Source organism: Micromonospora sp. WMMD964, assembly GCF_029581455.1.
In the GTDB taxonomy this organism is placed as follows: domain Bacteria; phylum Actinomycetota; class Actinomycetes; order Mycobacteriales; family Micromonosporaceae; genus Micromonospora.
The window spans coordinates 457,858-570,706 of the sequence record NZ_CP120860.1 but is presented as its reverse complement, the minus strand read 5'-3'; the positions used below and the strand labels follow the sequence as shown (position 1 = coordinate 570,706).

Annotated in this window: 111 protein-coding genes and 1 pseudogene (2 of these 112 running past the window's edge); 66 read left to right on the top strand and 46 right to left on the bottom strand. The window is 71.7% G+C overall.

What is annotated here, in order from left to right:
* Window positions 1-396, top strand: the end of a protein-coding gene (locus O7616_RS02690) for a hypothetical protein (RefSeq protein WP_282305459.1). Its footprint begins 468 nt before the window's first position; 396 of the gene's 864 nt are visible here — the last part of the coding sequence; the start codon falls outside the window, past its left edge; it ends in the stop codon at window positions 394-396.
* 6 nt (window positions 397-402) lie between these two features.
* Here the strand turns inward: O7616_RS02690 and O7616_RS02685 are convergent, their stop codons facing one another.
* Genes O7616_RS02685 through O7616_RS02675 form a run of 3 tightly spaced genes read right to left on the bottom strand, consistent with a single transcriptional unit; the run spans window position 403 to window position 3,267 of the window.
* On the bottom strand, window positions 403-2,457 hold the full coding sequence (locus tag O7616_RS02685) for a glycogen debranching N-terminal domain-containing protein (RefSeq protein ID WP_282305458.1): 2,055 nt from the start codon (window positions 2,455-2,457) through the stop codon (window positions 403-405).
* The gene (locus tag O7616_RS02680; RefSeq protein ID WP_282305457.1) at window positions 2,454-2,834 is read right to left on the bottom strand and encodes an SCP2 sterol-binding domain-containing protein; all 381 of its coding nucleotides are present in this window, start codon (window positions 2,832-2,834) and stop codon (window positions 2,454-2,456) included. Before O7616_RS02680 ends, O7616_RS02685 begins: the two co-directional genes overlap by 4 nt.
* A gap of 58 nt (window positions 2,835-2,892) precedes the next feature.
* Complete coding sequence (locus O7616_RS02675; RefSeq protein ID WP_088987418.1) at window positions 2,893-3,267, bottom strand: DsrE family protein; 375 nt, start codon at window positions 3,265-3,267, stop codon at window positions 2,893-2,895.
* Between the two features lie 12 nt (window positions 3,268-3,279).
* Between O7616_RS02675 and mtfM the strand changes: the two genes are divergently transcribed.
* Both mtfM and O7616_RS02665 read left to right on the top strand, forming a co-directional pair.
* Entirely contained in the window at window positions 3,280-3,384 is a 105-nt protein-coding gene (gene mtfM, locus O7616_RS02670) for a small membrane protein MtfM (RefSeq protein WP_030327764.1), read from the top strand.
* Between the two features lie 55 nt (window positions 3,385-3,439).
* Window positions 3,440-4,027 (top strand): FABP family protein, encoded by a 588-nt coding sequence (locus O7616_RS02665; RefSeq protein ID WP_282264271.1) that lies wholly within the window; start codon window positions 3,440-3,442, stop codon window positions 4,025-4,027.
* Window positions 4,028-4,049: 22 nt separating this feature from the next.
* Here O7616_RS02665 and O7616_RS02660 read toward each other — a convergent pair whose 3' ends face one another.
* Complete coding sequence (locus O7616_RS02660; RefSeq protein WP_282305456.1) at window positions 4,050-4,928, bottom strand: aminotransferase class IV; 879 nt, start codon at window positions 4,926-4,928, stop codon at window positions 4,050-4,052.
* Between the two features lie 69 nt (window positions 4,929-4,997).
* On the opposite strand from O7616_RS02660, the gene O7616_RS02655 reads away from it, so the two are divergent.
* The 4 genes from O7616_RS02655 to O7616_RS02640 all read left to right on the top strand — a co-directional run bounded on the left by O7616_RS02655 (window position 4,998) and on the right by O7616_RS02640 (window position 8,440).
* Window positions 4,998-5,426 carry a Fur family transcriptional regulator gene (locus O7616_RS02655; protein WP_088987421.1) on the top strand — a complete coding sequence of 143 codons (429 nt, stop codon included), beginning with the start codon at window positions 4,998-5,000 and terminating at the stop codon, window positions 5,424-5,426.
* On the top strand, window positions 5,423-6,535 hold the full coding sequence (locus tag O7616_RS02650) for a folate-binding protein (protein WP_282264274.1): 1,113 nt from the start codon (window positions 5,423-5,425) through the stop codon (window positions 6,533-6,535). Before O7616_RS02655 ends, O7616_RS02650 begins: the two co-directional genes overlap by 4 nt.
* Window positions 6,536-6,558: 23 nt before the next feature.
* Complete coding sequence (locus O7616_RS02645; RefSeq protein ID WP_282264275.1) at window positions 6,559-7,386, top strand: 3-keto-5-aminohexanoate cleavage protein; 828 nt, start codon at window positions 6,559-6,561, stop codon at window positions 7,384-7,386.
* Window positions 7,387-7,480: 94 nt separating this feature from the next.
* Entirely contained in the window at window positions 7,481-8,440 is a 960-nt protein-coding gene (locus O7616_RS02640) for an asparaginase (protein WP_282305455.1), read from the top strand.
* Window positions 8,441-8,449: 9 nt separating this feature from the next.
* Here the strand turns inward: O7616_RS02640 and O7616_RS02635 are convergent, their stop codons facing one another.
* Window positions 8,450-9,247, bottom strand: a complete 798-nt coding sequence (locus tag O7616_RS02635) for an alpha/beta hydrolase (protein ID WP_282305454.1) — start codon at window positions 9,245-9,247, stop codon at window positions 8,450-8,452.
* A 112-nt stretch (window positions 9,248-9,359) separates the two neighbouring features.
* Here O7616_RS02635 and O7616_RS02630 point away from each other — a divergent pair, with 112 nt between their 5' ends.
* The 6 genes from O7616_RS02630 to O7616_RS02605 all read left to right on the top strand — a co-directional run bounded on the left by O7616_RS02630 (window position 9,360) and on the right by O7616_RS02605 (window position 13,634).
* Entirely contained in the window at window positions 9,360-9,992 is a 633-nt protein-coding gene (locus tag O7616_RS02630) for a helix-turn-helix transcriptional regulator (protein ID WP_282305453.1), read from the top strand.
* Window positions 9,989-10,648 (top strand): hypothetical protein, encoded by a 660-nt coding sequence (locus O7616_RS02625; protein WP_282305452.1) that lies wholly within the window; start codon window positions 9,989-9,991, stop codon window positions 10,646-10,648. The genes O7616_RS02630 and O7616_RS02625 overlap by 4 nt, the downstream gene beginning before the upstream one ends.
* A 70-nt stretch (window positions 10,649-10,718) precedes the next feature.
* On the top strand, window positions 10,719-11,033 hold the full coding sequence (locus O7616_RS02620) for a DUF2516 family protein (protein WP_088950380.1): 315 nt from the start codon (window positions 10,719-10,721) through the stop codon (window positions 11,031-11,033).
* Window positions 11,030-11,917: an alpha/beta hydrolase gene (locus tag O7616_RS02615; RefSeq protein ID WP_282305451.1), complete on the top strand. Its 888-nt coding sequence runs from the start codon at window positions 11,030-11,032 to the stop codon at window positions 11,915-11,917. The genes O7616_RS02620 and O7616_RS02615 overlap by 4 nt, the downstream gene beginning before the upstream one ends.
* Before the next feature lie 11 nt (window positions 11,918-11,928).
* Window positions 11,929-12,666, top strand: coding sequence for an alanyl-tRNA editing protein (locus O7616_RS02610; protein ID WP_282305450.1), 738 nt, complete (start codon window positions 11,929-11,931; stop codon window positions 12,664-12,666).
* Window positions 12,667-12,719: 53 nt separating this feature from the next.
* Window positions 12,720-13,634, top strand: coding sequence for an SDR family oxidoreductase (locus tag O7616_RS02605; RefSeq protein ID WP_282305449.1), 915 nt, complete (start codon window positions 12,720-12,722; stop codon window positions 13,632-13,634).
* Here O7616_RS02605 and O7616_RS02600 read toward each other — a convergent pair.
* Entirely contained in the window at window positions 13,625-14,593 is a 969-nt protein-coding gene (locus tag O7616_RS02600) for a YafY family protein (protein WP_282305448.1), read from the bottom strand. The genes O7616_RS02605 and O7616_RS02600 overlap by 10 nt on opposite strands.
* A 68-nt stretch (window positions 14,594-14,661) precedes the next feature.
* Here O7616_RS02600 and O7616_RS02595 point away from each other — a divergent pair, with 68 nt between their 5' ends.
* On the top strand, window positions 14,662-15,453 hold the full coding sequence (locus tag O7616_RS02595; RefSeq protein WP_282305447.1) for an EI24 domain-containing protein: 792 nt from the start codon (window positions 14,662-14,664) through the stop codon (window positions 15,451-15,453).
* 1 nt (window position 15,454) lies between these two features.
* Entirely contained in the window at window positions 15,455-15,970 is a 516-nt protein-coding gene (locus O7616_RS02590) for an O-acetyl-ADP-ribose deacetylase (protein ID WP_282305446.1), read from the top strand.
* Window positions 15,971-16,065: 95 nt separating this feature from the next.
* Here O7616_RS02590 and O7616_RS02585 read toward each other — a convergent pair whose 3' ends face one another.
* The 8 genes from O7616_RS02585 to O7616_RS02550 form a co-directional block, all read right to left on the bottom strand.
* Window positions 16,066-16,962 carry a GNAT family N-acetyltransferase gene (locus O7616_RS02585; protein WP_282305445.1) on the bottom strand — a complete coding sequence of 299 codons (897 nt, stop codon included), beginning with the start codon at window positions 16,960-16,962 and terminating at the stop codon, window positions 16,066-16,068.
* Between the two features lie 31 nt (window positions 16,963-16,993).
* Window positions 16,994-17,407: a RidA family protein gene (locus tag O7616_RS02580; RefSeq protein ID WP_282264288.1), complete on the bottom strand. Its 414-nt coding sequence runs from the start codon at window positions 17,405-17,407 to the stop codon at window positions 16,994-16,996.
* A gap of 261 nt (window positions 17,408-17,668) precedes the next feature.
* On the bottom strand, window positions 17,669-18,676 hold the full coding sequence (locus O7616_RS02575; protein ID WP_282305444.1) for a LacI family DNA-binding transcriptional regulator: 1,008 nt from the start codon (window positions 18,674-18,676) through the stop codon (window positions 17,669-17,671).
* Window positions 18,677-18,695: 19 nt separating this feature from the next.
* Window positions 18,696-20,075 (bottom strand): GH1 family beta-glucosidase, encoded by a 1,380-nt coding sequence (locus O7616_RS02570; protein WP_282305443.1) that lies wholly within the window; start codon window positions 20,073-20,075, stop codon window positions 18,696-18,698.
* Window positions 20,072-20,905 (bottom strand): carbohydrate ABC transporter permease, encoded by an 834-nt coding sequence (locus O7616_RS02565; protein WP_282264291.1) that lies wholly within the window; start codon window positions 20,903-20,905, stop codon window positions 20,072-20,074. Before O7616_RS02565 ends, O7616_RS02570 begins: the two co-directional genes overlap by 4 nt.
* On the bottom strand, window positions 20,902-21,891 hold the full coding sequence (locus O7616_RS02560; RefSeq protein ID WP_282305442.1) for a sugar ABC transporter permease: 990 nt from the start codon (window positions 21,889-21,891) through the stop codon (window positions 20,902-20,904). The genes O7616_RS02565 and O7616_RS02560 overlap by 4 nt, the downstream gene beginning before the upstream one ends.
* Before the next feature lie 70 nt (window positions 21,892-21,961).
* The gene (locus O7616_RS02555) at window positions 21,962-23,269 is read right to left on the bottom strand and encodes an extracellular solute-binding protein (RefSeq protein WP_282305441.1); all 1,308 of its coding nucleotides are present in this window, start codon (window positions 23,267-23,269) and stop codon (window positions 21,962-21,964) included.
* Between the two features lie 183 nt (window positions 23,270-23,452).
* The gene (locus tag O7616_RS02550; RefSeq protein ID WP_282305440.1) at window positions 23,453-24,211 is read right to left on the bottom strand and encodes a maleylpyruvate isomerase family mycothiol-dependent enzyme; all 759 of its coding nucleotides are present in this window, start codon (window positions 24,209-24,211) and stop codon (window positions 23,453-23,455) included.
* Window positions 24,212-24,280: 69 nt separating this feature from the next.
* Here O7616_RS02550 and O7616_RS02545 point away from each other — a divergent pair, with 69 nt between their 5' ends.
* Window positions 24,281-25,363: a UDP-N-acetylmuramate dehydrogenase gene (locus O7616_RS02545; RefSeq protein WP_282305439.1), complete on the top strand. Its 1,083-nt coding sequence runs from the start codon at window positions 24,281-24,283 to the stop codon at window positions 25,361-25,363.
* Between the two features lie 186 nt (window positions 25,364-25,549).
* On the opposite strand, the gene O7616_RS02540 is transcribed toward O7616_RS02545, so the two are convergent.
* Complete coding sequence (locus tag O7616_RS02540; protein WP_282305438.1) at window positions 25,550-26,353, bottom strand: class I SAM-dependent methyltransferase; 804 nt, start codon at window positions 26,351-26,353, stop codon at window positions 25,550-25,552.
* 16 nt (window positions 26,354-26,369) lie between these two features.
* Window positions 26,370-27,134, bottom strand: a complete 765-nt coding sequence (locus O7616_RS02535; protein ID WP_282305437.1) for an SDR family oxidoreductase — start codon at window positions 27,132-27,134, stop codon at window positions 26,370-26,372.
* A gap of 98 nt (window positions 27,135-27,232) precedes the next feature.
* Between O7616_RS02535 and mshA the strand changes: the two genes are divergently transcribed.
* Together mshA and O7616_RS02525 are read left to right on the top strand one after the other, a co-directional pair.
* Window positions 27,233-28,702, top strand: a complete 1,470-nt coding sequence (gene mshA / locus O7616_RS02530; protein ID WP_282307508.1) for a D-inositol-3-phosphate glycosyltransferase — start codon at window positions 27,233-27,235, stop codon at window positions 28,700-28,702.
* Window positions 28,703-28,793: 91 nt separating this feature from the next.
* The gene (locus O7616_RS02525) at window positions 28,794-29,309 is read left to right on the top strand and encodes a YbjN domain-containing protein (protein WP_282305436.1); all 516 of its coding nucleotides are present in this window, start codon (window positions 28,794-28,796) and stop codon (window positions 29,307-29,309) included.
* A gap of 253 nt (window positions 29,310-29,562) precedes the next feature.
* Here O7616_RS02525 and O7616_RS02520 read toward each other — a convergent pair whose 3' ends face one another.
* On the bottom strand, window positions 29,563-30,177 hold the full coding sequence (locus tag O7616_RS02520; protein ID WP_282305435.1) for a hypothetical protein: 615 nt from the start codon (window positions 30,175-30,177) through the stop codon (window positions 29,563-29,565).
* Window positions 30,178-30,394: 217 nt separating this feature from the next.
* Between O7616_RS02520 and O7616_RS02515 the strand changes: the two genes are divergently transcribed.
* Entirely contained in the window at window positions 30,395-30,652 is a 258-nt protein-coding gene (locus tag O7616_RS02515; RefSeq protein WP_282305434.1) for a hypothetical protein, read from the top strand.
* A gap of 373 nt (window positions 30,653-31,025) precedes the next feature.
* On the opposite strand, the gene O7616_RS02510 is transcribed toward O7616_RS02515, so the two are convergent.
* Together O7616_RS02510 and O7616_RS02505 are read right to left on the bottom strand one after the other, a co-directional pair.
* On the bottom strand, window positions 31,026-32,315 hold the full coding sequence (locus tag O7616_RS02510) for an MFS transporter (protein WP_282305433.1): 1,290 nt from the start codon (window positions 32,313-32,315) through the stop codon (window positions 31,026-31,028).
* Between the two features lie 98 nt (window positions 32,316-32,413).
* Window positions 32,414-33,697: an MFS transporter gene (locus tag O7616_RS02505; RefSeq protein WP_282305432.1), complete on the bottom strand. Its 1,284-nt coding sequence runs from the start codon at window positions 33,695-33,697 to the stop codon at window positions 32,414-32,416.
* A 152-nt stretch (window positions 33,698-33,849) separates the two neighbouring features.
* Here O7616_RS02505 and O7616_RS02500 point away from each other — a divergent pair, with 152 nt between their 5' ends.
* Window positions 33,850-34,617 (top strand): phosphoglyceromutase, encoded by a 768-nt coding sequence (locus O7616_RS02500; RefSeq protein ID WP_088987447.1) that lies wholly within the window; start codon window positions 33,850-33,852, stop codon window positions 34,615-34,617.
* Window positions 34,618-34,663: 46 nt separating this feature from the next.
* On the opposite strand, the gene phoU is transcribed toward O7616_RS02500, so the two are convergent.
* Entirely contained in the window at window positions 34,664-35,317 is a 654-nt protein-coding gene (phoU, locus tag O7616_RS02495) for a phosphate signaling complex protein PhoU (RefSeq protein WP_282264305.1), read from the bottom strand.
* Between the two features lie 204 nt (window positions 35,318-35,521).
* On the opposite strand from phoU, the gene O7616_RS02490 reads away from it, so the two are divergent.
* Together O7616_RS02490 and O7616_RS02485 are read left to right on the top strand one after the other, a co-directional pair.
* Window positions 35,522-36,805, top strand: a complete 1,284-nt coding sequence (locus O7616_RS02490; protein WP_282305431.1) for an ATP-binding protein — start codon at window positions 35,522-35,524, stop codon at window positions 36,803-36,805.
* A 23-nt stretch (window positions 36,806-36,828) separates the two neighbouring features.
* Window positions 36,829-37,512, top strand: coding sequence for a response regulator transcription factor (locus O7616_RS02485; protein ID WP_110563227.1), 684 nt, complete (start codon window positions 36,829-36,831; stop codon window positions 37,510-37,512).
* A 61-nt stretch (window positions 37,513-37,573) separates the two neighbouring features.
* On the opposite strand, the gene O7616_RS02480 is transcribed toward O7616_RS02485, so the two are convergent.
* A complete protein-coding gene (locus tag O7616_RS02480) occupies window positions 37,574-38,227 on the bottom strand; it encodes an NAD(P)-binding domain-containing protein (RefSeq protein WP_282305430.1) in 654 nt (217 codons plus the stop codon).
* Between the two features lie 405 nt (window positions 38,228-38,632).
* On the opposite strand from O7616_RS02480, the gene O7616_RS02475 reads away from it, so the two are divergent.
* Complete coding sequence (locus tag O7616_RS02475; RefSeq protein ID WP_282305429.1) at window positions 38,633-39,211, top strand: TetR/AcrR family transcriptional regulator; 579 nt, start codon at window positions 38,633-38,635, stop codon at window positions 39,209-39,211.
* Window positions 39,212-39,215: 4 nt separating this feature from the next.
* Here the strand turns inward: O7616_RS02475 and O7616_RS02470 are convergent, their stop codons facing one another.
* Entirely contained in the window at window positions 39,216-40,013 is a 798-nt protein-coding gene (locus O7616_RS02470) for a hypothetical protein (RefSeq protein WP_282264746.1), read from the bottom strand.
* 80 nt (window positions 40,014-40,093) lie between these two features.
* Here O7616_RS02470 and O7616_RS02465 point away from each other — a divergent pair, with 80 nt between their 5' ends.
* Window positions 40,094-41,038 carry a Ppx/GppA phosphatase family protein gene (locus O7616_RS02465; RefSeq protein WP_282305428.1) on the top strand — a complete coding sequence of 315 codons (945 nt, stop codon included), beginning with the start codon at window positions 40,094-40,096 and terminating at the stop codon, window positions 41,036-41,038.
* 74 nt (window positions 41,039-41,112) lie between these two features.
* Window positions 41,113-41,919 (top strand): sugar phosphate isomerase/epimerase, encoded by an 807-nt coding sequence (locus O7616_RS02460; protein WP_088987451.1) that lies wholly within the window; start codon window positions 41,113-41,115, stop codon window positions 41,917-41,919.
* Between the two features lie 28 nt (window positions 41,920-41,947).
* Here O7616_RS02460 and O7616_RS02455 read toward each other — a convergent pair whose 3' ends face one another.
* The 3 genes from O7616_RS02455 to O7616_RS02445 are packed head-to-tail and all read right to left on the bottom strand — an operon-like array spanning window position 41,948 to window position 43,995.
* On the bottom strand, window positions 41,948-42,535 hold the full coding sequence (locus O7616_RS02455; protein ID WP_282264315.1) for a CGNR zinc finger domain-containing protein: 588 nt from the start codon (window positions 42,533-42,535) through the stop codon (window positions 41,948-41,950).
* 19 nt (window positions 42,536-42,554) lie between these two features.
* Window positions 42,555-43,721 (bottom strand): glutathionylspermidine synthase family protein, encoded by a 1,167-nt coding sequence (locus O7616_RS02450; RefSeq protein ID WP_282305426.1) that lies wholly within the window; start codon window positions 43,719-43,721, stop codon window positions 42,555-42,557.
* A gap of 1 nt (window position 43,722) precedes the next feature.
* Window positions 43,723-43,995, bottom strand: coding sequence for a hypothetical protein (locus O7616_RS02445; protein WP_282264319.1), 273 nt, complete (start codon window positions 43,993-43,995; stop codon window positions 43,723-43,725).
* Window positions 43,996-44,080: 85 nt separating this feature from the next.
* On the opposite strand from O7616_RS02445, the gene O7616_RS02440 reads away from it, so the two are divergent.
* The 11 genes from O7616_RS02440 (at window position 44,081) to O7616_RS02390 (ending at window position 54,474) form a co-directional block, all read left to right on the top strand.
* Window positions 44,081-45,001 (top strand): proline dehydrogenase family protein, encoded by a 921-nt coding sequence (locus O7616_RS02440; RefSeq protein ID WP_282264320.1) that lies wholly within the window; start codon window positions 44,081-44,083, stop codon window positions 44,999-45,001.
* 104 nt (window positions 45,002-45,105) lie between these two features.
* On the top strand, window positions 45,106-45,906 hold the full coding sequence (locus O7616_RS02435) for an alpha/beta hydrolase (RefSeq protein ID WP_282305425.1): 801 nt from the start codon (window positions 45,106-45,108) through the stop codon (window positions 45,904-45,906).
* Window positions 45,899-46,474 (top strand): TetR/AcrR family transcriptional regulator, encoded by a 576-nt coding sequence (locus O7616_RS02430; protein WP_282305424.1) that lies wholly within the window; start codon window positions 45,899-45,901, stop codon window positions 46,472-46,474. The genes O7616_RS02435 and O7616_RS02430 overlap by 8 nt, the downstream gene beginning before the upstream one ends.
* 78 nt (window positions 46,475-46,552) lie before the next feature.
* Window positions 46,553-47,854 carry a hypothetical protein gene (locus tag O7616_RS02425; RefSeq protein WP_282264326.1) on the top strand — a complete coding sequence of 434 codons (1,302 nt, stop codon included), beginning with the start codon at window positions 46,553-46,555 and terminating at the stop codon, window positions 47,852-47,854.
* Window positions 47,855-47,896: 42 nt separating this feature from the next.
* On the top strand, window positions 47,897-49,288 hold the full coding sequence (locus O7616_RS02420) for an efflux RND transporter periplasmic adaptor subunit (protein WP_282305423.1): 1,392 nt from the start codon (window positions 47,897-47,899) through the stop codon (window positions 49,286-49,288).
* The gene (locus O7616_RS02415) at window positions 49,285-50,205 is read left to right on the top strand and encodes an ABC transporter ATP-binding protein (RefSeq protein ID WP_282305422.1); all 921 of its coding nucleotides are present in this window, start codon (window positions 49,285-49,287) and stop codon (window positions 50,203-50,205) included. Before O7616_RS02420 ends, O7616_RS02415 begins: the two co-directional genes overlap by 4 nt.
* Complete coding sequence (locus O7616_RS02410; RefSeq protein WP_282305421.1) at window positions 50,202-51,386, top strand: ABC transporter permease; 1,185 nt, start codon at window positions 50,202-50,204, stop codon at window positions 51,384-51,386. Before O7616_RS02415 ends, O7616_RS02410 begins: the two co-directional genes overlap by 4 nt.
* A 213-nt stretch (window positions 51,387-51,599) precedes the next feature.
* Window positions 51,600-51,809, top strand: coding sequence for a helix-turn-helix domain-containing protein (locus tag O7616_RS02405; RefSeq protein WP_007465625.1), 210 nt, complete (start codon window positions 51,600-51,602; stop codon window positions 51,807-51,809).
* 214 nt (window positions 51,810-52,023) lie between these two features.
* Window positions 52,024-52,125 carry an AURKAIP1/COX24 domain-containing protein gene (locus O7616_RS02400; RefSeq protein WP_007465623.1) on the top strand — a complete coding sequence of 34 codons (102 nt, stop codon included), beginning with the start codon at window positions 52,024-52,026 and terminating at the stop codon, window positions 52,123-52,125.
* Window positions 52,126-52,247: 122 nt separating this feature from the next.
* Window positions 52,248-53,324 (top strand): NAD-dependent epimerase/dehydratase family protein, encoded by a 1,077-nt coding sequence (locus O7616_RS02395; RefSeq protein ID WP_282305420.1) that lies wholly within the window; start codon window positions 52,248-52,250, stop codon window positions 53,322-53,324.
* Between the two features lie 292 nt (window positions 53,325-53,616).
* A complete protein-coding gene (locus tag O7616_RS02390) occupies window positions 53,617-54,474 on the top strand; it encodes a lysophospholipid acyltransferase family protein (protein ID WP_282307507.1) in 858 nt (285 codons plus the stop codon).
* Window positions 54,475-54,498: 24 nt separating this feature from the next.
* On the opposite strand, the gene O7616_RS02385 is transcribed toward O7616_RS02390, so the two are convergent.
* The 3 genes from O7616_RS02385 to O7616_RS02375 form a co-directional block, all read right to left on the bottom strand.
* The gene (locus O7616_RS02385; RefSeq protein WP_282305419.1) at window positions 54,499-55,368 is read right to left on the bottom strand and encodes an HAD-IB family hydrolase; all 870 of its coding nucleotides are present in this window, start codon (window positions 55,366-55,368) and stop codon (window positions 54,499-54,501) included.
* Window positions 55,369-55,484: 116 nt separating this feature from the next.
* Window positions 55,485-56,360, bottom strand: a complete 876-nt coding sequence (locus tag O7616_RS02380) for a DUF5667 domain-containing protein (RefSeq protein ID WP_282305418.1) — start codon at window positions 56,358-56,360, stop codon at window positions 55,485-55,487.
* Between the two features lie 278 nt (window positions 56,361-56,638).
* Complete coding sequence (locus O7616_RS02375; protein ID WP_282305417.1) at window positions 56,639-57,592, bottom strand: ECF subfamily RNA polymerase sigma factor, BldN family; 954 nt, start codon at window positions 57,590-57,592, stop codon at window positions 56,639-56,641.
* Between the two features lie 586 nt (window positions 57,593-58,178).
* Here O7616_RS02375 and O7616_RS02370 point away from each other — a divergent pair.
* From O7616_RS02370 to O7616_RS02360, 3 genes are read left to right on the top strand one after another with little or no spacing between them, the layout of a single operon-like run.
* A complete protein-coding gene (locus O7616_RS02370) occupies window positions 58,179-59,804 on the top strand; it encodes an AMP-binding protein (protein ID WP_282305416.1) in 1,626 nt (541 codons plus the stop codon).
* Complete coding sequence (locus tag O7616_RS02365) at window positions 59,794-60,048, top strand: glutaredoxin family protein (protein ID WP_030329740.1); 255 nt, start codon at window positions 59,794-59,796, stop codon at window positions 60,046-60,048. Before O7616_RS02370 ends, O7616_RS02365 begins: the two co-directional genes overlap by 11 nt.
* Window positions 60,049-60,068: 20 nt before the next feature.
* Window positions 60,069-60,731, top strand: a complete 663-nt coding sequence (locus tag O7616_RS02360; protein ID WP_282264343.1) for an HAD hydrolase-like protein — start codon at window positions 60,069-60,071, stop codon at window positions 60,729-60,731.
* Here the strand turns inward: O7616_RS02360 and O7616_RS02355 are convergent.
* Both O7616_RS02355 and O7616_RS02350 read right to left on the bottom strand, forming a co-directional pair.
* On the bottom strand, window positions 60,712-61,365 hold the full coding sequence (locus tag O7616_RS02355) for a response regulator transcription factor (protein ID WP_282264345.1): 654 nt from the start codon (window positions 61,363-61,365) through the stop codon (window positions 60,712-60,714). The two genes, O7616_RS02360 and O7616_RS02355, sit on opposite strands and share 20 nt — an antisense overlap.
* A 40-nt stretch (window positions 61,366-61,405) precedes the next feature.
* Complete coding sequence (locus tag O7616_RS02350) at window positions 61,406-62,710, bottom strand: sensor histidine kinase (RefSeq protein ID WP_282305415.1); 1,305 nt, start codon at window positions 62,708-62,710, stop codon at window positions 61,406-61,408.
* A gap of 372 nt (window positions 62,711-63,082) precedes the next feature.
* On the opposite strand from O7616_RS02350, the gene O7616_RS02345 reads away from it, so the two are divergent.
* The 6 genes from O7616_RS02345 (at window position 63,083) to O7616_RS02320 (ending at window position 69,924) form a co-directional block, all read left to right on the top strand.
* Entirely contained in the window at window positions 63,083-63,853 is a 771-nt protein-coding gene (locus tag O7616_RS02345; protein ID WP_282264347.1) for a redox-sensing transcriptional repressor Rex, read from the top strand.
* On the top strand, window positions 63,850-65,247 hold the full coding sequence (locus O7616_RS02340; protein WP_282305414.1) for a glutamyl-tRNA reductase: 1,398 nt from the start codon (window positions 63,850-63,852) through the stop codon (window positions 65,245-65,247). Before O7616_RS02345 ends, O7616_RS02340 begins: the two co-directional genes overlap by 4 nt.
* The gene (gene hemC, locus O7616_RS02335) at window positions 65,244-66,239 is read left to right on the top strand and encodes a hydroxymethylbilane synthase (RefSeq protein ID WP_282305413.1); all 996 of its coding nucleotides are present in this window, start codon (window positions 65,244-65,246) and stop codon (window positions 66,237-66,239) included. Before O7616_RS02340 ends, hemC begins: the two co-directional genes overlap by 4 nt.
* Window positions 66,236-67,816, top strand: a complete 1,581-nt coding sequence (locus tag O7616_RS02330) for a uroporphyrinogen-III synthase (protein WP_282264353.1) — start codon at window positions 66,236-66,238, stop codon at window positions 67,814-67,816. The genes hemC and O7616_RS02330 overlap by 4 nt, the downstream gene beginning before the upstream one ends.
* Window positions 67,817-67,836: 20 nt before the next feature.
* Window positions 67,837-68,820 carry a porphobilinogen synthase gene (gene hemB, locus O7616_RS02325; RefSeq protein ID WP_282305412.1) on the top strand — a complete coding sequence of 328 codons (984 nt, stop codon included), beginning with the start codon at window positions 67,837-67,839 and terminating at the stop codon, window positions 68,818-68,820.
* A gap of 594 nt (window positions 68,821-69,414) precedes the next feature.
* Window positions 69,415-69,924 (top strand): helix-turn-helix transcriptional regulator, encoded by a 510-nt coding sequence (locus O7616_RS02320; protein ID WP_282264357.1) that lies wholly within the window; start codon window positions 69,415-69,417, stop codon window positions 69,922-69,924.
* A 64-nt stretch (window positions 69,925-69,988) separates the two neighbouring features.
* Here the strand turns inward: O7616_RS02320 and O7616_RS02315 are convergent, their stop codons facing one another.
* From O7616_RS02315 to O7616_RS02305, 3 genes are all read right to left on the bottom strand, one after another.
* Window positions 69,989-73,267, bottom strand: a complete 3,279-nt coding sequence (locus tag O7616_RS02315) for a lamin tail domain-containing protein (RefSeq protein ID WP_282305411.1) — start codon at window positions 73,265-73,267, stop codon at window positions 69,989-69,991.
* Window positions 73,268-73,360: 93 nt separating this feature from the next.
* The gene (locus O7616_RS02310) at window positions 73,361-74,377 is read right to left on the bottom strand and encodes a GNAT family N-acetyltransferase (RefSeq protein WP_282307506.1); all 1,017 of its coding nucleotides are present in this window, start codon (window positions 74,375-74,377) and stop codon (window positions 73,361-73,363) included.
* Window positions 74,378-74,449: 72 nt separating this feature from the next.
* The gene (locus O7616_RS02305) at window positions 74,450-75,919 is read right to left on the bottom strand and encodes a lytic murein transglycosylase (RefSeq protein ID WP_282305410.1); all 1,470 of its coding nucleotides are present in this window, start codon (window positions 75,917-75,919) and stop codon (window positions 74,450-74,452) included.
* A 36-nt stretch (window positions 75,920-75,955) separates the two neighbouring features.
* Between O7616_RS02305 and O7616_RS02300 the strand changes: the two genes are divergently transcribed.
* Together O7616_RS02300 and O7616_RS02295 are read left to right on the top strand one after the other, a co-directional pair.
* On the top strand, window positions 75,956-76,171 hold the full coding sequence (locus O7616_RS02300; protein ID WP_282305409.1) for a zinc ribbon domain-containing protein: 216 nt from the start codon (window positions 75,956-75,958) through the stop codon (window positions 76,169-76,171).
* A gap of 152 nt (window positions 76,172-76,323) precedes the next feature.
* The gene (locus O7616_RS02295; protein ID WP_282305408.1) at window positions 76,324-79,164 is read left to right on the top strand and encodes an adenylate/guanylate cyclase domain-containing protein; all 2,841 of its coding nucleotides are present in this window, start codon (window positions 76,324-76,326) and stop codon (window positions 79,162-79,164) included.
* A 149-nt stretch (window positions 79,165-79,313) separates the two neighbouring features.
* Here the strand turns inward: O7616_RS02295 and O7616_RS02290 are convergent, their stop codons facing one another.
* Both O7616_RS02290 and O7616_RS02285 read right to left on the bottom strand, forming a co-directional pair.
* Window positions 79,314-79,853, bottom strand: coding sequence for a phospholipase (locus O7616_RS02290; RefSeq protein WP_282305407.1), 540 nt, complete (start codon window positions 79,851-79,853; stop codon window positions 79,314-79,316).
* 179 nt (window positions 79,854-80,032) lie between these two features.
* Window positions 80,033-81,691, bottom strand: coding sequence for a family 10 glycosylhydrolase (locus tag O7616_RS02285; protein ID WP_282305406.1), 1,659 nt, complete (start codon window positions 81,689-81,691; stop codon window positions 80,033-80,035).
* A gap of 202 nt (window positions 81,692-81,893) precedes the next feature.
* On the opposite strand from O7616_RS02285, the gene O7616_RS02280 reads away from it, so the two are divergent.
* Both O7616_RS02280 and O7616_RS02275 read left to right on the top strand, forming a co-directional pair.
* Window positions 81,894-83,390, top strand: a complete 1,497-nt coding sequence (locus O7616_RS02280; RefSeq protein ID WP_282264365.1) for an amino acid permease — start codon at window positions 81,894-81,896, stop codon at window positions 83,388-83,390.
* A gap of 122 nt (window positions 83,391-83,512) precedes the next feature.
* Window positions 83,513-84,520: a LacI family DNA-binding transcriptional regulator gene (locus O7616_RS02275; RefSeq protein ID WP_282305405.1), complete on the top strand. Its 1,008-nt coding sequence runs from the start codon at window positions 83,513-83,515 to the stop codon at window positions 84,518-84,520.
* On the opposite strand, the gene O7616_RS02270 is transcribed toward O7616_RS02275, so the two are convergent.
* From O7616_RS02270 to O7616_RS02260, 3 genes are all read right to left on the bottom strand, one after another.
* The gene (locus O7616_RS02270; protein ID WP_282305404.1) at window positions 84,517-85,242 is read right to left on the bottom strand and encodes a methyltransferase domain-containing protein; all 726 of its coding nucleotides are present in this window, start codon (window positions 85,240-85,242) and stop codon (window positions 84,517-84,519) included. The genes O7616_RS02275 and O7616_RS02270 overlap by 4 nt on opposite strands.
* 307 nt (window positions 85,243-85,549) lie before the next feature.
* The gene (locus O7616_RS02265; protein ID WP_348773849.1) at window positions 85,550-85,897 is read right to left on the bottom strand and encodes a hypothetical protein; all 348 of its coding nucleotides are present in this window, start codon (window positions 85,895-85,897) and stop codon (window positions 85,550-85,552) included.
* On the bottom strand, window positions 85,897-87,534 hold the full coding sequence (locus O7616_RS02260) for an ABC-F family ATP-binding cassette domain-containing protein (RefSeq protein ID WP_282305403.1): 1,638 nt from the start codon (window positions 87,532-87,534) through the stop codon (window positions 85,897-85,899). Before O7616_RS02260 ends, O7616_RS02265 begins: the two co-directional genes overlap by 1 nt.
* Before the next feature lie 62 nt (window positions 87,535-87,596).
* Between O7616_RS02260 and O7616_RS02255 the strand changes: the two genes are divergently transcribed.
* From O7616_RS02255 to O7616_RS02240, 4 genes are all read left to right on the top strand, one after another.
* A complete protein-coding gene (locus O7616_RS02255) occupies window positions 87,597-88,367 on the top strand; it encodes an ROK family protein (protein WP_282305402.1) in 771 nt (256 codons plus the stop codon).
* Window positions 88,368-88,458: 91 nt separating this feature from the next.
* A complete protein-coding gene (locus tag O7616_RS02250; RefSeq protein ID WP_088987487.1) occupies window positions 88,459-88,827 on the top strand; it encodes a tetratricopeptide repeat protein in 369 nt (122 codons plus the stop codon).
* Window positions 88,828-88,967: 140 nt separating this feature from the next.
* A complete protein-coding gene (locus tag O7616_RS02245) occupies window positions 88,968-89,222 on the top strand; it encodes a Smr/MutS family protein (RefSeq protein WP_088987488.1) in 255 nt (84 codons plus the stop codon).
* Window positions 89,223-89,657: 435 nt separating this feature from the next.
* On the top strand, window positions 89,658-90,701 hold the full coding sequence (locus tag O7616_RS02240; RefSeq protein WP_282305401.1) for a hypothetical protein: 1,044 nt from the start codon (window positions 89,658-89,660) through the stop codon (window positions 90,699-90,701).
* Between the two features lie 93 nt (window positions 90,702-90,794).
* Here the strand turns inward: O7616_RS02240 and O7616_RS02235 are convergent.
* A pseudogene (locus O7616_RS02235) lies at window positions 90,795-91,355 on the bottom strand (DinB family protein).
* A gap of 183 nt (window positions 91,356-91,538) precedes the next feature.
* Between O7616_RS02235 and O7616_RS02230 the strand changes: the two are divergent.
* A complete protein-coding gene (locus O7616_RS02230) occupies window positions 91,539-92,987 on the top strand; it encodes an ATP-binding protein (protein WP_282305400.1) in 1,449 nt (482 codons plus the stop codon).
* A gap of 12 nt (window positions 92,988-92,999) precedes the next feature.
* On the opposite strand, the gene O7616_RS02225 is transcribed toward O7616_RS02230, so the two are convergent.
* On the bottom strand, window positions 93,000-93,224 hold the full coding sequence (locus O7616_RS02225; RefSeq protein ID WP_145778810.1) for a winged helix-turn-helix domain-containing protein: 225 nt from the start codon (window positions 93,222-93,224) through the stop codon (window positions 93,000-93,002).
* Between the two features lie 496 nt (window positions 93,225-93,720).
* Here O7616_RS02225 and O7616_RS31110 point away from each other — a divergent pair, with 496 nt between their 5' ends.
* A complete protein-coding gene (locus tag O7616_RS31110; protein WP_348773848.1) occupies window positions 93,721-93,939 on the top strand; it encodes a flavin reductase in 219 nt (72 codons plus the stop codon).
* The gene (locus tag O7616_RS02220) at window positions 93,936-94,109 is read left to right on the top strand and encodes a hypothetical protein (RefSeq protein WP_282305399.1); all 174 of its coding nucleotides are present in this window, start codon (window positions 93,936-93,938) and stop codon (window positions 94,107-94,109) included. Before O7616_RS31110 ends, O7616_RS02220 begins: the two co-directional genes overlap by 4 nt.
* A 15-nt stretch (window positions 94,110-94,124) precedes the next feature.
* Here the strand turns inward: O7616_RS02220 and O7616_RS02215 are convergent, their stop codons facing one another.
* Both O7616_RS02215 and O7616_RS02210 read right to left on the bottom strand, forming a co-directional pair.
* Entirely contained in the window at window positions 94,125-94,469 is a 345-nt protein-coding gene (locus O7616_RS02215) for a hypothetical protein (protein ID WP_282305398.1), read from the bottom strand.
* Window positions 94,470-94,500: 31 nt separating this feature from the next.
* Window positions 94,501-94,995, bottom strand: coding sequence for a GNAT family N-acetyltransferase (locus tag O7616_RS02210; protein WP_282305397.1), 495 nt, complete (start codon window positions 94,993-94,995; stop codon window positions 94,501-94,503).
* 523 nt (window positions 94,996-95,518) lie between these two features.
* Here O7616_RS02210 and O7616_RS02205 point away from each other — a divergent pair.
* A complete protein-coding gene (locus O7616_RS02205) occupies window positions 95,519-96,319 on the top strand; it encodes a hypothetical protein (protein WP_282305396.1) in 801 nt (266 codons plus the stop codon).
* A gap of 16 nt (window positions 96,320-96,335) precedes the next feature.
* Window positions 96,336-97,277: a threonine/serine dehydratase gene (locus O7616_RS02200; RefSeq protein WP_282305395.1), complete on the top strand. Its 942-nt coding sequence runs from the start codon at window positions 96,336-96,338 to the stop codon at window positions 97,275-97,277.
* Between the two features lie 39 nt (window positions 97,278-97,316).
* Here the strand turns inward: O7616_RS02200 and O7616_RS02195 are convergent, their stop codons facing one another.
* A complete protein-coding gene (locus O7616_RS02195) occupies window positions 97,317-99,464 on the bottom strand; it encodes a tetratricopeptide repeat protein (RefSeq protein WP_282264385.1) in 2,148 nt (715 codons plus the stop codon).
* Between the two features lie 278 nt (window positions 99,465-99,742).
* Between O7616_RS02195 and O7616_RS02190 the strand changes: the two genes are divergently transcribed.
* Entirely contained in the window at window positions 99,743-100,222 is a 480-nt protein-coding gene (locus O7616_RS02190; RefSeq protein WP_282305394.1) for a hypothetical protein, read from the top strand.
* A 104-nt stretch (window positions 100,223-100,326) separates the two neighbouring features.
* On the opposite strand, the gene O7616_RS02185 is transcribed toward O7616_RS02190, so the two are convergent.
* Entirely contained in the window at window positions 100,327-102,699 is a 2,373-nt protein-coding gene (locus tag O7616_RS02185; RefSeq protein ID WP_282307505.1) for a M28 family peptidase, read from the bottom strand.
* 343 nt (window positions 102,700-103,042) lie between these two features.
* Between O7616_RS02185 and O7616_RS02180 the strand changes: the two genes are divergently transcribed.
* From O7616_RS02180 to O7616_RS02150, 7 genes are all read left to right on the top strand, one after another.
* On the top strand, window positions 103,043-104,242 hold the full coding sequence (locus O7616_RS02180; protein WP_282305393.1) for a fused response regulator/phosphatase: 1,200 nt from the start codon (window positions 103,043-103,045) through the stop codon (window positions 104,240-104,242).
* Entirely contained in the window at window positions 104,239-105,972 is a 1,734-nt protein-coding gene (locus O7616_RS02175; protein WP_282305392.1) for a sensor histidine kinase, read from the top strand. The genes O7616_RS02180 and O7616_RS02175 overlap by 4 nt, the downstream gene beginning before the upstream one ends.
* Window positions 105,969-106,421 carry a response regulator gene (locus tag O7616_RS02170; protein WP_282264390.1) on the top strand — a complete coding sequence of 151 codons (453 nt, stop codon included), beginning with the start codon at window positions 105,969-105,971 and terminating at the stop codon, window positions 106,419-106,421. Before O7616_RS02175 ends, O7616_RS02170 begins: the two co-directional genes overlap by 4 nt.
* On the top strand, window positions 106,414-107,223 hold the full coding sequence (locus tag O7616_RS02165) for an inositol monophosphatase (protein WP_282305391.1): 810 nt from the start codon (window positions 106,414-106,416) through the stop codon (window positions 107,221-107,223). The genes O7616_RS02170 and O7616_RS02165 overlap by 8 nt, the downstream gene beginning before the upstream one ends.
* A 227-nt stretch (window positions 107,224-107,450) precedes the next feature.
* On the top strand, window positions 107,451-108,425 hold the full coding sequence (locus O7616_RS02160) for a hypothetical protein (RefSeq protein ID WP_282307504.1): 975 nt from the start codon (window positions 107,451-107,453) through the stop codon (window positions 108,423-108,425).
* Window positions 108,426-108,461: 36 nt separating this feature from the next.
* Complete coding sequence (locus tag O7616_RS02155; protein WP_282305390.1) at window positions 108,462-110,024, top strand: fused MFS/spermidine synthase; 1,563 nt, start codon at window positions 108,462-108,464, stop codon at window positions 110,022-110,024.
* 71 nt (window positions 110,025-110,095) lie between these two features.
* A complete protein-coding gene (locus O7616_RS02150) occupies window positions 110,096-111,742 on the top strand; it encodes a serine/threonine-protein kinase (RefSeq protein WP_282305389.1) in 1,647 nt (548 codons plus the stop codon).
* A 38-nt stretch (window positions 111,743-111,780) separates the two neighbouring features.
* Here the strand turns inward: O7616_RS02150 and O7616_RS02145 are convergent, their stop codons facing one another.
* A complete protein-coding gene (locus O7616_RS02145) occupies window positions 111,781-112,449 on the bottom strand; it encodes a TrkA family potassium uptake protein (RefSeq protein ID WP_282305387.1) in 669 nt (222 codons plus the stop codon).
* 17 nt (window positions 112,450-112,466) lie between these two features.
* A protein-coding gene (locus O7616_RS02140) for a potassium transporter TrkG (RefSeq protein ID WP_282305386.1) crosses the window boundary here: on the bottom strand, window positions 112,467-112,849 show its 3' end. It continues 952 nt past the right edge of the window; the window shows 383 of its 1,335 coding nt (coding positions 953-1,335); the start codon falls outside the window, past its right edge; the stop codon is at window positions 112,467-112,469.

Genomic DNA, 112,849 nt, shown 5'->3' with positions numbered 1-112,849 from the left:
GTCGAGGGGCGACCGACCGCGGACGGTCAGGTCCGACTGGTCGTCGACACCGGTTGCCGGCCGGTCGGCTCGGGCTACGCGCCGTCCCCGGCCGCCGCTACCGGCCCGGAGGCCGCCGCGTTGACTGCGGCGCTGGGGGTGCTCGGCGGGCCGGGCGACGCGACGCCCGAGCTGGTCAGCGCGCCCTGCCCGGGCGGCGGTTCGGCCCACACCGTGCGCTCGGCGGGTGGTCCCGGCTCGACCGCCTCGCCGGCCGCGCTCGCCCCGCTGGCCGGGGGCGCCCCCCTGCTGGACGAACCACCGGTGTACGCGTACCGCACCGGCCAGGTCACGGTGCTGGCCGAGGTCGGCCCGGACGCCACCCGGGTGGCCGCCACCGTCGGCTGCCCGGACTGAGTCGAGTCAGTCGCCCTGCGGCTGATCCGCCGGTTCGTGGCTGCGGCCCAACGCGTCCACCATGCCCCACCGGCCGGGGATGTTCAGCAGCTCGACGCGGCCCATCCCCGGCGGCACGGCCGGGTCGATGATCAGGTGCTCGCCCTGCGGGTCCAACCCGAGCATCACCCGCAGCAGCAGTAGTGGGGTGCCGGTCGACCAGGCCTGCGGGCTGCACGCGGTCGGGTACTCCACCGGGTAGTCGGTGAGGTCACGGGCGTAGCCGGCGAACGCCTCCGGCAGCCGTCCATCGAAGTACCGGGACGCCGCCAGCATCGTGTCGCAGATCAGCCCGGCCTCCTTCCGGTAGCCGTACCGCCACAGACCCCACGCGATGATCGAGTTGTCGAACGGCCACACGGTGCCCACGTGGTAGCCGATCGGGTTGTACCGCCCCTCGTCCTCGGCGAGCGTCCGCACGCCCCACCCGGAGAACAGACGCGGCCCGAGCAGCTGTTCGACCACCTTGCCGGCGCGGGACTCGTCCACGATGCCGCTCCACAACAGGTGCCCGATGTTCGAGGTCAGCGCGTCCACCTGCCGCCCGTCGGCGTCCAGCGCGAGCGCGTAGTAGCCGCGGTCGGCGATCCAGAAGTCGCGGTCGAACCGCCGCTTGAGATCGGCGGCCTCCCGCTCCAACCGGTCGGCGTACGCCGGGTCGTTCCAGAAGGTCCGGGCCAGCCGGGCGGCCCGGATCTTCGCGTCGTACGCGTACCCCTGCAACTCGCAGGTCGCCCGGGGGAAGCCGGGCAGCCGACCGTCGGCGTAGGAGATGGCGTCCCAGGAGTCCTTCCAGCACTGGTTCTGCAGACCGGTCTCCGGGTTGCGGGTCTGATACCAGAGGTAACCGGTGCCGAGCAGGTCGCCGTACGTGTCGATCCACCTCAACGCCGCGCGGACCTGCGGCTCCAGTCGGCGGACCAGCGCGTCGTCACCCGTCCAACGCTCGTACTCGTCGACCAGGATGACGAACAGCGGTGTCGAGTCGGCCGACCCGTAGTACGGCGAGTGCGGCTGCTCCTCGAAGCCGGCGGTCTCCCCGTACCGCAGCTCGTGCAGGATCTTGCCGGGCTCCTCGTCCCGGAAGTCGTCCACCCGCTGCCCCTGCAGGCCGGCCAGCATCAGGATGGTCGGCGGGACCAGCTCCGGCAGGAACGGCAGCACCTGCAACGACGTGATGATGCTGTCCCGCCCGAACAACGTCATGAACCAGGGCAGCCCGGCGGCGATCAGCCGCACGCCCAGGGCGATCGACTCGTAGCGCAGTGCGGCCAGGTCGTTGAGGCTGCGCCGGTACGCACCGGCGAGTGGCTCACAGTCGCAGCCGAGCTTCGGTGCCCGGTCGATCAGCTCCTGCTGCTCGGCCCGGATCGCGTCCGCGCTGCGGCTGCCCCCGTACGGGAGGGTCGCCCGGATGTCCTCACCGCGCGCCCCGTAGACCACGCTGGACACGTGCAGCCGGGTGGTCCACCTGCTGTTGCTGGCGATCCGGATGCGGAAGGTCAACCCGTCGGCGTCGACCTGCGCCGGCGCGGTGGTCGTGACGGTCGTCTCCCGGTGGAACGCCTCTCGCCGGTAGCTGAGTCGAAGTTCGTCGTCGGAGACCGTGATCGTGGTCGCACCGCGCTTCCGGCGGGAGTCCTTGATCTCGAACAGGTCGGCGAAGTCGGCCTCGACGTCGATCCGGACGGTGAACTCGACCTCCGTGCCGGTGTGGTTCAGCACGGTCAGCTCCTCCTCGAAGCTGCCCACGATGGCCCGGCTGCGGATCACCGACGCCTTCGCGTCGAGGTAGTGCGTGGGCTCGCCGGGGGCGAGGAAGAACTTGGTGCGGTACGACTCGCCGTCGTCCGTGGAGAGGGCGTGCAGCCGCTGGCCGTCGAGGGTGAGGATCCACTTGGACAGGAAGCGGGTGTCGAAGGAGAACAACCCGGTGGGGAAGTCGTGGGACGGTTCGATGTCCCCCCGGTGATCGCTGACCAGGAAGGTGTTGCCGTCCAGGATGCTGACGAGGTTCCTCACGCCGGTCGTCCGGCTGCTCTGCGCGCCGTCTCGCGGGGGTCGCGGGTGCCGGGCGGGCTCGGGAAGAACCGGCGGAAGGCGAGGAAGAGCACCACGTTCCCGCTGAACGTGCTCTCGTTGCGCAGCACGGCCGCGACACCCTGGGCCGCACCGCTGATCAGCCGGTCGAAGAGAGCCTCGCTGCTGTACCAGATGGCGTCGGCCGGGCCGCGCTCGCGCGTGACCTGCACCGAACCCGGTCCCATCCGGACCAGCCAGTGCTCGGTCCGGTGGTCGCTGCCGAGGTCGATCTGGAGGGTCCCCTCGGGCAGGCCGACCAGGACGTCGGGGGCGCGCGCCGGCAGTGATTCGAAGAACCTCTCCGCCGCCTCGGTCACATCCGAATCGTAGGCAGTCGCCCGAGATGTCGGGTCGGTATCGGCACTCCGAGGATGCTCAGTAGACCAACGCCTGAGCGCCTTCGGTCATCGCCTCCTCGACGAAGACAGCGGCACCCGCGATCCGGACCCCGGGCAGCACGTCGTCCGGGCCGATCTCCCGTCGGGCCGCGCACTGGGTGCAGGCGGTCACCCGGCCACTGGTCAGGATGACGTGCAACAGCTCGGCCAGAGGCGCGGAGTGCGGCAGCTCGAACTGTTGGGCGCGACCGGGCACCGCGAACCAGGTCGATTCACCGGTCAGCCAGAGCGACACGTCCACCCCGGCCGCGACAGCCGTCGCGGCGACAGTGAACGCCTGCGCGCACCGCTCCGGGGCGTCCGCCCCCGCGGTGGCCTTGACGACGAGAGTGCGGGCCATGTGGCCCAGCATAGGATGGTCGGGATGGTTACCGAGATCGGGTTTGTCAGCCTGTTGGTCGCGGGCCTGGGCGGGCTCGCCGGTGGCCTGGTCTACCTTGCCGTACGCATTTCGAGAGGACGCTGGTGAGCGCGAGGAGTGAGCCGGGGTTGCGAGCCCCGCAGTCGCGAACGGAGACGGCTCGGTGAGCGAGAATCCGCTGCAGCCGCCGTGGCTGAACGCGCCGCCGGTCGAGGAGTACCCGTTCGAGGAGAGTTTCGACCTGCGGGTCGGGCCGAAGCTGCACCCCGCCCTGGACGGCCTGCTGCCCTACATCGGGCTGTGGCGTGGCCGGGGCAAGGGCGGTTTCCCCACCATCGAGGACTTCGACTACGCCCAGGAGATCCGGATCAGCCACGACGGGCGGCCGTTCCTGCACTACGAGTCCCGTGCCTGGATCCTGGACGAGCAGAGCAAGCCGGTCCGCCCGGCCGGTCGGGAGGTCGGCTGGTGGCGGCCGGTGCTGGTGGACGGGCGAGCGACCGATGAGCTGGAGGCGGTGCTCACCACGCCGACCGGGGTGATGGAGTTGCACCTGGGCAAGCGCACCGGCACGCAGGTCGAGTTCGCCACCGACGCGGTGGTCCGGACCCCGACCGCCAAGGAGGTCACCGGCGGTCACCGGCTCTTCGGCATCGTCGAGGGCGCGCTGCTCTACGCCCAGGAGATGGCCGCCATGGGGCACGGGCTCAGCCCGCACCTCTCCGCCCGGCTCGTCCGGGTCGGCGGCTGACCAGCCGGGGAAACCCGGCAGGCTAGACGGGGAAACCCAGCAGGGCTTGCAGGGCGGGGGTGCGCGGGCAGTGGTCCCGGCGCACCCCGTCCAGCGTCCGGACCTCGACGAGCCCGCGTACCGAGGAGCTGAACCACACCCCGTCGGCGTCGTGCAGCTCGGTCGGCGTGACCATCCGTTCGGCGGCGCCCAGGCCCAACTCGTGGGCGTGGGCGAGCAGCCACGCCACGGTCGTGCCGGGCAGGATGCCGGTGGTGGCGGCCGGCACCGTGCAGAGCGTGTCTCCGGTGAGCCACACCACGTTCGCGATCGGCCCTTCCAGGGCGTACCCGTCCGAGGAGACCCAGAGCACGTCGTCCACCCCGGCCCGGTGCGCCCAGCGGCGGGCGGCGCTGTTGACCGCGTACGAGGTGGACTTGATGCCGGCCGGCAACCAGTCGAGGCCGGTACGCGAGTCGGCGGGCACGCCCAGCGGCAGGATCGCCACGGTGATCCCGGTGCGGCGCGCCGCCCGAGACGACGCCGGCACCTCGCTCAACGTGGCGTAGACGGTCGGTGGGCCGCCGGCCTCGGAGCCTCGGGTGCAGACCAGCCGCAGCGCGCCCTCCACCTGGACGGGCCAGCCCGTGCGTACCGTGTCGAGCAGGTCGACGAGGGCGTCGGTGGGGGGCAGGTCCAGCTCGACGGCCGCCGCGGCGGTGGTCATCCGGGCCAGGTGCTCGTCGCGCAGCCATGGCCGGCCCTCGCGCAGATGCATTGACTCGAAGAGCCCGTCGCCGCGCAGGACCCCCAGGTCGTCGCCGCGGAGCACGGGCTCGTCGGCAGCGATCAGGCCCCGACCGAGCACGGCGATCCGGGTGCTCGGAGAGGCCGGGGCGTTTCCGGCGGACGACGTCACCATGACCGCCGAGCGTAGCGGCGACGGGCCGCTCGCAGGGGGTCGCAGCGATTGCCGAACTATGATCGGACCGTGTCCGAATCCTCCCTCGCGGAAATGCTGCGGGCCCGTGGGCTGCGGCTGACGCCCCAACGGCAGCTCGTCCTCCAGGCGGTGCTCGATCTGGGGCACGCCAGCCCGGAGCAGGTGCACACCGCCGTGCGGGAGGTCGCCGCCGGCGTCAACATCACCACCATCTACCGCACACTCGAACTGCTGGAACGGCTCGGCCTGGTCACCCACACCCACCTGTCGCACGGCTCGCCGACCTATCACGCGGCGGGTGAGCACCAACACGTCCACCTGGTCTGTCGGGAGTGTGGCGCGATCGACGAGATCGATCCGGAGATGCTGCGCCCGCTCGCCGACCAGTTGGCCACGCAGCGGGGGTTCCGGGTGGACATCGGGCACGTGTCACTCTTCGGCGTCTGCGTACGCTGCGAGAACGGGGACGACAAATGATCGACATCGCGGGTGCGGTGGCCGTCGAGAGCATCGACGAGGCCAGCCGTGATCAGCCGGACGCGGCGCACGTCGCTGCCGGGGTGCGGGGGGTGGCCGCCCACTACGGCGACCCGTTGCGTGAGCAGCGCACCCTCGACACCGCCGTCGGCCTGGTCGACAGGTCGCACCGGGGGGTCGTCGCGGTGCCCGGGGAGGAGCGGGCGAGCTGGCTGCACACCGTCACCTCGCAGCACCTGACCGCGCTGGCCGCCGGTGAGGGCACCGAGTTGCTGGTGCTGTCCCCGCACGGCCACATCGAGCAGCACGCAGTGGTCGCCGAGGACGGCGAGACCGCCTGGCTGGACACCGAGCCGGGGGCGACCGAGGGCCTGCTGGCCTACCTGCAGAAGATGCGGTTCTTCAGCAAGGTCGAGCCGCGCGACGCGACCGCGGAGCGGGCGTTGCTGTCGCTGGTCGGGCCGGCGGCGACGGAGGCTCTGGGCACGCTCGGCGTGACCGGGCTGGCCGAGCCGGACCTGGTCGCGGTGCCGGGTCCGAAGTTCGCCCACGGTGCCGTGCCGCAGCGGGCGAGCGTCCGGTACGACGTGAAGCCGCTGCCCACCGGTGGCTGGGCCCGACGGGTTCCGCTCGGGGTGGACCTGCTGGTGCCCCGCTCGGCGATGGACCAGGTGGTGGCGGAGTTGCGGGGTGCCGGGGTGCCGGTCGCGGGGCTCTGGGCGTACGAGGCGATCCGGGTGGCCGCCCGCCGACCTCGGGTCGGGGTGGACACCGACCACCGGACGATCCCGGCCGAGGTCGACCTGATCGGTCCCGCCGTGCACTTGGACAAGGGTTGCTACCGGGGGCAGGAGACGGTGGCGCGGGTGCACAACATGGGCCGACCGCCGCGTCGCCTCGTACTGCTGCATCTGGACGGGGTGACCACCGACCAACCGCCCGCGGCCGGTACGCCGGTGATGCTCGACGGCCGGGCGGTCGGCTTCGTCGGCACCGCCGTGCTGCACCACGAGCTGGGTCAGGTGGCGCTCGCTGTGGTCAAGCGGAACGTGCCGGACGACGCGGCGCTGCTGGTCGGCGAGACGGCGGCGGCGATCGACCCGTCCTGACCCGGGCGTCTAGGATCGCCGGCATGACGACAGGGACGTTGATCACGGTGGCCCCGACCGGCGCTGAGTCGGCCAAGGCGGAGGTGCCGGCGCTGCCGGTGACCCTCGACGAGCTGCTGCTCACCGCCAAGGAGTGCGAGGCGCTCGGCGCTTCCGTGATCCACGTCCACATCCGTGACGACGAGGCGCGGCCGACCCTCGACCCGGTGCGCCTGGCCGACACGGTGGCGGCGTTGCGGGACGGCACCGACCTGATCGTGCAGCTCTCCTCCGGTGGTGCGGTGACCGACCCGGAGGCCGCCCGGCTGGCCGTCCTCGACGCCCGACCGGACATGGCCTCCTGCACGATGGGCACTGTCAACTTCGGCGACGACGTCTTCCTCAACCGGTGGGAGTTCATCGTCGACCTGCACACCCGGATGCAGGAGCGCGGGATCGTGCCGGAGTACGAGATCTTCGACCTCGGTCACCTGTCCGCGTTGCAGCGTCTCCTCGGCAAGTACGGGCTGCCGGCCGGCGGGCACGTGCACGTCGACTTCGTGATGGGTGTGCCGGGAGGCATGCCGGGCACCACCGAGACACTGGTGGCGGCCCACCGGATGCTGCGGGACCTGCCCGAGGGCACCACCTTCTCGGCCACCGGCATCGGCCGCAGCACGATTCCGGTCATGCTGGCCTCGCTGTCGACGGGCGGGCACCTGCGGGTCGGCATGGAGGACACCGTGACGTACGCCAAGGGCCGCCCGGTGGAGTCGAACATGCAACTGGTCGCCCGCGCGGTGGGTTTCGCCCAGCTCGCCCAGCGTCCGCCGTTGACCACCGCCGAGGCTCGCGAGCTGCTCGGGTTGTAAGGCCGGACCCGCCCCGCGCTCCTGTCACCCGGGCGGTGGACCACCAGGTCACCCTGCCGACGGGCACCCCGGGACCGTCGGTACCGTCCAGCCCGTGACGAAGACGTACGAGGGTGGCGACCCGCTCGCCGAGGTGGTCCGTTCCGGGTTCGTGGAGGGTGCGCACCGCGGCTCGGTGGTGGTGCTCGACGCCGACGGCGCCGTGGTGGCGTCCGCCGGGGACGTGACCTCGCCGATCTTCCCCCGCTCGGCGAGCAAGCCGATGCAGGCGATCGGGATGCTCCGCGCCGGCCTGCCGTTGACCGACCCGGCCGACGTGGCGCTGGTCGCGGCGAGTCACGCCGGTGAGGACTTCCACCTGGCCCGGGTCGGCGCACTGCTGGAGCGGGCCGGGTTGGACGCCGCGGCCCTGCACTGTCCGCCCGACCTGCCGGTGGGCGCGGCGGCCCGGGAGGCGGTGCTGCGCGCCGGGGGCGGCCCCACCCGGGTGCAGATGAACTGCTCCGGCAAGCACAGCGGGATGCTGCTGACCTGCGAGGCCGCGGGTTGGCCGCTGGAGGGGTACTGGCGGCCGGAGCACCCGCTCCAACAACGGTTGCGGGCGGCCATCGAGGAGTTCACCGGTGAGCAGGCCGCGGCGGTGGGGGTCGACGGCTGCGGCGCGCCGGTGCTCGCCGTGTCGCTGACCGGGTTGGCCGGGGCGTTCCTCCGGTTGGTCGACGCCGAGCCCGGCTCGGTGCCGCGGACCGTGGCCGACGCCATGCGCGCGTACCCGGAGATCGTCGGTGGCACCCAGGCCGATGACACCCGGCTGATGCGCGGCGTTCCGGGCCTGCTGGCAAAGGTCGGTGCCGAGGGGGTGATCGCGGTGGCCGTGCCGGGTGTCGGCGCCGTCGCACTGAAGATCGACGACGGCGCCGACCGGGCGCGGATGCCGGTGCTGGTCTCCGCGCTGCGCCGGCTCGGCGTGGACGCACCGGTGCTGACCGAGTACGCCGAGGTGCCGCTCTTCGGCGGCGGAGTTCCGGTGGGGGCGGTCCGCCCGCTCTGGTGAGCCGGCGGGTCAGCTCAGGAAGTCGAGTAGGGCGGCGTTGACGGGCTCCGGGCGCTCCAGCGGCAACAGGTGCCCGGCGTCCGGAATGTCCGGCAGTCGTACCGCGCCGGGGACCTCGGCGGCGATCCGGTCGGCGAGCCGGCGGATGTCCGGCACGTCCGCCGCGCCTGCGCTGACCAGGACCGGCACCTTCAGCTCGCCGAGGCGACCGATGGCCGGCGGTGTCAGTTCGCCGACCTCGACCGCGCCGAGCGCCGACTCGGCGGCGAGCGCGCGCTGGTCCATCTCCTGCGCGAACGCGATGAGCGCGGGGTCGACGTCGGCCGGCTGACGACCCGGGCCGACCACCCAGAACCGCACCTCGCCGGCCGCGCCCGCGACGAAGTCGTCGGGGTCGACCTCGCCGACCAGGTCGTCCCAGAGGTCGTTCGCCTCGTCGGACCACTCGTTTCCGGAGACAGCGGTGTCGAACAGCGCGAGCGCACTCACCCGGTCGGGGTGGGCGAGCGCGGTGTCGATGGCGACCGCCCCGCCGAAGGAGCAGCCGACCAGGGCGGCCCGGGGCAGGTCGAGTGCGTCCAGCAGCCCCGCCACGTCGTCGTGGTGCGCGAACGGCGTCGGCGGTAGCTCGGAGTCTCCGTAGCCGCGCAGGTCCGGGACGATGACCCGGTGGCGGGCGGCGAGCGCGGAGATCTGCCCCCGCCACATCCGCCGGTCGGTGATGCCGGCGTGCAGCAGTACGACTGGCGAGCCGGTGCCCGCCTCGTCGTACGCGATGCTTGCTCCATTGACTGTGATCTTGTGCACGGACGGACCGTACGGAGCCGCGAGCCGGGGCGCAACCGTGATGCTGAGACGTTGCTAACTCTGGCTAGCGTTTTGCTTGCAACAGCTAGCGCGGCCGGTTAGCGTCGCAGTCATGGCCACATCGAAGGACCTTCCCGACGTCGGCGGGTTCATCCGCGATCTGCGGCGCAACGCCAAGATCTCGCTCCGGCAGCTCGCCGAGCAGGCCGGGGTCAGCAACCCGTACCTCAGTCAGATCGAGCGCGGCCTGCGCAAGCCCAGCGCCGAGGTGCTCCAGCAACTGGCGAGCGCGCTGCGGGTCTCCACCCCGGCCATGTACCTGCGCGCCGGGCTGCTCGACGACAGGGAAGGTCACGGCGTGCTCGCCGCCATCGCCGTGGACACCGACCTGACGATGGCCCAGAAGCAGTCCCTCAGCCAGATCTACGAGACGTTCCGCCGGGAGAACACCCGGCTGGCCGAGGCCCAGGCCGCCGCCGAGGGCGGTGGCACCGGGCCCACCGGCGCCACGGCCGGGGCGACCACCCCGACCGACGTCGGCGACGAGCCGGCCGACCTGGCGAACCTGGCCGCCACCGGTCCCACCACCGCGGGCGGCACCCCGACCGAGGCCGTGATCGAGTCGGTCGCCGTCACCGAGGCGGGCACCGCACCCGCCCCGACCAGCACCAACACCCCCGAGAAGAAGGCCGCCGGTCCGGCGGCACGCAAGGCCGCCGAGGCGGCCGAAGAGGAGACGTCATGAGCGAGCCGAAGACCAACCGCATCCCCGCCCCGATCTACGCCGCCGCGGGCGCCGGTGAGCTGGCCATCGAGCAGTTGCGCAAGCTGCCGGCAGTGGTCGGTGTCCTCAGCACCCGCGTCGTCGCCGACCTGGGTGGCCGGGCCGTGCTGACCGGCTACGAGCTGCGCCAGAAGGCCAACGAGCTGGACCTGGCCAAGCTCCGAGAGTCGGCCGACCTGGCCAAGCTGCGCGACGCCGCCGACCTGGCGAAGCTGCGCGAGGTCGCCGACCTGGACAAGCTGCGGGCCGCCGCGACCCGCAACGCCGCCATGGTGGTCGCCGGGGCCCAGGCCGCCCAGGAGCGGGCCTTCGCCGCGTACGGCGCGCTGGTCGCCCGGGGTGAGCGGGTCGTCGGCGCCGGTGTGCTCGAGGCCGCCGACACGGTCAACGCCGACATCGAGGCCACCCAGGCCGTGACCCCGGCGGAGACCGCACCGACAACCGCCGCTGCCGCCCCGGCCGAGGTGCCGACCCCGGCCGACGTGGCCGAGATCGCCGAGGCCAAGCCGGCCGCCGCCAAGAAGGCCACCCGCGCTCCGAAGGCCGCCAAGCCGGCCGCCACCCCGTCGGCGAAGCTGCCCCGGGCCACCAAGCGGACCCGTCCGGCCGCCGAGTAGTAGCAGTGTCGACGACCCCGGCGGCGTCCTTGTCGGACGAAGCCGGGGTCCTCGACATAAGCTTGCCGGCATGGCCAACGCCGCGCCGATCTTCGCGTTCGAAGTCCGCTACGTGATCGAGCTGATCCTGCTCGTCTTCGCGCTGATCGTTCAGGGCGTCGCCCTGGTGCACGCGATCACCCAGCGCTCCGACGCCTTCCCCGCCATCGGGACACTTCCCAAGGGTGGCTGGATCGCCATCCTGGCGGTCTGCCTCGTGCTGACCCTGCTCGGCTTCGGTCCGATCAGCCTCTTCGGACTGATCGGCATCGCCGCCGGCCTCATCTACCTGCTCGACGTTCGGGTCGGCCTGCGCGACCTCAGCGACGGCAAAGGGTTCTGGTGAGAGGTTTCCGCTGGCCGCCCCCACCGGACAGCGGGCCCCGCACCTGGGGGCCCGGCCCGGGTGGGCCGCGTACCGGCCGTCCGGCTCTGCCCGAGCCGGACACCGACCTGGTCGCCACCCCGCACGGCGTACAGCTCGAACGACTGGTCACCGGCACCGGTGACCCGGTGACCGTGTTCGCGCACGGGCTGGGCAACGGCATCGCCACCACCCGTCCGTTCGGCAGTGGGGTGACCGGCCGCAAGGTGTTCTTCCAGTTCCGCGGGCACGGCCGTTCCGAGGCGCCGGACGGGCCGTGGACGTACACCGACCTGGCCCGCGACCTTCGGGCGATAGCCGATCTGGGCGGCGCCAGCCGGGCGTTCGGGGCGAGCCTCGGCGCCGGTGCCCTCTGCCGCCTGCTCGGGGAGAGCCCGGACCGTTTCGAGAAGCTGGTCTTCTTCCTACCCGCGGTGCTCGACCAGCCGCGTGGCCCGGTGGCGGCGGACCGGATCACGGACCTGCTGGAGGCGGTGGAGAGCGGGGACGCCTCGGCGGTCGCCGACGTCGTCACCCTGGAGCTGCCCGCCGGGGTGCGCAACACCCCCGCCGGCTGGGCGTACCTGCGGCAGCGACTCGACCAGCTGCTCCGCGACGGGCTCGCCGGCAGCCTGGCCGACCTCGCGGCACAGACGCCGCTGCGGGACGTCACCGACCTCGCGGCGGTCACCGCGCCGGCGCTGGTGATCGCCAACGCGGGCGACGACCTGCACCCGGTCGAGGTCGCCGAGCGGCTCGCCGCCGCGCTACCCCAGGCCACCCTGCACGTGTACGACCGGCCCGGCGTCCTCTGGTCGGAACGCGCCGACCTGCGGGACCGCGTCGCCGGCTTCCTCAACGAGTAACCTGCCCTGTCATGGGCGTCACACAGCATGGCCGGACACACCGGCTCGACCTCGCCGACCCGACTCTGCACGAATGGACGTGCACGGTCCTGCACGCCGACGCCGAGCAGGGCATCGTCCTGGACCGCTCCGCCTTCTACCCGGGCGGCGGTGGTCAGCCGCCGGACCACGGCGTGCTGCTGTGGCAGGGTGTGCAGACCCGGATCGTCGGCACCCGCAAGGGCGACGACCTCTACCTGATCCCCGCCGAGGGTGATCCGCTCCCGCCGGTCGGCACCGAGGTCGTCGGCGCGCTGGAGGACGAGCGTCGCACCCGGCTGATGCGTACCCACTCCGGGCTGCACGTGCTCTGCGGTGTGGTGTTCCGCGACTTCGGCGCGCTCGTGACGGGCAACTCGATGGAACCTGGCGAGGCCCGGATGGATTTCAACCTCCCCGAGGTGCCGCCGGATTTCAAGAGCCGCATCGAAGAACTCGTCAACGCCGAGGTGGCCGCCGACCGTTCGGTCGCCGTGCGGGTGTTGCCACGCACCGAGGCGCTCGCGCTGCCGGACATCATCCGCACCCAGTCCAACCTGATCCCGCCGGACGAGCAGGAGGTCCGGATCGTCGACATCGTCGGGCTGGACGTGCAGGCCGACGGTGGCACCCACGTCGCGTCCACCGCCCAGATCGGCAAGGTGCAGGTGGTCAAGGTGGAGAGCAAGGGCCGGGCCAACCGCCGGGTCCGCGTCCGCCTGGTCGACTGACAGTTCGGTAATTCGGACGGCGGTTGTCAGGTATCGCTGACAACCTCGCCGGTATGACACAACCGCTCGCAGGAAAGATCGCGCTCGTCGCCGGTGCCACGCGAGGCGCCGGACGGCAGATCGCCGTGCAACTCGGGGCTGCCGGAGCCACCGTGTACGCCACCGGCCGCACCACCCGGGCCAAGCGCTCGGAGATGGACCGGCCGGAGACCATCGAGGAGACCGCCGAGCTGGTCACCGAGGCCGGAGGCACGGGCATCGCCGTCCAGGTCGACCACCTGGTGCCCGAACAGGTTCGCGACCTCGTCGCCCGGATCGACGCCGAGCAGGGCCGACTCGACGTGCTGGTCAACGACATCTGGGGTGGTGACCCGCTGGTCACCTGGGAGAAACCGGTGTGGGAGCAGCCGTTGGACGCGGGTTTCCGGACCCTTCGACTGGCCATCGACACCCACATCATCACCAGCCATTTCGCCCTGCCGCTGCTGATCCGCAAGCCCGGCGGCCTGGTGGTGGAGATGGGCGACGGCACCAAGGCGTACAACGACGACAACTACCGGCTGTCGATCTTCTACGACCTGGCCAAGGTGTCGGTCAACCGGCTCGCCTTCAGCCAGGCGCACGAGCTGAAGCCGCACGGCTGCACGGCCGTCGCGCTCACCCCGGGCTGGATCCGTTCCGAGGCGATGCTCGAGCACTTCGGCGTGACCGAGGACAACTGGCGCGACGGCGCAGCCACCGACCCGAACTTCCTCATCTCGGAGACCCCGGCGTTCGTCGGCCGGGCCGTGGCCGCGCTCGCCGCCGACGAGGAGAAGGCCCGCTGGAACGGCCGGTCCGTCGACGCCGGCACGCTGTCCAAGGTGTACGGGTTCACCGACCTCGACGGCAGCCAACCCGAGGGCTTCCGCTACATCACCGAGGTGGTCGACGCGGGCAAACCGTCGGACGTGACCGGCTACCGGTAGAGGGCCTGGAACCGGTCGGCCGCGTCGACGAACAGCCGTCGGAGTGCGGGCGGGTCGAGGACCTCCACCTCGGGGCCGAGCCCCAGCAGTTGGTGGTACGCCACCTCGACGGACTCGACGGGCAGCCGGGCCACCACCCAGCCCTGCCCGTCGGGTTCTCCGGCGGCGGCCACGACCTCGTCGTACACGAAGGGGGCATCGACCAGGTGCCGGAGCCGGCGCAGACCCGCCGGGCTGAGCCGGACGCCGACCTCGGTCCGCAGCATGGTCCGCAGGAACGACCCGGCCTGCTCACGCCAGTGCCCGGCCAGGTCGAAGCCCTCGTCCCGGTCGAAGCTCTCCTCGCCCACCTCGACACCGGTGACCCGGTCCACCCGGTAGGTGCGGGTGTCGTCGCCGACCCGGCCGACCAGATACCAGGCCCCACTCTTGAGCACCAGCCCGTACGGCTGGACCCGGCGGGTCACCTCCCGGTCGCCGCGCCGGTAGCGTAAATCCACCACCCGGTCCCGCCAGACCGCGCGGGCCAGCTCGCTCAGGCACGGCGGTGGGGCCGTCTCCCGGAACCAACCCGGCACGTCCAGGTGGAACCGCTGCCCGGTCCGGGCCGGGGCGTCCCGGAGGGCCGGTGGCAGGGCGGCGAGCACCTTCAACTCGGCGGCGGCGACCTCGTCGGCGAGCCCCATGTCGCCCGCCGGTCCGGGCAGCCCGGCGAGGAAGAGCGCCTCCGCCTCGTCCCGGGTGAGCCCGGTGAGTCGGGTGCGGTAGCCGCCGAGCAACCGGTAACCGCCGGCCCGGCCCCGGTCGGCGTAGACCGGCACACCGGCGGCGGAGAGCGCCAACACGTCCCGGTAGACGGTCCGCTCGGAGACCTCCAGCTCCCGTGCCAGCTCGCCGGCCGTCATCGCGCCGCGAGCCTGCAACAGCAGCAGCAGTGAGATCAGTCGGGAGGCACGCACCCGCCCATCCTGCCTGGTAACGCTCGCCACCCGGCGGCGGACCGGATCGGTCGCTACGCTGCTCGATCGTGGACGCCAGCAGAATCGCCAGCCCGGTCACCGGGGCCGCCGGCCGTTTTCTCGCCGGGGCGGGACTGCTCCTGCGGGGGCTCGGTCTCTATGTGCGCAGCCCGGGGTTGATGCTGCTCGGCATCGTGCCGGCGTTGATCTCCGGTGCGCTCTTCGTGGGTGCGTTCGCCACCCTGGTGTACTTCGTGGACGACCTCGCCGCGCTGGTCACCCCGTTCGCCGACGACTGGTCGAAGACCGGCCGCAGCCTGGTCCGGGTGGTCGCCGGGCTGGCCTTCCTGGGGCTCGGCGGCCTGCTCGCGGTGGTCAGCTTCACCGCCGTCACCCTGGTCATCGGCGACCCGTTCTACGAGAAGATCTCCGAGCAGGTCGAGCAGCGGTACGGCGGTACGCCGGGCGCGGTGGACGTGCCCTTCTGGTCGTCGTTGCGCCGCAGCTCCGCCGACTCGGTACGCCTGGTGGCGCTCACGGCACTGGTCGGGATTCCGCTCTTCCTCGCCGGTTTCATCCCGGTGGTCGGTCAGACGGTCGTCCCGGTCATCGGGGCGGCCGTCGGCGGCTGGTTCCTCGCCGTGGAGTTGGTCGGGGCGCCGTTCTACCGGCGCGGGATGAGGCTGCCGCAGCGCCGGACGATCCTGAAGGCCGACCGCCCCACGTCGCTCGGTTTCGGGGTGGCCGTCTTTCTCTGCTTCCTCATTCCGCTCGGCGCGGTACTGATCATGCCGGCGGCGGTCGCCGGTGCCACCCTGCTGGCCCGCCGGTCACTCGGCCAGCCGATCCAGGAGAGCTGACGTGGACATCACCCTGGTCGAGGGGGACATCACCACCCAGCGGGTGGACGCCGTCGTCAATGCCGCCAACTCGTCCCTGCTCGGTGGCGGCGGGGTCGACGGGGCCATCCACCGGCGCGGCGGGCCGGCCATCCTGGCCGAGTGCCGGGCGCTGCGGGCGTCCCGCTACGGCAGAGGGCTGCCGATCGGGCAGGCGGTGGCGACCACTGCCGGTGAGCTGCCGGCCCGCTGGGTGATCCACACCGTCGGACCGGTGTGGTCCGGCACCGAGGACCGCTCGGCGCTGCTGCGCGACTGCTACGCCAACAGCCTGCGGGTGGCCGACGAACTGGGGGCCGCCACCGTGGCGTTTCCGCTGATCTCCGCGGGTATCTACGGCTGGCCGATCGACGACGCGGTCCGCCAGGCCCTCACCGTGCTGCGCGCGGCCACCCCGACCGCCGTCACCGAGGCGCGCTTGGTGCTGTTCGGGGCGGATACCCACGCGACGGCACGACAGGTCTTCGAGGCCGCCTGACCGGCCCCACTCTCCGCTTCTGCCTCGATCAAGTGATGAAAAGTAGCTTCCAGGGGCCACCCAGACCTACTTTTCATCACTTGATCACCGCAAGATCAGGTCAGGTCGGTCAGGCAGGTCCACTGGGAGGCCACCGGTCGATAGCCAAGCCGGGTGTTGATCGCGAGCATCGGCCCGTTCGCCTCGTCGTTCGAGGTGTACGCGGTCCGAACCCCGTCGGCGGCGGCCCGGTGCAGCGCCGCCGTCTTGGCCAGTCGGGCCAGCCCTCGCCCCCGGTACGCCGGGACGGTGCCGGTGAAGTCCGACCACATCCGGTCGCCGTCCCGCTTGACCAGACTGAACGCGGCGATCTCGCCGTCCACCTCGACCACCGTGCTGGACGCCTTGTCCAGACCGAGGCTGTTCCAGACGTCGTACTGCCAACTCTCGTAGCTGATCGCGTCGACCGGCACGTCACCCGGCTCGTCGGCCGCCGCGGCCACGTCCGCCTCGTACAGCAGGCGCGGGTCCAGGTCGGCGATCGGAAGCAGCCGTACACCCGGAGGCGGCTCGGGTAGTGCCGGTGTCGTGTTCAGGTCGAGCGCCGAGTAGCGCACCTCGCGGCTCGGCTCGTAGCCGTGGCGACGCGCGAACGGAAGCCCGTCGGGCAGGACCATGGCGCGAACCCGGCGGATTCCCAGCGGGCGGAGGTGATCGGTGGCGGCGGTCAGCAGGGCCGTGCCGACGCCTCGTCGCCGGTGCTCCGGGTGCACGTGCAGCAGGTTCAGCTCACCGAAGTCCGGCGTGGACGTCCAGCCGGCGCGCTGCGCCGACACCCAGCCGACCACCTGGGCGTCGACCTCGGCCACGAAGGCCGTCCAGCCCTCCTCGGGTGGTGGCTCGGCGAGCATCTTCCGGGTCGACTCGACCCCGCGAACCAGGTACGGGTAGACCAGCGTCCGCAGCGCCACCACGCCCGGCGCGTCGTCCGGCTGTGCCACACGGATGCGCACCTCAGGCCCTCGTCCGGACGGCGTCTGCACCTCAGGCCCCCGTCCGGACGGCGGCGACGGCCTCGACCTCGACGAGCTGGTCGGTGTAGCCGAGTACGGCCACCCCGAGCAGGGTGCTGGGCGGATCGTGGTCGCCGAAGAAGTCCCGCACCACCTCCCAGACGGTGACCAGGTCCTTCTGCCGCGACGACGCCACGTAGACGGTTGTCTTCACGACGTCGGTCAGCCGGGCGCCGGCTGCGTCGAGGGCGGTGGACAGGTTGGTCATCACCTGCCGGGCCTGCGCGGCGTGGTCGCCCGGCGCGACGGTGCGCCCCTCGGCGTCCAGCGGGCACGCGCCCGCGGTGAAGACCAGCCGCGCGGGTGACTCCACGGTGGCGGCGTACGCGTACTCGGCGGCGTCGGAGAGGGCGGGGACGTGCAGCAGCGCGACAGGATCCGGCATGCCGGCGAGGCTAGCGACGATCGGCCGCCGCTGCGACGCAATAACCCGCCGCGCCACACGAGGGCTGGCAGCAACTTCGGGGAAAGTGCTGCCTCGCGGCGCCGGGAGGCAGCAACATCCCGGATGCTGCGCGGATCTTGGCGTGGGCGCGCGGGCGCGTGGGGCGGTGGGGCGCGCGGGCGCGTGGGGCGCGTGGGGCGCTTTGGGACGCGTGGGCGCGTGGGCGCGAGGTGGGGGTGGGTGCGGGGTGCGGGGCGGCGGTCAGGCGGAGGCTCGGCGGATCAACTCGGTGGGGAGCATGACCGCCTGTTCGATGGTCTCGCCGGCGGCCAGCCGGAGCAGTTGGCGGGTCATCGCGCGGCCGAGTTCCACGATGGGCTGCCGGACGGTGGTCAGCGGCGGCTCGGTGTAGGCGGCGGTCTCGATGTCGTCGAAGCCGATCACCGCCACGTCCTCCGGCACCCGCCGGCCGGCCTCGCGCAGCGTACGCAGGGCGGCGTGCGCCATCAGGTCGGAGGCGGCGAAGACGCCGTCCAGGTCGGGGTGTTCGGTGAGCAGGCGGCGCATCGCCGCGGAGCCGGACTCCCGGGTGAAGTCGCCGACGGCGACCAACTCGGGCAGCCCCGCGTCGGCGACCGCGCTGCGGTAGCCGCTGAGCCGTTCGATGCCGGCGACCATGTCCTGCGGCCCGGCGATGGTGGCGATCCGCCGACGACCGCTGTCGATCATGTATCGGACGGCTGCGGTCACCCCGGCCACGTGGTCGACGTCGACGTACGGCACCGGCGCGTCGCCGAGCGGCCGACCGCTGACCACCACCGGGATGCCGAGTCGGGCCAGCGTGCCGGGGAGCGGGTCGGCGCCGTGCAGCGAGGCGAACAGCACCCCGTCGACGTGCCGGCCGGTGGTGTAGCGCTCCACCCGTTGATGCCCGGCCGGTGAACCGGCGAGCATCAGCACCAGTTGCTTGTCGGCGGCTTCCAACTCCTGGCTGACGCCACGGATGATGCCGGGGAAGACCTGGTCGTCGGAGAAGACCCGGGTGGCGGCCTCCGGCATGACCAGGGCGATCGAGTCGGTGCGTTGGGTGACCAGGCTGCGGGCGGCGAGGTTGGGCACGTACCCCAACTCGGCGACGGCCCGGGTGACCGCCTCCCGGATCGGTTCGGCGACGGTGGTGGAGCCGTTGACCACCCGGGACACGGTGGCGCGGGACACCCCGGCCCGCGCCGCCACCGCTTCGAGCGTCGGCCGCTGCGCCGTCGTCATCGCGCCTTCCCCCCGCTCGTCACAGCCCGTTCCGGGAGATCACCTCCTGGTACCACCGGGCACTGGCCTTCGGTGTGCGCCGCTGGGTCAGGTAGTCGACGTGCACGATCCCGAACCGCTTGCGGTAACCCTCCGCCCACTCGAAGTTGTCCAGTAATGACCATACGAGATAACCGCGCAGGTCCACGCCCCGGGAGATCGCCTCGTGCGCCGCGCGCAGGTGCCCGTCGAGGTAGGCGATGCGATCGGTGTCGATCACCTGGGTCGGCCCGTCGGGCGAGTCGGCGCCGGGTTTGTCGGGGAACGCGCCACCGTTCTCGGTGATGAGCAGCGGTACGCCGGGGTAGTCGGTGGCGATCCGTTCCAGCAGCCGGGTCAGCCCAGCCGGCTCGATCATCCAGCCCATGTCGGTCAACGGCCCGGTCGGCGGCACGAAGTGCACCACGCCCTCGGTGCCCGGGTACGCGCTGTTGCCGGCACCATCGGGTCGACCCGCCACGTAACCGGGCGCGTAGTAGTTGATTCCGAGCAGGTCGATCGGGGAGGCGATCAGCTTCTCGTCACCGTCGCGGATGAACGTCGGTTCGACGATCCGCGCCACGTGCTCACGAACGTCGTCCGGGTAGCCGCCGGCCAGCAGCGGGTCGAGGAAGATCCGGTTGTGCAGGCCGTCGACCAGGCGGACCGCCGCGGCGTCCACCGCGCTCTCCGGGTCGGCCGGGCGTACGTCGGCGGGGTTGAGGGTGATGCCGACGCTGCGCGCCCCGGCCGCCCGCAGCGCCCGCGCGGCCAGGCCGTGGCCGAGCAGCAGATGGTGTACGGCGCTGAAGGCCGCACCCGGGTCCTGCTCGCCGGGGGCGTGCAGCCCGTTGGCGTAACCGAGGTAGGCCGAGCACCACGGCTCGTTGAGGGTGGTCCACACGTCGATCCGGTCGCCGAGGCGGGCGTACACGGCCGTGGCGTAGGTGGCGAAGTGCTCGGCGGTGTCCCGGTTGGTCCAGCCGCCCCGGTCGCCCAGAGCCTGGGGTAGGTCCCAGTGGTAGAGGGTGACGATCGGGTCGATTCCCCGATCGAGCAGCGCGTCGGTGAGCCGGTCGTAGAAGTCCAGCCCGCGAGGGTTGGCCGGACCGGTGCCGTCCGGCTGGATGCGGGGCCAGGCGACCGAGAAGCGGTACGCCCGCAGCCCCAGCTCGGCCATCAGCGCCACGTCGTCGGCGTAGCGGTGGTAGTGGTCGCAGGCGACGTCGCCGGTGTGGCCCTGGTAGACCCGGCCCGGCGTACGGCTGAAGGTGTCCCAGATGGACGGACCGCGGCCGTCGTCGCGGGCCGCACCCTCGATCTGGTACGCGGCGGTGGCCGCACCCCAGAGGAAATGTTCGGGAAATCGGATCTCGCTCACGCCTTGACCGCACCTTCCATGATCCCGCCGATGATCTGCCGGCCGAACAACACGAACACCAACAGCAGGGGCAGCGTCGCGATGGCTGTCCCGGTGAACACCTGCGACATGTCCTGGTAGTACCCGTCCGACAGCGCCCGCAGGGAGAGTTGCACAGTCGGATTGGACGGATCGTTCAGCACAGCGTACGGCCACAGGAAGTCGTTCCAGGTGGTCATGAACGTGAGCAGGCCGAGGACGGCGGCGGCGGGACGCAGCGCGGGCAGGACGACGTGCCACCAGATCCGGGCGGTGCCGCAGCCGTCCATCCGGGCGGCCTCGATCAGCTCGTCGCTGACCGCCTGGCCGGCGTACTGCCGCATCATGAACACCCCGAAGCCGGTGACCAGCGCGGGCACGATGACCGCGGGGAGTCGGTCGTTCCACTCCAGCTTGGTCATCAGCAGGTACAGCGGGATCACGCCGAGCTGGGTCGGCACCATCATGGTCGCGATGATGACCAGCAGCAGCGCGTTGCGCCCCCGGAACCGCAGTTTGGCGAAGGCGAACCCGGCCAAGCTGGAGAAGAGGACCACGGAGACGGTGACCGTGGTGGCCACGATCGTCGAGTTGATCAGCCCGGTCAGGAAGTACGCGTCGGCGTTGTCGAACAGCCGGGCGATGTTGGCCCCGAGGTTGCCGCCGGGCGTCATCGGCGGCGGCAGTTGCCCCATCGCGTCGCTGGACCGGCTGGCCACCACGAACATCCACCAGATCGGGAAGACCGACAGGCCGCCGGCGACGCACAGGGCCAGGTAGGTGAGCGGGCTGGCCCGCCAGAGTCGGCTCATCGTGCCGCTCCCTTCCGGGTGTCGGGGCCCGATGACCCGCCGAGGCGGCGGAGGACCAGGACGTTCACCGCCGCGACGATCGCGATGAGCGCGAAGAGCAGCCAGGCCACGGCCGAGCCGTATCCGAAGTTGTAGTGCGGCGCGAAGGCGTTCTCGAACATGTACATGGTCAATGTCTGCGACTCGCGCATGGTGCCGCCGCGGATCGGGTTGGTGCCGGAGTGGAACAGCCGCGGCTCGGTGAAGAGCTGCAACCCGCCGATGGTGGCGATGATGGCGCAGAAGATGATCGTCGGCTTGAGCAGTGGCACGGTGATGGACCAGAACTGCCGGGCCCGGTTCGCGCCGTCGATGGACGCCGACTCGTACAGGTCGCGGGGGATGGCCTGCATGGCGGCCAGCAGGATCAGCGCGTTGTAGCCGGTCCACCGCCAGTCGACCATCGCCGAGATGGCCACCCAGGACGCGAACCGGTTGGACTTCCAGCCGATCGCGTCCACCCCGACCATGTCGAGCAGCCAGTTGACCATGCCGAACTCGCGACCGAAGATCACCCCGAACACGATCGCCACCGCGGCGGTGGACGTGACGTTGGGCACGAGCACTGCCATCCGCCAGCCGGTACGCGCCCGCAGGCCCCGGTTGAGCAGGTTGGCCAGCCAGAGCGCGGCGAGCAACTGCGGCACTGTCGAGATGACGAAGATGCCGAGCGTGTTGACCAGCGCGTGCCAGAAGTCGACGTCGGCCAGGAGCCGGGTGTAGTTCTCCGCTCCGACGAACGGGTGGTCGCTGCCGAGCAGGTCCCAGTCGTGCAGCGAGACCCAGAAGGTGTACGCCAGCGGGTAGACCCCGAAGACCGCGAAGAGCAGGAAGAACGGGGCGATGTAGAGGTACGGCGAGAGTCGGGTGTCGAGCCGGCTGAGGCGACCCGTCGAACGTTTGGGTGCCGGTACGACCGGCGGGCGGGCGTCGAGCTGGACGGTCATGCCCGGGGACTCCTTTCCGTCGTGCGGGCGGGACTCCGGTCGCCGGAGCCCCGCCCGCACGCTGGTTGGGCTACTTGGCGGCGGCCTTCTTCGCGTTGGTCACCGCGTCGGTCCAGCCCTGCCCGGGGTTGCGCTGCCCCAGCTCCACGGTCCGTACGGCGTTCTCCACCTCGGTGCGGACGGCCTGGTTCTTCGGGCCCATGTAGACCGGCTTGAGGCTCTTCGCGCCGGCGCCGAAGATGGTGCCGACCGGCGCCCCGGAGAAGTACGCGTTCGTCGCGCCGGCGATCGCCGGGTCGTCGAGCGCCTGCGGCGAGGAGGGCAGCGGGCCCTTGGCCTTGAACGCCCCGATCTGACCCTTGGCGCTGGTCAGGAACTTGGCCAGCTCGATCGCCTCGGCCTGGTGCTTGCTCTGCTTGGGCACGGCGAGGTGTGACCCACCCCAGTTGCCGCCGTTGCCGGGCACCCGGGCGATGTCCCACTTGCCCTGGGCGGCCGGGCCGGCGTTGCCCTCGATCACCCCGGTCATCCAGGCGGGGCAGGCGATGGTGGCGAACTTCGACTGCTTGAACGCGGACACCCACTCCTCGGACCACGAGCCGTACTTGCCGGAGAGGCCGGAGTCGATGATGTCCATCGTGGTGTCCCACGCCTGCCGTACCGCCGGGTTGCTGTCCACGACCAGGTTGCCGCTGGTGTCGTAGTAGCTGTAGCCGGAGGTGTTGCCGGCGGTCTGGAGCAGGATGGTGTTGAAGGTGTTGGTGGCCCCGTCGAGGAAGGACGCGCCGGTCTTGGCCGCGACGAACTTCTCGCCGGTGGCGATGTAGTCCTGCCAGGTCGGCCAGAGTTGGGAGACCGCGTCCCGCTCGGTGGGCAGGCCGGCCTTCTCGAAGAGGTCCTTGCGGTAGCAGATGGCGATGCCACCGACGTCGGTGCCGAGGCCGATCAGCTGCTTGCCGTCGGCGGTCAGCCCGGCGTTCCACTTCCATTCGAGGAAGTTGCCCTTGAGGTCGGCGGCGCCGTGGTCCAGCAGGTTGACGAAGTTGCCGGGGTTCGCCTTGTACTCGACCATCAGCCCTTCCTCGATGGCCACGATGTCACCGGCGCCACGACCGGCGGCGAGCCACTGGGTCAGCTTCGGTGAGTACTCGTCGAGGTTGGTGCCGGCGCCGCGCTCGACGATCTTCACGTCGGGGTTCGCGGCCATGTACTCCTGGTAGAGCTGCTCGTAACCGAACTGGCCGAACACGTCGACGGTGAGGGTGACCGGTCCGTCCCCACCCTGCTCGTCGCCGCCACCGCAGCCGGCGGTGACGAGCAGGGCGGTGGTCGCGGCGAGGGCCACCGCGGCGAGGCGGCGGCGCGGGAAGACAGCCATGGGTTTCGACCTCTCTCAAGGTGGTCGGTGGTGATCGATAGGCAAGAGAGCGCTCTCACGACAGGGTGGTGGGCGGTCCTTCCGGTGTCAAGAGAGCGCTCTCTTTGATATGCCGACGTGACCCACGACGTAGCCGAGGGCGTCACCCGTCAATGGGTGACGCCCTCGGCGGGGCGGGCCCGGTCAGCCGGTACGCAGACCGTTCAGCAGGTTGGGGTCGCCGGCCACGTCCAGCGTCTCGAAACTCACCCGCCCCCACAGAGCCAGCAGCAGGTCGCTGGCGGTGCCGCTGACCTGCGCCCGGGCATGGTGGTCGTCGTGGTCGAAGATGGTCGCCGTGTCGAGCAGCGCCACCCCCTCGCCCCGGAGCCGCAGATACCACTCCTGGGCCGCGTCGGTGGCGGAAAGCTGCACCACACCGTGCCAGTCACCCGGCACCTGCCGCCGACCGGCGGGCAGCCAGGTGTCCAGAACCTCACTCACCCCGTCGGCCGCCAGCTTCGCCTCGACCGGGTCGCCCGCCCCGATCGCGAGCTGGGCGTCCCACCGGTGCACCGCCGTCTCGTGCGCCATCCGACGCGGCCAGAAACCGGCCTTCTTCGGCTGCGGGGCCCAGTTCCAGGCCGGCGCCTCCGGGTCGAGCCCGTCGAACACGGTCAGCAGCCGGTCGTACCCCTGCTCCCAGAGCTGGAGCGGGCTCACGCCCGGGGTCGCCTCAAGCGGCTCCCGGCGGGCCGGCTGGGTGGTCGAGCCGGAGCCGACGAACGACGACACCCAGTGGTAGATGCCCGCGAGGTGCAGTGTGAGGTCGTTGACCGTCCAGCCCGGACAGGACAGCACCGGTGTCTCCGGCGGCGCCTCGGCGACCGCCGCCGCGAAAGCCGGACCCTCCGCCCGGAGCGCCCCGATCCAAAAATCCTTGCTGCCCTGCAGTCTGCTCATCGCCATCCTCCCGGGGGTGCCGGGCGACCAGTGGGTGCCACGGCTATCAGTCAGCCTAAGGTGAAGGGCGTGCCAGACGCCTCCGCCCAGCCGACAACCGCAGCCGATCGTGCCATCCCCGGTCCACTGGCCGGCTACACGACTCTAGGGACGGGTGGGACGGCCGCGCGGATCGTGGCCGCCGGTAGCGCCGACGAGATCATCCAGGCGGTCCGAGCCGCGGACGAGCCCGTGCTGATCCTGGCCGGCGGCAGCAACGTGGTGATCGGCGACGCCGGCTTCCCCGGCACCGTCGTCCTGGTGCGCTCCCGTGGCTTTCGCGTCGTCGCGGAGGACGCCGAATCGGTGACCGTACGGGTCGACGCCGGCGAGCCGTGGGACGACCTGGTCGCCGCCACCGTCGCCAACGGCTGGGCCGGTCTGGAATGCCTCTCCGGCATCCCCGGCTCGACCGGTGCCACCCCGATCCAGAACGTCGGCGCGTACGGCCAGGAGGTCGCCGAGACGATCACCGGGGTCGAGGTGTACGACCGGGTGGACGGCAGCCGCCGGATCATCCCCGCCGCCGACTGCGGGTTCGCCTACCGGGGGAGCATCTTCAAGTACGGGGACCGCTGGGTGGTGCTCGCCGTCGACTTCCGGCTCACCCGGTCCCCGCTCTCCGGGCCGGTGCGCTACGCCGAACTGGCTCGGGCCCTCGGTGTCCAGGTCGGCGACCAGGTGCCGCTGGCGGACGCCCGAGCGGCGGTGCTGCGGCTGCGGGCCGGCAAGGGCATGGTGCTCGACGCCACCGACCCGGACACCCGATCGGTCGGCTCCTTCTTCACCAACCCGGTGCTCGACGGGGCGACGTACGAGCTGCTCCTGGAGCGCGCCGCCGACCTGGGCGACCCGCCCGCCTGGCCCGGGGCGGACGGCATGGTCAAAGTCAGCGCCGCCTGGCTGATCGACAAGGCCGGCTTCACCAAGGGCCACCCCGGGCCGGGCGGCACCGCCATCTCCAGCAAGCACACCCTCGCCCTCACCAACCGCAGCGGCACCGCCCGAACCGCCGACCTGCTGGCCCTGGCCCGCGACATCCGCGACGAGGTCCACAACCGCTTCGGCGTGACCCTCCACCCCGAACCGGTCCTGATCAACTGCGCCCTCTAAGCCCCGCACCCCCCACCCCACCCCCCCGCCCACGCCCGACCACGCCCCACCCCCGCTCGGTCGATCATGGAGTTGTGGTGGGGACAAACAGTATTGCTGGGGTGAAAACGGCCACCACTACTCCATGATCGACGGGAGAGGCTCGGGAGAGGGGTCGGGGTGGGGTCGGGGTGGGGTGGGGTGGGGTTAGGTGTTTTGGGGGGTTACGGCGGGCCAGGGGAGGGTGACCTCGCCCTGACGCCAGCGGGTGGGGCCGTCCAGGACCGGCCAGCCGGTCTCCCGGAGGCTGCCCACCGCTCTCAGCCAGCGCTGGCGGGGGCCGAAGGTGGCGTAGGGGGCGGCGGCCTGCCAGGCGTCGTCCAGGGCGCGGATCAGGGCGTGCACCGGTTCACCGGGGACGTTGCGGTGGATCAGCGCCTTCGGTAGCCGCTCGGCCAACTCCGCCGGGCTGCCCAGCGTGGTGAGCTTCGCGGCGAGGGTCAGCGTCCGAGGACCGTCGGCGTCGATCAGCAGCCAACCGGCGAGGCGGCCCAACTCGTCGCACGTGCCCTCCACCAGCGCGCCGCCCGGGGCGAGCGCCCCGGTCATCGTCCGCCAGGCGTGCGGCACCTCGCTCTCGTCGTACTGTCGCAGCACGTTGAACGCGCGGACCAGCACCGGCCGGAGCCCGGCCAGCTCGAACCCACCCCGGGCGAACGTCAGGCCGGGTGGGTCGGCGGCCGGCGTCGCGGCGGCCACCCGCGCCGGGTCGATCTCCAGCCCGACCAGGCGTACGTCCCGACGGACCCCGGCCGCCAGTCGGGCCCGCAACTCCACGGCGGTGACCGGCGTGGCGCCGTAGCCGAGATCCACCACCAGCGGATCGTCCGCCGCCCGCAGTCGCTCGGCGCAGGTCGCCACGATCCAGTTGTCCACCCGGCGGAGCCGGTTCGGGTTGGTGGTGCCCCGGGTGACCACGCCCAGTGGTCGGCGTCGGGGAGCCCCGCTCATTCGCCCGGTCCCCGAGTCAGGAGACCCGGTGCACCTTGTGCTGGGCGGCCTGCGCCCGTGGCCGGACCACCAACCGGTCGACGTTGACGTGCTCCGGGCGGGTGGCGCACCAGGCGATGCAGTCGGCGACGTCCTCGGCGACCAGCGGCCCCGGCACCCCGGCGTAGACGGCCGCCGCCCGCTCCGCGTCGCCCTCGAAGCGGACCAACCCGAACTCGTCGGTCTTCACCATCCCCGGGTCGATCTCGATCACCCGCAGCGGCCGGCCGCACAGCTCCAGACGGAGGGTGCCGGCGATGGCGGTCTGCGCGTGCTTCGCCGCCGTGTAGCCGCCCCCGCCCTCGTAGACGGTCAGGCCGGCGGTGGAGGAGACCACCACGATGGTGCCGGACCTGGACGCCTCCAGCGCCGGCAGCAGCGCCTGGGTGACCCGCAGCGTGCCGAGGACGTTCACGTCGTACATCCACTGCCAGTCGGCGACCGAGCCGGACTCCACCGGGTCCAGCCCGCGCGCTCCGCCCGCGTTGTTGACCAGCAGGGTGACCGGCCCGGGTGCCTGGGCGGCGGCCTCGGCCAACGCGGCCACCGACTCGTCCGAGGTGATGTCGCAGGTCACGGCGGTGGCCTGCCCACCGGCGGCGGTGATCTCGGCGACCAGGTCGGTGAGCCGGTCGGTGCGGCGGGCGGCGGCGAGCACGTGGAAGCCGTCGGCGGCGAGCCGGCGGGCGGTGGCCGCGCCGATTCCGCTGGACGCTCCGGTGACGATGGCGACAGAGGTCATCCCGGCATTCTCCCCCCGGCCGTACGACCCGTCCCGACCGGGCGTGGGCCGGCCATCGACGGCTCCGGTGATGAGGTCCGTCACGCGCGGGGGCCGCGCTGGGGAATTTCCGATGCCCGATGGGGAAGATGACATCCGGCGTACAGGTTGACCGAGAAGCGCCGGTCGTGCGAGACGGCATCAACCGTGAAGAAGGAGCGGATGTGGCGGAAATGCACACCGGTGTCGGACGTCAGCGAGGTGCCCGACCGTGGCCCCGCCCCCGCCGCATCGCCACCCTGTCCGTGCACACCTCCCCCCTGCACCAGCCCGGAACGGGCGACGCCGGTGGAATGAACGTCTACATCCTGGAAGTCGCCCGGCGGCTCGCCGAGGCCGACGTCGAGGTGGAGATCTTCACCCGGGCCACCTCCGGCGACCTTCCCCCGGTGGTCGAGATGGCACCCGGCGTGCAGGTCCGGCACATCACCTCCGGCCCTCTGGAGGGCCTCACCAAGGAGGAGTTGCCCGGCCAGCTCTGCGCTTTCACCGCCGGGGTGCTGCGGGCCGAGGCATCGCGCCCGCCCGGGCACTACGACCTGATCCACTCCCACTACTGGCTGTCCGGCCAGGTCGGCTGGCTGGCCAAGGAGCGGTGGGGCGTGCCGCTGGTGCACACCTCGCACACCCTCGCGAAGGTCAAGAACGCTCAGCTCGCGGCGGGTGACCGGCCGGAGCCGAAGGCCCGGGTGATCGGCGAGGAGCAGGTCGTCGCCGAGGCGGACCGGCTGGTCGCCAACACCCGGGTCGAGGCCACCGACCTCCTCGCCCGGTACGACGCCGACCCGACCCGGGTGTCCGTCGTACAGCCGGGAGTCGATTTGGACCGGTTCCGGCCCGCGCCGGGCGACCGGTCCGCGGCTGCCCGCGAGGCTCGCCGCCGGCTGGGACTACCGACCGATGGGTACGTGGTCGCCTTCGTCGGTCGGATCCAGCCGCTCAAAGCCCCCGACGTGTTGATCCGCGCGGTCGCCGCCCTGCGCGAGCGCGATCCGGCACTCGCCGACCGGGTGACCGTGGTGATCTGCGGCGGGCCCAGCGGAAGTGGGCTGGATCGACCGACGGCGCTGATCGAGCTGACCGCCACGCTCGGGGTCGCCGACGGCGTCCGGTTCCTTCCACCGCTCACCGGAGACGACCTGCCGGCGCTGTACCGGGCGGCCGACCTGGTCGCGGTGCCGTCGCACAACGAATCGTTCGGGCTGGTCGCCCTGGAGGCGCAGGCCTGCGGCACGCCGGTGCTGGCCGCCGCGGTCGGAGGACTGGTCACCGCCGTGCGGGATCAGGCCAGCGGAGTGCTGATCGACGGGCACGACCCGGTCGACTGGGCCCGTGCGCTGGGGCACCTGCTGCCGGACCGGGCACGCCGGGCGATGCTGGCCCGCGGTGCCGAGCAGCACGCTCGGCGCTTCTCCTGGGACCGCACGGTCACCGGCCTCCTCGGCGTGTACGGCGAGGCCATCGCCGCGCACCGCGCTCGGCGCGCGGCTGACCTGGCGTGCGACCCCGCGCTCTCCTGCTCCTGGTGACCCGGAGGGCGCTGCTCTCCTGCTCCTGGTGACCCCGGGGGCGCTGGTCGCCGACGGGTGAGCCGGCCGGGTCGGTCGTAGAGTGGGTCCGGTGAGCCCGAAGAGCGATCTTGCGACCCTGATCGAGTCGGTCTGCGCCGAGCGGGACCTGGCCTGGGAGTCGACCGGCCCCGACTCGTACGCGGTGACCCTGCCGGGCACCCACAAGCTCAAGACGATCTGCAACCTGATCGTCGGCGAGCACGCCCTGCGGATCGAGGCGTTCGTGATGCGCCAGCCCGACGAGCGGCGCGAGGAGTTGTGGGCCTGGCTGTTGCAGCGCAACGCACGGATGTACGGCGTCTCGTTCTCCACCGACGCCGTCGGCGACGTCTACCTGACCGGGCGGGTCAACCCGGCCGGGGTGGACGCCGACGAGTTGGACCGGCTGCTCGGATCGGTGCTCACGTACGCCGACGAGTCGTTCGACACGATGCTGGAGATCGGCTTCGGCAGCTCGATCCGGCGCGAGTACGAGTGGCGGGCCAAGCGCGGCGAGTCGACGGCCAACCTGGCCGCGTTCGCCCACCTCTTCGAGCCCTCCGGCGCCGGCCCCGACCCGGTCTGACCACCCGCCCACCGGCGCCCGGCACCCCGCCCGCCCGGGGGCCCTGCGCCTCGCGCCGCTCGCCATGATCGTGCTCGATCCAGGAAGTAGTGGTCTGGTCCCCGCGCCGAGGCCACTACTTCCTGGAACCAGCACGATCATGGGGAACGGACGGAGGTTCGGACTGCTCCTGACGGGTATGCCGCACCGCGCGGTGCGGCAAGGGACCCCCGCGCGCCGAGGACGGAGTTCAAGGAGCGGAGCGTCCCATGGCTCAGCGGAACAGCTCAGGTCGCGGCGCGACTGCGACCAGGACGAAGCGACAGGCCGGCAACCAGACGCCGGGTACCCCAGGGGTCTCCGAGTCGGAGATCTCCCGGATGCGGGTGGACGACATCCGCGGGCAGCTACGCAAACGCGGGGTCTCCGGGATCTCGGCGCTGCGCAAGCCCGAGTTGGTGAAGCAGTTGGTCCGCTCGCTGCGTTCCGGTGCCTCTGGTGCGGCCCGGCGCAGCACCGGACCGGCTGGTCGGGCCACCGGCACCAGGGCGTCGGCCGGTCGGGCCGCCGCGACGAAGAAGTCGGCGTCGAGGGCGGCACCGAGTCGCGCGAAGGCCGTACCGGCGAACAAGAGTGCTCCCGCCAAGCGGGCCGCCGCGAAGAAGACGACGGCCGCGAAGAAGACGACGGCCGCCAAGAGGACGACGGCCGCCAAGAGGACGACGGCCGCCAAGAGGACGACGGCCGCCAAGAAGACGACCGCAGCCAGGAAGACGACCGCCGCGAAGAGGACGACAGCGGCGAGCACGTCGACGGCCGCGCGCAAGACAGCGACGGCCCGTACGACGTCCGCCCGGAAGGCGGCGTCCGCGCGGAAGGTGGCTGCCAAGAAGGCTCCGGCCAAGAAGGCTCCGGCCAAGAAGGCGTCGGCGCGGCCGGCGGCGAAGCGTGCGGCACCCGCCAAGCGCACCGCGCCTCCGTCGGCGGCCGGGGGGATCCGGACCGGACGGGGGACCGGGCGATCGGTCCGTAGTTCGCAGGTGATCTCGTCGACGATGGATCGGCCGGAGCGGCCGGGGCGAAGCCTGATCACCGCGAACCACGAGGTGATCCAGCGGTGGGCTCGCGATCGTGGTGCGAAGCCGGCGACCATCGCGGGTACCGAGCGGGATGGTCGGGTGGGTGTGTTGACCTTCAACATCCCCGGATATCGGGAAAGCAGCCGAATCCGTGAGATCACCTGGGATGACTGGTTCTACACCTTCGACCTGCGCCGACTGAACCTGATTTATCAGGAACAGTTGCGCGACGGCCGGCCGAGCAACTTCTTCCGGACCGAGTCACCCGATCGGGAAGACGGTTGAGGTGTTTGCGGGAATGGCTGACGGGTACGCGGCTGTTGCCAATGACCGAGGCCGGAGCAGCGGATACTCGTCAGTTGTGACGGGCGAGACAGCCGTTCTGGGTTGAATCCAGAATCCGGGCGAACTAGCTTTATTGCGCCGCGTCACGCTTGGAAACGTTCGGGGGAGCGGCGGATCGATCAGATCCGTGCACCAGGCGAGACGCGAGGGGACGGGTGGATTAGCCGTTGGGGGACGGTGACCACCTGTTTGGACCGGCGGCGTGAGCGGGCGATGCTTACGGGGGTGAGTGTTGCCCGCCGCCGCCGGCCCCACCGGCGGGTGCCCACCACCACCTTCGGGTAGTGGTGGGCGCTTTGCGTTGTAACGGCGATTACGACGCCGATACCCGTTCGGCGGGTGTCGGCGGTTCCCCCGCTTTCTGTAGTGCGGCGACGTGCCGTTCCCGGGGCGGCCCGGCCAACAGGTGGCCGAGCGCGGCCAGCAGGCCCAACCCGCCCACGATCAGCCAGTGCCGGTCGCCGAGGTGTTGGAGGCTCACCCCGCCGAGGGTGGGGGCGACGAATGCGGCCGCCGGGAACGTCAGGTAGAAGACCGACTGGTACCGCGCCCGTAGTTGGGGTGGTGCCAGGTCGGCGTTGATCTGCGCGTTGGGCGGAGCGGCGATCATCGAGCCGACCGTCCAGACCACCGCGGCGGCGAGGTAGACGGCCAGTTCGTCGGCGACGGCGAGCACCCCGAAGCCGAGAGCGAGCAGCGTGGTGGAGGCGGCCAGTACGACGTCTTTGCGGTGCCTGTCGATCAGCCGGGGCACGAACAGTTGCCCGATCACGATCAGCGCTCCGCCGAGCGCCACCACCAGCCCGTACGCCGACGGGCCCAGACCGTCGTCGCGCATGGCCAGCGGCATGATCGTCGAGGTCTGCATGGTGAGCACGGCCAGGACGAAGGTGAGCCCGACGAAGACCAGGAAGGTGCGGTCGGTGAGGGCGGTGTGCAGTCCGGGCCGCCGGGGCCGGAGAGTCCTCGGTGCCGGACTGGTGGCTCGCGGCTGGTCGGCTGTCGACGTGGCCAGGCGCAGGGTCTCCGGTACCTTCCAGCCGATCACGACGGCGGCGGTGAGCGTGGCGGCGGCGTCGACCAGGAACAGCGCGGTGAAGCTCGCCTCGGCCAGCACCCCGGCGAGCAACGAGGCGACCGCCATCCCCAGGTTGAACGCCCAGAACTGGAGGTTGAACGCCCGCGAGCGGCGTTCGGCAGGTACCACGTCGACGATCGCCGCGACGAACGCCGGACTGGGCATCGAGTGGACCACGCCGACCAGCGCGGCGAGCACCGCGATGAGGAGAAGGGCCTGACTGAAGGCGAGCGCCACCATCAGCGCGGCGGTCGTCAGGTGCGCGGCGAGCAGGGTCGCCCGTCGGCCCCACCGGTCGGCCAGCACTCCGCCGAGCAGCACACCGGCAGCGCCACCGGCCCCGTACAGGCCGACGACGGTGCCGGCGAGCCCGACGCTCGCATCGCGCACGTCGGTGAGGTAGAGCGAGAGGAACAGCATGGCGAAGGCGCCCGCCCGGTTGATCAGGAGGCCGACCCAGAGGTACCAGAAGGTGGCGGGAAGCCCGCCCGCGGTGTCGTGCCACCAGCGCCGCACGGCGTGCAACCGACCTCCCGACAGTTCAGTTTCTTAACCGTTTCCTCTGCACGGTAGAAAACCCGGGCCGCGTCGCGCCAGTCGACCGCTGATCTTCGGGCGTGTCGTCAGGCGACGGCCTCGGCGGGCTGCGGCCTCCGGTCGGCGGTGACCGGCGTCAGAGCTTCGCCGGAGCGGCGCAGGTCGGCGGCCCGCCGCTCCCGGGCGGGCCCGGACACCAGGTGGGCCACCGCGGTGAGGACACCCAGCGCGGCGCAGCCGTACCAGAGCGCGTCGTTGCCGGCGTGCTCGCGCACCAGACCACCGAGGATCGGCGCGCTCGCCCCGGCGATCTGCCAGGAGAGGGAGAAGACGCCCTGGTAGCGACCGCGTAGATCGGCCGGCGACAGCTCGGCGATCAGCGTGGAGTTGGACGGCGAGTTCAGCATCTCGCCGACCGTCCAGATCAGCACCGTCAGCCCGTAGAACCAGGCGGTGCCGGCGAACGCGGTCAGACCGAACCCCAGGCCCATCACCACTGACGCCAGTGCCAGCACGTGTGAGCGGCTGCGCCCCCGGATCAGCCGGGGCACGAAGAGCTGACCGACCACGATGAGGATGCCGTTGAGCGCGATGACCGAGCCGTAGGTGGCCGGGCTCAGGCCGCTGTCGCCCATCGCGATCGGCAGCATCGAGATGTGCTGGAGGAACACCAGCGCGGCGAACAGGTTGAGCGCCACGAAGCCGAGGTAGACCCGGTCGGTGAGGATCGTGCGCAGGGCTCCGCGTGACACCTTCGCCGCGCTGGCGGTGGGAGTGCCGGCCTGCCGGGTCTCCGGCACCCTGACGAAGATGATCAGCGCGGTGATCAGCATGGTGCCGGCGTCGACGACGAACAGCAGCAGGTAGTCCGCCTGCGCGGCGAGGCCGGCGAGGACGGCGGCGCAGGCGAAGCCCAGGTTGATGGCCCAGTAGTTGAGCGAGAACGCGCGCAGCCGGTCCTTCGCCGGCACCACGTCGATCATCATCGCGCCGAACGCGGGTCGGGCCGCCTCGGCGAACATGCCGAGCAGCAGGGCGCCCAGCGCCACCGCCCAGAGGTCCCGGGCCAGCCCGAGCGCGAGCATCATGGCGGCGGCGCCGACGTGGGCCGTGAGGAGGGTCGGCCGCCGCCCCCACCGGTCGGCGAGGGTGCCGCCCGCTGTGGTGCCGAACGCGCCGCCGACGCCCCAGAGGCCGATCACGAGCCCGGCCTGGGAGGCGGAGAAGCCGCGTTCCTGAGTCAGGTAGATGGCGAGGAAGACGAGGACGAACGAGCCGAGTCGGTTGATCAGAGTCCCTGACCACAGGTACCAGAAGGTGGTCGGTAGGCCGCCGGTGGTGTCCCGGAACCAACTCCGCATCGTCCGCATAAGGCGCCCCGTATACAAGTAATGACCGATCTGACTACCGTGCCTTACAACCCTAGTGGCCGGCGGAGTCGCTGGTCATCCGCATTTTCACGTGGTGGTCGTCACGACGGGTGCCCGCGTGTCCACTCGGCGGTTGAGGCAGGATGATCCGCATGACTGCGAGCGAAGGGCCCACCGTCGGGACGCTGGTCCTGCTGCGACACGGTGAGAGCGACTGGAATGCCAAGAACCTCTTCACCGGCTGGGTCGACGTCGACCTGACCGAGAAGGGCGAGGGTGAGGCACGGCGCGGCGGCGAGCTGCTGCGCGAGCACAGCCTGCTGCCGGACGTCGTGCACACCAGCGTGATGCGTCGCGCGATCCGCACCGCCGAGCTGGCACTCAACGCCGCCGACCGGCACTGGATCGCGGTGCGTCGGTCGTGGCGACTCAACGAGCGGCACTACGGCGCCCTGCAGGGCAAGAACAAGAAGCAGACCCTCGACGAGTACGGCGAGGAGCAGTTCATGCTCTGGCGCCGGTCGTACGACACGCCACCGCCGCCGATCGACGACAACGACGAGTGGTCGCAGGTGGGTGACCCTCGTTACGCGCTGTTGCCGACCGAGCTGATGCCACGGACCGAGTGCCTCAAGGACGTCGTCGACCGGATGCTGCCCTACTGGTACGACTCGATCGTGCCGGACATCCTGGCCGGCCGGACGGTGCTGGTGGCCGCGCACGGCAACTCGCTGCGCGCCCTGGTCAAGCACCTCGACCAGATCTCCGACGAGGCGATCGCCAAGCTCAACATCCCGACGGGCATCCCGCTGCGCTACGACCTCGACCCGCAGCTGCGTCCGCTCAGCCTGGGTGGCACGTACCTCGACCCGACGGCAGCGAAGGAAGCCGCTGCCGCGGTCGCCAACCAGGGCCGCTGAACCCGGACGGAGGGCCCCCGCGACGCGGGGGCCCTCCGTTTCGGCGTCAGTTGGTGGTGGGGCTGTTCTCCCCGGTGATCAGGTAGATCACGTGCTCACCGGCGTTGACCGCGTGGTCGGCGAAGCGCTCGTAGAAGCGGCCCAGCAGGGTGGCGTCGATGGCGGTCTCCACCCCGTACGGCCAGTCGTCGCCGAGCAGCACCGCGAACAGGTTCTTGTGCAGCTCGTCCATGGCGTCGTCGTCGCCGTCCAACTCGCCGGCGAGGTCGACGTCGGGCTTCGCCAGCACCGAACCGATCTTCACGGCCATCCGGTCGGCGATCTCGGACATCTCGGTGAAGACCGCCCGCAGCTCGGCCGGGACGGCGGGCGAGGGGTGTCGACGCAGCGCGGTCTTCGCCACGTGCTCGGCCAGGTCGCCCATCCGCTCCAGATCAGCGGCCACGTGCAGCGCGGTGATCATCGCGCGGAGGTCGGAGGCGACCGGCGCCTGTCGGGCGAGCAGGTCACAGACCCGCTCCTCGACGTGCCGGTAGAGGTCGTCGATCTCGGCGTCCCGCTCGATGACCGTCTCGGCGGACTGCCGGTCGGCGGTGAGCAGGGCCCGGGTGGCCTGGCGCATGGCGGCGCGGACGCCCTCCGCCATGTCCACCAGCAGTTGGCTGACGATCTGGAGGTCGGCCCGGAACTCGTCGCGCATCATCACGTCCTGTGGTCGGTCGCCGCCGACGGGTGCCGGCGCAGGGGGTTGAGCAGGTGCGACGCCAACGGTAGGGCGCGCGGACGGACCCCTGATGAACCACGGTGAACGACGCCAGACGTGGGGGTGAACACTTCTCTAAGTGCGGGTGTTTCGTCCCGTTCTGTGTGGTAGCCAGGTTAACAATGACCCTACGATCGCCGGGTGGAGTGGGCGGTGGCGGTCGTGGTGGCCGTGGCGTTGGTGGCCGGGATGGCCGCCGGTTTCCTGCTGCCCCGGTTCCTGCCCGCGCGGGACGGTCGCTCCACGTCGACGGGCAGCGCGAGCTCCCGCTGGAGCAGGGGGAGGCCCGCGATAGCCGACGAGCAGCAGACCGGGCTCGGCCGCCGGACGATCGACTCGCTCCGCGCCGGTGTCGTGGTACTCGACAACGACGACGTCCCCGTGCTGATCAATCCGGCTGCCCGCGCGATGGGGCTCCTCCGTACCGGCAGCACTCCCGGCTCGATCGCCGCGCACCCACTGATCCGTACCCTCGCCGGCCAGGTGCGCCGCACCGGCGTGCGGCGCGAGATCGAGCTGGACCTGCCCCGAGGTCGCGACGGCGCGGGGGAGAACCCGCTCGGCGTGCACCTGCGGGCCATGGGCATCGGCAACGGCTTCATCGCGGTCGAGGCGGTCGACGTGACCGAGGCGCACCGGTTGACCCGCGTACGCCGCGACTTCGTTGCCAACGTCAGCCACGAACTCAAGACCCCGATCGGGGCGCTGCAACTACTCGCCGAGGCGTTGCTGGACGCGACCGAACCGGCCGACGCCGCGGCGCCCGACCTCTCCGAGGACCTGGTCGCCGCCCGCCGGTTCGCCGAACGTATCCAGCACGAGTCGACCCGGTTGGGTCGGCTGGTGCAGGAGTTGCTGGAGCTGACCCGGTTGCAGGGGGCCGAACCGCAGCCGCCACCGGAGCCGGTCGCCCTGGACTGGGTGATCGCCGAGGTGGTCGACCGGACCCGCACCACGGCCTCCGCCCGGGGGATCGAGGTGACCGTCGACGGTGAGCGTGGCCTCACCGCGTACGGCAGCGACTCCCAACTCGCCACCGCGGTGGCGAACCTGGTGGAGAACGCCATCAACTACTCGGGCGAGGACACCACGGTCCGGGTCACCCTCCGCGGCGACGACGAGCACGTCGAGGTCGCCGTCGCTGACCAGGGCATCGGCATCGCCCCCACCGACGTGGACCGGATCTTCGAGCGGTTCTACCGGGCCGACCAGGCCCGCTCCCGGGCCACCGGCGGCACCGGGCTCGGGCTGGCGATCGTGAAACACATCGCGAGCAACCATGGCGGACGGGTCGAGGTGTCGAGCACTCTTGGTGGTGGGTCGACGTTCACCCTCCGGCTGCCTGCCAGTCCACCGGACGACCTTCTGGCGACACTGCCGCCGGTTGGGATCGACTCCGGTCCGGCCGGGCTACGGCAGGTCTGACAGCAATGGAAAGGAAATCCCCGTTGAGCCGCGTTCTGGTGGTCGAGGACGAGGAGTCGTTCTCCGACGCCTTGTCGTACATGCTCCGTAAGGAGGGTTTCGAGGTTTCGGTCGCCGCGACCGGGACCGACGCCCTCACCGAGTTCGACCGGACCGGCGCCGACATCGTGCTGCTCGACCTGATGTTGCCCGAGATGTCGGGCACCGAGGTCTGTCGGCAACTGCGGCAGCGGTCGGCCGTGCCGATCATCATGGTCACCGCCCGGGACAGCGAGATCGACAAGGTGGTCGGGCTGGAGATCGGCGCCGACGACTACGTCACCAAGCCGTACTCTCCGCGTGAGCTGGTCGCCCGGATCCGGGCGGTGCTGCGCCGGCAGAGCCCGGAGGTGGCCGAGACGGGTGCTCCCACCCTGGCCGCCGGGCCGGTGCGGATGGACATCGAGCGGCACGTGGTGACCGTCGACGGTGGGGCCGTGCAGCTGCCGTTGAAGGAGTTCGAGCTGCTGGAGCTGCTGCTGCGCAACGCGGGCCGGGTGCTCACCCGCGGCCAGCTCATCGACCGGGTCTGGGGCGCCGACTACGTCGGTGACACCAAGACACTGGACGTGCACGTCAAGCGCCTGCGCTCCAAGATCGAGCCGGAGCCGTCCGCGCCCCGCTTCATCGTCACCGTCCGGGGTCTGGGCTACAAGTTCGAGCCGTGATCGGCGTACGCGAAGGGGGCCCGCGCTCGGCGCAGGCCCCCTTCGGCCTGTTCCCGCTCGGTCAGCGGACGACCTTGATGTTGAAGTCTGCGGTGTCGAGTCGACCGTAGAGTCGCAACCAGAGCGGCAGCAGCATCTCGGTGCCCCGCGCGGTGGAGAGGTCACCGAGGTCGATCACGTCGGTGTGCCCGAAGCTGATGAGCAGCCCCGTGACGATCCGCTTGGCCTCCGCGTCATCGCCGGAGACGAAGACGCTGTGCGCGCCGTCGGCGAGCCGGCGCGGGTGCACCATCAGCTCGGCGGTCATCGTGTTGAGCGACTTGACCACCTTGGCTTGCGGAAACTCCCGTTGGATCCGCTCGGCGAGGGAGTCGGTGTTGTGCACCGTCAGGGTGGGCGGGAAGCCCGCACCGAAGTCGAGCGGGTTGGCGATGTCGAGCAGGACCTTGCCGGCCAGGTTCGGTGCGCCGGCTGTGGTCAGTGCGGGGAGCGAGCCGTTGCCGTTGGTGGCGTTCACCACCAGCTCGGCGCCGCTTGCGGCATCGGCGAGGGTCGCCAGGCCGACCTCGGGGTGCTGCGCCGCCCAGTGGGCGTGTTCGCCGGCCCGGACGGCCGTGACATCGCGGGTGCCGATGGTCACCTGGTGACCCAACTCCGCCGTGCGGGCGGCGACAGCTCGACCGACCGAGCCGGTGCCGAGAACTGCGATACGCATGTCGATCGATCCTCCGTCGGGACATCCAATCGGCTCGTGCCGATTGCGAGCAGGCTAACAGACAGGTCTGTCTACCGCTGCCCCCTGTCGAGTCACAGAGGTGTCGGCGTGCAGGGCCCTCTCTGGACGCCCGGAGGGCGGCAGTGCGGTCGGCAGTCCTTTGGAGCTGATGTCACAAACGAGTCACCCGCCGTCGCCGGCCGTTCTCCTCCGCTGATGCCATAAGCGATTCAGCTCCAAAGCGCCCTCGACCCATGTCCCGCCCTCTCGTCCACGGGGACCGTCGCGAGGTCGTCGTGCCATGGCCGCGTGGTCCCGGCTGGATCACCGAAGCCGAGGGCACTGCCTCCGCAGACGAAGCTGTCTATAGGATCAGGGCTGTCATCAGCAGAACGAGGGAGCACCATGCCCGCGCCCCGCACTCCGGCCGGCTCGGCCAGGGACCGGATCCTGGACACCGCGTTCCGGCTCTTCTACGCGCACGGGCCGCGCGGCGTGGGGGTGGACACGGTGATCGCCGAGTCGGGCGTGGCCAAGGCGACGCTCTACAAGCACTTCCCGCGCAAGGACGACCTCGTGCTGGCGTACCTCGACCGGGTCGACCAGGCGTGGTTCGGCGCGCTGCGGTCCGCAGCCCGCGATGCCGGCGACGAGCCACGCGACCAACTGGTCGGGATGTTCGACGCGCTGACCGGCGCCTGTCGCCGGGAGGGCTACCACGGCTGCGCGTTCATCAACACCGCTGCCGAGTCGTCCGCCGCCGGGCCGGTGCACGCCCGGACGGTCGAGCACAAGGCCGTGGTCCGCGCCTGGGTGACCGAGCTGGCCCGCCAGGCCGGCGCGGCCGACCCGGAACTGCTCGCCCGGCAGCTCACCCTGCTGCTCGACGGCGGGCTGGCCGCCGGTGTGCTGGACGGGGACCCGCTGATCGCCGACGCGGCCCAGCGCAGCGCCCGCACGCTTGTCGACGACGCCCTGCGCTGATCAGCTACAACTCGTCCGCGGGGTGCGGGGCGACCATGCCCTGCCGGGTCCGGGCCGCGCACAGCTCGGCGAGCCGCTCGTACGCGGCGGCGCCGATCAGGGCGGTCAGCTCCGGCCCGTACGACAGGTACATCGGCTCGGCGCCGACGTGCGCGTCCGTCGAGGAGGTGCACCACCAGTCCAGGTCGTGCCCACCGGCTCCCCAGCCCCGCCGGTCGAACTCGGACAGGGTGGAGACCAGGACCTTGGAGTTGTCCGGTCGCTTGACCCAGTCCTGATCGCGGCGGATGGGCAGTTGCCAGCAGACGTCCGGCTTGTATTCCAACGGGTGCACCCCGTCGCGCAACGCCTGGGCGTGCAGGGCGCAGCCGCCGCCACCGGCGAAGTCGGCGTCGTTGAGGAACACGCACGGGCCGTCGCTGCCCTGGGTCGCGGTGCGGCGGGCCGGGTTCTTGCCGTCGATCGTGTCCTGGTCGGTCCAGTTCTTGAACCCGCGCCGGAAGTGCTGCCAGGTCTCCGGGGTGAGCCGCTTCACGGCGGTGCGAACGCGCTTCTCGTCGTCCGAGTCGGTGAAGAACGCCCCGTGCGAGCAGCAGCCGTCGGCGGACCGACCGGCGATGATGCCGTGGCAGCCCTTGCCGAAGATGCAGGTCCAGCGGGAGAGCAGCCAGGTCAGGTCGGCCCGGATCAGGTGCGTCTCGTCAGCCGGGTCGGCGAACTCGATCCACTCCCGGGGGAAGTCCAGCGGCACCTCGCGGCTACGCGGATCACCAGGGTCGTCCACCAGCACACGGAGCTCCATCGTCACCCGGCCCAGCGTACGCGCGGTGCGGTCGGCAGGCCGGCGAGCCGCGCAAACGTGTTGCGCCTAGGGTCTTCATCATGCGACTGGGTGTCCTCGACGTCGGATCCAACACGGTGCACCTCCTCGTGGTGGACGCGCACCACGGCGCGCACCCGTGGCCGGCGCACTCGGAGAAGGTGGTGCTCCGGCTGGCCGAGCAGATCGGCCCCGACGGCGCGCTCACCGAGGCGGGCGCGGACGGCCTGGTCAAGGCCGTCGGGATGGCCAAGGCGGCGTCCGCCGGGTTGGAGGCCGACGACCTGATCGCGTTCGCCACGTCCGCGGTGCGGGACGCCACCAACGCGGCCGACGTGCTGGCTCGGGTCCGCGACGAGACGGGCGTACGCCTGGCGGTGCTCTCCGGGGCGGACGAGGCGCGGATGACGTTCCTGGCCGTCCGGCGGTGGTTCGGCTGGTCGGCCGGGCGGCTGCTGGTGTTGGACATCGGCGGCGGCTCCCTGGAGATCGCAGCCGGGATCGACGAGGACCCGGACGTCGCGATCTCGCTGCCGCTCGGCGCGGGCCGGCTGACCCGGGAGCGGCTGCGGGTCGACCCGGCCAGTGCGTCGCCGCCGTCGGCGGAGGCCGTCGAGAAGCTCCGGGAGTACGTCGAGGGGCGGCTGGACAAGGTGGCCGACCAGATCTCCCAGGTCGGCTGGGACCGGACGGTCGCCACCTCGAAGACGTTCCGCACCCTGGCCCGGCTGGCCGGGGCGGCGCCTTCCGGTGCCGGGCTGTGGGTGCGGCGCAGCCTGACCCGCGCCGGGTTGCGGCAGGTCATCGGGTTCATCCGACACATCCCACCGGCTCAGCTCATGGAGCTGGAAGGGGTCAGTTCGGGTCGGGCCCACCAGTTGCTGGCCGGTGCGGTGGTCGCCGAGGCGGTGATGCGCCGGCTGGACATGGACTCGCTGGACATCTGCCCGTGGGCCCTGCGCGAGGGGGTCATCCTCCGTCGGCTCGATCAACTCGAACCGATCTGATCGGCGTTCCGGTTTCGGGTGGTTTGCCGGCGCTCGTCACGATGTCCCGGCGTCGCCGGGCTACGCTGGCTGATGTGACTTCCCGCGTTCCCGTGCTCCTGTCCAGCTCGTCGGTCTTTCCCGAGCCGACCGCGGCGGCGTTCCAACTGGCTGCGGCACTCGGGTACGACGGCGTCGAGGTGATGGTCTGGACCGACGTGGTCAGCCAGGACGCGGGCGCGCTGCGCGGCCTGTCGGAGCACTACGGTGTGCCGGTGCTCTCGGTGCACGCGCCCTGCCTGCTGGTCACCCAGCGGGTGTGGAGCCCGGACCCGTGGGAGCGGCTGCGCAAGGCCGCCGAGCTGGCCGAGACACTGGAGGCGCCGACCGTCGTGGTGCACCCGCCGTTCACCTGGCAGCGGGACTACGCCCGTAACTTCGCCGAGGGGTTGGCAGGCGTCGGGGACCGGTTCCCCGGGCTGCGGTTCGCCGTGGAGAACATGTACCCGGTGCGGATGGCGGGGCGGCAGTTCGTCCCGTACGTCCCCGGCTGGGATCCCACCGACACCGGCTACCCGGCGTACACCCTGGATCTTTCGCACTGCGCGGCCTCGCACAGCGACCCGCTGGAGATGGCCGACCGGATGGGCGCCGGGCTGGCGCACGTGCATCTCGGTGACGGCACCGGCGAGGGGCGCGACGAGCACCTGGTGCCCGGTCGCGGCACCCAACCCTGCGGTGAGCTGCTCTCCTCGCTGGCCGGGCGTGGCTTCACCGGGGCGGTGGCAGTCGAGGTCGCGACCCGGGGCGCGAAGAGCCGCGCGGTGCGCGAGGCGGACCTGCGCGCCGCGCTGGAGTTCGCCCGCCAGCACCTGACCGCGTCCTCCCCGGTCGACGCCTGACCGTCCGCCCGACCGGGCGACGGCGGCGTCAGCTGACCGGCGAGAGGGAGTCGACGCCGGTCGTCGGCTGCGCCGCGACGGTCACCTGCTCGCCGACGGCCGCCCGCTTGCGGGCCCGGTGCGCGGCCACGTGCGAGCGGGTGGCGCAGCGCTCGGAGCAGAACCGCCGGCAGCAGTTGGACGACGTGTCCAGGTAGACGTTGCCGCAGCGCTCGTCGGCGCAGACCCCGAAGCGGGCGCTGCCGTACTCGCACAGCCAGACGGACAACCCCCAGGCCGCGCCGGCCAGGTATTCCGCGCTGACCGACGCGCCCCGGCTGGTCACGTGCATGTGCCAGTCGCTGGAGTCGTGCCCGGAGATGCGCGGCTGGACCGGGAACGCCTCCAACAGCGCGTTCAGCTCGGTCACCGCCTGGGCGTCGCGCCCCGAGGTGCCGTACTCGAAGACGTCCCGCAGTCGCTTCTGCGCCCGCCGGAAAATCGCCACATCCCGTTCCACGACCTCGTCGCTCATCCAGGAGTGGTCCTCGGCGAAGAGGGCGCGCAGGTCGTCGAGGTCGTCCAGACGGGCGTTGACCAGGTCAACAGCGGTCCGGGCGTACGCGTCGAAGTTCACGCCCCCAACGGTAGACGACTCACGGGGTGCGTGGCGCGTCGATGTAGTGCGGCAGGAACCGCGCGTAGCCGTCGGTGATCAGGCTGGCGCTCTCCCGCACCCCGACCCCGGCCGACTCGCCGTCGACGATCCAGCTGCCCAGCACCACCCGGTTGCCGGCGAACTGCGGCAACGCCCGGAACTCCTGGTAGCACCAGCCCTCGTCACCGTAGATCCCCGGATTGTGGATCTCCTCGTCGGCGGTGACGATGCGTACCGAACCGCCCTCCCTGCCGAGCAGCGGCTTGGCCACGTACTCCGGCATGCCGCGCGGCGAGTCGAGGTAGGCCGGGAGCAGGTACTCGTGGTCGGGGTACAGCTCCCACAGGACGGCGAGCAACGCCTTGTTGGACAGCAGCAGCTTCCAGGCCGGTTCGATCCAGGTGGTCGGGGTGCCCGGAGCCAGCGCCGCCGACCCGTACGGCTCGGCCAGCATCCACTCCCACGGGTAGAGCTTGAAGCACGTCGTCACCGGTTGGTCGTCGGCGTCGACGAAGCGCCGACCGTCCCAGCCGATCTCCTGGATGGGCTGCAACGTCACGGTCAGACCGGCCTGTCGGGCGGTCTCGGCGAGGTAACCGGCGGTCATGTGGTCCTCGCCGGACTCCTCCTCGTTCGACCAGAGCACGTGCACCCGGGGCTCGTGCAGCCCGGCACCGATCTTCGCCCAGGTGCCGACCAGCCGCTCGTGCAGGCTGTTCCACTGGTCCAGCTCCGGCCGGATCTGCTCCAACCAGTACCACTGGATGATGCTCGCCTCGACCAGCGCGGTCGGGGTGTCCGCGTTGTACTCCAGCATCTTCGGTGGCCAGGTGCCGTCGTACGCCAGGTCGAAGCGCCCGTAGAGGGTGGGGGGCGTCTCGCGCAGCGACCGGGCCACCGCGTCGGCCGCCCAGGCCGGGATGCCGAACTCGGCGTACCGGCGGTGGGTGACCACGTGTTCGGCGGCGGCCACCGACATCCGGTGCAGCTCCTCGGTGGCCTCCTCCAGCCGCAGCACCTCGTCCAGGTCGAACGCGTACGCGGCGGTCTCGTCCCAGTACGACATGATCCCGCCGTCGGGCAGCTCGGTGTCGACGTAGATCAGCCCCTGCTCCCGGATGGTGGTGTTCCAGTCGGGTCGTGGGGTGACCGTCTCGCGGCGCACCTCAGCCGCCGCAGGCGGCGAGGTGGGTGCCGAACCCGCCGCGATCGGGCAGGGCGGCGGTGGTCGGCTCCGGGGCGGTGCGACCGGCGGCCGGGTCGGGGACCCGCATCGCCAGCGCGACCGTGTCGCCGCCGCCGACCGGCCCGAGGGCGCAGTCGTCGTCATCGTCGTCGTCCGAGGTCATGTTGCAGCCGGAGAGGGCGAGCGCGAGAGCGGTGAGCGCGCCGAGCTGCACGGAGGCCGACCGGAGCCGGCGGCGGGGGCGTTGGTCCACGGCATCGTTGTAGCCGATGCGCGCCAGCGCCGCAGCCCCGGCCGCCCCTCGGCGGGGGCCCTGGCAGGGGCGTTACGCTCGGCTCATGCTCCGTTCCGTCATCCTCGCCGCCTCCCGGTCATCCCAGGTCGAGCGGCTCGTCGCGACCGCCCCGTACACCCGGGACGTCGTTCGCCGGTTCGTCGCCGGCGCTGCCACCGACGACGCGTTGCGCGCGACCCGCGGGCTCGTCGACGACGGTCTCGCGGTCACCCTCGACCACCTCGGTGAGGACACCGTCACCCCCGAACAGGCCACCGCCACCCGTGACGAATACCTGAAGTTGCTGAAGTCGCTCGCCGCCGCGGGGCTCACCCCGGCCGCCGAGGTCAGCGTGAAGCTGTCCGCCCTCGGGCAGATGTTCGACGAGCAGTTGGCGTACGACAACGCGCGGGCGATCTGCGTGGCGGCCGACGCGGCGGGCACCACCGTCACGCTGGACATGGAGGACCACACCACGACGGATTCGACGCTGGAGGTGCTGAGCCGGCTGCGCAAGGACTTCCCGTCGACGGGCGCGGTGCTCCAGGCGTACCTGCGTCGGACCGAGTCGGACTGCCGGGAGCTGTCCTCGGCCGGGTCGCGGGTGCGGCTGTGCAAGGGCGCCTACAAGGAGCCGGAGTCGGTGGCGTACCAGTCGGCCCGCGAGGTGGACAAGTCGTACGTGCGCTGCATGAACATCCTGATGTCCGGCGACGGCTACCCGATGCTGGCGACCCACGATCCTCGGATGATCGCCATCGGTGAGGACCGGGCCCGTTGGTTCGACCGGGGGCCGGAGCGCTTCGAGTTCCAGATGCTCTTCGGCATCCGCCCGGAGGAGCAGGCGCGCCTGGCCGGCGAGGGCTACACGGTGCGCACCTACGTCCCGTACGGCGACGAGTGGTACGGCTACCTGATGCGCCGGCTCGCCGAGCGTCCCGCGAACCTGGTCTTCTTCGGCCGGGCTCTGGTCTCCAAGAAGTAACCCCCCGAATCCGGTCGACGGGCCGGCGGTGACCCCGGTGGTCCCGCCGGCCCGTTCGCGTAGGCGCCTTGACGATGTTGGCTAAGTGAGTTAGCTTTATGGCTATGACAGCTAGCCAGGTCCGCCGCGACGGCGGACACATCGCGTACGAGGTGCACGGCGAGGGCCCTCTGGTCGTCCTCGCACACGGCATGGGAGAGAACCGGGCGAGCTACCGGCACCTGGTGCCGCTGCTGGTCGCGGCCGGCCACCGGGTCGCCTCGGTCGACGTCCGGGGTCACGGCGAGTCGAGCGTCGGCTGGCCCACGTACGCCCCGGCGGAGGTCGGCGCGGACCTGTCGGCCGTGGTCCGCGACCTCGACGGCGGTCCGGCCGTGCTGGTCGGCAACTCGTCCAGCGCCGCGGCGGTGGTCTTCGCGGCGACCGACGCGCCCGAGCTGGTGGCCGGCATCGTGCAGGTCGGCGCGTTCGTCGGTCAGCCCAAACTCAACCCCTTGGTGCGGATGGCGATGTGGTCCGTGCTGCACAGCCCCCGACTGTTCGGGATGTTCCACAAGACGCTCTTCCCGGTGCACCGGCCCGCCGACGATGACGCGTACCGCCGGTCCATGGTCGCCAACCTGCGTGAGCCCGGCCGGATGGCCGCGATGCGCGGCGTGATCGTGCCGGTCGAGCCGCACTGGACCGTCCGCGCCCCGCAGGTGCGGCAGCCGGTGCTGGTGCTGATGGGCGCCAAGGACCCGGACTTCCCCGACCCGGGGGCCGAGGCGCGAGCGGCCCGGCGGCTGTTCCGCACCGCCGAGGCCCGGATGATCGAGGAGTCCGGCCACTACCCGCACGCCGACCGACCGCAGCGCATGGCCGACGAGCTGCTCGCCTTCCTGGCGGTGTGCACCGGTGCCTAGGGTCGGTCTCAACCAGCAGACCGTGGTGCGGGAGGCGGCCCGGCTGGCCGACGAGGTCGGCTACCAGCAGCTCACCCTGGCCGCGCTCGCCAGCCGGCTCGGGGTGGCGCTGCCCAGCCTCTACAAGCACGTGCGGGGCGCGGACGCGCTGGCCCAGAAATTGTCCGCGCTGGCCACCGCCGAGTTGGCCACCGCGCTGACCACCGCCGCCGCCGGACGGGCCGGTGGGGACGCGCTGCGGGCGATGGCCGACGCCTACCGCGACTACGCCCACCGGCACCCCGGTCGCTATCCGGCGACCCAGCGGGTGCCCGACCCCACCGACCCGGAGCACGTCGAGGCGGGCGAGCGTGCGGTCGGGGCCATCTTCGCGGTGCTGCGCGGCTACGGGCTCACCGGTGACGACGCCGTGGACGCGACCCGCGCCCTGCGCAGCGCCCTGCACGGCTTCGTCGCCCTGGAGGCCGCGGGTGGCTTCGGCCTGCCCCGCGAACTCGACCGCTCGTACCACCGACTGGTCGCCGGCATGGACATCTCGTTCCGCTCCTGGCCGACGGCCGACGCGTGAGAGCCGACCGCCGACGCCTGGGACGGGCGGCCCGGGGTGGCCGCACCCCGCACAGGTATTGGTCGTACCCTTCGGCGGGTGACTGACGGGATTGACGAGGTGCAGCAACGGCCGGCACCACGGCGGCTCTGGCCGCTGTGGACGGTGTTCCTGGTGGTCGTCGTGCTGCTGGGCTGCGGCGTGCCGGCGGTGCTCGTCGTCGGGGTGATCCGGGAGAACGGCGCCCGGTCCACGTTCAGCCGCGCCGGCGTCTCGACCGCCGACGATCCCGCCACCGTGGCGGCCCGAGCGCTCGCCGACCGGATGACCGCCCAGCTCAACCGCCAGTCCACCGCGCTGCTCGGTGGCGACCGTGCCGGCTTCCTCGCCATCGCCGACCCTGCCGCACACGGTGACCTGCGCCGACGCTTCGCCGCACTACGCGACCTCAAGGTGACCGTGTGGCGGGCCGAACCGAGCGGCCTGCCCGCGCCGATCGTCGGTAAGCCGGGGGAGTGGCGACTCCTGGTGCGCTTCCAGTACTGCTTCGTCGCACCGAACTGCCGCCCCAGCCCGGTGCTCATCGGCACCCGGTGGCGGGAGAACGGCGACCAGCCGCGGCTGGTCGCCGTGGAGGAATCCAAGTCGGTGGAGACCGGCACCCGACCGTGGGAGATCAGCGACCTGGCCGTGGTGGTCGGCGCGCGGACCATCGTCGCCACCACCCCCGCGTTGCGCGGCAAACTGCCCGGCCTGCTCGCGCAGGCCGAGGCGGCGGCCAAGGTCGCTGACGGGTACGCGCTGACCGGGTCGCCGCCGGACCGCTACCGGATCTTCTACGCCGGCCGGACGGAGTGGCAGCGCTGGTACGGCGGTGACCGGCCGGAGTGGACCGGCGGGTACGCGGTCACCGTGGGCGGCGGCCACCACGAGGTGGTGCTCAACGCCGAAGGGCTGTCCAGCAGCGGCACCGACGACCTGCTCCGGCACGAGTTGACCCACGCGGCCTCGTTGCCCGAGCGCGGCTACCCGGGCAAGACAACCTGGTGGCTGGTGGAAGGGCTGGCCGAGTTGGCCGGTGCCGGCGGCCAGGCGGTCGACAGGTACGAGGGCATCGCCGAGGTGCGCACACTGGTCCGGGGCGGTTGGGACGGCCAGTTGGCGGGCGTCAACCCCGCCGATGACGCCCCCGCCGAGCGGGTCGCCGGCAGCTACGGGGTCGGCTACCTCGCCGTGCGGCACCTCGTCGACAGGTACGGGCCGCAGCGGCTGCTGGCCTTCTTCAAGGCGGTGGTGCACGAGCGCGACACCCTCGACGTGGCCGCCGAACAGGCGTTCGGTGAGAAGTGGTCGACGCTGCACGACGAGTGCGTCGCGTACGTCCGCGCCGCCTCCGCCTGACGGTCCCGTCGGCGGTGTGCCGGCCGGTCGTACCATCGATGGGTGCGCCGCCCCCAGTTGCCGCGGCCGGCCGGCACCACGCGGCCCCGCCTGCTCGTCGCCCTGACCGCCGTCGCCGTCCTCACCGCCACCACCGCCGCCTCCTGCGGTGACGACACCCCGGACCTCGCGTTGGCGTCGGCGGCCCGCAACCCGGTCAGCGAGGTGATCGACGCGCCGGCGACGGTGACCGCCCGGGCCGCCGCCACCCTCACCGCCCCCGCCGACGGCACCCTGGCGAGCCTCCGCGTCCAGCCCGGACAGTCGGTGCAGCGTGGCCAGGTTCTCGCCGTGGTCGACTCGCCCTCCGCCCGGCAGCGGCTCCGGCAGGCGAAGGAGGCCCTGGACGCGGCGAAGCGCGCCGGGCGAGGTGTCTCCACGGGTGACCTGACCAGCAGCCGACGCGGCACGGACAAGGCCGCTGACGAGGCGTTCGACGCCGCCCGTGAGGCCGCCGAGAAGATCGCCGACCCGAAGGTGCGCGACGCGCTGCTGACCCAGGTGACGTCCGCCCAGCGGCAGTACACGGCCGCCGCACGCAGCGCCGACCAGGCCGTCCGCGCCGTCCAACGCGGCATCAACGGGCTGAGCTCCGCCGTCGGCGCGCTCTCCGCGGCGCAGCGACTCCAGGCCCAGCAGGGGTACGACCTGGCGAAGGCGACAGTAGACGCGTTGACCCTGCGCGCTCCGATCGCCGGTGTGGTGCAGCCGGGCGGCACCCGGGCCGGCGGCGGCGCGACAGGTGGTCTCGCCGGGCTGTTGGAGCAGGCCGGCGGCGCCCAGGCGGCCGGCCTCGACCCGTCCGTGCTGGCCCCCGACCAGGGCGGGCCACCGGCCGGGGTGGACGACGCGGTGGCGGTCGGCGGTCGGGTCACCGCCGGCACGCCGGTCCTGACGGTCGTCGACACCGGACAGTTGGGGCTGCTCGCCGAGGTCGACGAGACCGACGTGCTGCTGGTCAAGGCCGGCGTGACCGCCACCGTCGAGTTGGACGCCGTCACCGGGGCCAGCTACGACGCAACCGTCCGCTCGGTCGACGTGCTGCCCACCAACTCCGCCCAGGGCGGGGTCACCTACCGGGTACGCCTCGCCCTGGGCGCCGGGAAGCTGGCCGAGGACGAGCCGGCGCCCACGCCCCGCCCCGGCATGAACGCGATAGTCCACCTGCGCGTACGCGAGGCCGCCGACGCGGTGACCGTTCCCGCCTCGGCGGTGTTCTCGGCCGACGGCCGGGACGCGGTGTGGGTGGTCCGGGACGGCAGGGCCGGCCGGGCGGCGGTGACCGTCGGCGTGCAGGGGGCCGATCTGGTGCAGATCCTCAACGGCGTCCAACCCGGCGACCGGATCGTGGTGCGCGGCACCGACCAGGTCCGCGACGGCCAGGAGGTGCGGTGACCGGCACCCCGCCGGCGATCGAGGCGGTGGACGTGTCCCGGACGTACCACCTCGACGGGGTGTCCGTCGAGGCGCTGCGCGGGGTGTCGCTGGTGGTGCGACCGGGGGACTACGTGGCCCTGGTCGGCCCGTCCGGCTCGGGCAAGTCCACGCTCATGCACCTGCTCGGTGGGTTGGACCGCCCCACCGGTGGCCGTCTGGTGATCGGCGGGCGGGACGTCAACGCGCTGGCCCCGCCGGAGATGGCCACCCTGCGCAACGAGACGATCGGTTTCGTCTTCCAGGCGTTCCACCTGCTGCCGCGTACCTCGGCGGTGGAGAACGTCGCACTGCCGCTGGTCTACCGGGGTGTGCCGGCCCGGCGGCGACGGGAACGGGCGGCGGCGATGCTCGGCCGGGTGGGCCTCGGCCACCGGTTGGACCACCGCCCCAACCAGATGTCCGGCGGCGAGCAGCAACGGGTCGCCATCGCCCGTGCGCTGGTCACCGAGCCGACGGTGCTGCTGGCCGACGAACCCACCGGCAATCTGGACAGCGCCACGGGAGCGGCGGTGCTGGAGTTGTTGGAGCGGTTGAACGCGGAGTCGGGTGTGGCACTGGTGATGGTCACCCACGACCAGGAGGTCGCGGCGCGGGCCCGCCGCCGGATCACCATGCGCGACGGGGTGGTGGTGGCGGACAGCGACGACCCCCGCACCACCCATGATCGACCGCCGTCCGTCGACCACGGTCGACCTGCGACACTGGTCCCCGCTCCCAGCGCGGAGCCCCGGTCCGCGTCCGGACGCGGCCCGGGGCACCCACCCGGTGGCTCCGGTGGCGCCGCCGGAGCCACCGGGTGCCTTCCGCGCGAGGTCGAGCAGCGCGAGGCGGCCGCGGGTCAGCCCGAGGTCGAGCAGCCCGGCGGCGCGGCGTGAGGGTCGCCGAGGCATGGCGGGTCGCCCTGGACGCCCTCCGGGCCAACCGGCTGCGCAGCGCCCTGACCATGCTCGGGGTGATCATCGGGGTGGCCTCGGTGGTCCTGCTGGTGGCCATCGGCACCGGCACCAAACAGACCGTCGAGCAGCAGGTCGAGGGCCTCGGCTCCAACCTGCTGCTGGTCGTCCCCGGCCGCATCGAGGTCGGCAACGCGCCGGTGGTGTCGCCGTTGACCCTCAGGGACGTGGACGCCGTCACCCGGGTGGTCGGCGACCCGGACCGGGTGGCGGTCACCGTCGCCTCCGGGGCGACCGCCCGAGCCGGCAACCGCTCCGACTTCACCACCGTGCAGGGGGTGCTGGAGACCACCCCGGCGGTGTTCACCAGGTCGTTGGCCCGTGGTCGCTATCTCACCGGCACCGACGTGGACACCAGCCGTCGCGTCGCGGTGCTCGGCGACTCGGTGGCCCGCGCGCTGTTCCCCGACCGGGACCCGCTCGGCCAGCAGGTGACACTGGCCGGGGTGCGGTTCCGGGTGATCGGTGTCTTCGCGCCGCTCGGGCAGAGCCTCGGCGTCGACCGGGACGACGAGGTGCACGTACCGGTGACCGCCGCGCAGCGGCTCTGGGGCACCCAACGGGTGGACGGCATCGCGGTGAAGGCGCCCGACCGGGAGCGGATCGACGAGTTGGGCGAGCGGATCGTCGCCGAGTTGAACCGCCGCCACCCCGACACCGAGTTCAGCGCCGTCACCCAACAGCAGATCCTCGGCGTGCTCGGCGACATCCTCGGCGTTCTCACCGGCGTACTGGCCGCCATCGCCGGCATCTCGTTGCTGGTCGGCGGCGTCGGCGTCTCCAACATCATGCTGGTCAGCGTCCGGGAACGGACCCGGGAGATCGGTCTGCGCAAGGCGGTCGGCGCACGCCCCCGCGACATCGGGGTGCAGTTCCTGCTGGAGGCGGTGCTGCTCACCACGATCGGCGGGGTGACCGGGATGGCGGTGGGCGTGGGGACCGCCCTGCTGGTCGACGCCCTGTCGCCGATCCCGGCCGCGATCACCTGGTGGTCGCTGGCACTCGCCTTCGGGGTGTCGGCGGTCGTCGGCATCGTCTTCGGGGTCGTCCCCGCGCAGCGCGCCGGCCGGCTCGACCCGGTGGTGGCGTTGCGCGCCGAGTGACCAGCGGCGCGACGACCGGGACGGCGAGCCCAGGCGGGCACGAATCGGGAGCGCGGATCGGGTGAACCGCGAGCAGAAACATGATCAGTTGTACGAAGGGATCGCGCCGGTCACAACCGCCCCGCTACCGTACTGGTAACACGCGCGTCGCCGGCCCGGCCCGGAGCATCCGTCGGGTTGGCACGCGCCGGGCATGGGATGGGTCGGTGAGCCATGGCCGGGTCGCAGTCCGACGGACGGCTGTCGGAGGTCAAGTTCCTGACCGTCGCTGAGGTGGCGACGGTCATGCGGGTGTCGAAGATGACGGTCTATCGCCTGGTGCACAGCGGTGAGCTCACCGCCGTCCGGGTCGGCCGCTCATTCCGGGTGCCCGAGCATGCGGTGCACGAATATCTCCGGGGTGCTTTTCAGGAAACCGCCTGAGCCACCGTCACCCCCTTCCAGCGCCCCCTGAGCGGCATCGACGGGGGCGCGTTGGTCCGGCTGACGCTCTCCGGCTACCCTGGAGCCCGACCGAGACCCCACCGGTGCGCCCCGCCGCCCAGACTGGTCCGGTCCGTTGTCCGCAAGCGGTCGCCGTCGCCACCTGCGTGGTGTCATCCGGTCCGCCCCGCACGTTGTATCGAAAGGCTGTCGTATGGGCTCGGTGGTCAAGAAGCGCCGTAAGCGCATGGCTAAGAAGAAGCACCGCAAGCTGCTGCGCAAGACCCGCGTCCAGCGTCGCCGTCTCGGCAAGTGATCGCCGCCGGGCTGGCTGCCCGGCATTCGGCGGCACTTGCCTAACTGTCGATCCCCGGAGGCTCAGGTGATCAGGCCGTGGTCGTCCCGGCTCGGTCCTTCCTGCCGGGGTAGGTGCGTCAGATGACCCCCGGTGGCACCTCAGGTGCTCCGGGGGTCGTCGTCGTCACCGGGGTAGGCCGCTACCTGGGTGCCCACGTGGCGGCCCGACTGGCCGCCGATCCCCGGATCGAACGGGTCATCGGGGTGGACGCCCCGGATTCCGGCACCGAGTTCACCGACCTGCTGGACCGGGTCGAGCGGATCCGCCTCGACAGTGACTCGCTCGGTGGCCTCCTCGCCGATCTGGACGTCGACGCGGTGGTCCACCTCGCCCTGGTCAGTGCCCCCGACCAGCAGCACGGTGGCCGGTCGGCGATGAAGGACCAGAACGTCATCGGCACCATGCACCTGCTGGCCGCCTGCCAACGGGCCCCCCGGCTGCGCAAACTCGTGGTCCGCTCGTCGACGGCCGCGTACGGGGTCTCGTTCCGGGACCCGGCGGTCTTCACCGAGGAGACCGAGCCGCGCGAGGTGCCGCGCGGCGGGTTCGGCCGCGACATCCTCGACCTCGAGGGGTACGTCCGCGGGTTCCGCCGCCGTCGGCCCGACGTCACCGCGACGGTGCTGCGCTTCGCGCCGTTCATCGGCTCGACCGCCGACACCACGTTGACCCGCTACTTCGCGCAGCCGTTCGTGCCGACCGTCTTCGGCCGTGACCCCCGTCTGCAGTTCCTGCACTTCGACGACGCGTTGGAGGTGCTGCACCGGTCGATCGTGGAGGACCATCCCGGCACCTACAACGTCGCGGGCCCGGGGGTGCTGTCGCTGTCGCAGGCGATCCGGCGCGCCGGGCGGGTGGCTGTGCCGGTGCTCGAACCGGGTCTCTCCGGCGCCGCCGCACTGGCCCGCACCATGGGTTTCGGGCGTTACGGCCTGGACCAGGTCGACCTGTTCGTGCACGGCCGGGTGGTCGACACCAGCCGGCTGGAGCAGGAGTACGGTTTCACGCCCCGTTCCACAGCCGAGGCGTTCGAGGACTTCATCCGCGCCCACCACGGTGGGGTGGTGGTGACCCGCGACCAGTTGGCCGTCGCCGAGCAACTCGTTCGGAACGGCATCCGGCAGGTCCGCGCGGCAGTACGGGAGCGCAGGCCGTGAGCGCGAGGAGTGAGCCGGGTTTGCGAGCCCCGCAGTCGCGAACCGAGGTGGCACCGTGACCGGGCCGACGGAGGGGCGTGACCCGCAGGGGGTCGGGCGTTTCGACGTACCGCAGCAGTCGCCCGCGCCGGACGCGGAGCCGGCGCGGCGGAACGGGCATCGGCCGGTCGCGCGGGTCGCGCCGACCCCGACGTCGCCCGACGACGAGGTCGACACCGCGGCCACCGACGAGCCCGTCGCGGAGTCGGGTGATCCGGCGGGAGCCGGGACGCCGGGTGGCACCGAGCCGGCCGTGGCGGACCGGCCGGATGATCACTGGGACCGTAAGGTCGCGAACGGTCTGGCGTTCCTGCGCCGACGGCTGTCCGGTGACTACGAGGTCGATGAGTTCGGCTTCGACTCGGAGCTGACCGACGCGGTCTTCCATCCGCTGCTGCGGCTGCTGTATCGGGACTGGTTCCGCACCGAGGTCAGTGGGGTGGAGCATGTGCCGGTCGACGGGCCCGCCCTGGTGGTCGGCAACCACTCGGGGACGGTGGCGCTGGACGCGTTGATCCTCTCGGCGGCGCTGCACGACAAGCACCCGGCGCACCGCTACCTGCGGCTGCTCGGCGCTGACCTGGTGTTCCGGATGCCGGTGGTCTCCGAGATCGCCCGTAAGACCGGTGGCACGGTGGCCTGCAACCCGGACGCGGAGCGGCTGCTCGGCGGGGGTGACCTGGTCGGCGTGTTCCCTGAGGGCTTCAAGGGGATCGGCAAGCTCTACGCCGACCGGTACAAGCTGCAACGGTTCGGGCGGGGTGGTTTCGTCTCGGCGGCGCTGCGCACCGGCACGCCGATCGTGCCGGTCGCCATCGTGGGCGGCGAGGAGATCTACCCGATGCTCGCCGACATCAAGCCGCTGGCGCGGCTGCTCAAGCTGCCCTACTTCCCGGTCACGCCGACCTTCCCGTGGCTCGGGCCGTTGGGCATGGTGCCGCTGCCCAGCAAGTGGCTGATCGAGTTCTGCCCGCCGATCCCCACCGCCCACCTGACCGACTCGGCGGACGACCCGCTGGTGGTGTTCAACCTCGCCGACCAGGTGCGGGAGACCATCCAGCAGACCGTGCACACACTGCTGGAGCGACGGCCCGACCCGTTCGGCCCCTGAGCGGGCGCGGCGGCGTGGCGTGCGTCAGCCGCCGCGGCGGCGTCGTTGCAGGGCCAGGCCGGCGGTGACCGCGCCGACGACCAGTCCGGCTGCCGCGGTCGACGGCACGGCGATCTTCACCGCCCGACGGCCGGTGCGGAAGTCCCGCACCTCCCACCCGTGTCGGCGGGCCTGCCGCAGCAGGCTGCCGTCCGGGTTGACGGCCACCGCCCTGCCCACCGCGGAGAGCAGCGGCAGGTCGTTGGCGGAGTCGCTGTAGGCGGCGCAGCGGGTCAGGTCGAGCCCCTCCACCGCGGCGAGCTGGTTGACCGCCTCGGCCTTCGCCGGCCCGTGCATGAGGTCACCCACCAACCGCCCGGTGTACGCCCCGTCCACGACCTCGGCCACCGTGCCGATCGCACCGGTGAGGCCGAGCCGGGCGGCGATCACTCGGCCGATCTCCACCGGGGCGGCGCTGACCAGCCACACCCGCTGCCCGGAGTCCAGGTGACGTTGGGCGAGTCGGTGGGTGCCGGCCCAGATCCGGGGAGCCATCATCTCGTCGAAGATCTCCTCCGCGAGGTGCTCCACCTCGTGGACCCGCCAGCCCTGGACGAAGGCCAGCGCGGCCTCCTTCGCCAGTGACATGTCACCTGCGTGCTCCCGGGCCAGCAGCCGGAACCGGAGCTGCTGCCAGGCGAATCGGGCCAGGTCACCGGTGGTGAGGTAATTGCGGGAGGCGAGCCCACGGGCGAACCAGTAGATGGATGCGCCCTGCATCATCGTGTTGTCCACGTCGAAGAACGCCGCGGCCGTCGAGTCCGGCGCGGTGGCCGGGGCCAGGTCGGTCTCCGCCCAGCCCGCAGTGTGCCCCTCGGCGTCGGTGCTGACCGTCACCTTACGGCTGCGCGCCACGCGACTTCCTTCCTCACCGGTACGACGGATGCCTCTGCGAGGGTATCCGGCGCAGACGGTCGACCGGCCGAGCACACAGCGAACTGTGGCGCGGCCGGTCGGACGTGCGGTATGGGTCAGCGGGACCCGGGGCAGGTCTTCGGGTCGGGCCCGAGGGTGTCGCTGGCGGTCGGGGCGGGAAGGCCACAGGCGATCGCCGCGCGCAGTGAATCCGAACGTTCCCGGATGCTGTCCAGCAGGAGCAGCGACCGCTGGGTGCGTTCCCGGTCGGCGCGGGTGGTCCCGTCGAGCAGGCCGCTGACCGCCCGACGTTGGCCGGAGACGAAGGTGTTGAGGGTGTCCAGGCTGCCCGGGTCGGCACGTTGCACCGCAGCGGAGGTGAGCAGGCGGACACCCTGCCGGGTGTCGGCGTCCATGTCGTCGAGGACGGCGCTGTAGCCGATCCGGTCGCCGCGCAGTTTGGCGGCTTCGCCGAGTCTGGTCCGGGCGAAGTCCAGGAAGAGTTGGCCGCGGCTGATGTCCGAGCTGGCCAGCGCGAGCTGTGCGCGTTCGGTCGAGCGCTTCATGCCGTACAGCGCGTCGCCGGGCACCGCGTTCTCACTGGCGGCGGAGATGCCGGAGACGGCGATGGCGCCGGCGGCGATGCCGACGAGGATCGCGCCCCGGGCTCGGGCCCGCCGCGCGGTGACCGCCGGTAGTAGCCGTCCGCGTGTCGTCGTGGTGGCCGGTTCGCCGGCCGCCGGTGTCGCGCCCAGCCCGTCCCGTTCGGCGGTCGCGAGCAGCATCGCCCGCAGGCCGGTCCGGAACTCCGGGTTCACCTCGACAGCCGGGGGGTCGACGCTGAGCCGCTGACCCACCGCGACGAGTGGCGCGAGTCGGCCGTCCACCCGGGATCGCACGTGGTGCCGCCGAGCGCCGTTGGCCTCGTCGAGAAGCTGCGCGAAGCGCTCGGCGCGCCGGCGGGAGAAGAGGATGTCGTCCACCGCAGGCACCTCCTCTCGCTGGTCACGGCCGGTCGGCCGCCGTCGTTACCGGCGACCGGGCGGCAGTGTGACACCACGGAGGTGAGGTGCCGCCGGCGTGCCGGTGGGACCTCGGTGCCCGGGCCTGCCGGGACATCCACCGGTCGCACCCGGAGAAACGCGGCGGACCAGGCACGGGTTACGGGCCAGGCGGGGCGGAAATTACAGAAAGTGATGGTCGTCACCAGGTCGCATCGGCTCTGAGCTGGGCAGATGGTGATCGACGTCCATCGGTGTCTGGAAACAATCTACGGCTGGAAGCCGTCTGGGAGGAGTCGGGCCAGGGCGCGAACGGCTCGGTACTGGAGGGCCTTGATGGCACCCTCGTTCTTGCCCATGGCACGGGCCGTCTCGGCCACCGAGAAGCCCTGGAGGAAGCGGAGCACGATGCACTCCTGCTGCTCCGGGTTGAGTTGCTTCACGGCGGTGAGGAGCGCGACGTTGGTGATGTGCTCCACCACCGCGGCCTCCGGGCTGCCCTCCGGACCCCGGTCCTCCCGGTCGGCGTCGAGCACGTCGCCGGTGGTGACCTCCAGGCGGTAGCGGCCCGACTTGAAGTGGTCGGCGACCAGGTTGCGGGCGATCGTCACCAGCCAGGCGCCGAGGTCACGACCCTGCCAGGTGAAGCTGCCGATCCGCTTGAGCGCGCGCAGGAAGGTGTCCGAGGTGAGGTCCTCGGCGAGCTGGCGGTTGCCGACCCGGAAGTAGACGAACCGGAAGACGGTGTCCACGTACCGGTCGTAGATCAGGCCGAACGCCTCCGAATCGCCGGACTGGGCCCGCTCGATCAACGTCCAGACCTCGGTGGCCGGGTCGGACGGGTCCGGGCGGCTCGGGAAGCCGGTCGGGGTGGTAACGGGTTCGGCCGGGACCGCCGGAATGACAGCCGTCTCGCCCGCCGCCGGGTCGGTGGCCACCGCCGGTGTGTCGCTCACCCGTCGACCCTGCGCGGGCAGCGGCCGAGGAGGTGCGCCGACCCGACCCCCGGGCGTCTTGGCGTTACCGCCGGGCACCGCCGGTCTCGGCGTGGGTTCGTTGTGGTGTGGGCGGCTGCGGATCCGGTGCGCCGCGCCGTCGCCCCGCACGGCGGTGCCGTGTGGATCGTCCAGCGGGGAACGGGCCGTGGGCCGCTCGTTGACGTGGGAGCGCGCCGGCTGACCGGTCAGGCCGAGCGGGCGTTCCGCGTAACCGAAGGTGGTCACCGTGTCGCCTCCGCCCCGGTGGTCGTCGGACGGGTCGGTCTGTGGGTCGTCGGGGCGGGCCGACCGGGCTCCCGGTCGGGCAGGACGGTCGCGGGGGTTGCCGGCGGACGGCAATTCCCCTGGAGGTGCTGGTCCAATGCGCTCACAGGCACGGGGGCCTCCTCGGGCTGAGGGGTGTCGACTCACGGCAAATGGGGTGACCCGACCCGAGTGATGATAGGGCCAACGTCACCCGCGCGTGGCAAGTCCGTTACACAAGGCGGAAGTATTTCCCGCTCCGTCGCACCAATGCCGGACCGGTTGTCCGTCGTGTGCGTTTGACTTTCCGTTCACGCGCTGTTCCAGGATGGATTGCCAGCTAGCGGGCTTGATGGACGTTCGGTCGGCGCGCCACGCCGGGTGGCCGTCCGGGTGCGGCCGAAGCGCTTGTGGACGCCGTCGCCCGTCCCACCGACAGGACCTGATCGGCCCGCCGGTGGCACAGCGCGCAGTCCCGTCGGTGGGACTCTCGCGGCGCCGTCGCCCACGCGCGGAGCCGACCGTCGGGCGTGGCCTGTCGTCGCCCGCTGTGCCAGACTCGATCACCGTGCAGGACGTCTCGGTAAACCCCGCGCCGAACCTCGCCGACCGGGTTCGCCAGGCGGCTCACGGCCGCGCGGACGGGGCCGCGCTGCACTGGCGCGACCAGACACTCAGCTGGTCCGACCTGGACGTCGCGGTGGACGCCGCCGCGCGTGGCCTGTCGACCGCCGCGCCACCCGCCCACCCCGGCGACACACCGCCACGCGTCGCGATCGCGCTGCCGAACACCGTCGACTTCGTGGTCGCCTGGCTCGGCGCCCTGCGCGCGGGATTGGTCGCCGTGCCGGTCAACCCCGGCCTCACCGCACCGGAGTTGCGGCACGTGTTGTCCGACTCCGGCGCGTCGGTGCTCGTCGCCACCGACCGGGTCCGGGGTCTGGTCGCCGACCTGACCGGCGACCTGCCCGCGCTGGTCGCCGTGCACGGCACGCCGCCGACAGCCGAGACGCCCGGTCCGACCCGCCCACGCCGAGGCGGCACCGACCTGGCCGTACTCCTCTACACCTCCGGCACCGAGGGGCGGCCCAAGGGGGCGATGCTCTCGCACCGGGCGCTGCTGGCCAACCTCGAGCAGGTCGACGGGATCGAACCGCCGGTGGTCGGGCCGGCGGACACCGTGCTGCTCGCGTTGCCGCTCTTCCACGCGTACGGGCTCAACTCGGGGCTCGGCGCGGTCATCCACCACGGCGCGACCGGAGTGCTGCTCGACGAGCTGGGCCCGACCGCGGGGCTGGACGAGATCGCCCGGCACCGGGTCACCGTGCTGGTCGGCGTACCGTCGATGTTCTCGACCTGGGCCGATGCCCCCACGGTCCGGGCGGCGACCGCGTCGGTGCGGGTGGCGGTCTGCGGCGCGGCGCCGCTGGAACCCCCGGTCGCGGCGCGCTTCACCGAGGCCACCGGGCATCGGGTGCACATCGGGTACGGCCTGACCGAGACCGCGCCGGTGCTCACCTCCACCCTGGTGGGTGGTGTGGCCAAGGCCGGCTCGATCGGCCGTCCACTGCTCGGGGTGGGGTTACGCCTGGTCGACGCCGACGGGGTGGACCTCTGGCGCGACGGGCTCGCCGTCCCCGACGACGACCCGGACGAGCTGGACCTCTCCGACGTGACGCCGGGCACCGACCCGGGGCAGATCGTCGTGCGCGGTGCCAACCTCTTCGACGGCTACTGGCCCGACCGGCGGGGTGGGCCCGACGCCGACGGCTGGTGGGGCACCGGGGACATCGCCTACGCCGACGAGGACGGGGACCTCTTCCTGGTCGACCGGCTGGGCGAGCTGATCCTGGTCAACGGGTTCAACGTCTATCCGCACGAGGTCGAACTCGTGCTCAGCGGACATCCCGGGGTGGCCGAGTCGGCGGTACTGGGTGTGCCGCACCCGCGGACCGGCGAGACTGTGCGGGCGTACGTGGTGCCGAAGCCGGGGCGACCGGTGACCGGCGAGGAGTTGCTCGCCCACTGCGCACGGAACCTGGCCCGGTTCAAGTGCCCGACCGCCGTCGAGATCGTCGACGCCCTGCCCCACTCGGCGATCGGCAAGGTACGCAAGACCCAGCTCCGGTCGGCGGCCCCGGCCGGTCCGTCCGCACCCGCCGACACCCGCACGGAGGTAACCGATGGCCACTGACGCCCGGCTCGCCCTGATCACCCGACCCGGCTGCCACCTCTGCGACGACGCCAAGGCGGCGCTCGACCGGGTGGTGGCGGTCACCGGCGACAAGTGGGTCGAGTGGGACGTCACCGGCGACGAGGGCCTGGAACGGGAGTACGGGGACCGGCTGCCGGTGGTGATGCTCGACGGCAAGGAGCACGGCTACTGGCGGGTCGAGGAGGACCGGCTGCTGCGGGACCTGACCACGCCACAGCTCTGAGGGGTGCCTAGGGTGCTCTGATGACCCCTGCGCACCCGCACCTCGTCTGGGACTGGAACGGCACCCTGCTCAACGACCTCAGCCTGGTGGTGTCCGCCACCAACGTCGTGTTCGCCAGCCTCGGCGGGCCGACCGTCACCCCCGACGAGCACCGGGTGCGGTTCCGCCGCCCGATCGCCGAGTACTACGCCGAGGTGCTCGGGCAGGCCGTGGACGCCGACGAGTTCGGCCGCCTGGACCGGATCTTCCACGACGCGTACCGCACCGGGTTGACGACCTGTGAGCTGGCCGCCGACGCCCGCACCGCGATGGCCGCCTGGCCCGGCAGCCAGAGTCTGCTCTCCATGTGGTTCCACGAGGAACTGGTGCCGACCGTGCACACCTACGGGCTGACCGGTCAGTTCACCCGGGTCGACGGGCTGCGGGCCACGGTCGGCGGCGACCGTAAGGCCGAGTCGCTCAAACTGCACCTGGCCGAGCTGGGTGTGGACGGCGCCTCGGTGGTGCTGATCGGCGACTCCATCGACGACGCGGACGCGGCGACCGCGGTCGGCGGCCGGGCGGTGCTCTACACCGGCGGGTTCACCGACCCGGCCCGGCTGCGCGCCTCCGGCCACCCGGTGGCCGACACCCTCACCGACGCGGTGGCCCTGGCCCGGCAGGTCAGTTCCGCAGATAGGTGAGGACGGCCAGCACCCGACGGTGCTGCTCGGTGTCCGGCGGCAGGGTGAGCTTGGTGAAGATGTTGCGCACGTGCTTCTCCACCGCCCCGTCGCTGACCACGAGCGCGCGGGCGATGGCGGTGTTCGAACGCCCCTCCGCCATCAGCGCCAGCACCTCCCGCTCACGCGGGGTCAGCTCGCTCAGCGGGTCGTCGCGGCGACGCCGGGCGAAGAGCTGACCCACCACCTCCGGGTCGAGCACCGTGCCGCCGGCCGCCACCCTGCGCAACGCGTCCAGGAACTCGTCGATCGCGGCGACCCGGTCCTTGAGCAGGTAACCGATCCCACCACCGGAGCCACCGGTGGTGGCGAGCAGATCATCGGCGTACGAGACCTCGACGTACTGGGAGAGCACCAGGATCGGGGTACGCGGCACCAGCCGGCGGGCCTCCACCGCCGCGCGCAGCCCCTCGTCGGTGTGTGACGGCGGCATCCGGACGTCGACGATCGACACGTCGGGCTGGTGCTCCACCACCGCCTCGACCAGCGCGTCGCCGTCCCCGACGGCGGCCACCACCTGGTGCCCGCTCTCGGTCAGCAGCCGGACCAGCCCTTCGCGGAGCAGGACGGCGTCGTCGGCGATCACGATGCGCATGGCTGTGTTGTCTACCACGTCGGGGCCGCCTTTCGGTGGTTCACAGCGGCAGGTCGGCGCGGACCTCGGTGGGGCCGCCGCTCGGGCTGACCACGGTCAGCTCACCACCGGCGGCCCGTACCCGGTCGGCGATCCCGGCCAGACCGTGCCCCTTGGCGAGGTGCGCGCCGCCCTGCCCGTCGTCGCCCACCCGCACTTGCAGGTGGGAGCCGTGCCGGGCGACGGCCACGGTGGCCTCGGTGGCCCGGGCGTGCTTGGCGACGTTCGTCAGCGCCTCGGCCACCACGAAGTACGCGGTGTTCTCCACCGCCGGGTCGAGCCGCCCGGCCGGGGTGCCGAGCTGCGGATCCACCTGTAGCTCGATCGGGATCAGCCCACGGGCGGCGATGGCGGCCAGGGCGCTGGGCAGGCCCCTGTCGACCAGGATCGGCGGGGCGATGCCCCGGGACAGCGCCCGCAGCTCGGCCAGCGTGTCCCGGGTCTGGCTGACCGCCTCGTCGATGGTCCGACCGGCCGCCTCCGGGTCGGAGGCGAGCTGCAACCGGGCCCGGCTGAGGTCCATCGCGAGACGGACCAGTCGCTGCTGGGGGCCGTCGTGGATGTCGCGTTCCAACCGGCGCAACGCGGACGCCTCGGCGGACACGGCGGCCCGCTTCTGCTCCTCCAGCACGGTGATCCGGTCCCGCATCTCGGCCACCCCGGTCAGCATGGCCCTGGCGAAGCTGGCCTGCAGCAGCGCGCAGCCCCGGACCACGATCGGCAGGGTGATCAGGAAGAACACCCCGAGCGCGGTGTTCAGCCCGATCCGGGCGGTGGTCGAGTCGCCCAGGCCGAGCAGTTGGGCCAGATTCTGGTCGCCCTCCCCGGACGGGTGGGGAATGGCCCAGTCGTAGGCCCAGTAGAGAGAGCCGGCGATCGCGATGGCCCACCAGACCATGGTCACCACGAAGGTGCCGACCGCCGCGATCAGCCGCAGGATGCCGTGCGCCAGGTCGAGCCAGGACTGGGCGTCCCGCATCGGCACGAAGATCCGCCGCCAGGCGTTCGCCCCCGCCTCGGGCAACCGGTAGTGCGGCCGGATCCGCGGCTGGCGGAGCACCGCGGGCAGCCGGAGCCGCTCGACGTCGGCCAGCGCGCGGGCCGCGTACAGGGTGCCGCTGAGGATCGGCAGGCCGATCACCGTGACCACCAGGCCGACGCCGACGGAGAGGCCGACGATGAGGACGACGAAGCTGGCCAGTGCCAGGGGCAGGCCGAGCAGCACGTACCCGGAGTCGACGAAGAGTTGGCGGGGGATGCTCGGTGCCGGCGTCGGCGGGTCGCTGGTGGCGGCAACGGTGGTCATGCCCCAAAGGCTAGGCAGCCGGGCCTCCCGTCCCCATCCCGAAGCCCCGCCTCTCCGCCGTAGTGCTGCCCCTACCACCTGCGGGACGACCCCTGGACGGCCCGGCGCGGGATTGGTCAGAGAAGTCGGGATTGAGCAATAATCGCCCGGGCGGCGCGCGCGGAAGACCCGTCGGATCGATCTTGCGGAATGGAGGTGCTGGTGAGGTTGCGTCACGCAGCGGCAAGATCGCGATTTGTGCACGTCTTCACAAGCGCCTACGCTGTGACTCCGACGCGCCCTGCTAGCACAGCCGGCAACCTCGGTCGCCAGCGGGAGTCCACAAACGGCCGACCAGCGGAGTTGGCCGAGGATCGCACCGCACGGAGTCTCATGAGTCAGCACCGTCACCCAGGCGCGCCCGGCCGCGCCGGTGCCGTACCAGCGCTCCCGGACCTGCCTGAGGCGACCGTCGCTCGGCTGCCGGAATACCTGCGCGCGCTGCACAACCTCGCCGAGACCGGGCACGAGACGGTCTCCAGCGAGGGCCTCTCCGCCGCCGCCGGTGTCAACTCCGCGAAGCTCCGCAAGGACCTGTCCCACCTCGGCTCGTACGGCACCCGGGGCGTCGGCTACGACGTCGCGCTCCTGATCGAGCAGATCGAGTATGTGCTCGGGCTCACCCAACGACGGGCCGTCGCCCTGGTCGGCGTGGGTAATCTCGGTCACGCTCTGGCCGGCTACGACGGCTTCGCCAGCCGAGGCTTCCGGATCGCCGCACTGCTCGACGCCGATCCCTCCCGGGTCGGCGAGGAGATCAACGGCCTGGTGGTCAGGCATGTCGACGACCTGCCCACGGTCGCCGCCGAGGAAGCCCTCGCGATCGGCGTGATCGCCACCCCGGCCGCCGCCGCCCAGCAGGTCGCCGACCAACTGGTCGCCGTCGGCGTGACGAGCATCCTCAACTTCGCGCCGTGCGTACTCTCGGTTCCGGAGGGGGTCGACGTGCGCAAGGTCGACCTCGCCATCGAGCTGCAGATTCTGTCCTTCCACGAGCACCGCAAGGCGTCGCTGACCGCGCTGCCCGCCACCGGCGGGTCCGCTCTCACCGCCCTGCCGGGCGGGTTCGCGGCCACCGACACCCAGGAGGCGATCGGCACGTGAAACTGCTCGTCGTCGGCGCGTCCTACCGGACCGCCCCGGTCGCCACGCTGGAGCAGCTGGCCGTGCCCCCGGCCGACCTGACCCGCACCCTGGATCGCCTGATCGCCCAGCCGTACGTCTCCGAGGCGGTGATCGTCTCCACCTGCAACCGGGTGGAGGTGTACGCCGCGGTGTCCGGTTTCCACGGCGGGCTCGGCGACGTCTGCGCCGTCCTGGCCGAACAGGCCGGCAGCCCTCCGGCGGCGCTCGCCAGCCACCTGTACGTGCACTACGACAACGCCGCCGTGGACCACGTCTTCCGCGTCGCCACCGGCCTGGACTCGATGGTCGTCGGCGAGGCGCAGATCCTCGGGCAGTTGCGCGACGCGTACCACTGGGCCACCGGTGCCGACTCGGCCGGCCGGCTGCTGCACGAGCTGATGCAGCAGGCGCTGCGGGTCGGCAAGCGGGCCCACGCCGAGACCGGCATCGACCGGGCCGGCCAGAGCGTCGTCACCGCCGCGCTGGAGTTGGCCGCCGGATACCTCGACGGCGACCTCGTCGGCCGCCCGGCCCTGGTGGTCGGTGCCGGCGCGATGGGCTCGCTCGGAGTGGCCACCCTGTCCCGGCTGGGCGCCGGGCCGCTCACCGTCAGCAACCGGGGCGCCGACCGGGCCGTCCGGCTCGCCGAGTCGTACGGAGCGAGTGCCGCACCGATGGCCGAGCTGGCCGACACTCTCTCCACAGTGGACATCGTAGTGGCCGCCACCGCGTCCACCGAACCGGTCCTCACCCGGTCGGTGGTCAGCGCGGCGCTGGCCGAACGGGACCCGGCCCGGGGCCCGCTGGTCCTCCTCGACCTGGCCGTTCCGCGCGACGTCGAGGAGGGCGTCGCCGAGCTGCCCGGCGTCGAGGTGATCGACATCGACCGGATGGCCGCACTGCTCGCCGACGGCCCCGCCGCCGCCGACGCCGCCGCCGTCGAGCGCATCGTGCTGAGCGAGGTGGAGGGTTTCCTCACCTGGCTGCGCGGCGCCGACGTGGCACCCACCGTGGCCGCGCTGCGCGGTCGCGCCGACGACGTCGTCACCGCCGAGCTGCGCCGACTCGCCCAGCGTCGCCCCGACCTCGGCGACGACCTGCGAGCCGAGGTGGCCCGCACGGTGCACCGGGTCGTGCAGCGACTGCTGCACCAGCCCACCGTCAAGGTCCGCCAGTTGGCCGCCGAGCCCGGCGGCGACCAGTACGCGGCCCTGCTGCGCGAACTGTTCGACCTCGAAGTCCCGCAGACCTCGCCGGTGGACACCGTCCCCGACGTCCTCACGCCCGACCTGGGCCTGCCGATGCCCGGCGCCGGCCCGATGCCCACCGCCGACGCCGCCGAGCCGACCCCGCCCACCGGAGGTGCGCGATGACCGCCCCCCTGCGCCTCGGCACCCGGGGCAGCGCCTTGGCGATGGCCCAGTCCGGCCAGATCGCCGAAGCGTTGACCGCCGCCACCGGCCGCCCGGTCGAGCTGGTCGAGGTCGTCACGGCCGGCGACCGCTCCACCGCGCCGGTGCACCGGCTCGGCGTCGGGGTGTTCGTCTCCGCGCTGCGCGACGCGCTGACCGCCAGGACGATCGACTTCGCGGTGCACTCGTACAAGGACCTGCCCACGGCTGCCGCCGCCGGGCTGCACATCGCGGCGGTGCCGGCCCGGCAGGACCCGCGCGACGCGCTGATCGCCCGCGACGGTCGGACGCTCGCCGAGTTGCCGCCCGGAGCCACCGTGGGCACCGGCGCGTTGCGCCGCATCGCCCAACTGCACGCGCTCGGTCTGCAACTCGAGGTCACCCCGATCCGCGGCAACGTGGACACCCGCCTGGCGCGGGTGCTCGGCCCCGACGCCGACCTGGACGCCGTCGTCCTGGCCCGAGCCGGGCTGGCCCGACTCGGCCGGGTCGACGTGATCACCGAGACGCTGGACCCGATGCTCATGCTGCCCGCGCCCGCCCAGGGCGCGTTGGCAGTGGAGTGCCGGGCCGACGACCAGGACCTGGTCGAGCTGCTCGCGGTGCTCGACCACGCACCGTCGCGTGCCGCGGTCACCGCGGAACGCGCGTTTCTGGCAACCCTGGAGGCCGGGTGCAGCGCACCCGTCGCCGCCTATGCCATCCTCGCCGAAGGCGAGCCAGTCGGCTCTGCCGCCGAAGGCGATGTTGTCAATGAGATCTACCTGCGCGGGGCGGTGATCAGCCCGGACGGCACTCGTGACCTCCGGCTGTCCCGCACCGGAACGCCCGCCGACGCGGCGGAGATCGGTAAGGCACTCGCCGCCGAACTCCTCGACCTCGGCGCCGACTCGATCCTCGGCCACGAAGGACACACCGGCCCGGGGACCCAGCAATTTGGGAGCACAGAATGACCCGCACCCGTAAGCCCGTCGGCCGTATCGCGTTCGTCGGGGCTGGCCCCGGTGACCCGGGCCTGCTGACCCGTCGGGCGCACGACGCCCTGGTCGACGCCGACCAGGTGATCTACGACCGGGGTGTCCCGGAGTCGTTGCTCGCCGTCGTACGCGCCGAAGCCAGGGACGACGCCGAGTTCACCCCCGCCGAAGGCGTGCCGGGGGACGTGGCGAAGGTGCTGATCTCCGCTGCCCGTTCCGGGCTGAACGCGGTGCACCTGGTCGCTGGTGACCCGTTCGGCCACGACTCGGTGGTCAAGGAGGTGCAGGCCGTGGCCCGCACCGCCGCCCACTTCGAGGTCGTGCCCGGCGTCGGTCAGGCCGAGGGTGTGGCCACCTACGCCGGTGTTCCGCTGCCGGGTGTGCGTACGGCCGCCGACGTCGAGGACGTCAGCGCACTGGACTTCGAGGCGCTGGCCACGGCCGTCGGCCGGGGTTCGCTCGCGCTCGCCGTGGACGCCGGTGACCTCGCCGCCGTCCGCGACGGGCTGCTCGCCGCCGGGGTCGACGGCACCACCGGAGTCGGTGTGACCGGCGACGGCACCGGCGAGACCCAGTACACGACCACGTCGACCGTGGACAGCTTCGTGGCCGCCGCGCTCGGCTTCACCGGCCGGGTGGTGCTCACCGTCGGTGTCGGGGTGGGCCAGCGCGACAAGCTGAGCTGGTGGGAGAACCGCCCGCTGTACGGCTGGAAGGTGCTCGTCCCCCGCACCAAGGAGCAGGCCGGCGCGATGAGCGCCCGACTGCGCGCGTACGGGGCGATCCCGTGCGAGGTGCCGACCATCGCGGTCGAGCCGCCGCGTACTCCGGCGCAGATGGAGCGGGCCGTCAAGGGCCTGGTCGACGGCCGGTACGCCTGGGTGATCTTCACGTCGGTCAACGCGGTCCGCGCGGTCTGGGAGAAGTTCGCCGAGCACGGCCTGGACGCCCGGCACTTCGGTGGCGTCAAGATCGCCTGCATCGGTGAGGCCACCGCGGACGCGGTCCGCGCGTTCGGCATCCAGCCGGAGCTGATCCCCGCCGGGGAGCAGTCCTCCGAGGGGTTGCTGGCCGAGTTCTCCCCGCACGACGAGATCCTCGACCCGGTGGGCCGGGTGCTGCTGCCGCGCGCCGACATCGCCACCGAGACGCTCGCCGCCGGGCTCACCGAGCGCGGCTGGGAGGTCGACGACGTGACCGCGTACCGGACGGTGCGGGCCGCGCCGCCGCCCGCCGAGATCCGGGACGCGATCAAGTCGGGCGGGTTCGACGCCGTGCTCTTCACCTCGTCCTCCACCGTGCGCAACCTGGTCGGCATCGCCGGGAAGCCACACGCCCGGACGGTTGTTGCCGTCATCGGGCCCAAGACGGCGGAGACCGCGACGGAGTTCGGCCTGCGGGTCGACGTCCAGCCGCCGCACGCCTCGGTGCCCGACCTGGTGGAGGCGCTCGCCGCCTACGCCGTCGAGCTGCGCGAGAAGTTGGCCGCCATGCCGGCCAAGCAGCGCCGCGGCTCCAAGGTGCAGGGCCCGACCGCCCTGCGCTTCCGGTAGTCGTTCGAGGAGGCCCTTCCATGTCGTACCCCGAGATCCGGCCCCGCCGGCTGCGCCGCACCCCGGCGATCCGCCGGCTGGTCTCCGAGACCCGGGTCGACCCGGCCGAGCTGGTCGTGCCGATGTTCGTCAAGGAAGGGCTGAGCGAGCCCCGGGCGATCGGGTCGCTCCCGGGAGTGCTCCAGCACTCCCGGGACTCGCTGCGCAAGGCGGCGGTCGAGGCCGTCCAGGCCGGTGTCGGCGGGATCATGCTCTTCGGTGTGCCGGAGCAGCGGGACCCGACCGGCTCCGGCGGCATCGACCCGAACGGCATCCTCAACGTCGCCATCCGCGACGTGGTTGCCGAGGTGGGCGACGCCACGGTGGTGATGAGCGACCTGTGCCTGGACGAGTTCACCTCGCACGGGCACTGCGGGCTGCTCACCCCCGACGGTGAGGTCGACAACGACTCCACCCTCGCCGCGTACGCCGAGATGGCGGTGGCCCAGGCCGCCGCCGGGGTCGGCATGGTCGGGCCGTCCGGGATGATGGACGGTCAGGTCGGCGTGGTGCGCCGGGCGCTCGACGCCGCCGGGCACCAGGATGTGGCGGTGCTGGCGTACGCCGCCAAGTACGCCTCCGCCTTCTACGGCCCGTTCCGCGAGGCGGTCGAGTCGGCGCTGGAGGGCGACCGGCGCACCTACCAGCAGGACCCGGCCAACCTGCGTGAGTCGCTGCGCGAGGTCGCGCTCGACGTGGCCGAGGGCGCCGACCTGGTGATGGTCAAGCCGGCGCTGCCCTACCTCGACGTGGTGTCGGCGGTGCGGGCCGCCGTGGACGTGCCGGTCGCCGCCTACCAGGTCTCCGGCGAGTACGCGATGGTCGAGGCCGCCGCCGCGAACGGCTGGATCGACCGGGAGCGCGTCATGCTGGAGACGCTCACCTCGATCAAGCGGGCCGGCGCGCAGGTCATCCTCACCTACTGGGCGGTCGAGGCCGCCAACCTGCTCCGCCAGCGCTACTGACCCCGGGCGGGCCTGTCCCCTCGGCCGGCGCCGTGCCGGCTGCGCCGTCTCCCGCAGGGTGGCGGGAGGCGTGTCGGTTCGCGCGCGTGCAGCCGCCTCTCGGCCGCCCCGTCTCCCGGGTTTGCGGGCGGCGGCGGTAGGTCTTGCCCGACGCACCGCTTCGGGGGCCGACGGGCCGACGGGCTCTGCGCCCACGCCGACTTGCGGGTCAGGCTATGCCGGTTGCGTAGCGTGACCCTCCATCCCGGAAACCACCACCCCCCTTCCGTCCTTTGCTCTGCACCCACGACGGCGACACACACCCTCGGTGACTGGTGCATATCGAGCTGCAGAGCAAAGGGGCGGGTCAGGGTGTGGGGTGCCCGGCGGCCGGAATCGTGATCTCCCTGGTCACGCGTGGGGTGGGCTCGGTCGGCGGCGGCTGGCCCGACGGAACAGCGTGACACCCGTTGCTCCGCGTAACGGCAACGGGCATCGAGTCTCAAACACGGACAGTGACCTGCCGGCCGCAGGCGTTTTCCACAGCCCAGTTGGTTGTCCACAGCTGAGGCATTCGGGATTGCGGCCAGCCGCACCAGGCGGGACCGTGACGGCGTGAGCGATTCCTCAACCGAGCCGGTCCTGATCACCGAACCCTTCGACGCGCCCTGGCCGGCCGCCGGAATCGTCCGCGCGGTCCGCCGCCGTGCCGACCTCAGCCAGCGCGAGCTGGCCCGGTGGGCGGGTGTGCACCACGCCACCATCGGCAGGATCGAGGCCGGTCGCATGGTGCCGAGCATCGTCCTGCTCCGGCGCATCATCGGTGTGGTGGGCTGCCGGCTGGCCGTGGTGGACGAGTTCGGCCGGGTGCTGAAACCGATGCGTGACTGGCAGGACACTCGCAACGGCGCGGAGCGTCGCTACCCGTCGCACCTGGACACCATCCTCGACCCCGAGCCGGGGGAGTGGTGGGCGGACGTCTACGGGCTCGCCCGCCCGCCGGAGACGTTCCACCGCAACCGGGAGGTCCGGGACGCGATGCGTCGGCGCAGCCAATGGGAGGTGCGCGTGGCCCAGCACCGGCACCTGCCCCGACCGCCCTGGCCCCCGCGTGGGCCGGTGTGAGCCCGGCACGACAGAGGCCCGTCGACCCGGTACGGGTCGACGGGCCTCGGCGGAACGCGCGACGTCAGTCGTCGTTGGTGATCCTGCCGACCGCGAGCGGATCGGCCAGCCGCAGACCGGGTACGCCGGCCACCAGCAGTGTCAGCTTCTCGTCCGCCTCCCGCTTGCGGTCACCGCGCACCGTCACCGGGAACACCACCGACGTCTGCCCCGCCGCCAACACCTTGCAGCCTGCGTACCCGTCGAAGTCCGAGCCGACCTGCGCGCTGACGCCGACGGTGGCGGCGCAGAGCAGCACCGGCTGGGACAACGGCCGGGACACAGTGGCGGTGAAGGTGAGCTGCCGGGTGCCCTGGTCGCCCTCGACCACCGCCGTGTCGGCGACGGTCAACGACGCCCGGGACCGGAACCGGGCCACCTGCGGGTCGTGGTCACTGGAACCCCGCGAGCCGTCGCCGGTGAACTCCGCCGGCCAGTCGGCGTTGACGTGAGCCGCCCGCACCTGCACCAGGTCGTCGTGGAGCGCGTCGTTGACGAACAGGTGGTCGAGCGTCTGCGCCTGCCCCTCGAAGCTGTACGAGTAGGCCGACGACGGCACGTCCGCGACCAGGTCGTCCCACAGGTTGTGCAGCCCGGCCTCGTAGAGCGGGGCGAGCTGGTCCGACGGGGTCGGCTGGTCACCGGTCGCGATGGGATCGTCCGGGCGGGGGAAGACGTTCAGGTCCCCGCCGTAGACCACTCGGGCGGTCTGGTCGGCCGCCTCGATCGCCGTGACGATCGCCGCGCCGTAGCGCGCCTGCTCCCGCCGCTGCCCGACCCGGCTGTCCGGGCCGGAGGAGTAGTGGTTGCTGAGCGCGTACATGGTGAACCGCTCCGACGCACCGGGTGCCGCTGCCACGCTGAACTTGCCCAGCTGGGGGGCACGGGTGAAGACGTTGTTCCCGTCCTTGCCGGTGGAGGTGTCCACGTCCGACGGCAACACCGCGTTCAGGGCCTTCGGGTTCTGCACGTCGGCGTTGGTCGGCAGCCCCGCCGCGCGGTACTCGACGGACGGCGTCGAGCCCAGCAGCGGGTCGCCCGCCGTCGCGGCGGCCAGCGACAACCGGTCCGTGCGGTAGAGGAACGCGGCGGTGATACCGCGGGCGTCCGCGCCGGTCCGGTCATAGGCAGCGGCGTACGCCGGCCCACCGGCGGCCGCCACGCTGAGCGCCAACTCCTGGAGGCTGTCCGGCGCACCATCGGCGTCGTTGGTGTCGCCGCAGCTCAGCGCAGTACCGGAGACCGTGCAGATGTCCTGGTCCTCGGCTTCCTGCACCAGGATCAGGTCCGGAGCGTGCAGGTCCTTGACGATCTGGTCGGCGAGCGCGGCCAACTGCTGCCGGTAGTCCGCCTCGCTGCTCGGCACGTAGTCGAACGGCGGGCTGACCCCGGTGCAGCCGGCGTTCCCGGCGAAGTCACAGCCGTCGAAGGGGTCGTCGCGGTAGTCGTACAGGTTCTCCACGTTGTAGGTGGCCACCGCCACCTCCTGCGACCGGTCGGCCGGCTTCGGCGGGTTGTTCTTCGACGGGTCGGCACCGGCGTCGAACTCGGCACTCTCGACCTGGACGCCGTACTTCTCGAACGAGTAGTAGACACCACCCACCGCGTCCGCGTGCAGCGTGTCGAAGGTGTGCGCCGGCGGGAGCAGCGCGGCGCTGTCCCCGGCGGTGGCCTTCACACCCATGCTGCCGAGCAGCGTCCGCTGGCCGTTGCCGTCGTCGAAGGGGCGGGTCGGGTCGTTGTCCAGCGGGTGCGAATCACGGAAGACCCGCCTGGCGTACGGGTCCGCGCGGTCCAGCAGTGGGTCGTCCCGGTCCACCACCCACAGCTCGGCGTCGGCGGTCGACGAGAACACGTCCCGTCCGCTGACCGCGCCGCTGCCCGCGCGTACCCGCATCCGGGCACCCTCGTGCCGCTCCCAGAAACGCTGCGCGTCGGTCAGCTCGACCGGTGGCACCGCGTCGGTGACCGCGACCGCGGTGTCCACGGCCAGGCCACCGGCGATCCGGCGGACCAGCGAGGCACCGGAGAGTTGGGTGAAGTTGTAGTACTCCGACACCCGGGCCCGCAGCACGACCTCGTCGCCGACGGTCGGCACGTAGCCGCCGATCAGCGAGGTGAACGTGCCCATGAACACGAAGATGCCGTCGGAACTGGTCGGGTCGCCGTCGGTGTCGCCGGTACGGCTCTGCAGGAAGAAGCCGTGCTGCTCCACCCCGGCCGACGTGCGGGCCAGCGTCAACTGGGTGATCACGCCGCGAACGTCGTACAGCGTGCTGCTCGTGCCGTTGCCGCTCGCCGGTGCGAGCGGCGACCGGTCGGTCGGACCGGACTCGGTGTCGGTGGTCGGACCCTGCACCTCGCCGACGGTCAGCTCCCGGGTCACCTGCACGGCCAGCGCGCAGGTGGCGGTGCCGCCGCCCGCGTCGGTCGCGGTGAGGGTGACCGTGTACGCCCCGGCGGCGAGGTCGGCACTCGCGCTGACCGTGGCCCGTGCGGTGCCGCCCAGCCCGTCCGCGGGGGTGAACGCGGTACGGGTGATCGAACCGGTCGACGGGGTCGGGCTGACCGCCGTCACGGCCAGCTCGACGATCGTGTCGTCGGGGTCGGTGGCGGTGACCTCCCGGGTCGCGGCCGTGCCGACCGCGGTGACGAGCGGACCACCGCAGGTCAGCGATGCCGGCACGTCGACCGGACCGCCGCCGTCCACGGTGTGCGCGCCGAGCCCGTCGAAGGTGTCGACCGGGTAACCGGCCCACTGCGCGGCCGGGTCGAACGCGTCCGACGGGTCCGTGTCGCCGACGGTCACGGTCGGAACCCGACGCAGGGTGTTGTCCGCGGTGCTGGTGGTGCCGGCACCCCACTCGGTGCCCGGGTCGACGCCCACCTGCCCGATCGAGTCGAGCACGGTGGTGCCCCGACGCAGCACTATCGCGTCGTCACCGTTGAACAGGCTCGCCCCGGTGGTCTGGTCGGCCTGGGCGAGGATGGCGGCCCCGGCCGAGGCGCTGGCGAACACGAACGCGTCACCCGCGGCGACGCTCCCGGTCAACGCGATCGTGGTGGCCGTGGTGGAGCCGTTGAAGTAGAGCTGCAACTGGTAGCCGCCGGCCGTCAGGTCGACGGCGGCGCCCGTGCCGTTGAACAGCTCGATCGCCTTGTTGTTCGACGAACCTTCGACGTACTCCGAGATGAACAGGTCGGTGGGCGCGGCGCTGGCCGCGGTGGGTGCGACGCCGAGCGCCGTGACTGTCACGGCGGCGGTGGCGGTCGCGAGCGCGGCGAAAGAGCGGCGCGGGCGCATAGGGCCTCCACGATGGGTGGATGGGGGTCAACGCACGTTAAGGTGCGCGACTGTCCACCGTCCATCCCCTAGTGGACAGTTTCGTGAATTCCCTCAGTGCGGCGGGTCGAGACGATGCACCAGCTCAGCGACGTCGACGCTGTATTCGCACCAGTCCCGGTCGGATCGGTAACCCAACTCCGCGTTGACCTTCAGCATCGCCTCGTTGGCCTGCGCGTTCCAGGTCTGCACCTCGATCAGCTCCGGCTCGGCGGAGCGCAACTCCAACAACATCCGAGCCTTGATCGCCCGATCGATGCCGTAGCCCCGGTGGTCCTGCGCGACGATCGTGTCGTACTGGTCGGCGCGGGTCGGGTGCTGCGCCGGCACCACCACCTCGGTCAGGCCGGCCACCTCGCCGCTCTGCTCGTGCCGGGCGAGCACGATGTACGGCTTCATGCCCCGCCGGTGCAGGGTGTCGAGGCTGTCGCGTAGCCGCTCTGGGTCGTAGGAGCTGGGGCGCAGCTCACCGTCCTCGACGTCGCGCACCTCGGCCTTCGCCCGCGCGTACGCCTCGATCAGGTCGTCCGGTGGCCCGCCCGGGAAGAACTCCAGGTGGTAGCCCGCGCCGATGCCGGCCGCCATCTCGGCCAGCTCCGCCCAGTCGACCGAGGTCAGGTCGAGCACACTGCGGGTCTCCACGTACTCCCGGGTGAAGCCGAGCGACTCGTAGAAGGCCACCGCCGGCGTGTCGCCGACGACTTCCACCCCGATCGACCGGAAGCCCTCCTGGTAGACCCGGCGGGCGGCGCGCAACACCAGGTCACGACCGAGACCACCGCGCCGCACGGACGGGTGCACCAGCACCTCGAGCACGCCGATGTCGCCGAGGAGCAGCACGTGGACCTGGCCGAGCACCGCGCCCGGGTCGTCCGGCCCGGTCGGCTCGGCCTGGGCGATCCAGGAGATCCGCCGTTCACCCGGCATCACCTCGGCGAGGTACTCCCGCAGCGACGTCTCCCGCCACGGCGGGTCCTGCGGCAGATCGGCCGCCAGAACCGCGTTCAGCGTGGCCAGCAGCGACGCGATCTCGGCAGACGACGCGGTCCTGGGGTCCCACTCGCGCACCATCACTCGTCTAGCTTGCCGCTAACAGCTTCCCGGGGGAAGTGTCCAGTTCTCCAACGTATCGAGACGATCACTTCACTGGCGACTGGTCCGTCCGTACCGGTTCGCGGTGTCGTAGACGTCTTGGGCGTACCGCCGGACATCGTTGTAGGAGAGGATCGCGTTCCACCAGTCGCCCGCGATGCTCAGGTTCCGACCGCCCTTGCAGAGGTAGTTTCCCGCTGCCAGGGCGGCGTCGTCCAGGTCGTGCGGGTCCTTGCGCCCGTCGTTGTCGGCGTCCGCGCCGATCTCCCGCCAGGTCGTCGGGATGAACTGCATCGGCCCGATGGCGCGGTCGAGGACCCGGTCGCCGTCGAGGTCTCCACGGTCGGTGTCGATGATCCGCATCCGGCCGTCCTTCCCGTCCAACGGCAGCCCGATGATCTGCGGTAGCGCCTTGCCGTCCTGGCCCAACCGGGCACCGTTGGCCGAGCCGTGCCCCGACTCGACCTGGCCGATCGCGGCCAGCGTGGTCCAGCTCAGCGCGCAGCTGCGGTTGGTCTGGGCGAGGACGAGTTCGGCGTAGCCGTACGCCTGCATGGCGACGGCCGGGATGCCCACCTTGGCACCGACCTGCTGAGCCCAGCCGGCCAGGGCGTCCGACGGCCGACCTCCGATCACCGGCCCGATGGTGGGCTGCCCGGTCGGGAACCCGCTGGGTAGCCCGCCGCCGGGCACCGAACCGGTCGGGAGTGGGCCGGTGGGGAGTGGGCCGGTCGGGAGTGGGCCGGTGGGGAGGCCGGACGGTGCCGCGGGCGGTGCGCCCGCCGTCGCCGTGGCGTCGGCCGCGACCGGTCGGGGCGCGCGGATCGTGGCCGGCACGAGCAGCGCGCCCGCCGCAGCGGTAGCGCCGACCAGCGCCAGCAGGAACACACCGGGCAGGGTGAGCCGACCGCTGGGCCGACGGGCCCAGGCGCGGGTCGCGTGGGCTGCGGTGGCGGCGGCCCGGCGTGGCTGCACCCGTACCGCGTGCGCGAAGGGCACCCGCCGTCGCCGGGCCGGATCGGACGCCGGCACCACGGGCAGTTCGTCCACGGTGGTCTTCGCCGGATCCCCGTCGGCGGCCACCGTGGCGGGTCGCGTGTCGGCACCCTCGGCGTCGGTGCCCTCGGCGTCCGTGGCCTTGGCGTCCGCGGCCTTGGTTTCGGTGGTCGTCGGGCCCGTCACCTTCGGATCCGCGGTCTTCGGGTCCGCGACCGTTGCGGCCTCGGTCTTCGGGGTTTCGGCGGGCGCGTCCTCGCGCTTGCCGTCAGAGGCCGTAACCGGCGTGGCCGGGGCCGGCGTGCCGCTCGCGCCCTGGTCGGGCTCGGCCGGCGTGGCCGCCGATGTGGTCGTCGAACCCCCGGAACGTCCGCTCAGCCAGGGCCGGCGTGGGCGGGGCACCGCACGCACCGGATCAGGCGCCGCCCCCGAGCCCTCCAGCGGCCCGTCCAGCGGAGCGGCCGGTCGTAACCGTTGCACACGCGTGTCGTCCTCGCCGTCCACCACCCGTCGAGTATCACCCATGCCACGCCAAACGCCAGATCCACGTACCCTGGCTTCATGCCCCGGTACGAGTTCCGCTGCCGCGCCTGCGGCGACACCTTCGAGGTCAACCGTTCGATGGCGGCGGCCGGTGAGCCGGCGAACTGCCCGCACGGTCACACCGACACGGTCAAGCTGCTGTCCGCGGTCGCGGTCACCGGCCGGGGTGGTGCCGCCGGTGGCCCCCCCGCGTCCACCGGTGGCGGTTGCTGCGGGGGCGCGTGCGGCTGCTGATCGAGCCGATTCTCTGCCGCATGGTGGGCGGGCCTTGCCGGGAGCAGGGCTGAGTGGCACTTTGAGGCGGCACCTGCCCGGCCGTTCTCACGATGTGTGACCGCTCGGACTCAGGCAGCATGAATCCGACGTCACGGGCGGAGGTTCCACGCATGTCGCCACGGATCCAGCTCCCGAGCGGTTGGGTGACCTTCGTGTTTACCGACATCGAGGGCTCGACCCGGCTGGCCCAGCTGCTCGGCCCGGACTACCGGCCGGTGCTCGCCGAGCATCGGCGGCTGCTGCGTCGAACACTGGCCAGCACGGGTGGGGCGGAGCTGCTGACCGAGGGCGACTCGTTCTTCCTGGCCTTCGAGGACGCCGCTGCGGCGCTGACCGCGTGCCTGACCGCCCAGCGGGCGTTGTCCAGTCACGACTGGCCCACCCCGGAAGCGGCCCCACGGGTGCGGATGGGCCTGCACACCGGCTACGCCGAGCCGCGCGACGGCGAGTACGCCAGCCCCGAGGTGCACCGGGCCGCCCGGGTGGCCGCCGCCGCGCACGGTGGGCAGGTGCTCTGCTCGGCGTCCACGGCACGGCGGGCCGAGCCGTTGCCGCCCGGTGCGACCCTGCTCGACCTGGGCCTGCACCGGTTGCGCGGCTTCGACGATCGGGAACGACTCTTCCAACTGGTCGCACCGGGTCTGGAGCGGCAGTTCCCCCGCCCCCGCACCGCCGACACGGTGGCGCACAACCTGCCGACCCAGGTGACCTCGTTCGTCGGCCGGCAGACCGAGCGCGTCGAGTTGGGCCTGCTCGTACGGCAACACCGCCTGGTCACGGTGCTGGGCGCGGGCGGCGCGGGCAAGACCCGCCTCGCGGTGGAGTTGGCCAGCGGCGTGGTCGAGGCGTACCCGGACGGGGTCTGGTTCGTGGACATCGCCGCGGTGACCGACCCGGGGCTGGTGGCGTTCGCGATCGCCGCGGTGCTCGGTCTGCGGCCCGAGCCGGGCCGCCCGATGCTGGACACCCTGGTCGAGTACGCGGCCAACCGCCGCATGCTGGTCGTGCTGGACACCTGCGACACCCAACCCGCAGCCTGCGCGGAGGTGATCGCGCGCCTGCTGTCCGGTGGGGGTGGCGTGCGGGTGCTGGCCACCAGTCGGGAGTCGTTCAGCCTGCCGGGTGAGGTGGTGTGGCGGATCCCGCCGCTCTCGGTCGACCCGCAGACCGACGGCGCGGAGAGCGACGCGGTGGCGTTGCTGCTGGACCGGACGGCGGCGGCGCGTGGCGGTCGGCAACCGGACCCGGCCGAGTCGGCCGACCTGCGCCGGGTGGTGCAGCGGCTGGACGGGTTGCCGCTCGCCATCGAGTTGGCCGCCGCCCGTTTGCGGGTGCTGTCCGTCGGTCAGCTCGCCGAGCGGCTCGACGACGTGCTCGGCACGTTGGACGCCGGGCGGGACGACCCGGAGCCGCCGCCGGTGGAGCGGGGTTGGTCCGGCAACCAGCAGGACACGGTGGACCTGGTCGCCGCCGCGGCCGGGGCGTCACCGCCCACCCCGGCGAGCCGGGCCGTGCAGCGTTCCGCGACCGAGCGGCACCTGACCATGCAGGCCACCGTCACCTGGTCGTACCGGACGCTGGGGCCTCGGGCCGCCCGCCTGCTGCGGTGGATGGCGGTCTTCGCCGGGCCGGTGGACCTGGCGACGGTGGAGTGGCTGCTGGGCGACGACCCGCTGGACCCGCTGTCGGTGCTGGTGGACAAGTCGATGGTCCTGGCCGAGCCGCGCGCCTCCGGCAGCACCTACCGGATGCTCGACCCCATCCGGGCGTACGCGGCGCGGCGGTTGGCCGAGGCGGGCGAGGAGCAGGCCGCCCGGAACCGGCACGTGGCGTGGTCGGCGCATGCGTTGGACCGGGCGCACCTGGGGCAGGACGGCCGACCGGTCACGCTGTCGTTGTACGCCCTGGACCCGCTCGCCGGGGAGTTGCGCGCCGCGCTGCGGTGGTGCGCCACCGGGGGCAGCGCCCGGGCCGGTCTCGGTCTGGCCGGTGGGCTGGACCAGTGGTGGCTCGAGCGCGGCCTGGCCCGGGAGGGGCGGCTGTGGTTGTTCCGGTTGTACGGGCGGATCGCCGAGACGGGGGAGCGCATCCCCGAGTCCGAGCTTGCGGCGGCCTACCACATGCACTCGTTGCACGCCGGTGCCGACGGCGAGTTCGCCGAGGAGTTGCGCTACTCGCAGCGGGCGGAGGCGGCGGCCCGGCAGGCCGGTGACGCGGGGCTGCTCGCCCGGGTGCTCGCCGGCAGGGCGGCGCCGCTTGTGGACATGGGACAGTTCGTCGAGGCCGAGCGGGTGTGCCGGGAGGTCATCGACTGGGCGCACGGGCAGGACGTGGTCGGCGAGGCGCTGTTCGCGGTGTTCAGCCTGGCCGAGTTGCTGTGGCGGCGGGGTGCGCTGGAGGAGGCGGCGGAGCTGCTGGGTGCGGTCCGCCCGGTGGAGGCGGCCCGGCCGGTGGAGCGGGGCCGGCGATCGGTGGACATGCTGCTCGGCATGGTCGCGTTGGCCCGGGGCGACGTCGTCGCCGCACACGAGCACCTGCTGGTGGCGTTGCGTTCCCGGATGGGCCACGGCTACCACGGCCGGGCGTGCGACACGCTCAACGCGGTGGCGGTGCGCTGCGCGATCGGCGGTGACCGGTTGACCGCCGCCCGCCTCTTCGGTGCCGCGCAGGCCACCCGGGCGAGCATGCGGGCCACCCCGGGCATCTACGGCGGCTACTGGGCGGAGCAGCAGGCGGAGTTGCGTACGGTGCTGGGCGACACGGCCTTCGACGACGCGTACGGCGAGGGTGCCGAGTTGGGGTTGGACGAGGCGGCGGCGCTGGCACTCGACGTGGAACACCCGGACTTGGCGGCGGATTCGACCCGCTTCAGCACCGGCCTGTCCCAGCCGACCCCGCGCGTCCCCGCCGACTCCGACCGCCACCCCGCATCCCGAACCGAACGCGCCTAACCCCCTGGCCCGGCCCCCAGGCCCCCGGGAACCCCCACCGCTCCCTGTTGATCAAGAGGTTTGCGTCATCGGGAGCCCGAATTCTGACGCAAACCTCTTGATCACCGTGGGAAGGGCGGGGGGGTGGGGGTGGGGGGAGGGGGTGGGGGTTAGGCGCGGGAGGCGGCGGCGGCTTCGGCTTGGGCCTTCATTCGGGCGGCGCGGTCGATGTCGGCCTGCTGGACGGCCGCCACCGAGCCGAAGATGCTGACCGCCTGGTAGTAGGTCCAGGCCAGGCTGTAGCAGGCCGGTCGGACGACGGTGTTGTACGTGGCGCAGACGCGCTTGAGGTCCTCGTAGAAGGCGCTGTCCAGGCGGGACTTGTTGGCCGGGAACTGGCCGACCGCCTTGTAGTTGCGGTAACCGAAGTCGTGCCGGTAGCAGCCCAGGTTGAAGGTGAAGCCGAGCGGGTTGTCCGGGCTGGACGAGCAGTAGTCGGTGGACCAGTTGAAGTTGTACTCGGCCCAGGGGGCCCGGTTGACCCGGGCGTTGTTCCAGGAGTTGTAGCTGGACGCGCTGGTCTGCGTCCAGCTGGACAGCACGGACAGCTTCTGGGCGGGGGTGACGGCGGCGGCGGGGGAGGCGGCGACGAGGGTGGCGAGTAGTGCGAGAGCGCCCGAAGCGAACAGGGTGGCGAGACGTCGGGGCACGGGTTACCTCCGCGGGGTGAGCGGGTGGGACGGGAAGTTACCGGCGGGTCACCGGATGTCGATCAGTGTCGATCAACTGATCAACTAGGCGGTATGTGTCTCGCCAACTATTGGTGACATGCGTTCAAACAGACGAATGCCCCGGACGCCGGAGCGACCGGGGCACTCGCACAGTCACGTCAGCGCACTGTGAACGCCGGCGGGCTGGTCGGGCTCTCGTTGGCCGACCGGTCCAGCGCGGTCACCTGGTAGGTGTAGCGCCGGCCGGGCTGGGCGGTGGTGTCCACCCAGGACTGGCTGCCACCGGAGGCGGCCCGCACGGTGTCGACCAGGTGCGCGGCGTCCGCCGTCCCGCACCGGCCGGGCAGTGTGGTGCCGTCGAACCGGTAGATCGCGTACGAGGTGGCGGTGCCGAGTGGGCGTACCCCGTCAGCCGGTTGACGCCAGGTCAGTCGGACCCCGTCGGCCTGCCGCGTGGCCTTGGTGATCACCGGGAAGAGCAGCGGCTTGGCCGGCAGGTGTGGCATGGCCGGTACGAGCGCCGGGCGGGAGTAGTGCTCGGCGGCGTAGATGTCGGTCGCCCCGAGCCGGTTGGCCCGCACCTGAACGGCGGAGAAGTGCACGTTGCCCTGCACCTCCGGGTACGACCGGTTGAGCGTCAGATGGTCGGACAGCTCGCGCGGGTTCTGCCAGAACGGCCCGTACGCCGGATCGCCGCTCTTGTAGTCGGCCTGGCCGATGTAGAGCTGCACGCGGGTGCCGCGCACCGTCTCGGCCCACCACGGCACGAGCCGGGCGTAGTCGGCGGCCGGGTACTGGCCGATGTACCAGTAGAGCTGCGGCACCACGTAGTCGATCCACTCCTGCTTGATCCACTTGCGGGTGTCGGCGGAGATGATGTCGTACGACTGGCTGCCGGTGGTGTCCGAGCCGAGCGGGTCGGCGGCCTTGTTACGCCAGATGCCGAACGGGCTGACCCCGAACTTCACCCACGGCTTCGCCGCCTTGATCTTGCCGTTCATCTCCTGGATCAGCAGGTTGATGTTGTCCCGCCGCCAGTCCGCCCGGTCCGTGAAGCCCCGGTTGTGCGCGGCGAAGGTGGCGTCGTCGGGCACCTGGTAGGTGCCGCTGGGGTACGGGTAGAAGTAGTCGTCGAAGTGCACGCCGTCGACGTCGTACCGGCGGACCGCGTCCATCATCGCGGTCTGCACGAACTCGCGTACCTCCGGAATGCCGGGGTTGTAGTAGAGCCGGCTGCCGGCGACGCCGGCCGGCGGGTAGGCGAAGGTCCAGTCCGGGTGCTGCCGGGCCGGGTGGCCGGGCGCGAGCTGGGTGAGGTCCGCGCCGGCGCCGCCGGGCGCCGGCATGGAGACGCGGTACGGGTTGAACCAGGCGTGGAACTCCAGGTTGCGTCGGTGCGCCTCGTCGACCAGGAAGGCCAGCGGATCCCAGCCCGGGTCCTGCCCACGGACGCCGGTCAGGTACTCCGACCAGGGCTCGTACGGCGAGGGCCAGACGGCGTCGGCGGTGGGCCGGACCTGCACCACGACGGCGTTGTGGTGCAGCCGCTCGGCGAGGTCGAGCAGCTCGCGATATTCGGCCTGCTGGGCGGCGACCCGGTCGGGGCTGGCCTGGGACGCCTTGCTGGGCCAGTCGATGTTGACCACCGACGAGATCCACATGGCGCGGAACTGCCGTTTCGGCGTGGCCGGGTCGGTGGTGCAGGTGGTGGCGTTGGTGCTGCTGTTGCGGGGTGTCGCGGTCGCGGGGGTGGCGGCGACGAGGGTGGCGAGCAGGGCGGTGACGAGCCCGGCGGCTCCGAGTCGAGTTGCCTTCATGCGGTGTGTCCCTTCGTTGGGGCGCCCGTGTGATCAGCGCGGCGTGTCGGAAAGATTCGCCGACGACGATCTGCCGCTGGTAGGAAATTTTCACACTCGGGTGCGAACCGCAAGGGTTCGTGGTTGACCATTCGCGCCGCTGGGTAGCAACGCCGGTCACCGGCCGCCACCGAGGTGGTCGCACGGTGGGAGGGGTGACCGCGTGTCCGTGCTACGAACAAAACCGATCAAGGACGTGATAGCCCAGAGTGAGGCGGACGGCACCGAGGGTGGGCTCGGGCTGAAGAGGCGACTCGGGGCGTTCGACCTCACCGGCTTCGGCATCGGCATCGTGATCGGCACCGGGATCTTCACGCTCACCGGCATCGAGGCCCGGGACAGCGCCGGGCCCGGCGTGGTGATCTCCTTCGCCATCGCCGGCGTGGTCGCCCTGCTCGCCGCGCTCTGCTACGCCGAGTTGGCGTCCAGCGTGCCGACCGCGGGCAGCGCCTACACCTACGCGTACGCCACGATGGGCGAGATCGTCGCCTGGATCATCGGCTGGGACCTGCTGCTGGAGTTCGCGCTCGGCGCCGCGGTGGTGGCCCGAGGCTGGTCCGGCTACCTCGCCGAACTGCTCGACCTGCCGACCCGCTGGTTCGGCGAGGAGGGCAGCACCGTCAACGTGGGCGCCATCGCCATCGTGCTGATCCTCGGCATCGTCGCGATCGTCGGCATCCGCGAGTCCGCCCGGATCACCAACCTGCTCGTGCTGGTCAAGGTGTCGATCTGCGTCTTCGTGGTGGTGGCCGGGCTGTTCTTCGTCCGGGCCGCCAACCTCACCCCGTTCATCCCGCCGGCCGAGCCCGCGGGCAGCGGCGACGACGGCATCAAGCAGCCCGTCACCCAGGCGCTGTTCGGGCTGGAGCCATCGGTGTTCGGCTTCGTCGGAGTGCTCAGCGCGGCCGCGGTGGTCTTCTTCGCGTACACCGGCTTCGAGGCCGTGGCCAACCTGGGCGAGGAGACGCGCAAGCCCAAGCGGGACCTCACCCTGGGTCTGCTCGGCACGCTGCTGATCTCCACCGTGCTGTACATCGGCGTCTCGCTGGTGGTGGTCGGGATGGTGCCGTACACCGAGATCGACCGGGGCGCCCCGATCGCGTCGGCCTTCGAGGCGGTGGGCGCGGGCTGGGCCGCCGTGCTGGTCTCCATCGCCGCGGTCGCCGGTCTCACCAGCGTCATCCTGGTCGACCTGGTGGCCATGGGCCGGATCGGCTTCGCCATCGCCCGGGACGGCCTGATCCCGCCCTCGATCGCGACGGTGCACCCGCGCTGGGGCACCCCGTACCGGATCTCTGCGATCATGACGGTGGCGGTCGCGCTGCTGGCCGGGTTCCTGCCGCTGTCCGCCCTGGCCGACCTGGTCAGCATCGGCGCGCTCTGCGCGTTCGTGCTGGTGTCGGTGGCGGTGCCGATCCTGCGCCGGAGGCGCCCGGACCTGGAGCGACCGTTCCGGGTGCCGTTCTCCCCGGTGCTGCCGATCGTCTCCGCGCTGGCCTGCCTCTACCTGATGCTGAACCTGTCGGTGGAGACCTGGCTGCGGTTCCTGGCCTGGATGCTGCTCGGCGCGCTCATCTACTTCGGGTACGGCTACCGCCGCAACCGGTTGGCCCGTCACGAGCCCGCCGTCGCCCCGCAGCCGCGCGAGCCGAGCGCCTGACACCAGCCACGCGAAAGGGCCCCTGCCGCGGCGGGGGCCCTTTCGCGTGCACCGTTCACGGGCACCGTTGCGACGGGGTCGACGAGGTACCGTGCGCTGGGTCACATCGGGGAGGTTGCGACGTGCGGCACAGGCTCAAGGACGTGGCCGAGCGGGCCGGGGTGTCGGTCAAGACCGTGTCCAACGTCGTCAACGGCTACGTGCACGTCCGAGCGGACACCCGAGCCCGCGTCGAAGAGGCGATCGCCGAGCTGCACTACCGGCCCAACCTCTCCGCGCGGCACCTGCGCAAGGGCCGTACCGGCGTGATCGCGTTGGCCGTCCCGGAACTGGACATCCCGTACTTCGCCGAGTTGGCCCGCCACATCGTCACCGCCGCCGCCGCGTACGGCTGGACGGTCCTGATCGACCAGACATGCGGTCGGCGTGAGCAGGAACGGGCGGTCGCCTCCGGCGTCACCGACCACCTGATCGACGGGCTCATCGTCAGCCCGTCGGCGCTCACCGTCGAGGACCTGGCCGGCCTGGACGGCACGCCGATGGTGCTGCTCGGCGAGCGGGTCGAGCACGGATCGGCCGATCGGGTGGTGATCGACAACGTGAGCGCCGCCCGGGAGATCACCGACCACCTGATCAAGCTCGGCCACCGTCGGATCGCGGCCATCGGCGCCGGGCGCACCGCCGGGGGCGCCAGCGCCCGGCTACGCCTGGCCGGTTACGCCGACGCGCTGCGCGCCGCCGGGCTCGACCGCGACGAGGCCCTGGTGGCGTCCGCGCCGGTCTGGCACCGCGCCGACGGTGCGGCCGCGATGCGGGGCCTGCTCACCTCCGGGGTACGCCCCGACGCCGTCTTCTGCTTCAACGACACGCTCGCCCTCGGTGCGCTGCGCGCACTGCACGAGGCGGGTCTGCGGGTGCCCGAGGACGTGGCGGTGGTCGGCTTCGACGACATCGAGGACGGGAGGTTCTCCATCCCCGCCCTGAGCACCGTCGCACCGGACAAGGAGCGGATCGCCCACCTGGCTGTCGACCTCCTGGCGAACCGCCTCGACGGCGAACGGGCCGCCCCGGCGACGGTGCTCTCCGCTCCGTACCGCCTGGAGCTGCGCGAGTCCACCAGGACCCCCTAGTCGAAGAAGCGGGCCAGGTGGGGCTTGGACGCCAGGTCGGCGTCCGGTGGGAGGGGGGTCAGGTCAGCGAAGATCGAGGCGCCGTCGCAGCCCGCGTGCAGCGGGTACCACCGTGGGGTGCCCGGCGGCCGGCCCTGGCAGATCCCCTTGAACGTCTGCACGTCCAGCAACCGGACGTGGGTCGGGTCGGCCACCGCGTTGACGTGCCCCCACCAGGGGCTCATCACGTGCAGGACGCCACCCGGACGCAACACCCGGTGGCACTCGTCCACCAGCGGCAGGAAGTCGATCAGGTGCTCCAGGATGTGCACCGCGAAGAGGACGTCCACCGAGTCGTCCGCCAGCGGCAGCGAGCCGGACAGGTCCGCGACGGCGTTCACTCCCGGCGCGGGATAGATGTCGAGTCCCAGGTTGCTCGGCCACTGCTTGGTCGGCCCGCAACCGAGGTCCACCACCACCGGCGCGCGCCCGTCGACGCCGACCCGGCACCAGACGCCGTAGACGCCCGCCAGTTGCCCCACCAGGTCCCGGACCAGCCGCAACTCGGCGGGCTCGGCGACGTCCCCGCTGAGATGGGCCACCCCCCGGTCGAACCGCACCTCCACCGTCAGGCCGCGCAGCCGGTCGTCGTGCCGCACCTGGTCCGCCCAGGCGTCGGCGAGGAATTCGTCGATCGCCCGCAGCCGGTCGGCCGAGGGCGGAGTCTGTGCCAAAGCGACCATTCGGGCCACCTCCCGCCGCGCGATACCCGCTATCGCGCCCGATATGCCCCGCTCGTCGCTGGATCGGCTTGCCCGCCGGTGGATCGGCCGGGCATGTCGACGGACGTGCCCCAGCCTCGCCGCCCGGGCGGGTATAGCCGCGATGAGCGATATACCTGTGAGTCATAAATATGACGCAGAGGTATATCACTCTTCGCGAACATCGGGCTGACGCAGCGACACGCCGCGGTGGGACCTGCCGCGGCAGGTCAGGTGCCTGCGAAGTCAGCCACGCAGAGCCGGAGCGGCCACGCCCTGAACGGTCGGGTCAGCCTGAGAGGGTTCGGCGGCCGCCGCGCATTCGCTGGCGGGGCGGCGGGTCGGCCGGCTTCGGCCGTTTCAGGTGGTAGCGGTGCAACTCGTGGTTGCCGGGCAGGGACGGGTCCTCGCTCATCGCGACCAACTCCCAGCCCTGGTCGCCGGCCCGGTTCAGGTGGGCCAGCGAGGTGTCGCCGTAGGGCGTCACGTCGACCATCGAGCCGTCCGGGCCGTACCAGACGAACACGACCTCCCAGCCGAGGTCGTTGGTCGCCGCCTGGCGGCGGCGGACCAGCAGGGCGTACTCCCACTTGAGCATGGCGTCATTCTCACCCCGCGGCGGCCCGCGGAGCTGCATCAATCTTCGGCGATCCGCCCGCCGTCGACCCGGAGTCGCCGGTTGGTCTCGATGGCGGCCAGCATCCGCCGGTCGTGGGTGACCAGCAGCAGCGTTCCGGGGTAATCGGCCAGCGCCGATTCGAGCTGCTCGATGGCCGGCAGGTCCAGGTGGTTGGTGGGCTCGTCGAGCACCAGCAGGTTGACCCCGCGACCCTGGAGCAGGGCCAGCGCCGCCCGGGTGCGCTCACCGGGGGAGAGGGTGGCCGCCGGTCGGGGCACGTGCGCCGCCCGCAGGCCGAACTTCGCCAGCAGGGTCCGCGCGTCGGCCGGCGACAGGTGGGGTACGGCCGCGTGGAACGCGTCGATCAGCGGCGTGTCGCCGAGGAACAGCCCACGGGCCTGGTCCACCTCACCGACCACGACACCGGGCCCGAGCGAGGCGGTGCCCGCGTCCAGCGGCAGCCGACCGAGCAGCGCGGCCAGCAGGGTGGACTTGCCCGAGCCGTTCGCCCCGGTCACCGCCACCCGGTCCGCCCAGTCGATCTGGAGGTCGATCGGGCCGAGGGTGAATCCGCCTCGGCGTACCACCGCACCTCGCAGCGTGGCCACGACGGCGCCGGCGCGGGGCGCGGCGGCGATCTCCATCCGCAGCTCCCACTCCTTGCGGGGCTCCTCGACCACGTCGAGCCGTTCGATCAGTCGGTCGGTCTGCTTGGCCTTGGCGGCCTGCTTCTCGCTCGACTCGCTGCGGAACTTGCGACCGATCTTGTCGTTGTCGGTGGCCTTGCGGCGGGCGTTCTTCACGCCCTTCTCCATCCAGCCGCGCTGGGTGCGGGCGCGGGCCTCCAGCCCGGCCTTCGTCTCGGCGTACTCCTCGTAGTCCGCGCGGGCGTGGCGGCGCGCCACCTCGCGCTCCTCCAGGTAGGCCGCGTAGCCGCCGCCGTAGTGGTTGACCTGCTGCTGCGGCAGGTCCAACTCCAGCACCCGGGTCACCGTGCGGGTCAGGAACTCCCGGTCGTGGCTGACCAGCACCGTGCCGGCGCGCAGCCCGGTGACGAACTCCTCCAGCCGCTCCAACCCGGCCAGGTCAAGGTCGTTGGTCGGCTCGTCGAGCAGGAACACGTCGTACCGGCTGAGCAGCAACGACGCGAGCCCCGCCCGAGCCGCCTGGCCGCCGGACAACCCGGTCATGGCGTGGTCCAGGTCCACCGCCAGACCCAGGTCGGCGCTCACCTGCTCGGCGCGCTCGTCGAGGTCCGCGCCGCCGAGGGCGAGCCAGCGCTCCAGGGCGTCGCCGTACGCGTCGTCGGCGCCCGCCGACCCGGCCGTCAACGCCTCGGTCGCGGCGTCCAGCGCCGCCTGCGCGGCGGTCACCCCGGTCCGCCGGGCCAGGAAGTCGCGCACCGTCTCGCCCGGTCGCCGTTCCGGCTCCTGCGGCAGGTGCCCGACGGTCGCGGTGGGCGGGCTGAGCCGGACGCTGCCGGCCTCGACCGGCAACAACCCGGCGAGGGTACGCAGCAGCGTCGACTTGCCGGCCCCGTTCGGCCCGACCAGGCCGACCACGTCACCGGGGGCGACCACCAGGTCCAACCCGGCGAAGAGCGAGCGGTCGCCGTGCCCGGCGGCCAGGTCCTTGACGATCATCGTGGCGCTCATCAGGACGGCAGCCTATCCGGCTGCCCGCATACCAGCCGACCGCAGCGGGCAGACTCAACGGCGTGGTGACCACACTGGCGATCGACTGCGGCGGCGGAGGCATCAAGGCCTCCGTGCTGGACGAGGCGGGCACGATGCGGGCCCGACCGTTGCGGGTGCCCACCCCGTACCCGTTGCCGCCCGCGCTCTTCGTCCGGACCCTGCTGGATCTGGGCGGACGCCTGCCGGCGGCGGACCGGCTCACCGTCGGCGTACCCGGGATGATCCGGCACGGGGTGGTGGTCGCCACGCCGCACTACGTGACCCGCAGCGGCCCGCGCAGCCGCGTCGACCCGGACCTGCTCGCCGAGTGGTCCGGCTGGGACGCGCGGGGCGCCCTCGCGGACGCCTTCGGGGTGCCGGCGCTGGTGCTCAACGACGCCGAGGTGCACGGCGCCGGGGTGGTCGCCGGCACCGGCTGCGAACTGGTGCTGACCCTCGGGACCGGGCTGGGCAGCGCACTCTTCGACGGCGGGGTGCTCGCACCGCACCTGGAGCTGTCGCACGCGCCGGTGCGCTGGGGAACCACCTACGACACGTACGTGGGTGAGCCCGAACGCCGGCGGCTCGGCGACGCCTTCTGGTCCCGCCGGATCCGGCAGGTGGTCGACGGGCTGCGCCCGGTGTTCCGGTGGGACCGGCTCTACCTGGGCGGGGGCAACTCCCGACTGATCCGGCCCGAGCAGCTCGCCCGGATGGGTGACGACGTGGTGGTGGTGCCGAACACCGCCGGAATCGTCGGCGGTGTCCGTGCTTGGGAACTTTCCGCCGGACGCCGGGGCGCCCACACCTGACCCCTTCTCGACTCCCGGGAACAGTCGCCAAACGTCCGGTGTTGTGCCAGCGTCGGAACAGGTGACGGTACGAGGCGAGGGGGTGGGGCAGATGGATCTTCTGGCGGACTACCGGCGGGCGACCATGTTCTTCGAAACCGGTGACCCGAGCGGAGCAGCCCGACTGCTGGAGCCGATCGTCGACGCCGAACCCGGCAACGCGGCCGTTCGGCAACTGCTGGCCCGGGCGTACTTCCAGTCGGCCCAGCTCAACCGGGCCGAGGAGCACCTGCGGGAGCTGATCGACCGGGACCCCAGCGACCACTACGCGCACCACGTGCTCGGTCGGACGCTGGAGCGGCTGAACCGGCACAACGACGCGCTGCGGCACCTGCGGATCGCCGCCGCGATGTACGCGACTAACGACGACTACCGGACCGCGTTGGAGCGGGTGGAGACCCGAGTGGGTGGCACCCGCTGAGCGTGACCGGTGACGTGGCAGGGGCGGTCCTCCGGGGCCGCCCCTTCGTCGTCCGACGGCTGCCCTGGTCGTCTGGTGGGCGGGCCGTTCGGCGCGCCTAGGATGGCGGACATGGGACCTGACCGGCCGGGGGCTGCGGCATGAAGCTCAAGCTGGACCTGCACGACATCTTCAACAAGGGCCAGGACATCGACCGCGCACTGCGCGGGATCATGGACGAGGCGGTGGCGAAGAAGGCCACCCTCGTCGAGATCATCCCGGGTAAGGGGTCCGGCCAGCTCAAGAAGCGCGTGCTGCGGTTCCTCGATCAGAAGGATGTCAAGCAGCTCTACCACCGGGTGGAGAAGGACTCGAAGAACTTCGGCCGCCTCTTCGTCCACTTCCGCTGGAAGTAGCCTGACCTGCGGAATCGCTCGTGACTGCCATTCTTCGACACTAAGACGGTGAGCCGGCAGGTCTGGGCGTGAAGTAATCAGGCGTCATTCAGTCGGATTCCTGACTCTGGACGCAGTTAATCCGGCCTTGGTAGCCGGGCGTGTTCGGGACTGCCCCAAATCTCCGTAAAGCGCGGAACTTCGAGCGCGCGGCCGGCTCCGGGTCGCCGCTACGATGCAGCCTCCGAGGCAGGTGCCAGCGGGCGGGGAGCGCGGATGCTTGGTCCTAAGAGAGCGGTGAGGACAAAGACCACCATCTGGCGGTACAAACTCTGGCGTTACCGGTTGACCAGTGTGGGCCTGGTTCTAGCCTCGTTCGGGCTGGCGACATCCCTGGTGAACCTGCCGAAGCCGGTAAGTGTGGTTGCCGGCCTCGCCGGGGCTACCCTCTCCCTCATGGAGACCCGAGCTAATCGTCGCCGTGCAAGGGAAGTGCGATTTCAGCCGCGGAAAGGCGACACCTACCGTGATGTGATCAGCAGTTCGGTGGACCTGGGGCCAAGCGTGGAAAGTGCGCGCGACGTCGGAATCCTGTTGTCGCGGGAAAACGCCGAACTGCGCAAGCGGCCCATCCGGGCCATTGTCCAGAGGGGCGGCTACAAGCTCCCTCGTGACCTGAAGACATGGTCGCTTGATTACCTGACGCACCGCGGGAAGACGGGGAAGATCTACAACGACAGCGCGCTCTGTCTGGCTGCGGATCTTTTGAGCGAGGATGTCGTCAAGCTGAGAGCGGGCCGCTACTTCGATTTCATGTGCAGCAACTTGCTCGCATCCTTGGACATCTGGGAGGTGGGGCGCAAGAGTCCAGCGCTTCGAGGAAGGGATCTCATCCTCGACCTGGACGGCCGTTTGATCTCCTTCAAGCGCAGTCGTCTTGCGAATCTGATCGGCGTGTCGACGCTGGCTTTCACCACCGACGGACAGTTGCTTGTTGTCGCGCAAACCGACGAGAACATCGGCAGTCCCGGATTGCTGGCCCCGTCCGGCTCAGGGGCGCTGGAACCTAAGGACGTGCCCGCCGACCCAGCGGATTGGACCATCCAGAAGATTGCTATAAACGGGGCCGAACGCGAGTTGCGGGAAGAGTGCCACCTAACCGAACGTGACATAAAAGACAGCTCCCTCGTCGGTCACGGCCGTTGGATCAGTCGGGGAGCCATGCCGGAGTTCTGCGCGGTAACTCTCCTGAACCTCAGCGGTGACCAGGTGCTCGACCGCTCACCACGGCGGGTAGAGCGCTCCTATGTTCACGAATTCATGCCAGTCAGCCTCGCGCCCCGACGGCTTTGGGACCCCGGGCGACCGCTTGAAATGCTGCTCCAGCATCGGCAGGCGGTTTCCTGGCCCCTGGCGCTTGGCCTCGCCTGCCTAGCGGAGTGCATCTCGGATGATTCATGGTCTCTGCGCAATGAACTGGTGGCGCGCCTGGAGGGGTAGTTCGCGCAACGGCGCGGCGACGTTCGCCCGCCCCAGGTTCAGAAGGACGGTGCGAATGTCACGGACTGAGCAGACTCGCTGCCACTTGTCGAATCATCGATCGCGGTACGGCTTGTCCTGCCAGCGGTAGAGGTCGCGCAGCAGGGAGATCTCGGCGCCGTGATGGATCAGCTCCGTGTTGACGTGCAGGGTGATGCCCTCCATCGGAAACCGCTCGGGACCCACCGTGGGTGGATTCTCCAGGTCGGCGTCCGAGAGCCCGCGGACCCCCGCGTTCCATCGCCCATACATCTCATCGAGCTGTTCCAGCGCCTCGTCGGCGGTCCCCGCGTAGGCGAATGTCTGGGAGTCGAAATCCTGGCCGCCGAAGTGCCATCCGAGCCGGTAACCCAGGCAGGAGACGACGATGTGCGCCAGCCGCCAGGCAACGGTGGTCACCGGCGCCGGCGCCGGGGTAGGGGATGCGAAGTCCATCGTCCAGTCCCCCGAGCCCACCGACATCGATACGGCCGACGTGCCACGTGGGGGGATGCTCCAGCAGTCACGCACCGGTTCCTAGAAGTACTCCTCATCGGCAAGACCGTGCAGCCGTGGCCGCAGGTTCTTGTGCCAGTGCCGGTCCAACTGGTCCGCGATCCGCTCGCTTCTCGTCACTGCCGCACGCTACTCATAGCGGAGACTCGGCTGCGACCCTCGCAGGCGCCGTCCCCGGCCATGAGCCGCGAGTATGCATCGCACCGGGGGTGCCAGCGATGCCTCCGACGTACAACCGTTGCGACCCTCTGCTGTTAGCTAGACTGTTTCGAAGTAAGATTCGATCTAGCTTCGGGAGGGTCGATGTTCGTCGGTCGCCGCACGGAACTCGACCTGCTCAGCAAGCAGCTTGATCATGTGAAGCGCACCGGTGGGGGCCGCGCTGTCGCCATCCGTGGTCGCCGTCAGGTGGGCAAGTCGCGGCTGGTGCAAGAGTTGTGCGACCGGGTCGATCTGCCGTACTGCTTCTACACCGCGGTCAAGGGGGCGTCGAGCACCGAAGCCGTCGGCTACTTCCTCGGTGCCTTGCGCGACTCGTCGCTGCTCGAGTCTGGTGGTCGTGACCTTCTGCCGTCCCAGCCACCTACCGGTGGCTGGGGAGACATGCTGCGGGTCCTGGCGGGTGTCCTGCCCGATACGCCGAGTGTGGTCGTCCTCGACGAGTTGCCCTGGATCTCCGAGCAGGACACGACGTTCGATGGGCACCTTCAGGTGGCTTGGGACCGGCTTATTTCCCGCAAGCCAGTGCTACTGCTCCTGCTCGGCAGTGATCTGCACATGATGCAGCGGTTCACCGAGTACGACCGCCCGTTCTACGGCAGGGCCACGAACATGGTCCTCGGCCCTTTCAATCTTGCCGAAACCGCCGCCGTCACCGGGTTGAGTGGCGCGGACGCGGTCGATGCACACTTGATCACCGGTGGGCTGCCCGGTGTCGCACTGGAGTGGTCCCCGGGAACGCCTCCCGCCGAGTTCCTGAGTCAGGAGATCGCCAACAAGACTTCAGCCTTGTTCACCGTCCCGGAACAGTCCCTGGCGTCGGAGTTTCCCGCCCCCGACACTGCCCGGCGCATCTTGGAAGCGGTCGGCGGGGCAGGTAGCCGCACGTTCAGCAACATCGCCGCTGCCGCCGGGGACCGCGGCGGCCCGGTCAGCTCCGGTACCCTTTCGCCGCTGCTTCAGCGCCTTGTCGAGGAGAAACAGGTCCTCGCTGTCGACAAGCCGCTGTCCACCAAGCCCAGCAAATTGGCGCAGTACAGGATCGCCGACAGCAATCTGCGCCTGTATCTGGCCATCCTGCGCGACGTACATCAACTGGTCCTGCGCGACCGGTCAGCGGCTGCTCGCGCCGTCCTCGACAGTCGGTGGTCCTCCTGGCGGGGCAACGCCGTCGAACCGATCATCCGCGACGCGCTCGCCATCTCTGCCGGCGCTGGCGACTTGCCCTGGAGCGACACGTGGGAAGTCGGCGGCTGGTGGAACCGGCAGTCCAACCCAGAGATCGATCTTGTCGGAGCCGATCGGGCCCCTGTCGCTTCCCGCGTCGCCTTCGCCGGCTCCATCAAATGGCAGGACGGGCCGTTCGACCGGCACCATCTCGACGAACTGCGGCGTCAGGCCCCGCTCATTCCGGGTTTCCAGCCCGGGGTCAGCGGCCTGGTCGTGGTCAGCCGCTCCGGAGTCGACCTCCCGGCCGGGGCCGTGGACCTGGTCTGGGGACCTGACGACGTCGTCCAGGCATGGTCGGCCTGACGCTTTCGGGGTCTATCGGGGAAGTGGGTTGGCGACGTAGACGCCCTTGCCCTGCCGGCCGTCGATCAAGCCCTCGGCTTTGAGTAGGAGCATGGAGGCGCGGATCACCGTATTGCTGACGTCGTAGTGCTCGCACAGGGCGGCGAACGACGGCAGTTTGTCGCCCGGCTTCAACTGGCCGGAGCTGATCTGCTCGCGGATATCTCGGGCGACCTGTAGGTACGCGGCTTCAGACATAGGTGGTGCTCCCAGCTTGGCGGCTGGTGCAAGCAGACCACATCTCTGGCTCGACTTACAACGCTATGTGTCGTAGCTGTTGACCCTGCGCACATTGCGTCCTAAGTTGCTTGTGGGGCTACCCAGCTTGGCGGCCGGGTCGTCCTGCCGTGGGTGCCCTGTCTCCGGACACCGCTGACCGGGTGCCCACGGAACCTCAGGCGTCCGCAGGAGGCATCGTGACCAGAGCGAACGGTGCAACTGCCGCAACCGCACGCGCCGGGCGCGCTACCAGGGATTCCGGTGTTGGACAGCCGCGATTGGAGAGCGCCCAGCGGCGTGGGTCATACGACGAGTACGTCATCGCAGTGGCGCTCACTTTGGCGCGCCGTCACCGCCCTATCTGGTCCTGGCGGCACTGGCGACGGGTCTGTCGCTGCGGTGCCGACCTGCCATGCAGAAGTCGCCACCGCATCCCGATCAGTAGCTGTCACTGGCCGAGTCAGGACGAAACACGATGACGAGCCACCTCGCGATCACCCCGGCCTGGACCTGCGGCGGCTGCGGTGCCGATTGGCCCTGCCATACCCGTCGACAGGAGTTGCAAGCGGAGTACGACAGAGCGCCGGTGTCACTTGCCCTTTACCTGGCCGCCCAGTTGGTTGATGCCGCCCAGGACCTGGCCCACGTTCCCGGCGGCCGCCTGCACTACCGCTTCCTCGGTTGGACCCGGTGAGCATCCTCCGGCGGGGCGACGAGAAGTTCCACTACAGCGACGGCTCTCACAGGTGGATCCCGCCGGACCCCGACTATGACCAGGAGGTCTGGGACGAGCAGATTCGCCAGCACAAACACGGCCACCTGAGGAACGAGCGCTCGAAGATCCGCATCCAGCGGCTGGTCTGATGCGAGCGGCGGTGGTCAGAGGCTGGCGGCGAGCAAGCCGCAGACGACCAGCGGAAGCACTGCGGACAGCGTGCCCACCACTACCGACGAGCGGATCCGCGTACGGGAGACGAGCACCGCGAGCATCGCCAAGCTGACCAGCAGGGCGAGGAACAGCGCGGGCGTGGCCACGTAGAGCCCGAAGAGCAGTGCCCGCGACCGTTCGGAGTCGCATCCCTCGCCGCACCCTGCCGGGATCGATCCGGAGAGCGTGCCGAGGAACAGGCCGAACGACACGACGACGGCCACGTACCAGCCGGCCAGCACCAGGAAGGATGAGCGCGCGTCAACGAGACGGGTACGTGACGGTGCCAGGGTCATGAGCGGAGTATCCACCGTCGGGTGAGCGGGGTCAGCCCCCGATCTCGGCGACCATCGTGTCCGCGTCCTCGAAGGACTCGACAGTGCGGAACCCTCCGGCGGCGTACAGCCTCGCGGCGAAATTCGCCCGCTCCACGCTCAGCGACACCGTGCGGATGCCGCGTTCTCCTGCGGCGCGCAGAACGGCGCGCAGGAGCGCCCGGCCCACACCCCGGCCCCTCCAGCTTTCCACCACGCCGATGGTCAGCTCTGGAACGTCGTCACTCACGTACCCGTAGCCCGGATCGGCGGCGCTCAGGAATCGGAACCAGGCCGCGCCGACCGGCCGGTCAGTCGGGTTCACCGCGACCAGGCCGAAGTCGTCCGGCCGCATCCAGCCGGTGACGTAGTGGGCCAGCGCAGGGTTTGCCAGGATCTGGTCGCGGGACCAGTTGCGCTCGGGTAGCCAGTTCACGGCCTCCACGAGCATGTCGACCAGGAATTCGGAATCAGCCGGGGTGGCTGCGCGGATGTCGAGGTCAGTCACCGCCGAAGCGTCGCACACAGGATCGGCAGTGCCAAGATCAGCACTGGTGCCGTGATGCCCTGGGGCAGGGTACGAAAGGGTCAGTGAGCCGTTGCGTCGGCGCGGGCGGCGTGGCCGACCGGGCGGCGGGACCAGCACTGGGGGCGCTGGCGGACAGCCAGCTCCAACGCCAGGTGATCCGATTCGATCATTTCCCGGGCTATTCGACGTGCCATTTCCAGGCGGTCGACGTATGAGTCAAGATCCGCCGAGCCGGCGCCAGCCATATCGAACTCCTCGTCAGCGTTCGAGCTAATCGCATCATGCGGCATGTCGGGAACCGTCACCATTCCCCGATCGGTGGAAAACGCCCGCCGTACGGCTCGGTGTCGCGTACCCCGGTTGCGCTGATGGTAGCGACGGCCGTGCCACCCCGCTCGGAACTGACCGAACCTGGTCTTGCTGGCGGTTTGTACATTGCACTGTGCGCGGACTGGGGGGCGCGACATGTCCGGTGAGGGATCTTCGTTACGGGAGGACCGCCGTGCAGCATTCGATCAACACCGATCCGTTGTTCGTCGCCGTCGAATCAGACTCGCTCACCCGTGCGGACATCGCCGGGCTCATCGCGGGGCGACTGGCCGCCATTCGGGTGCCGGGGCTGCTGTCCGCGGCCCGGTGTCACGCGATCACGGCCGCGCTCGCCGACGCGCCGATGGACCGGTACGACGAGAGCCGGGTCTTCCCCGTCGTCGCCAAGTTCGGCCCGGCCATCAACGACCACCGGGCCGCCGGTGAGCTTCGGGACGACTACTGGGACGCGGCCCGCGTGGCTGACAAGGTCTGGACGACGTTGGGCCTGCCGGATTCGCCACGGGAGTTGTGTCTGGCCGCCTTCCGGTCCGCCTGGCCGGATGTCGCACCCGGCCGTCGGCAGGGTCGGGAGATGCACGTCGGCATCGTCCGCGAGATCAACGCCGGCCTCCAGGTGCACTTCGACGACGCCGTCCGGGAGTACGCGGGGCGGCTGCTCGACGGTGATGTGGTGGCGCAGTTGGCGTTCAACATCTACATCCGGGTTCCACCGGCCGGTGGCGAGACGGTGCTGTGGCGGCGGCGGTGGCAGCCGGGCGACGAGGAGCGGCGGATTCCCGGCGGGTACGGCTTCGACGAGTCGGTGACCGTCGACTCGCAGTCGTTGACCCTGCGGCCCACGCTCGGGGAGGGGTTCCTGTTCGATCCCCGGCACTATCACACGGTGCGTCCCGCGACCGATGGCCGCCGGATCTCCATAGGATGCTTTGTCGGGCTCACCGACGATGGCCGACTGGCCCTCTGGTCGTAGCGAAGGGCGTTTCCCCATGGTGGACAGAAGCGACGTCGAGGCGGCTGCGGCACTCGTCGAGGGGCGGGTCCGGGAAACCCCGGTCATCGCCGTCGACGGTGTCGACCTGGGGGTGCCGGGGCAGCTCAGTCTCAAACTGGAGTTGCACCAGCACACCGGCTCGTTCAAGCCGCGCGGCGCGTTCAACCGGATGCTCCAGGGGTCGTTGCCGGCGGCCGGGGTGATCGCCGCGTCGGGCGGCAACCACGGTCTCGCCGTCGCGTACGCGGCCCGGTCGCTCGGCGTTCCGGCGGAGGTCTTCGTGCCGGTCACCGCCTCACCGGTGAAGGTGCAGCGGTTGGCCGGGCTGGGCGCCCAGGTGCGTCAGGTCGGTCAGCACTACGCCGAGGCCCTGGCGGCCAGCACCCAGCGGGCCGGGGAGACCGGCGCGTTGGTGGTGCACGCGTACGACCAGCCGGAGGTGGTGGCCGGTCAGGGGACCGTCGGTCGGGAGCTGGAGCGGCAGGTCGACGGGATCGACACCGTGCTGGTGGCGGTCGGCGGCGGTGGGTTGGTGTCCGGCATCGCCAGTTGGTTCGACGGGTCGGTGCGGGTGGTCGCCGTCGAGCCGGAGCAGATCCCCACCCTGCACTCGGCGCTGAAGGCCGGTCGACCGGTCGACATCGAGGTCGGCGGCATCGCCACCGACTCGCTGGGTGCGCGCCGCATCGGTGAGATCGCCTACGACACCGCCCGCCGGACCGGTGTGGTGTCCGTGCTGGTCCGGGACGAGGACCTGGTGCGGGCGCGCCGGCTGCTCTGGTCGGAGCTGCGGGTCGCCGCCGAGCTGGGTGGTGCTGCCGCGCTGGCCGCGCTGGTCGGCGGGGCGTACGTGCCGCAGGCGGGGGAGCGCGTGGCGGTGGTCATCTGCGGCGGCAACACCGACCCGAGCGACCTGGGCCCGGCCGCGCCGCACTGACCGGGCCGAGTACCGACCGTGGGCCGGGCACCGACCCGGTCAGTCGCCGTTGCGCAGGCGGCGCAGCGCGTGTTCGATCTGGAGGGTGTCCAGGTGGGTGTCTCCGAGTAGTCGGCGGCGGTCGGCCAGCAGCCGCTCGTACTCCTCGATGGCCGGTTCCAGTCGCCCGTCGAGCAGGAGCACCGCGGCCAGGGTGGCCCGGATGGCCAGCACCTCACTGCGGTCGGCGTGCCGGGGCTCCACGGTGGCGAGGGTGGCCCGCAGCTCGGCTTCGGCCTCGGCCAACCGGCCCTGCGCCTGCATGCACCGGGCCAGCGTGTGCCGGGCCTGCCAGGTCTCCGGTTGGTTGAGCGGCCACGTCCGGTAGCGGACCTCCAGGATGGCGTGCAGCATCTCCTCGGCCTCGGGTGCCCGCTGTTGGGCGAGCACCGCCAGCGCCAGGCTGTGTCGCACGATCATCGTGTCCCAGTGCTCCGGGCCGCGGACCTGGTCCTCCGCGGCGACGATCTGCCGCAGCTCCGTCTCGGCCTCCGGCCACTGGCGCTGCGCCATGATCGCCTTGGTGAGCTTGTGTCGGCTGGCGAGGGTGTCGGCGTCGTCGCTGCCCAGCACCCGGGTGCGGTCGGCGATGACGTCGCGGAGCACCCGGTCGGCCATCTCCGGCTGGTTGCGCTCCAGCCAGGTGCGGCCCAGTTCGTGGCGGAGAGCGAGCACCTGCGGCCGGTCCAGATCGTGGTCGTACGCGGCGCAGCCCCGCACGATCGGGTCGAGGATGTCGAAGGCGGAACCGGGTAGGCCGACCGCGATGAGGTAGCGGGCGGTGAGTCGGGCGAGCTCCAGTGCGCGGCGTACCGTCTCGGGGTCGTGCTTGTGTTTCTGCGGCACGAGGTATTCCCGCACGGCCTCGACCAGGTGCGGCACCAGCACGTCCCAGTTGGGCCAGGCCGCCGAGTCGTCCGGGTTCTGCCCTTCGGTGGCGGCGAGCAGCAGCTTCATGACCAGGCCGTGGTATTCGGCGATCTGCTCACGCACCTCGTCGCGGTCGCGGAACATCGCGTGCACCAGGGGGTGCAGCGACAGTACGTGCGCGAACGCGGGGTCGGTGACCTCGTCGTGGACGTCGAAGTCGACGAGGGCGAGGTCGGCGATACCCTCCAGCACCCGCACCCGCTGCTGGGCGGTGAGCCCTTCGAAGAGTGGCGACTCGGCCAGGATGGCCGGCTTGAGCACCACCTCGTAGGGCACCGGGGAGACACTCAGGCAGGCCAGCACGTTGAGCAGCGGCCGACTCTGCTGAAGCTTGCGGCGGGACAGCAGGTCCAGGGAGAGGTCGTCGACCTCGCGGACGATCTCCAGGCCGAGGGACTCGTCGAGGTCGACGTCGGGGGCGTCGAGCGGGGCGCGGAACCGGCGCTGCACCGCGATCCGGTAGTCGGCGAAGGTGGTGATGGTGGAGGAGCCGCGCCAGACCGGGCTGGCGTTGACCGACTTCAGGTAGTTGCCGGCGGCGCGCAGGGCGAGTGGCAGCCCGCCCAGCTCCCGGGACAGCTCCCGGGCGTCGGCCACGTCACCGGCCTGCGGACCGGCCCGGTCGATCAGCACCTGTGCTCCGGCGTCGGCGTCGAGGGGGCGCACCTGGTGCAGCGTCGACCAGGTGCCCCAGGTGGCCCGGTTGCCGTCCCGGGTGGTCACGATGACCACACCGTCGTCGGCCTCCGGGCGTCGCAACCAACCGGTGCCGTCGGCGAGGACCCCGTCGGTGGGGCCCAGGGTGGCGGGCTCGTCCGCGCTGTCGAAGATCAGCAACCAGGGCTGCGCGGCCTGGTTGAGGTAGCGCCACACCAGGTCGGTCGCGCTGATCATCCCGGCCCAGGCCTGGTCGACCTGCGTCTCCGACGCGCCGAGCTGGCTGACCACCTCCCGCATGCCCGAGTTGAGCCGCCCGGCCTGCACCCACCAGACCGTCCGGCCGTCGGCCCGTGCCCGGCGGGCGATCTCCAGGGCGACGTGGCTCTTGCCGGAGCCGCCCATGCCGCACAGAATGTGCACCGAAGGCTCCCCGGTGCTTTCCTCCGGCCGCATGATCTCGTCGATCAGGTCGTTTCGACCATGCAGCGGGCTGTCCAGTCGCCCGAGGGGTGGGTCGACGGAGACGCGACTCGGCCGGTCGTACGCAGGCCGGGGCACGCTGACATCCTCGGGTGGAACGTCCGCAGTCAATGCGGTCCCCCTTCGGTGGCGAAATTGCAGTGGGCCGGCGGGAGATCGTGTCCATCTGGTGGACAGTCGGAGGGATTGTCGCCGGTGCCACGTCAGCCACAAGCGTATCCATCGCTGTGCCGGGTTGCACACTCACCGTTTAGGCCACCCGGACGACCGTAATCGCCGCCCCGATTCCCATTTCGCGGTCGATTCCAGCCGATCCGCCGTGCGCGGCACTCGACAGGTGCATCCACGATGGACTGATGAACTGGTCACCAATCCAGGACGTGGTCGACTGGGGTTCCGTACCGGACTGGTTCGGCGCGGTCGGGTCCATCGCCAGCGTGTTGATCGTCTACCTCGGACTCCGGCGGGAGATCCGCGCCCGGCGCAGCGACGACCTGCGGATCCGGGCTGCCCAGGCCCGGTTGGTGTCGGCGGTCGTCGAGATCCGCGGCACCTCGGTGCTGCGGGTCGCCGTGGCCAACGAGAGCGACGCACCGGTGCTGGACGTCGCGGTGCTGGCCCGGCTCGTCGCCCCGGACGGCACACCCGTCGAGTTGGCCGCGCCGAAACACGTCCGCCGGATACCGGGCCGCGACGTGCAGGACCTCTTCGTCACCGTTACGGCCGAGCACCGGTTACGCCCGGCCGACACCGTTCTGGTGGATCTCACCTTCACCGACCATGACGGAAATCGCTGGCACCGTATCGGTGCCGGTCAACCCGAACCAGTGGAGTGACCACATTCCGACTCAACGGACCCGAAAAGGCGGTCGGCATTTCGGTGGCCACGAATAGCTGTGGTCCGGGGGGCGAATCGCCCACCGGACCACAGTCGTGTCCGTCAGATGGGATAGGTGCGGGCGACGGCCAGCATCTCCGAGCTGTGCGACCCGACGACGCCGACGGCCGGCGGCCGGGGCCGGAAGCCGGGCAGTGCCTCCAACCCGTCACTGGCGTCCATCACCCGCAGCGACACCTGCCCAGCCCTGGGCCGCACGGTCAGCGTGACCTCGACGCCCTCCGTGGGCGGGGCGTGGAAGACCAACCCGAATCCCCACTTCCCCTCGCGGGGCTCCACCGGCACCGACCGTCCGGCCACCTCGGCCCGCAGCACGGTGGCGGTCGACGTGTCGACGTGCAGTGTGGCGAGCCGGGCCACCCGCTGCGGGATGAGCCGCAGCCGCAGTGTGCGTTCGCCACCGGCGGTGGTGTCGCCCAGCACGTCGAGCTTCGGCGCGGGCAGGTTCGCCGCCTGCGCCGGCCCGACCCGCAGCTCACCGTCGCCGAGCCCGGGGAAGTCGTCGCCGACGTCGGCCGTCCCGTCCAGGTAGCCGTCCGTCCACGGCTGCGGGTCGCCCTCATGGCTGAGCCAACGGGCCTGACCGGTGCCGGCGTCCATCGCGTACATCAGGTGGGTGGGCGCGGGGTGCGCGGCGTCGAAGCGGTCGACGGCCAGCCCGACCCCGGCGAGCACCACCGCCGCCACGGCGGCGGCCCCGGCCGGCAGCGCCCCGAGCCGTCGGGCCCGCAGCGCCGGCAGGCCGCGCCGGCCCCCGGCCTGCGGGTGCAGGAGGTCGACGACCGGCAGGGCGGCCAGGCCGAGCAGCACCGCGACCAGCGCGGCCACCCCGCCCATCGCCATCCCCAGCGCCGGGAAGAGCAGCACCACGGTGGGCAGCAGGATGACCACGGCCACGGCCGCGGCGGCCGTCACGGCCACCACCGGCCACGGCCCGGTCTGCCGGGTACGCAACGCGACCAGCCCGCCGACGGCACCGGCCAACGCCGGGACCGTGGTGAGGTACGCCCCACCGGGCACCGCCACGGCGAGCAGCACGCCGAGCAGCGCCAGCCAGGCCAGCCCACCGACGGCGAGGGCGGCCGGGCCGACCCGACGGCGGGTCAGCGCGTACCAGGTGAACAGGATGGCGGCGGCGAGCCCCAGGACGGCCAACCGGTACCAGATCGGTCGGTACGGGTCGAGCAGTTCGGCGTACCCCGGTCGGATCGTGGTGATCGCGAACCAGAGCAGTTGGGCGGCGACCGGCGCGACCACGATGGGCGCCAGGGCCAGCCCGAAGCCGGCGGCCAGCCGGCCGGTGGAGGCCCGGCCCTGCCGACGGGTCAGCCAGCCCAGCGCGGCCACCGCGGCCACCGCGAGCAGGGCCAGCGGCAGCGTGAGCCAGCCCGGGTAGCGGACCAGGCCACCGGGGACCGGAAAATAGGTGGCGTCGTGCCCCGAGCGCAGGTCGGTCAGGTCCACGGCGCCGAACTCCCGGGCCAGACCCAGCGCGTTGTCGCCGTGCTGCTGGAGGCTGCCCCGGTCCATTGCCGCCGGGGTGTCCAGCGGGGTGTGGTAGATCGCGCCGCCGTCGATGTACGCCGAGTTCAGCCCGACGAACTCCTGGTCGAGGAACGCGGTGAAGTCGGTGTCGTTGGGCAGTGCGCGGTAGATCTCCACGGCGAACGAGGTGCCGACCGGGTGCGGAGCGGCCCGGCCGAAGACGTCCACCAGCTTCGCGTTGTTCTTCGACGTCTCGAACATGATCACCGGCCCGGTGGAGCCCCTGGCCTCCAGGTTCAGCACCACCCCGCCGTCGGCGGCCAGCGGATGACCGGCGGCGAACGCCGACGCGCCGCAGAGGCACGCCTCCTCGGCGTCGGTCAGCACGAAGACGATGTCGTTGCGCGGCCGGGGGCCGGTGGTGAGCGCGCGGGCCACCTCCAGGATGGCCGAGGTGCCGGCGGCGTCGTCGTTGCCGCCCGGCCCGGTCTGCACCGAGTCGTAGTGGGCGACCAGGAAGATCCGGCCCGTCGACGCGGTGCCGGGCAGCCGGGCCACCACGTTGCGGACCCGGGCCATCGTCGCCCCGCCCGCCGCCCCGCTGAGCTGGCCGGCCTCCGGTGCCACCGTGTCCTGCACCTCGGTCTCCAGGCCCAGGCCGCGCAACGTCTGCTCGATGTGCGCGCGTACCTGGTCGTTGGCCGGGCTGCCGGCGGGGTGCGTCCGGGCCGCGATCACCTGGACGTCCTCGTACGCCCGGCCGGCGCTGAACTCACCGGCCGGCGCGTCCGTCGGCTTCGGCGTCGGGGTGCGCAGGTCGAGCAGGCTGCCGGCGCCGACGGCCACCAGCGCGGCCACTGCCGCCACGGCCGCCAGGAGCCGCCGTCGAGGTCGCGTCAGCGCCCGGTCGGCCGGGGGTACGCCCCGAATCGGGCGGGGCGGCGTGCCCGTCGTGGCCGGGGTGGTGGGTGCGCCCACGGGAACTCCTCGGGGGGTGGTGGGGCCTGGGGTGGCACCATCCTGCCCCTCGGTGCCCCCGGATGGGATGGCCGGTACGCCGTACCTCGCCCGCCGCCCGGTTTGTCATTCGCTGGGCAGTGACGCGGTCCATCCCCCTGCCCGCCCGCGCCGGAGGCGTCGTGTTGTGTGCGACCGTTGTCTAATACAGGATCAGCAGGGCACTCGGAAGGAGCCCGACATCACCAGCGAACTCCCGCGCCTCGCGGCGGTGACCCGGCCGACCCGGGGACCCGGTCTGACCGGTTCCCCCGTCGTGCCGTACCCGCACGGCGGTCTGGCGCGGCACGCCAACCTGCCACCCGGCGAGCGGTTGCGGGTGCTGCTGGTGGAGGACGACGAGGGCGACGCCTTCCTGGTCGGTGAGCTGCTCGCCGAGACCAACTCGATGATCGACCTGCTGGTCGCCACCAGTCTCAGCGAGGCGCGGCAGCGGATCACCGACGTCGACTGCGTCCTGCTCGACCTGGGCCTGCCCGACGCGCAGGGGCTGGACGGGCTGCGTCAGGTGCTGGAGATGTCCAGCGGGGCCGCGGTGTGCGTGCTGACCGGGCGCTCGGACGAGCACCTCGGCGTCGTGGCGGTCGCCGAGGGCGCACAGGACTACCTGGTCAAGGGCCAGGTCGACGGGGTGTTGCTGACCCGGGCACTGCGCTACGCCGTGGAGCGTAAGCGCGCCGACGAGAACGCCCGTCGGCTGCGCGAGGTCGAGTTGCGCCAGGCCGAGTCGGCCCGCCTCGAACGCGGCCTGCTGCCGCAGCCGCTGATGACGACCGACCAGGTGGCGGTGCACACCTTCTACCGGCCCGGCCGGCACGCCGCGCTGATCGGCGGGGACTTCTTCGACGTGGTGCAGACCCGCCCGGACCGCCTCGACCTGATCGTCGGCGACGTCTGCGGGCACGGGGTGGACGAGGCCGCGCTCGGCGTCGAGCTTCGGGTGGCCTGGCGGGCGCTGGTGCTCGCCGGGGTGCCGGACGACGAGGTGTTGCCCGCGCTGGAGCAGGTGCTGATGAGCGAGCGCCGGCTACAGGAGATCTTCGCCACGGTGGCCACCACCCGACTGGACCTGGACGCCAACCGGGCCACCGTCCGGCTCGCCGGGCACCCGCCGCCGCTGCTGCTGTCGGGCGGCCGGGTCGCTCCGGTGCCCGCGCCCGGTGGCCTGCTGTTGGGCGTACGACCCCGCCGGCCGATCGCCTACGACCTGGAGTTCGACACCGATGACTGGTCCCTGCTGATGTACACCGACGGCCTCATCGAGGGGCGGGTGGGCGAGGGCAACGAACGCCTCGACGTGCCGGGTCTGAGCGGGTTGCTCGACGAACCGGCCAACCGCGAGGTGTCGCTGACCGAGCTGCCGGCCTGGCTGGTCGGTCGAGCCGAGCGGCTCAACGGTGGCCCGCTCGCCGACGACGTGGCGATGCTGCTGGTCAGCCGGGGCGGTGGCCGGTGAAGCCGGTGGTCGGCGGCTGGAGTCTGCGCCGCCGGGTCGTCACCCTGCTCGCCGTCGTGGGTGTGCTGCTGATCGGCCTGGCCGCCGCGGAGGCGGCGGTGGCGGCGCGCAACCGCACCCAGATCGACGCCGTCCTGAACCAGACCGGCCCGCTGCGGGTGCAGTCGCAGGAACTGCTCAACGCGTTGCTCGACCAGGAGACCGGGATCCGCGGGTACGCGGTCAGCGGTGATCCGGCCGACCTGAGCCCCTATCGGGAGGGGCTGGCCCAGGAGGCGGACGTCGTCACCTCGATGCGGGTGCTGCTCAACGACTATCCGCAGATCGGGCAGGAGTTGCGGACCGTCGAGGAGCGCAGCTCGCGGTGGCGGCAGTCGGTGGCGGAGCCGGTGATCAGCACCACCGAGCAGAGCGGCACGAGCGCCGGGCAGGCGTTGATCACCGAGGGCGCCCGGCAGCAGTTCGACGAGGTGCGCGCCGCGGTGAACGACCTCCAGGAGGAGATCCTGGCGGCCCGGGAGCAGGCCGCCACCGCCGTACGGACCAGCAGCAACGTGCTCGTCGTCCTGCTCATCGTCGCCGCCCTGGTGGTGGTCGTGGCCGGCGCGGTGCTGCTGATCTCGCTGGACCGGATGGTGGTCCGGCCGCTGACCGGCCTGGCCGACCAGGTCCGCGAGGTCGCCGAGGGTGACTACCAGCACCGCATCGCCACCGTCGGCCCGCCGGAGTTCATCCGGCTCGGCGAGGACGTGGACGCGATGCGTCAGAAGATCGCCGCGGACCTGGCCGAGGTGCGGGGTGCCCGCGAGCGCATCGAGTGGGTCAACAGCCAGCTGCAGAAGCAGGCCGAGGAGCTGACCCGGTCCAACCGTGACCTGGAGCAGTTCGCGTACGTGGCCTCGCACGACCTGCAGGAGCCGCTGCGCAAGGTCGCCAGCTTCTGCCAACTGCTGCAACGCCGCTACGCCGGGCAGTTGGACGAGCGGGCCGACCAGTACATCGCGTTCGCGGTGGACGGCGCCCAGCGCATGCAGCGCCTGATCAACGACCTGCTCGCGTTCTCCCGGATCGGGCGACTCACCACCGGCTTCGTCGAGGTCGACCTGAACAAGGTGATGGGCGACGTGGCCGGTCAGACCGAGGCCGCCCGGCAGTACGCCGACGCCGAGCTGACCTGGACCGACCTGCCGGTGATCTCGGGTGAGGAACCGCTGCTCACCAACCTGCTGGCCAACCTGGTCAGCAACTCGATCAAGTTCCGCCGCGCCGACGTGCCGTGCAAGGTGCACGTCTCGGCCCGCCTGGTGGGCGCGGAGTGGGAGATCAGCTGCGAGGACAACGGCATCGGGATCGAGCCGGAGTTCGCCGACAAGATCTTCGTGATCTTCCAGCGCCTGCACTCGAAGGACGCGTACCCGGGCACCGGCATCGGGCTGGCCATCGTCAAGAAGATCGTCGAGTACCACGGCGGCCGGGTCTGGGTGGACACCGACGTACCCGAGGGCACCGCGATCCGCTTCACGCTGCCGGCCCTTCCGGCGGACGTGGAGGCGGCTGCCGCCGTCGAGTCGCCGGAGCAGCCGACGGCGTCGACGGCGGACGACACGACGCCCTCGGACGACGCTCCGGCAGCGCCGGCCGAGCAGTCCGACGGGTCGGACCGGCCGGACCGGGCCGACGAGCCGCCGGGAAGCGGTAGAACGGGTGACATGAGGGAGACGGTGGGATGACCGCGCCGGCGGATGGCAAGAGCCCGATCGAGGTCCTGCTCGTCGAGGACGACCCGGGTGACGTGTTGATGACCCAGGAGGCGTTCGAGGAGCACAAGCTGCGCAACCGGCTGACCGTCGTCTCCGACGGCGCCGAGGCGCTCGCCTACCTGCGCCGGGAGGGCCAGTACGCCGACGCGGTCGCGCCCGACCTGATCCTGCTCGACCTCAACCTGCCCCGCCGCGACGGCCGGGAGGTGCTGGAAGAGATCAAAAAGGACGAGCAGCTGCGTCGGATCCCGGTGGTGGTGCTCACCACCTCGCAGGCCGACGAGGACATCCTGCGCAGCTACCAACTGCACGCCAACGCCTACGTGACCAAGCCGGTGGACTTCGAGCGTTTCATCTCGGTGGTCCGTCAGATCGACGAGTTCTTCGTCAGCGTGGTCAAGCTGCCGCCGCGTGGCTGACACCCTGCTCGACGACGTCGGCGACCTCCTCCGGGAGGCCGCCGACCAGGTCGTGCTGCCCCTGTTCCGCAAGCTCGACGACGAGGACGTGTCGGAGAAGGCGCCCGGTGAGGTGGTGACCGTCGCCGACCGCCGGGCCGAGGAGCTGCTCTCGGCCGGTCTGCGTCGGCTGCGGCCGGGCTCGCTGGTCGTCGGCGAGGAGGGTGTCGCCGACGACCCGGGGCTGTTGCGGCACCTGCGCGACGGCGGGGACGTCTGGTTGGTCGACCCCGTCGACGGCACCGCCAACTTCGCCGCGGGCCGTCGGCCGTTCGCCCTGATGGTGTCGCTGCTGACCGACGGGCGACCGGCCGCCGGCTGGATCCTCGACCCGCTCGCCGACACCCTCGCCGTCGGCACGGCCGACGACGGCACCCTGCTCAACGGCCGACCGGTCGACGGCAGCGCCTCGACCCCGCCGCTCGGCGAGCTGCGCGGGGCGGCGATGACCCGGTTCCTGCCCCCGGAGACCCGGGACCGGGTCCGCGCCGGTGGTCGGCGCCTCGGCGAGCTGCTGCCCGGCCAACACTGCGCCGGCCGGGAGTACCTGGACATCCTCACCGGAGAACAGCAGTTCGTCCTCTTCTGGCGGACCCTGCCGTGGGACCACGCGCCGGGCGCCCTGCTGGTCCGCGCGGCCGGTGGCGTCGCCCGCCGGTTCGACGGTGTCGACTACCACCCGGCCGACGACGGCCGCGGTCTCCTCGTCGCCGCCAACGAGCAGGTCTGGGCCGAAGTCCGCGGAGCCCTCCTCGACAGCTGATCCGCGCCCTGCGCGACGGCGCCGAGACGCTCTGTCGACATCTGGGCGGCCCGGAGGTCGGGGGGCTGGTCAGCAGGCCGTCGTCCGGTATCGTGACCGGCGGTCTCCGCCAGCAGGCCGCCGACCGGGGCCGGCGGGGACGCCGCCGCAGTTGGTTCACCGGCGGTCGACGGAAGGACGCTTTCGTGCCCAGGACCAGGCTTCGCCCGCGGCTCGGTCGCCGCACCCTGTTCGCTCTGCTCGCCACCGTCGCGCTGGTGCTCGGCGGTTCCGCCGTGCCCGCGTACGCGGAGCCCGGCGAGGGTGGCAGCAAGAAGCTCCAGGACGCGTTGGAGCTGACCGCCAAGGGGCACATCGAGGCGAAGGCCAAACTGGACAACTCCAAGCGTCGCCAGACGGCGCTGGCCGGGGAGCTGACCGCGGTCGAGGGTCGACTGGTCGGGCTGACCGCCCAGGTGGGCGAGGTGGCCGCGCAGTCGTACCGGCTCGGTCGGCTCACCCCGGCGACGATGTTGCTCAACACCACCACGCCGCAGGCGTTCCTGGAACGCGTCAGCGACCTCGACCTGATGGCCCAGCGCGACAGCAAGCGGCTGCGTGACCTCGTCGAGGCCAAGCAGCAGGCGCAGCAGGCCAAGCTCGCCATCGACACCGAGGTCCGCGAGCAGCAGAAGCAACTCGCCGTGATGGCGAAGAAGAAGAAGGAGGCCGAGGCGGCCCTCGCCGAGGTCAGCTCGGGTGGCAGCAACGGCTTCAGCGGCGGCAGCTCCACCTCGGCGAAGCCGGCGCCGCGCAACTCCGACGGGTCCTGGCCGTCGGAGTCGTGCTCGGTGAAGGACCCGACCACCTCCGGATGCATCACCCCGCGCACCCTGCACGCGCTGAAGGAGACCCAGGCCGCCGGCTACAAGCGGCACGTCTCCTGCAAGCGCAGCGGTGGCGGCGGCGAGCACCCCAAGGGTCGGGCCTGCGACTTCTCGGCCGCCACCAACGGTTTCGAGGACAAGAACGCGACCGGCGGCGACAAGGCGTACGGGGACAGCCTGGCCGCCTGGCACGTGCGCAACGCCGAACGACTCGGGGTGCTCTACGTGATCTGGTACCGGCAGATCTGGCATCCCGGCACCGGTTGGCGCGCCTACAGCGGCAGCGGCAGTCCCGCCGCGTCCCACACGAACCATGTTCATCTCTCGATGTACTGACCCGAAGCACCAGCTTCGCTGCGTACCATCGCGACGATGAGCTCCCCACCGTCCGACGTAACGGCCCCGCCGGCGTCCCCGACCTCGCCCGTTGCGGTCACCGGCCGGGCGTTGCCCAACGGCCTGGCCGCCTTCCTGGTCTTCTTCTCCAGCGGTGCCGTGCTGGTGCTGGAGACCGTCGCGCTGCGCCTGGTCGGCCCGTACGTCGGGGTGACCCTCCAGGTGACCAGCTCGGTGATCGGCATCGCGCTGGCCGCCATCGCGTACGGGGCGTGGTCCGGCGGTTGGCTCGCCGACCGGCGCAACCCGCGTGGCCTGCTGGCACCGGCGCTGGTGCTGGCCGGCATCGCCACCGCGATCACCCTGCCGGTGGTCCGTTACGCCGGTGAGGTGCTGCGCGGCGGCGCGGCCAGCGGCATCCTGCTGTTGGTGGCGTTGGCCGTGTTCGTCCCGGCCGCGCTGCTGGCCGCCGTCACCCCGCTGGTCGTGAAGCTTCAACTCGCCGACCTGCGTCGCACCGGGCAGGTGGTCGGTCGACTCTCCGGGATCGGCACTCTGGGCGGCATCACCGCCACCCTGCTCACCGGCTTCGTGCTGGTCGCCGCGCTGCGCAGCACCGTCATCCTGCTGACCCTCGCGCTCGCGCTCGGGCTGGTCGGTATCGGTCTCGGCTGGTATTTGCGCCGGCAGGAGCCCACCGAACTGCCCGGCCCGGCCCGCACCCGGGCCGCGCTGGCGGTTCTCGGCCTGGTCGGGGCGGGGCTGACCACCGTGGCACCGAACCCGTGCGACATCGAGACCGCGTACCACTGCGCCCGCGTCGTGTCCGACCCGGACCGGCCCACCGGGCGGACGCTGCTGCTCAACTCGGCCCAGCACTCGTACGTGGACCTCGCCGACCCGAAGCACCTGGAGTACGCGTACACGAAGTGGATCGGCGCGGTCGCCGACGTCGCCGCACCGGCCGGGAAGCGCCTGGACGCGCTGCACCTGGGCGGCGGCGGGTTCACCGTCCCGGGCTACCTGACCGCCACCCGGCCGGGCACCGACAACCTGGTGTTCGAGATCGACGGCGGCCTGGTCGAGCTGGGTGAGCAGGAGTTGGGCGTACGCACGGGGCCGGAGCTGCGGGCGGTCGTCGGTGACGCCCGGATGCTCGTCGCCGGCGAGCCGAAGGACAGCCGTGATCTGGTCGTCGGGGACGCGTTCGGTCACCTGGTGGTGCCCTGGCACCTGGCCACCCGGGAGATGGCGGCCGAGGTCCGGCGGGTGACCCGCCCCGGCGGCGTGTACGTGCAGAACGTCATCGACTACCCGCCGCTGCGGTTCATCCGTGCCGAGTTGGCCACGGTGGCCGCCGAGTTCCGGCACGTCGCGTTGATCGCGCCGCCGGAGGCGCTCGCGGAGCAGCGGGGTTCCAACTTCCTCATCGTCGGCTCGGACGCGCCGCTGCCGCTGGACGCCGTCCGCGCCCGGCTGAGCGAGGTGGACCCCAAGGTCAGCCTGCTCTCCGGTGCGGAGCTGACGGAGTTCGTCGGCTCGGCGCTGGTGTTGACCGACGACTACGCCCCGGTGGACCAACTGCTGGCGACCGCCTGATCGGGTGACTTTCCTGACCGATTCCGATCCTTGAGGTGTAGGAGCGCCCGACCTGGGCAACAACGGCCACCATGGGCGGTGGGGACCGGAACAACGCGCAACTCCTCGATGAGCGGTACCGGCTCGTCGAGCAACTGGGCGCGGGTGGCATGTCGGTGGTCTGGCGGGGCTACGACGAGGTGTTGGGCCGCCAGGTCGCGGTGAAGGTGCTGGCCTCCCGGCTGGCCAGCGACCGGGCGTTCCGGCATCGCATCCGGGTGGAGGCGCAGGCCGCCGCCCGGCTCTGCCACCCCAACATCACCAACGTGTACGACTACGGCGAGTCCGAGCAGGTCGGCCTGACCGTGCCGTACGTGGTGATGGAGTTGGTCGACGGCACCTCGCTGGCCAGCCGGCTGGGCCGGGAGGGACGCCTGCCGTGGCGGGAGGCGGTGACGATCGGCGCCGAGGTCAGCTCGGCGCTGGCCACCGCACACGCGCGTGGTGTGGTGCACCGCGATGTCACCCCGGGCAACGTGATGCTCACCTCGACCGGTGTGAAGGTCGTCGACTTCGGCATCTCGGCACTGGTGGGGGAGAGTGAGAAGGGGCCGGACGGCGCACTGCTCGGCACCCCCGCGTACCTCGCTCCGGAGCGGCTGGACAACGGCCAGGTCTCCCCGGCCACCGACGTGTACGCCGTCGGGCTGCTGCTCTACCGGATGCTCGTCGGCCGGTTGCCCTGGCAGGCCACCACGACCACGCAGATGCTGCGGGCGCACATGTACAACGACCCGGACCCGATGCCGCCGGTGCCCGGCCTGCCCGACGAGGTCGCCGACCTGGTGCGGCGCTGCCTGGCCAAGCGGCCCGGTGACCGCCCGGTGACCGCCGAGCTGGCCCGGACCCTCGCCGAGGCGGCCGGGATGCTCGCCGCGGTCCCGGTCTCCCCGGCCGGCGGGCCACTGGACCCGGCCGCGCTGGCCAATGCGGGCACCACGATCCTGCCCTGGTCCGCGGCGACCGACGCGTTGCCGCTGTCGCGTACCCGTAACCGGAGCCGGCGTACGGACCGGCGTCGCCGGCGGGTGGAGGCCGGGGTGGCCGCCGTCGGCCTGATCGCGGTCACCGGCGCGATGTGGGGATTCACCTCGCGCAGCCCGGCCAGCGGCGACGACCGGCCGACCACCGAGGCCCGGATGGGTCTGCCGCAGGCACCGACCTGCGACGTGACGTACGCGCTGCGTGCCGATACCGGCAAGGACTTCGCCGCCGAGCTGACCCTGACCAACAGCGGCAAGCAGGAGCTGCGGGACTGGACGATGAACTTCACCTTCCCCGGTCAGCAGACCGTGACGAAGGCGGAGCCGACGTCGGTGCAGCAGCAGGGCAGCAAGGTGCTGATCCGACCCGCTGCACAGCGCACCACCCTCGCGCCCGGCGCGGCCGAGAAGCTCACCCTGTCCGGGACGTACAGCGGGGCGAACCCGCTGCCGGTGGAGTTCCGGCTCGGCGACGTGACCTGCGGCGTACGCGTCTCCGGGGTGGCCGGCAGCGTGCCGTCCACCGCACCGGCGAGCACGGCCGCCACCACGACGAAGAAGGCCCCGCCGAAGAAGGCGACGACACCCAGCGGCTCCGGCGGTGGAGCCGCCCAGAAGGCGAAGCCGCCGAAGGCGGCGAAGGCGCCGGCGAAGCCCGCCGAGGGCAAGGGGCCGGGTGGTCCGGGAAAAGGGTGAAGGGCCCCGAGAAGCACGGCGGGCCGAAGAGGTGACTGTCAGCGTCGCCCCGCGAACCGCTGCACCTGGTCGATCCCGCCCTCCACGATCAGCACCCCACCCTCGGTGAGGGCCGTGTCGTCCGAGGCGTACCGGAAACGCTCACCGGGCACCTTCGCGCCGATCACTCGTACCCCGGAACGTTCCTCCGGGCGCAGGTCGAGCAGGGTGCGCCCGACGAACGACTCCGGAACCCGGACGGTGGCGATCGCGAAGTCGTCGTCGAACTCGACGAAGTCCAGCAACCGGCTGACGATCAGGTGCGCCACCCGGTCGCCGGTCTCCGCCTCCGGAAAGATCACGTGGTGTGCGCCCACCGACGACAGGATCTTGGCGTGTTTCTGCGAGGTGGCCCGCGCCCAGATCTGCGGCACACCCAACTCGACCAACGCCAGCACGGTGAGGACGCTCGCCTCCACCGACGCCCCGATGGCCACCACCGCCCGGGCGAAACTGGCGACGCCGAGCTGACGGAGCGCCCCCTCCTCGGTCGAGTCGGCCTGAACCACCCGGTCGAGCTGGTCGGCAAAACGTTGCACCTGGGCCGGGTTGCGGTCGACGGCCAGCACCTCGCGGTCCATCCGGCTGAGCGACGCGGCCAGGTGGCAGCCGAAACGGCCCAACCCGATCACCACGATGCCGCCGCCGTCCGATCGTCTCGCGGACACCTCGACCCTCCTCACCTCTAACCGACAATTGGTTGTTCCTGGGGGTAGCGGTAGAGCCTGCGTCGGGTGTTCAGGGCGATCGCCGACCCCAGGGTGAGCGGCCCGACCCGGCCGATGAACATCAGCACGGTGAGCACCAGTTGCCCGCTGGTCGGCAGTTCGCCGGCCAGACCGATGGTGAGCCCGGTGGTGCTGAACGCGGAGGTGACCTCGAACAGGGCCGCGACGAACCGCACGCCCTCGGTGAGCAGCAGCAGGAGCATGGTCCCGGCCGTGACCAGCGCGACGCTGAGCAGGGCCACCGTGACGGCCTGCCGCTGGCTGGCGGTCGCCACCCGGCGGTGCCCGACCGTGACGTCCGGCTCGCCGCGCAGCTCCGCCCAGATCGTGAACCCGAGCA

Excerpts from the sequence above, each read along its gene's own strand:
- O7616_RS02675 (WP_088987418.1), bottom strand. The coding sequence starts at position 3,267 with ATGCTGGGCCACATGGCCCGCACTCTCGTCGTCAAGGCCACCGCGGGG.
- mtfM (WP_030327764.1), top strand. The coding sequence starts at position 3,280 with ATGGTTACCGAGATCGGGTTTGTCAGCCTGTTGGTCGCGGGCCTGGGC.
- O7616_RS02660 (WP_282305456.1), bottom strand. The coding sequence starts at position 4,928 with ATGGTGACGTCGTCCGCCGGAAACGCCCCGGCCTCTCCGAGCACCCGG.
- O7616_RS02650 (WP_282264274.1), top strand. The coding sequence starts at position 5,423 with ATGATCGACATCGCGGGTGCGGTGGCCGTCGAGAGCATCGACGAGGCC.
- O7616_RS02645 (WP_282264275.1), top strand. The coding sequence starts at position 6,559 with ATGACGACAGGGACGTTGATCACGGTGGCCCCGACCGGCGCTGAGTCG.
- O7616_RS02630 (WP_282305453.1), top strand. The coding sequence starts at position 9,360 with ATGGCCACATCGAAGGACCTTCCCGACGTCGGCGGGTTCATCCGCGAT.
- O7616_RS02625 (WP_282305452.1), top strand. The coding sequence starts at position 9,989 with ATGAGCGAGCCGAAGACCAACCGCATCCCCGCCCCGATCTACGCCGCC.
- O7616_RS02620 (WP_088950380.1), top strand. The coding sequence starts at position 10,719 with ATGGCCAACGCCGCGCCGATCTTCGCGTTCGAAGTCCGCTACGTGATC.
- O7616_RS02610 (WP_282305450.1), top strand. The coding sequence starts at position 11,929 with ATGGGCGTCACACAGCATGGCCGGACACACCGGCTCGACCTCGCCGAC.
- O7616_RS02605 (WP_282305449.1), top strand. The coding sequence starts at position 12,720 with ATGACACAACCGCTCGCAGGAAAGATCGCGCTCGTCGCCGGTGCCACG.
- O7616_RS02580 (WP_282264288.1), bottom strand. The coding sequence starts at position 17,407 with ATGCCGGATCCTGTCGCGCTGCTGCACGTCCCCGCCCTCTCCGACGCC.
- O7616_RS02575 (WP_282305444.1), bottom strand. The coding sequence starts at position 18,676 with ATGACGACGGCGCAGCGGCCGACGCTCGAAGCGGTGGCGGCGCGGGCC.
- O7616_RS02565 (WP_282264291.1), bottom strand. The coding sequence starts at position 20,905 with ATGAGCCGACTCTGGCGGGCCAGCCCGCTCACCTACCTGGCCCTGTGC.
- O7616_RS02560 (WP_282305442.1), bottom strand. The coding sequence starts at position 21,891 with ATGACCGTCCAGCTCGACGCCCGCCCGCCGGTCGTACCGGCACCCAAA.
- O7616_RS02555 (WP_282305441.1), bottom strand. The coding sequence starts at position 23,269 with ATGGCTGTCTTCCCGCGCCGCCGCCTCGCCGCGGTGGCCCTCGCCGCG.
- O7616_RS02550 (WP_282305440.1), bottom strand. The coding sequence starts at position 24,211 with ATGAGCAGACTGCAGGGCAGCAAGGATTTTTGGATCGGGGCGCTCCGG.
- O7616_RS02540 (WP_282305438.1), bottom strand. The coding sequence starts at position 26,353 with ATGAGCGGGGCTCCCCGACGCCGACCACTGGGCGTGGTCACCCGGGGC.
- O7616_RS02535 (WP_282305437.1), bottom strand. The coding sequence starts at position 27,134 with ATGACCTCTGTCGCCATCGTCACCGGAGCGTCCAGCGGAATCGGCGCG.
- O7616_RS02505 (WP_282305432.1), bottom strand. The coding sequence starts at position 33,697 with ATGCGGACGATGCGGAGTTGGTTCCGGGACACCACCGGCGGCCTACCG.
- O7616_RS02500 (WP_088987447.1), top strand. The coding sequence starts at position 33,850 with ATGACTGCGAGCGAAGGGCCCACCGTCGGGACGCTGGTCCTGCTGCGA.
- phoU (WP_282264305.1), bottom strand. The coding sequence starts at position 35,317 with ATGCGCGACGAGTTCCGGGCCGACCTCCAGATCGTCAGCCAACTGCTG.
- O7616_RS02480 (WP_282305430.1), bottom strand. The coding sequence starts at position 38,227 with ATGCGTATCGCAGTTCTCGGCACCGGCTCGGTCGGTCGAGCTGTCGCC.
- O7616_RS02475 (WP_282305429.1), top strand. The coding sequence starts at position 38,633 with ATGCCCGCGCCCCGCACTCCGGCCGGCTCGGCCAGGGACCGGATCCTG.
- O7616_RS02470 (WP_282264746.1), bottom strand. The coding sequence starts at position 40,013 with ATGGAGCTCCGTGTGCTGGTGGACGACCCTGGTGATCCGCGTAGCCGC.
- O7616_RS02465 (WP_282305428.1), top strand. The coding sequence starts at position 40,094 with ATGCGACTGGGTGTCCTCGACGTCGGATCCAACACGGTGCACCTCCTC.
- O7616_RS02440 (WP_282264320.1), top strand. The coding sequence starts at position 44,081 with ATGCTCCGTTCCGTCATCCTCGCCGCCTCCCGGTCATCCCAGGTCGAG.
- O7616_RS02435 (WP_282305425.1), top strand. The coding sequence starts at position 45,106 with ATGACAGCTAGCCAGGTCCGCCGCGACGGCGGACACATCGCGTACGAG.
- O7616_RS02405 (WP_007465625.1), top strand. The coding sequence starts at position 51,600 with ATGGCCGGGTCGCAGTCCGACGGACGGCTGTCGGAGGTCAAGTTCCTG.
- O7616_RS02400 (WP_007465623.1), top strand. The coding sequence starts at position 52,024 with ATGGGCTCGGTGGTCAAGAAGCGCCGTAAGCGCATGGCTAAGAAGAAG.
- O7616_RS02395 (WP_282305420.1), top strand. The coding sequence starts at position 52,248 with ATGACCCCCGGTGGCACCTCAGGTGCTCCGGGGGTCGTCGTCGTCACC.
- O7616_RS02365 (WP_030329740.1), top strand. The coding sequence starts at position 59,794 with ATGGCCACTGACGCCCGGCTCGCCCTGATCACCCGACCCGGCTGCCAC.
- O7616_RS02360 (WP_282264343.1), top strand. The coding sequence starts at position 60,069 with ATGACCCCTGCGCACCCGCACCTCGTCTGGGACTGGAACGGCACCCTG.
- O7616_RS02355 (WP_282264345.1), bottom strand. The coding sequence starts at position 61,365 with ATGCGCATCGTGATCGCCGACGACGCCGTCCTGCTCCGCGAAGGGCTG.
- O7616_RS02350 (WP_282305415.1), bottom strand. The coding sequence starts at position 62,710 with ATGACCACCGTTGCCGCCACCAGCGACCCGCCGACGCCGGCACCGAGC.
- O7616_RS02345 (WP_282264347.1), top strand. The coding sequence starts at position 63,083 with ATGAGTCAGCACCGTCACCCAGGCGCGCCCGGCCGCGCCGGTGCCGTA.
- hemC (WP_282305413.1), top strand. The coding sequence starts at position 65,244 with ATGACCGCCCCCCTGCGCCTCGGCACCCGGGGCAGCGCCTTGGCGATG.
- O7616_RS02330 (WP_282264353.1), top strand. The coding sequence starts at position 66,236 with ATGACCCGCACCCGTAAGCCCGTCGGCCGTATCGCGTTCGTCGGGGCT.
- hemB (WP_282305412.1), top strand. The coding sequence starts at position 67,837 with ATGTCGTACCCCGAGATCCGGCCCCGCCGGCTGCGCCGCACCCCGGCG.
- O7616_RS02315 (WP_282305411.1), bottom strand. The coding sequence starts at position 73,267 with ATGCGCCCGCGCCGCTCTTTCGCCGCGCTCGCGACCGCCACCGCCGCC.
- O7616_RS02310 (WP_282307506.1), bottom strand. The coding sequence starts at position 74,377 with ATGGTGCGCGAGTGGGACCCCAGGACCGCGTCGTCTGCCGAGATCGCG.
- O7616_RS02305 (WP_282305410.1), bottom strand. The coding sequence starts at position 75,919 with ATGGGTGATACTCGACGGGTGGTGGACGGCGAGGACGACACGCGTGTG.
- O7616_RS02300 (WP_282305409.1), top strand. The coding sequence starts at position 75,956 with ATGCCCCGGTACGAGTTCCGCTGCCGCGCCTGCGGCGACACCTTCGAG.
- O7616_RS02295 (WP_282305408.1), top strand. The coding sequence starts at position 76,324 with ATGTCGCCACGGATCCAGCTCCCGAGCGGTTGGGTGACCTTCGTGTTT.
- O7616_RS02285 (WP_282305406.1), bottom strand. The coding sequence starts at position 81,691 with ATGAAGGCAACTCGACTCGGAGCCGCCGGGCTCGTCACCGCCCTGCTC.
- O7616_RS02270 (WP_282305404.1), bottom strand. The coding sequence starts at position 85,242 with ATGGTCGCTTTGGCACAGACTCCGCCCTCGGCCGACCGGCTGCGGGCG.
- O7616_RS02265 (WP_348773849.1), bottom strand. The coding sequence starts at position 85,897 with ATGCAGCTCCGCGGGCCGCCGCGGGGTGAGAATGACGCCATGCTCAAG.
- O7616_RS02260 (WP_282305403.1), bottom strand. The coding sequence starts at position 87,534 with ATGAGCGCCACGATGATCGTCAAGGACCTGGCCGCCGGGCACGGCGAC.
- O7616_RS02250 (WP_088987487.1), top strand. The coding sequence starts at position 88,459 with ATGGATCTTCTGGCGGACTACCGGCGGGCGACCATGTTCTTCGAAACC.
- O7616_RS02245 (WP_088987488.1), top strand. The coding sequence starts at position 88,968 with ATGAAGCTCAAGCTGGACCTGCACGACATCTTCAACAAGGGCCAGGAC.
- O7616_RS02240 (WP_282305401.1), top strand. The coding sequence starts at position 89,658 with ATGGAGACCCGAGCTAATCGTCGCCGTGCAAGGGAAGTGCGATTTCAG.
- O7616_RS02230 (WP_282305400.1), top strand. The coding sequence starts at position 91,539 with ATGTTCGTCGGTCGCCGCACGGAACTCGACCTGCTCAGCAAGCAGCTT.
- O7616_RS02225 (WP_145778810.1), bottom strand. The coding sequence starts at position 93,224 with ATGTCTGAAGCCGCGTACCTACAGGTCGCCCGAGATATCCGCGAGCAG.
- O7616_RS31110 (WP_348773848.1), top strand. The coding sequence starts at position 93,721 with ATGACGAGCCACCTCGCGATCACCCCGGCCTGGACCTGCGGCGGCTGC.
- O7616_RS02215 (WP_282305398.1), bottom strand. The coding sequence starts at position 94,469 with ATGACCCTGGCACCGTCACGTACCCGTCTCGTTGACGCGCGCTCATCC.
- O7616_RS02200 (WP_282305395.1), top strand. The coding sequence starts at position 96,336 with ATGGTGGACAGAAGCGACGTCGAGGCGGCTGCGGCACTCGTCGAGGGG.
- O7616_RS02190 (WP_282305394.1), top strand. The coding sequence starts at position 99,743 with ATGAACTGGTCACCAATCCAGGACGTGGTCGACTGGGGTTCCGTACCG.
- O7616_RS02170 (WP_282264390.1), top strand. The coding sequence starts at position 105,969 with ATGACCGCGCCGGCGGATGGCAAGAGCCCGATCGAGGTCCTGCTCGTC.
- O7616_RS02155 (WP_282305390.1), top strand. The coding sequence starts at position 108,462 with ATGAGCTCCCCACCGTCCGACGTAACGGCCCCGCCGGCGTCCCCGACC.
- O7616_RS02150 (WP_282305389.1), top strand. The coding sequence starts at position 110,096 with ATGGGCGGTGGGGACCGGAACAACGCGCAACTCCTCGATGAGCGGTAC.